Below are 109484 nucleotides of genomic sequence, written 5' to 3' on the forward strand. Positions count from 1 at the left end.
GGTTCGGCGTGGCGAAGGCGATGGCGACCAGCGCCGCGATCTATTCGGGCTCGGCGCAGCTGGCGGCAGTGAACCTGTTGCAGACCGGAGAGGCGACGTTGCTGGCATTGTTCGCCACGATCCTGGTGATCAACGCGCGTTACCTCCTGTTCGGCGCGGCGCTGCAACCCTGGCTCTGGCAGGCGGGACCCCTGCGGTCCTACGGCAGCCTCCTGCTGCTCGGCGATGCCAACTGGCTTCTGACCATGCGGCGCATCGCGCAGGGCGAGGAGGACCGCGCCTATCTGGCCGGGACCGGCGCGCCGATCGCACTGGGCTGGCTCGCAGGCACGGCGCTGGGGGCGGCGGCGGTCAGCGTCCTGCCCCGGCCCGAGGCCCTGGGCTTCGACCTGATGCTGCCCTGTTTCGCCACCGCGATGGTGGCGGCGATGGCGCGGCGGGGGGTAGACCTGGTGCCGGTCGCGGTCGGGGCGGGGGCGGCCCTGGGGATCGCGCAGCTTCTCGGCCCGGCGGCGGCGGTGATCGGCGCCGGCCTGGCCGGAGGCGCGGTCGCGGCGCTGATGTATCGTCCCCCCGCATGACCGGGAACTTTCCCCTTTTGTTGCTGGTGATGGGTGCGGCCGCGCTGCTTTGCCGGATCGCAGGCTTCACGCTGATGCGGCTGGTCCCGGTCTCGCCCCGGCTGGAGGCGGCGCTCAGGGCGACGCCGCTGGCGGTGATGGCCGCGATCTCGGCGCTGGCCGTTCAGGCGGGCGGGCTGGCCGAAGGGCTGGCGCTGACGGCGGTCGTCGCGCTGACCAAGGTCCTCGGCAGCGACGTGGCCGCGGCGATCCTGGGCGTCGGGATCGTCGCGGGCCTGCGCTGGGCGGGACTCTGAGGCGGCTCAGCCCTGCTTGCCGACGTTCTCGGCAAAGGCCTTCCGGAACGCCGCCTGCTTGGCCGCATCCGCCCCGGTCTGGTGCTGCGCGACCCAGTCGGCATAGGGCATGCCATAGACGATCTCGCGCGCGGCGTCCTTCGACAACTCGATTCCGTGCTCGGCCGCGGCTTCCTGATACCAGCGCGACAGGCAGTTGCGGCAGAAGCCGCCCAGGTTCATCAGGTCGATGTTCTGCACTTCCGGCCGCTTGACCATCAGGTGATGCACCAGCGCGCGGAAGGCGGCGGCTTCCAGTTCCGTCCGGGTCTGGTCGTCCATCTACAAGCCCTCCAGTGTTTCGGCCAGGATCGGCGCCAGCCGCGCCGCCCAATGCGCCTGTTCGGCGGGTGTCGCGATCAGGTCGTTGCGCAGTTCTATAAGTGTGTTGTGCCGCCCCAGGCGCAAGGCGTGCCGGTCGATCGCATCGCCGGGAAGGTGGCCGGAGTAGGGCTCGTTGTCGCCGATGCAGAGGTCGGGCTCCCGTTCCAGCCGGGCGATCAGCGGTTTCGAGAACCTCTCGTCCAGATGCGAATAAAGGACGCCCACCTGCCAGGGCCGGGGCGCGCGGCCGCGCAGGGCCGGGGTGAAGGAATGCAGCGCGACGATCACCCGGTCGGGGCGCAGCGCGGCCAGCCGGGCATAGGCGGCGTGATAGGGGCGATAGAGCGCATCCAGCCGGCGCTCCACCTCCTCGGGTCCGGCATGGCGGTTGGCGGGGATGATCGTGCCGTCGTACAGCTTCATCACCAGCGTCGGATCGTCCTCGCCCCGGTTGGGGTCGATCACCAGGCGCGAGAAATCCGACAGGATCACCGGGCTGTCCAGCAGGCGCCCCAACTCGCGCGCCACCCCGGCCGCGCCCACGTCCCAGGCGATGTGGCGGGCCATGTCCTCGGCCGGGATGCCAAGGTCGCCGCCGGCCACCCAGTCCGGCACCCGGTTCGAGGCGTGGTCGCAGGTGACCAGCCAGCGGCCGGGGCGGTGTTCTCCGTCAAGAATGAAGGCCAAGGCTCGGGATTCCCTGCTCTGGTCGCTGCCCTGTCTCCCTCCTTACGGCCCCTCGCGCCCGGATGCCAGAGAGCCGCGGCGAAACCGGGGCCCGGAATGGCGAAACCGGCGTTGCGGCAGGCGCGGAGTTGGGCCATAAGGCACCCGGCCCACACGAACCGTAATGACCAGCAGGAGGATGGCGATGCGCCGCCACCGCAACGTGAAGATTGTGGCCACCCTTGGCCCCGCGTCCAGCAGCCATGAGATGATCCGCGCCCTGTTCGAGGCCGGGGCCGACGTGTTCCGCCTGAACATGAGCCACGGGGCGCATGACGACATCCGCCAGCGGCACGAGATCATCCGCAAGGTGGAAAAGGACCTCGGCCGTCCGATCGGCATCCTGGCCGACCTGCAGGGGCCGAAGCTGCGCGTCGGCGTCTTCGCCAACGGCGCCGAGGACCTGGCCGAGGGCGCGGCCTTCCGCATGGACCTGTCGACCGCCCCCGGCGATGCGACCCGCGTGAACCTGCCCCACCCCGAGATCTTTGCCGCGCTCGAGGCCGGGACCTCGCTTCTGGTCAACGACGGCAAGATCCGCCTGCGCGTCAACGCCTGCGGCAAGGACTTCGCCGATTGCACCGTCGAGGTCGGCGGCACCATCTCGAACCGCAAGGGCGTGAACGTGCCCGACGTGGTGCTGCCGCTGGCGGCGCTGTCGGAAAAGGACCGGGGCGACCTGGAATTCGTCTGCGGCCTGGGCGTCGACTGGATCGCGCTCTCCTTCGTGCAGCGCCCGGAGGACGTGATCGAGGCGCGCAGCCTGGTCAAGGGCCGGGCGGCGGTGCTGTCCAAGATCGAGAAGCCGGCGGCGGTCAATGCCTATGACGCCATCCTGCAGGTCTCGGACGGGATCATGGTGGCGCGCGGCGACCTTGGCGTCGAACTGCCGGTGACTTCGGTGCCGCCGATCCAGAAGCGGCTGGTGCGCCGGGCGCGGGCGGCGGCCAAGCCGGTGATCGTGGCGACGCAGATGCTGGAATCGATGATCGAATCGCCGGTCCCGACCCGGGCCGAGGTCTCGGACGTCGCCACCGCGATCTACGAGGGCGCGGATGCGGTGATGCTCTCCGCGGAATCGGCCGCCGGAAAATATCCGGTCGAGGCGGTGCGCACCATGAGCGACGTCGCGATGAGCGTCGAGAAGGACCCGACCTACCGCTCGGTGATCGAGGCCAGCCGCGTCGTGCGGCGGGAATCGGTGGCGGACGGGATCGTGGCCGCCGCGCGCGAGATCGCGGAAGCCACCAACATCAAGGCGATCTGCTGTTTCAGCCAGACCGGCAACACCGCCTCGCTGGTCGCACGGGAACGGCCGCATGTGCCGATCATCGCGCTGACGCCGCTGATGTCCACCGCGCGGCGGCTCGCGCTGACCTGGGGCGCGCATTGCGTGATCACCCAGCCGCAGGAACGCTTCAAGGGCGCGGTGCTGGCGGCGGTGCGGGCGGCCCGGACCGAGGGCTTCGCCACCGACGAGGACCAGATCGTCGTCACCGCCGGGGTGCCCTTCAACGTGAAGGGCACGACCAACATCCTGCGCGTGGCGCCCTGTGACGAGCGATTGATTTCAAGCGTGGACCCGGAGTAACCTTCCCCTGCGTCAGTTGGTGTCGGGGGGGCCATGGATACCGATCTGGTTTTGACACTGGGCATCGTCCTGGCCGTGCTGACCATCCCCTCGCTCCTTGCCGCCTTCGTCGAGGGTCGGCCGCCCAGGGTCGGGGCGCTGATCCTGCTGGCGGCGATGTCGATGATCCTGACCGCGGTGATGTACCGCCCGACGGGCTATCGCTTCGAGGAGATCCCGACCGTGATGCTGAACGTGGTGATGCGCGCGGTCAACTGAATGCGGCCCCTTGCACCTTTCCCGGCCTGCCCCTATAGGGACGGCTTCATTACCCGCACGGCCGGCCAAGGTGGCATGCCGAGTCGTGCCTGAAACCACGGAGATGGAAATGCCCAAGATGAAGACCAAGTCGGCGGCGAAGAAGCGCTTCAGCTTCACGGCCTCCGGTCGTGTGAAGGCCGGCCCCGCCGGCAAGCGCCACGGCATGATCAAGCGCACGGCGAAATTCGTCCGCGACGCATCGGGAGCGATGATCCTGTGCGACAGCGACGCGAAGATCGTCAAGAAATACATGCCCTACGACCGCTAAGGAGAGCCAGATATGTCCCGCGTCAAATCCGGCAAGGTCACCCATGCCCGTCACCGCAAGGTGATCAAGCAGGCGGCCGGCTACTATGCCGCCCGTTCCACCAACTTCCGCACCGCCACCCAGGCGGTCGACAAGGCCAACCAGTACGCGACCCGCGACCGCAAGGCCCGCAAGCGCAGCTTCCGCGCGCTGTGGATCCAGCGGATCAACGCCGCCGTCCGTCTGTTCGACGCCGAGATGACCTATTCGCGCCTGATCAACGGCCTGGCGAAAGCCGGGATCGAGGTCGACCGCAAGGTCCTCGCCGACCTGGCCGTGCACGAGCCGGAGGCGTTCAACGCCATCGCCGGCCAGGCCAAGGCCGCGCTGGCCTGATCTGTCAGGTCATCGAAATCGGGAGGGGCCCTGCGGCGACGCGGGGCCTTTTCTTTGGCCCAGCGCCCGCGGCATATGGCGGAGCGAGGGGTTTCACACCCCTCGCGCTCCCCGTGGAGTATTTCTCCAAGAGGAAGCACGATTTTAGTCGAATTGTCGGAGGTCAGCGGTTGAAGACGCGGGAGGGGTGCAGCTCTCCGCCGCGATAGTGCCCTACCGCTACGGCTTGCCCGTCCAGGCTGGCCCAGCCTTCGGTGCCCCAGTCGGCATGGCCGATCACCTGGCCCGGATTGCCGTTGCGCAGCCGCACCGCGCCTTCGGGCGTCGCCCGGAACTCCGGCAGGTCGCGCAGGCCCAGTTCCAGCGGCAAAATGCGGGCGTCCAGCGCCTCGGTCTTCGCTTCCGCGTCGATGGTCTCCAGCGTCACGCCCTGCTCGGCCCGGAACGGCCCCGACCACTCGCGCCGCAGCCATTGCACATGCCCGAGGCACCCCAGAACCACCCCGAGGTCGCGGGCGATGGAGCGGACATAACCGCCCTTGCCGCAGACCATCTCGAGGTCGACATGATCCGGATCCGGGCGGCCCGTGATCACCAGCCGCTCCACCCACAACGGCCGCGCCGCAAGGTCCATCGCCTCGCCCTCGCGGGCAAGGTCATAGGCCCGTTCTCCGTCCACCTTGACGGCGGAATACTGTGGCGGGACCTGCTCGATCTGCCCCCGGAACTGCGTCAGCGCCGCCTCGATCTGCGCATCCGTCGGCCGCGTGTCGCCGGTCGCGATCACCCGGCCCGAGGCATCGTCGGTATCCGTCGCCGCCCCCAGCACCACCCGGAAGCGGTAGCATTTCAGCGCGTCGGTGATGAAGGGAATGGTCTTCGTCGCCTCGCCCAGGGCCACCGCCAGCACGCCGGTCGCATCCGGGTCGAGCGTTCCGGCATGGCCGGCCTTCTGCGCCGAGAGCGCCCATTTCACCTTGTTCACCACCGCGGTCGAAGTCACTCCGGCCGGCTTGTCCACCACCAGCCAGCCGCTGACGGCGCGGCCCTTCTTCGTGCGGCCCATCCTGATCAGCCTTTCGGAACCACGGTGCCGACGATCGGCCCCATCGGAAAGCCGCCGTCATGGCGGCCAAGCTCGGGCGCGTAAAGCCGCGAGACGTTGCCGTCGAAATACAGCGCGTCCTCCAGCCCCAACTCGTCGCGGAACAGGCGGGCAAAGGCGTGGAAGTTCACGGCATCGTTGGAAATCGCAAAGACCGCGCGACTGCCGTCGGCGCTGACGCCCACGCCATTGCGGACATAGGTGCTGTCGCTGGCGGGCAAGAACTTCGGATGCAATGCGCCAGCGATCACCAGCATCGGGCCGGACTGGGTGGCGAAGCGGCAGGCGGGGGCCTCGGCCTTGAAGGCGCGGCTTTCGATCACCCGGAACCGCTCGCCCCAGCAGAAGACTCCGTTCGGAAGCAGGCCGAAGTTGCCGGGACCGGCGCGGGTGACAAGGCGCGCGGCCTCGCTGCCTTCCTCGACATAGAGGCCCACCGGCGCAAGGTCGCGGTGATACATGCCTGCGTTCATCGCAAAGCCCAGCGTCCTGCCCTCGGCCTCCAGCGCCTCGTTCACCGCGCGGAAGCTGCCGTAGGGGCCTTCCGCGCCGGAATGGAACAGGCGCAGGTCGTCGGCCAGCGTCACCTCGCACAGGGTATAGGAGGTGCCCTCGAAGCTGGCATCGCGGCAGGTGGCGGCACCGGCCGCGAGGGGCATCAGCAGGAAGACGAGCGCAAGGCGCAGCATCACGCCTCCTCGTCCGGCGTCCCGATGTCGCGCTGGACGGTGGGGTCCGAGAACAGCCGCCGCGTTTCGTCCAGCCGGTCGAAGGTCTCGTCCGGGCGGAAGCGCAGGTCGGGGGCGTATTTCAGCGTCATCTCCTGCGCGACGCGGTGGCGCAGTTCCGCCTTGTTGCGCGCCAGCGCCGCGATGGCCGCCTCCACCGGGACCGATCCCATCAGCGGCATGACATAGACCGTCGCCACCTTGAGGTCGGGCGAGCAGGAGACCTCGCCCACCGTGATCGACATGGCGTTCAACTCGGGATCGTGGATCTCGGCCCGGTTCAGGACGTCGCTCAGGGTGCGCCGGATCAGTTCGCCGACGCGCAGCTGGCGTTGCGAGGGGCCGGTGCCGGTATGGGTGCGCTTGGACATTGCGCCCGTTTAGGCCCTTTCCGGGCGTCCTGCAACGCCGGGCTTCTCACGCCTGCGCGAAGCGGCTAGGGAAAGGGAAAGCAAGGGGGTGCGGCATGGGTGATCTTCCTGGCCTGGTGGTGACCGGCGCGTCTGGACGGATGGGGCAGACCCTGATCCGGCTGGCGCAGGGCAGCGACCGGCTGCGGCTCGTGGCCTGCGTCGAACGCGCGGGCCATCCCTGGATCGGCAGCGACGTCGGCGAGGCGATGGGCGGCGCCCCCCTGGGCGTCAAGGTGACGGACGACCCGCTGGAGGCTTTTTCGAAGGCCCAGGCCGTGGTCGATTTCACCGCCCCGGCGGCAACGGTGGAATTCGCGGCGCTGGCGGCGCAGGCCCGGGCCTGCCATGTGATCGGCACCACGGGGCTGGAGCCCGCGCATCTGGCGAAGATCGAGGCCGCCAGCCGCCATGCGGTGATCGTGCGGGCCGGGAACATGTCGCTGGGCGTCAACCTGCTGGTGCGCCTGACCCAGAAGGTCGCGGCGGCCCTGGATGCCGACTGGGACATCGAGATCGTCGAGGCGCATCACCGGATGAAGGTCGACGCCCCCTCGGGCACCGCGCTGATGCTGGGCGCGGCCGCGGCCGAGGGTCGCGGCGTCCGGCTGGAGGATGCCCGCGTCTCGGGCCGCGACGGCATCACCGGCGCGCGCGAACGCGGCAGCATCGGCTTTTCCGCGATCCGGGGCGGCGACGTGGTGGGCGAGCATGACGTGATCTTCGCCACCGAGGGCGAGCGCGTCGTCCTGCGCCATCTCGCGACCGACCGGGCGATCTTTGCCCGGGGCGCGCTGAGGGCCGCGGTCTGGGGGCAGGGCCGGAAGCCGGGGCAATATGACATGATGGACGTGCTGGGCATCTGATCCCCCGGCGCAATCACGCAATCGCGCAGGCAGGTCGCAGCATGCTGGCTCGACAAACCGCATGGGAGCATAAATGAATATGGGGACGGAAGGTTCGGGAGGTCTGCCGATGCGGAACGCAGGGTCGATGACGGCGGCGGTGGTGCGGCGCAGGGGGGGCGAGGCGCTGGCCGCGACCGGCGCGCTGATCCTGGCGCTGGCGGCGACGGCCCTTGCCGCACGCGCCCAGGAGCAGGAGGTGATCGTCTCGCACGGCATCTCAACCTTCGGCGACCTCAAGCTTCCGGCCGATTTCTCCCACCTGCCCTATGTGAACCCCGACGCGCCCAAGGGCGGCGAGATCAGCCAGTGGGCGCCGGGCAGTTTCGATTCCTTCAACCCCTACACGATCCAGGGCAGCGCGGCCGCGCTGTCGTCGATCTTCTACGAATCCATCCTGTCGGGCACGCTGGACGACGTCAGCGCCGTCTACTGCCTCTTGTGCGAGACGATGGAATATCCCGCGGACCGATCCTGGGTGATCTTCAACCTGCGCAAGGACGTGACCTTCTCGGACGGCAGCCCGATGACCGCCGAGGACGTGCTGTTCAGCTACGAGCTGTTCCGCGACAAGGGCATCCCGGAATACCGCAGCGTCGCCAACGCCAAGTTCCAGTCGGTCGAGGTGCTGGACCCCCACCGCATCAAGTTCACCTTCACGCCCGGAACCCCCTTCCGCGACATGCCGGCCCAGGCGGGCAGCACGCTGATCTTCTCGAAGAAGGACTATCTGGAGAAGAACCGCGATCTGGAGAAGTCGAGCCTGGAGCCTTTCCTCGGCACCGGGGCCTATGTCCTGGAAAGCTTCCAGCCCGGCCAGCGGGTCGTCTTCAAGCTGGACGAAGACTATTGGGGCGCGACGCATCCGCTGAACGTCGGGCAGAACAACTTCGACCGGATCCGCATCGAGTATTTCAGCGACGACAACGCGGCGATGGAGGCGTTCAAGGCGGGTGTCTACACCTTCCGCAACGAAAGCCTGCCGAAGCGCTGGGCCAATGACTACGATTTCCCCGCCGTGACCTCGAGCGATGTGGTCAAGGAAGTGATCCCGTCGGGCGACATCGCCGGCGGCCAGTCGGTGATCTTCAACCTGCGCCGCCCCCAGTTCCAGGACCCCCGCGTGCGTGAGGCGCTGGGCCTGATGTTCAACTTCGAATGGTCGAACAAATCGCTGTTCTACGGGCTTTTCGCGCGGATCAACTCGATCTGGGAAAACTCCGAGATGGCCGCGACCGGGGTGCCCACGCCGGAAGAACTGGCGCTGCTGCAACCGCTGGTCGACGAGGGGCTCCTGCCCGCCGCCATCCTGACCGACGAGGTGCCGGTGTCTCCCGTCTCGTCCGAGGCGAATGCGCTGGACCGCAGGAACCTGCGCAAGGCCTCGGCCCTGCTGGACGAGGCCGGCTGGACGGTCGGCGATGACGGGATTCGCCGCAATGCCGCTGGCCAGACCCTGCGGATGGAGATGGTCCATTCCCGCACCGACCTCTTGCCGGTGATGATCGCCTATGTCGAGAACCTGCGCGCCCTGGGCGTGGATGCCAGTTTCGACATCATCGACGACCCGCAGTTGCAAGAGCGCGCCAGCCCGCCGGTGTTCGATTTCGACGCGCTGCCGACGACCGTCGTGAACGGCGGGCTGGAGCCGGGCGGCGTGCTGAAACAGGCCTGGGCCTCGGTCGCCAGGGACAATTCCAGCCGCAACCGCATGGGCTATGCCAATCCGGCGGTGGACAGGCTTCTGGATGCGGTCGAGGGTGCCGCCAGCCGCGAGGAGCTGACCACGGTGATCCGCGCCCTTGACCGGGTGCTGCGGTCGGAATTCGTGATCGTCCCCCGCTACTACAAGAAGGACAACTGGGTCGCCTACTACAATATGTATGAACATCCCGTGACCCTGCCCCCCTATGCTCTGGGCGAACTGTCGATCTGGTGGTACAACGCCGAAAAAGCCGACGCGCTGAAGGCCAAGGGCGCGTTGAAGTAACCAGGAACGGGCAGGAACCTTGGGCGCCTATATCCTTCGCCGCTTGCTCTTGGTGATCCCGACGCTGTTTGGCGTGATGGTGATCAACTTCGCGCTGACCCAGTTCGTCCCCGGCGGCCCCATCGACCAGATCCGCGCCCGGTTCGAGGGCGAGGGGGATTCGATCCAGAACATCGCGGGCGGCGAAGGCGGCGGCGTCCAGGAAGACGACAGCGGCTATGTCGGCGCCCGCGGCCTGCCGCCCGAATTCCTGGCCAAGCTCGAGGTCCAGTTCGGTTTCGCCCGCATCACCTGCGACGAGGGCTTCACCGGCACGCCGTCGATCAAGGCCCCCGAGTGCCACAAGGAGCCGATCCCGGCCTACGAGCGGTTCTTCATCATGATGGGGAACTACCTGAACTTCGATTTCGGCCAAAGCTATTTCCGCTCGATCTCGGTCGTCGACCTCGTGCTGGAAAAGATGCCGGTCTCGATCACGCTGGGCCTGTGGTCCACGCTGATCGCCTATCTGGTCTCGATCCCGCTGGGCATCCGCAAGGCGGTGCGCGACGGCTCCAGCTTCGACACCTGGACCTCCGGCATCATCATCGCGGCCTATGCGATTCCCGGCTTCCTGTTCGCGATCATGCTGATGGTGGTCTTTGCCGGCGGCAGCTATTTCCAGTGGTTCCCGTTGCGCGGCCTGACCTCGGAAGGGTGGGAGAGCTTCCCCCTCTGGCAGAAGGTCACCGACTACCTCTGGCACATCATCCTGCCGGTGACGGCGCAGCTGATCTCGGCCTTCGCCACGCTGACGCTGCTGACCAAGAACAGCTTCCTGGACGAGATCAAGAAGCACTATGTGATGACCGCCCGCGCCAAGGGCCTGTCCGAGGCGCGGGTGCTGTACGGCCATGTCTTCCGCAACGCCATGCTGATCGTGATCGCGGGCTTCCCCAGCCTGTTCCTGGGGGTGTTCTTCGGCTCCAGCCTGATCATCGAGTTCATCTTCTCGCTCGATGGCCTCGGCCAGCTCGGCTATCGCTCGGCGGTCGAGCGGGACTATCCGGTGATCTTCGGCACGCTCTTCGCCTTCGGCCTGATCGGGCTGGTCGTCGGCATCCTGTCGGACCTGATGTATGTGCTGGTCGACCCGCGCATCGACTTCGAGAGGCGCGGCTGATGGCGCTTTCACCCCTGAACCAGCGCCGCTGGCGCAACTTCAAGGCCAACCGGCGGGCGTTCTGGTCGCTCTGGCTGTTCCTGGTCCTCTATGGCCTGTCGCTGGGGGCCGAACTGATCGCCAACGACCGCCCCGCCCTCGTCCGCTACGACGGCGGCTATTACCTGCCGGTGTTCAACTTCTACCCCGAGACCGCCTTCGGTGGCGACCTCCGGACCGAGGCGAAATATTCCACGGTCGAGGTGCAATGCCTGATCCTCGCCGCCGGCTCGCTGGACTGCTGGGACGATCCCGAGGGCATCATCGCCGAAGTGCAGGAGAAGGGCACCGCCGCCGGCGAGGCCGTGAACCGGGGCTGGATCCTCTGGCCGCCGATCCCCTACAGCTACAACACGATCGTCGATACCGGCGGCGTCGCCCCCGGCCCGCCCACGGCGCAGAACTGGCTGGGCACCGACGACACCAGCCGCGACGTGGCGGCGCGGGTGATCTACGGCTTCCGCCTCTCCGTCACCTTCGCGCTGATCGTCACCTTGCTGACCTCGGTGATCGGCATCGCGGCCGGCGCGGTTCAGGGCTATTTCGGCGGCCGGACGGACCTGATCTTCCAGCGGGTGATCGAGCTCTGGTCCTCGGTCCCGACGCTTTACGTCATCATCATCGTCACCGCGGTCTGGTCGAAGAGCTTCTGGCTGATGGTGCTGCTGATGGTGGTCTTCGGCTGGACCGCCCTCGTCGGCGTCGTCCGGGCCGAATTCCTGCGGGCGCGGAACTTCGAATATGTCCGCGCCGCCCGCGCGCTGGGCGTGCCCGACCTGCAGATCATGTTCCGCCATCTCCTGCCGAACGCCATGGTCGCCACCCTGACCATGCTGCCGTTCATCATCACCGGCACCATCGGCTCGCTCGCCATGCTCGACTACCTGGGCTTCGGCCTGCCCTCCAGCTCGCCCTCGCTGGGGCAGCTGTCGCGGCAGGCGCAGCAGAACCTGCAGTCGCCGCACCTGGCCTTCGTGTCCTTCTTCACCTTCGCCATCATGCTCTCGCTCTTGGTCTTCATCTTCGAGGGCGTGCGCGATGCCTTCGACCCGCGGAAGACGTTCAGATGAGGGCGGGCGGATGAGCGTTCTCGAGGTTCGCGACCTGAAGGTCAGCTTCCGCCAGGACGGAAGGGTGATCGAGGCGGTGAAGGGGGTCAGCTTCGCCGTCTCCAAGGGCGAGACGGTGGCGCTGGTCGGCGAAAGCGGCTCGGGCAAGTCGGTCACGGCGCTCTCGACCGTCGGGCTTCTGGGCGACAACGCGCAGGTCACCGGCTCGGTCACCTATCGCGGCACGCAGATGCTGGGCGCCAGCGAGCCCGCCCTGCGCAAGGTCCGGGGCAACGACATCAGCTTCATCTTCCAGGAGCCGATGACCTCCCTCAACCCGCTGCACACGATCGAGAGGCAACTTGGCGAAAGCCTGGCCCTGCACCAGGGCCTGACCGGCGACAGGGCGCGCGCGCGGATCATCGAGCTGATGGACAAGGTCGGCATCCGCGACGCCGAAAGCCGCCTCGGCGCCTATCCGCACCAGCTTTCCGGCGGCCAGCGCCAGCGGGTGATGATCGCCATGGCGCTGGCCAACGGGCCCGAGCTTCTGGTCGCCGACGAGCCCACCACCGCGCTGGACGTGACGATCCAGGCGCAGATCCTCGACCTTCTGGCCGATCTGAAACGGGCCGAGGGGCTGAGCCTTCTCTTCATCACCCACGACCTGAACATCGTCCGCCGCATCGCCGACCGGGTCTGCGTCATGCAGGGCGGCGAGATCGTCGAGCAGGGCCCGACCGCCGAGATCTTCGCCAATCCGCAGCATCCCTATACGCGGAAGCTCTTGGCCGCCGAGCAGCGGGGCGGCCCCGATCCCGTCCCCCCCGGCGCGCCCGAGATCGTGGCGACCGAACACCTCCGCGTCTGGTTCCCGATCCAGAAGGGCTTCCTGCGCCGCACCGTGGGCCATGTGAAGGCGGTGAACGACGCGACCATCGCCGTCCGCGCCGGCGAGACGCTGGGCATCGTCGGCGAAAGCGGCTCGGGCAAGACGACGATGGCGCTGGGGATCCTGCAGCTGATCGGGTCGGAGGGGAAGGTCGCCTTCCTCGGCCGCGATCTGCGCGACCGCAATGGGGCCGCCCTGCGTGCCATAAGGCGCGAGATGCAGGTCGTGTTCCAGGACCCCTACGGCAGCCTCTCGCCCCGGATGACGGTCGAGCAGATCATCGCCGAAGGCTTGGGCGTCCACGGGGTGGAACCCGGCCGCAACCGGACCGAAATGGTGGCCGAGATCATGGCCGAGGTCGGCCTCGACCCGACCACCATGGGCCGCTACCCGCATGAATTCTCCGGCGGCCAGCGCCAGCGCATCGCCATCGCCCGCGCGATGATCCTGCGCCCCAAGCTGGTGGTGCTGGACGAGCCGACCTCGGCCTTGGACATGACGGTACAGGTCCAGATCGTCGAGCTTCTGCGCGCGCTGCAGCGCAAATGGGGCCTCGCCTACCTCTTCATCAGCCACGACCTGCGGGTGATCCGCGCCATGGCGCATCAGGTCATCGTGATGCGGGCCGGCGACGTGGTGGAAAGCGGCCCCTGCGAGGCGGTATTCACCAAACCTCAATCCGATTACACCAAGGCTCTGATGGCGGCAGCCTTCGGGACCGGATCTTGAAGCTTCTCTTCGTCCACCAGAACTTTCCCGCCCAGTTCCTGCACCTCGCGCCCGAGATGCAGCGCCTTGGCCATGACGTCCGCGCCCTCACCGATGCGGCGAACCGCAACCCCTCGCCGGTGCCGCTTTTGCGCTACGACTTCAAGCCCGCCCCGGTCGAGCCGCAGCATACCCGCCTTGGCCGCAACTACACCACGATGAGCGACCGGGGCGTCACCGTCGCCCGCTTCGCCCGTCAGTTGCGCGCCCAGGGCTATGTGCCGGACGTGATCTACGGCCATTCCGGCTGGGGCGAGACCCTGTTCCTGAAAGAGGTCTGGCCCGAGGCGCGGCTGCTGGTCTTCGCCGAATTCTACTATCGCGGAGAGGGTGCCGATTCCGGCTTCGACCCGGAGTTCCAGCGCCGCGGCTTCGACCAGGCGATGATCGCCCAGGGTCGCGCCGCGCATCTCGGCCAAGCGCTGCTCCATGCCGACCGGGGTATTTCGCCGACCCTTTGGCAGGCCGACAGCCACCCCCCCGCCCTGCGCCGCCTGATCGAGGTGATCTTCGACGGCGTCGACTGCGACCGGCTGGCCCCCGACCCGGCGGCCCGCTTCACCCTGCCCGATGGCCGCCAGCTCCGGCGCGGGGACGAAGTGCTGACCTTCGTCAACCGCAACCTCGAACCCTATCGCGGCTACCACATCTTCATGCGCGCCCTGCCGGCCGTGCTGGCCGCCCGGCCGCAGGCCCGGGTCGTGATCGTCGGCGGCGACGGGGTCAGCTACGGCCAGCCGCCGAAGGAAGGAACCTGGAAGGACGTCTTCCTGGACGAGGTGAAGGATCGCCTCGACCTCTCGCGCGTGCATTTCACCGGCAAGCTGCCCTATGACCGGCTGGTCGACCTGATCCATGTCAGCCGGGCCCATGCCTATCTGACCTATCCCTTCGTGCTCTCCTGGTCGATGGTCGAGACGCTGGCCGCCGGAACGCTGGTGATCGGCTCGGACACCGCCCCGGTGGCCGAGGTGATCCAGGACGGCGTGAACGGGCGTCTGGTCGATTTCTTCGACGTGCGGGGCTGGTCGGATGCCCTTGCCGATGCCCTGGCCCGGCCCGAGGCCTACCTGCAGATGCGCGAGACCGCGCGGCAGATGGCTCGGGAGCAATATGACCTCCGCTCGGTCTGCCTGCCGCGACAGGTCGAGCTTCTCACCCGGCTGGACCGGGCCTGACCGGCGCGGCCGGGACCAAAATCCTTCGAAGGATTTTGCAAAAGTTTTCGAAAACTTTTGCGCCTCACACCGCTGACGAATGCCGCGCCTGGGCGCTGTCATAGGCATCGAAGGCACGGGCGATCATCCGGGTCAGGGGACGGGCGCGCTCGGGGATGAAGAATCCCTCCTCCGTCACCTGCACCATGTCGCCGAACGTCTTCTTCGCCGCCTGGAACAGGGTCTCCAGATGCTCGTCCGTAGTGGCGAAGCGCGACAGAAGTTCCTCCCGGCGGACGGCGAAATCGCACATCAGCGCCTCGATGATCCGGGCGCGCAGCGTATCCTCGCCCGAGAAGCGGTGCCCCTTGTGGACCGAGAAGCGCCCCTCGCGGATCGCCTTCACATGCGCGGCCGTCGCCGCCGCATTCTGCGCGAAACCCTGCGGAAAGCGCGAGATCGACGAGGCCCCGATCCCGATCAGCACCGGCGAGGTGTCGTCGGTATAGCCCTGGAAGTTCCGCCGCAGCCGACCCGCCGCATGGGCCCTGGCCATGCCGTCCTCGGGCTTGGCGAAATGGTCGATGCCGATCTCCCGGTAGCCGTCCCAGAGGAAAAGCTGCCGCGCCGTCTCGAACAGGTCAAGCCGCTCCTGCGGGGTGGGCATCGTGTCCGAGGGGATCATCTGCTGCCGCCGGCTCATCCAGGGCACATGGGCATAGCCGTAAAGCGCCACCCGGTCGGGCGAGAGCGTCAGGAGCTTCTGCACCGAATCGGCGATGCGCGGCCCGGTCTGGTGCGGCAGGCCATAGAGGATGTCGGCGTTCAGGCTGCCGATGCCCCGGGCGCGGATGCGTTCCACCACGTCGCGGGTCAGCTGGTAGCTCTGCTCGCGGCCGATCGCCTTCTGGATCATCGGGTCGAAGTCCTGCACCCCGATCGAGGCGCGGTTCATCCCGGCGGCGGCCAGCGCATCCAGCCGGGGATCGTCGATCTCGTTCGGGTCGATCTCGACCGAGAATTCGCCTTCGGCGGCCATCGGCGCGACCCTGAAGATCGCCTCGGCCAGCCGCGTCATCCGCTCGGGGTCCAGCAGCGTCGGCGTGCCCCCGCCCCAATGCAGCCGCGAAAGGCTGACGCCGCGCGGCAGGTGCCGGGCAAGCATGGCCAGCTCGAGCAGCAGCATCTCGACATAGGCGTTGACCGGATCGTTCGACGTCGTGCCCTGGGTCCGGCAGGCGCAGAACCAGCACAGCCGGCGGCAGAAGGGCACGTGGACGTAGAGCGAGATCTGGCTGCCCTCGGGCACGGCCTCGATCCAGTCGGTGAAATCTCCGGCGTTGACCGAGGCGCCGAAATGCGGCGCGGTCGGATAGGAAGTGTAGCGCGGCACGCGCGCGTCGAATAGCCCCAGGCGGGCGAGTTGCGGATCGTGGGTCATGCGGCTACATTAGCGGCTGCGTCCCAAGTCGCCTTGACGCAAATCAATTTGGGAGCACCGGATGCAAGACCACTTCGTGCATGTCCAATGCGGCGATTGCCCCATCCGGCACCGCGCGGTTTGCGCCCGGTGCGATACGGACGAACTCGCCGAGCTGGAGCAGATCAAGTACTACCGCAGCTTCCAGGCGGGGCAGACGATCATCTGGTCGGGGGACCGGATGGATTTCGTCGGCTCGGTCGTGAGCGGGATCGCCAGCCTGACCCAGACGATGGAGGACGGACGGCGGCAGATGGTCGGCCTCCTGCTGCCCTCGGATTTCGTCGGACGGCCGGGGCGGTCGACGGCGGCCTTCGACGTGACCGCCACCACCGATGTGGTGATGTGCTGCTTCCGCAAGAAACCCTTCGAGACCCTGATCGCCGAGACGCCCCACGTCGCCCAGCGTCTGCTGGAGATGACCCTGGACGAGCTGGACGCGGCGCGGGAATGGATGCTGCTTCTCGGCCGCAAGACCGCGCGGGAGAAGATCGCCTCGCTGATCTCGATCATCGCCCGGCGCGAGGCGGCGCTGCACAAGAAGAAGGCCTCGGGGAATCTTTCGGTGGACCTGCCCCTCACGCGGGAGGAAATGGCGGATTATCTCGGCCTGACCCTCGAGACGGTCAGCCGGCAGATCAGCGCGCTGAAGAAGGACGGGGTGATCACGCTGGAGGGGAACCGGCATGTCAGCATCCCGGACATCGACCGGCTTCTGGAGGAGGCCGGGGACGATACCGACGGCGGGCTGCCGGTCTGACTGTCCACGCGTGGACAGTCCTGCCAGGCAAGGATAATCAAAGGCTTGCCTGCGGGCGTTCAGGATCCGTTAACCCGACGCAAGGCTGAGAGCCGCGCCATGCTGACCTTCCAAACCTGCGATGTCTTCACCGACCGGCCCTTTGCGGGCAATCCGCTGGCCATCGTTCTTGAGGCCGACGGGCTGAGCCCGGCGCAGATGCAGACCCTCGCGCGCGAGTTCAACCTGTCCGAGACGATCTTCGTCCAGGCCCCGGCCGATCCGGCCCATGCCGCAAGGGTGCGCATCTTCTTCCCGACAGCCGAGATCCCCTTTGCCGGCCATCCGACGATCGGCTGCGCGATCCATCTGGCCTCGGCCGGCGCGGTGGGCGATTTCGACCGCGACCTGGTGCTGGAGGAGGCGGCCGGCCTGGTCCCGGTGCGGGTCTGGCGCCGCGGCGAGGAGGTCCGTGCCGAGTTCCTGGCCCCGGTGCTGCCGCATGGGGTGACGGATGCACCGGACCGCGACGCGGCGCTGGACCACAAGCGGCTGGCGGCGGCGCTGGGGCTGGAGGCGGGCGAGATCGGCTTTGCCGGGCATCGGCCGGGCCTCTGGCAGGGCGGGCCGCGCTTCCTTTACGCTCCCGTCGCCTCGCTGGCGGCGCTGGGCCGGGCGCGGCCGATCGAACCCTTCTGGTCGGAACAGATGCGGGCGGCTGGGGTGGACAGCATCTACCTTTACACGACCGGCGAGGATTGCGCCTTCCGCGCCCGGATGTTCTCGCCCACCGCGGGGATCCCGGAGGACCCCGCGACGGGCTCGGCCAGCGCGATCCTGGCGGCGCAGTTGCTGGCTTCGGATGCGCTGGGCGAGGGGGAAACACGAGTGGAACTGCGCCAGGGCGTGGAGATGGGACGGCCGAGCGAGATCGGGCTGCGCGCCCGCGTGGCGGCGGGACGGCTGGTCGAGGTCCGGATCAGCGGCGGCGCGGTGCCGGTGGCCGAAGGGCGGATCCGGGCACCGGCCTGACGGTCGGGGCGGTTTCGAACGGGGCGCCGATTTCTTTGAAGAAATCGGGACGGAACCTACAGGTTCCGAGACGGAATTTTTGAAAATTCCGCGCCCCGCTTCCGGCGGCGCGCCCTTTTGGTAGGCGCTCCGCCGCTGCGGCTTTCCCTGGCAACGCCGTCCGAGGGGCTCGATGCCCCGAGGACGGCCGCCTGTCCGGGTCAATGCGCCAGGAAGACCGGGATCGCGGCGCCTTCCAGCATGTCGCGGGTCGCGCCGCCCATGATCGCCTCGCGGAAGCGGGAATGGCCGTAGGCGCCCATCACCAGCATCTCGGCGTCGACATCGCGCAGGTGGCGCGCCAGAACGTCCGAGACGCGGGGCAAGGACTTGGCCAGCACCGTGACCTCGGCGCGGACGCCATGGCGCACGAGATACTGGCACAGAAGCCCGCCCGGGTCCGACCGTTCCGGCCCATGGGACGGCGGGTCGATCACCACGATCTGCACATTCTCGGCCCGGCGCAGGAAGGGCATCGAGCGGCGGGCGGCGACCAGGGCCTCGCGGCTTTGATTCCAGGCGACGACGATCCGGCGCGGGTCGCTGGATTTCATCCCCGCCTCGGGCACCACGAGGACCGGGGCCATGCCCTCGAAGAGCGCGGCCTCGGTCAGGGCCTCGTCCTCGACGCCGCGGGTCTTGCCATAGGGCAGGGGCAGGACCACCAGGTCGGCATAGCGCGCGCGGGCGGCGACCACATCGGTCAGCGCGCCGAGCTGGGTCACGACCGACTCGACGCCGTAGCGCAGGTCGGGCGACTGGGAGCCGAGGGCGGCGTTCAGCGCGGCCTCGGCCTCGCGCGCCTCGGCCTCGGCGCGGTCCATCGCGGCGGCGATCATCACCGCGCCCGAGCCGACATAGGAATAGCCGACCTGGGTACGGTCCACGCCGAGCGCCAAGGCGTCGAGGTGGGCATCGGTCCGCACTGCGATCTGGGCTGCGGCCGAAACCGGGGCCAGAAGTCCCTCGGGCGAGGCCGCGATGGTGAGGAGCGATTTGTAGGCCATGGGGGATCTCCTTGCTGATGAAGCAGTGTTGCGCCGCAGCCTCGTGGCCGCATTGACGCAGGTCAAGGGCAACCTTGGGGCGACTTGATTCAGATCATGTCGCATGATGATGCTGCACAGCAGAAGACACGGTGTCGAAATGCCCCGCATGGGGTCCGAATCCGATTCGGGCCCCTGGGGCAGACAGGACGAAGGGACAAAGTATGTGGGACTATCTGAAACTGGCAGGGCTTGGCCTGGTCGCGGTCTGCGCCGCGATCGCGGCCAACTATGCCCATGACCTGGCCTATCAGGTCAATGCGATCACGGTGATGCTGGCCGCAGGCATCGCCTTCCTCTGGGTCTTGCGGACGGCGGGCGACGTGAAGCCCGACCGGCGCCACGAATATTTCGACAGCGTGGTCCGGGCCGGCGCCATCGCCACGGCCTTCTGGGGCGCGGTGGGCTTTCTGGTCGGCGTGATCATCGCGCTGCAGCTGGCCTTTCCGCAGCTGAACTTCGAATTCCTGCAGGGCTATGGCAACTTCGGCCGTCTGCGGCCCTTGCACACCAGCGCGGTGATCTTCGCCTTCGGCGGCAACGCGCTGATCATGTCCTCGTTCTACATCGTGCAGCGCACCTGCGCGACGCGGCTGTTCGGCGGGTCGCTGGGCTGGTTCGTGTTCTGGGGCTGGCAGCTGGTGATCGTGCTCGCGGCCTCGGGCTATGTGCTGGGGGCGACGCAGAGCAAGGAATATGCGGAACCCGTCTGGTACGTCGACATCCTGATCACCGCGGTCTGGGTCGGCCTTCTGGTCGCCTTCATGGGCACGCTTTTCAAGCGGAAAGAGCCCCATATCTACGTGGCGAACTGGTTCCTGCTGTCGATGATCCTGACCGTCGCGATGCTGCACCTGGTGAACAACGCCGCGATCCCGGTGTCGATCTTCGGCTCGGCGCAGGTGCAGGCCTATGCCGGCGTGCAGGATGCGATGGTGCAGTGGTGGTATGGCCACAACGCGGTGGGCTTCTTCCTGACCGCGGGCTTCCTGGGGATGATGTACTACTTCGTCCCGAAGCAGGCCGAGCGTCCGGTCTACAGCTACAAGCTGTCGATCATCCACTTCTGGGCGCTGATCTTCCTTTATATCTGGGCCGGTCCGCACCACCTGCACTACACCGCGCTGCCCGACTGGGCCTCGACGCTGGGCATGGTGTTCTCGGTGATCCTGTGGATGCCGTCCTGGGGTGGCATGATCAACGGCCTGATGACGCTTTCGGGCGCCTGGGACAAGCTCCGCACCGATCCGATCATCCGGATGATGGTCGTCTCCATCGGCTTCTACGGCATGTCGACCTTCGAAGGGCCGATGATGTCGATCAAGGCGGTGAACTCGCTGAGCCACTACACCGACTGGACCATCGGCCACGTCCATTCCGGCGCCTTGGGCTGGAACGGGATGATCACCTTCGGCGTCCTCTACTACCTGGTGCCGCGGCTGTGGAACCGTGAGCGGCTGTACAGCCTCAAGCTGGTGAGTTGGCACTTCTGGCTCGCGACGATCGGGATCGTGCTCTACGCCTCGTCGATGTGGGTGACGGGGATCATGGAGGGCCTGATGTGGCGCGAAGTGGATGCGAACGGCTTCCTGGTGAACGCCTTCGCCGACACGGTGGCCGCGAAGTTCCCGATGTATGTGGTGCGGGCGACGGGGGGGCTGCTGTTCCTGACGGGCGCGCTGATCATGTGCTGGAACCTGTGGATGACGGTGCGCGCGCACCCTGCAAGGGCGACGCAGCACTCGGCGGTTCCGGCGGAATAAGGGGACAGGACAATGGCTTTCCTTGACAAGCACAAGGCAATCGAAACCCACGCCACGCTTCTGATGGTGCTCAGCCTTCTGGTCGTGACCATCGGGGGGATCGTGCAGATCGTGCCGCTGTTCTACCTCGAGAACACGATCGAGAAGGTGGAGGGCGTGCGGCCCTACACGCCGCTGGAACTGGCCGGGCGGGACATCTATGTCCGCGAGGGCTGCTATGGCTGCCACAGCCAGATGATCCGCCCGATGCGCGACGAGGTGGAACGCTACGGCCACTACAGCCTGGCGGCCGAGTCGATGTACGACCGGCCGTTCCAGTGGGGGTCCAAGCGCACCGGGCCGGACCTGGCGCGGGTCGGCGGGCGCTATTCCGACGAATGGCACCAGGACCACTTCCACGACGCCAAGTCGGTGGTGCCGGAATCGGTGATGCCGCCCTATGGCTTCCTGGCGAACCGGGAGATCGACGGGAAATACATCCAGGACGTCGTCGAGACGCACCGGATGACCGGCGTGCCCTATACCGACGAGATGGTCGCCAATGCCCGGGCCGACTTTGCCGCCCAGGCCGATCCGAACGGCGATCCCTCGGGGCTGGAGGAGCGTTACGGCGCCGGGGCCTTCGGCCATGCGGTGAACGTGCGCAACTTCGACGGCCAGCCGGAGCTGACCGAGATGGACGCGCTGATCGCCTATATCCAGGTGCTGGGGACGATGGTCGATTTCTCGACCTTCACGCCCGTGGCCAATCGCTGAGGGGGAGGGAACCGAAATGGAAACCTATTCCTTCCTGCGCCACATGGCCGACAGCTGGTTCCTCCTGGCGATGACGCTCGGGTTCCTTGCGCTCTGCGTCTGGGCCTTCCGGCCCGGCAGCCGTGCGATGCACCAGGAGGTGGCCGGCTCGATCTTCCGCAACGACGACAGTCCTGCGGACCGCAACCCTGCCCAGAAGGAGGCCTGAGCGATGTGCGCCAAGCCAATCAAGCATGAACCCCGGCAGGTGGAAACGACCGGCCACCAGTGGGACGGCATCGAGGAATACAACAACCCCCTGCCGCGCTGGTGGGTCTGGGTGTTCTACGCCACGATCGTCTGGGGGATCGGCTATACCATCGCCTATCCCGCCTGGCCGCTGATCAAGGAGGCCACTCCGGGCCTTCTGGGGGCCAGCACCCGGGCCGATGTCGCGGCCGAGATCGCGGCGGTGGACTCGGCCAACGCGGCGATCAAGGAGAAGCTGGTCGCCGCCGACCTGAACGCCATCGCGGCGGATCCGGCCCTGGCCGAATTCGCCACGCGGGCGGGGGCGGCGGTGTTCCGCACCAACTGCGCGCAATGCCACGGCTCGGGCGCGGCGGGGTTCGTGGGCTATCCCAACCTCCTGGACAACGACTGGCTCTGGGGCGGGACGATGGAGGACATCCACCTGACCGTCACCCATGGCATCCGCAACACGACCGACGCCGATGCGCGCTATTCCGAGATGCCGAAGTTCGGCACGGATGGCATCCTGGACGAGACCCAGATCGCCCAGGTGGTCGAGCATGTCCTTGCCCTTTCGGGGCAGGAGCATGACGCGGCGCTGGCGGCAGAGGGGGCGATCGTCTTTGCCGACAACTGCGTGGCCTGCCACATGGAGGACGGCTCGGGCGACCGGGCGCAGGGCGCGCCGAGGCTGTCGGATGCGATCTGGCTCTATGGCGGTTCGCGCGACGCGATCACCGAGACGGTGACCAATGCCCGTTTCGGCGTCATGCCGAACTGGAACGGACGGCTGAGCGAGGACGAGATCCGCGCCGTGGCCTATTTCGTCCACGGTCAGGGCGGCGGCGAGTAAGCCGTCGCGGAGACGACCGGACAGGGGGCCTTCGGGTCCCCTGTTCCTTTCGGCGGCGCCGCGCTTCACGCCGAGTTGTGCCGCCTTGCCGCATGGCGGAACTCGCCGCCAGTTTATAATTGATACAGGTCAATGTTCCCCGGCCGTGAATGGCCGAAGCAGGGCCTGCCAGACCCTGCGCCCGGTTCAGGAGCTTTCCCTTGTCCAACCCAGATCCCGCCCCCTCTCTCTACGCCGCCCGCGAGCCGGTCTTTCCGCGCCGGGTGAAGGGCACCTTCCGCACGCTCAAGTGGTGGATCATGGCGGTGACGCTGGGCATCTACTACATCCTGCCGTGGATCCGCTGGGACCGGGGGCCTGCCCTGCCGGACCAGGCGGTGCTGGTCGACCTGGCGAACCGGCGCTTCTTCTTCTTCATGATCGAGATCTGGCCGCACGAGTTCTATTTCGTCGCGGGCCTCCTGATCATGGCGGGGCTCGGGCTGTTCCTCTTCACCAGTGCGGCGGGGCGGGTCTGGTGCGGCTATGCCTGTCCGCAGACGGTGTGGACAGATCTGTTCATCCTGGTCGAACGCTGGATCGAGGGCGACCGCAACGCGCGGCTGCGCCTGCACCGGCAGGTCTGGAACGGCGAGAAGATCCGCAAGCGCGCGGTCAAGTGGACGGTCTGGCTCCTGATCGGCCTGGCCACCGGCGGAGCCTGGATCTTCTACTTCACCGATGCGCCGACGCTGCTCGGCGATCTGGTGAGCGGCCAGGCGCATCCGATCGCCTATACGACCATGCTGGTCCTGACGCTGACCACCTTCTTCTTCGGCGGTTTCGCGCGCGAGCAGATCTGCATCTATGCCTGCCCCTGGCCGCGCATCCAGGCCGCGATGGTGGACGAGGACACGCTGACCATCGGCTATCGCGACTGGCGCGGAGAACCCCGCGGCAAGGCGAATGTCGCGGGTAACGGCGACTGCATCGACTGCATGGCCTGCGTGAACGTCTGCCCGATGGGGATCGACATCCGCAATGGCCAGCAGATGGCCTGCATCACCTGCGGCCTCTGCATCGACGCCTGCAACGACGTGATGGACAAGATCGGCAAGCCGCGCGACCTGATCGGCTATCTGGCGCTGACCGACGAGCTGCGCGAGCGCGAGGGCCAGCCGCCGAAATCGGTCTGGGCGCATGTGTTCCGGCCGCGGACCGTGCTTTACACGGTGCTCTGGGCCGGGATCGGCATCGGGTTGGTGGTGGCGCTGTTCCTGCGCTCGCCCATCGACGTGAACGTGACGCCGGTCCGCAACCCGACCTTCGTGACCCTGTCCGACGGGTCGATCCGCAACGCCTACGAGATCCGGCTGCGCAACATGCAGGGCGAGGCGGCCGAGTTCGCGCTGACGGTGGACTCCGAGGCGCCGCTGGCGCTGTCGCTGGAAGGGCAGGAGGGGCTGGTGGTGACGGTCCCGGCGAACGAGACGCTGTCGCAGCGCCTGTACCTCACGGCACCGCCCGACAGCCCGGCGGCGCGCGCGCACCACAGCGATGTGCGGCTGTGGATCGCGGAAGAGGGCACGACGAACCGCGTCCACCATGATACGATCTTCAACGGCAAGGAGGGCGGCGATGGCTGAGCTGACCGGAAAGCATGTGTTCGCGATCACCGCCGGGGCCTTTACGGTCATCATCGGGGTGAACGTCCTTCTGGCGGTGAAGGCGGTCTCCACCTTTCCGGGGCTGGAGGTCGGGAACTCCTATGTCGCGAGCCAGGACTTCGAGGCTCGCAAGGCGGCGCAGGAGGCGCTGGGCTGGACGATGAAGCCCGCCTATGACGGCGGGCGGATGACGCTGGCCTTCACCGATGGCAAGGGCCTGCCGGTACGGGTGGGCGAGCTGCAGGTGCTGATCGGGCGCACGACCGAGGCGAATGAGGATCTCTGGCCGGACTTCGCGCCCTTGGGCGACCTCTACGCCGCCGATGTGGCGCTGGGGCATGGCAAGTGGATGGTGAAGGTCACCGCCCGCTCGGCCGACGGGACGCTGTTCGAGCAGCGATCCGAACTGTTCGTGAAGGGCTAGGCGATGGCGGTGGTCGAGGATTTCGGGCAGGAGTACGGGCGTGCCCCGGTCTCGGCCTGTCCGGCCTGCGTGGTGGTGCCCGCGGCCGAGCGGATCGCCGCGCTGCGCGCCGACCGGGCGGGGCGGATCGTGCTGTCGCTCCCGAATGCGGCGGGGGCACAGTCGATCTCGACCGTCGAGGCGGCGCTGCAGGCGGTGCCGGGGGTCCTGTCGGCCCGGGTGAACCTGACGCTGAAGCGGGCCAGCATCGAGGCCATGCCGCAGGTCACGGCGGCCCAGCTGATCGAGGTGCTAGAAGGGCAGGGGCAGGAGGCGCATGAACTGGACCCCGGCCTCCTGTCGGTGACCGAGACCGACCGCCAGGGCCGCGAGCTTCTGATGCGGCTGGGCGTCGCCTTCTTCAGCATGATGAACGTGATGCTTTTGTCGGTCGCGGTCTGGTCCGGGGCCGAGGACGCGACGCGCGACCTCTTCCACTGGATCTCGGGCGCCATCGCGCTGCCGACGGTGATCTTCGCCGGGCAACCGTTCTTCAGGTCGGCCTGGGCCAGCCTGCGCCGGGGGCGGCTGGGGATGGATGTGCCGATCAGCCTTGCGCTGATCCTGGCCTCCTGCATCTCGGTCTACGAGACCTGGATGTCGGGTCACCATGCCTATTTCGACGCCGCCGTGATGCTGGCCTTCTTCCTGCTTCTCGGCCGCTATCTGGACCACCGGACGCGGGCCGTCGCGCGCTCGGCCGCCGAGGAACTGGCGGCGCTGGAAGTGCCGCGCGCCATCGTGCTCCTGGACGGGGCCGAGGTCGAGACGCCGATCGCGGCGGTGCAGCCGGGCGATCTGGTCCTGGTCCGCCCCGGCGCGCGGATGCCGGTCGACGGGATCGTGGTCAAGGGCGCCTCCGAGCTGGACCGCAGCCTGCTGACCGGGGAAAGCCTGCCGGTGCAGGCGGGCGAGGGCACGGTGGTCAGCGCGGGCGAGGTCAACCTGACCGGGCCGCTGACGGTGCGGGTGACGGCGGCGGGCAAGGAATCGAGCCTGCACCGGATGGCCGACCTGGTCGCGGTCGCCGAAGGGGCGAAGACGCGCTACACCAGCCTGGCCGACCGGGCGGCCGGGCTTTACTCGCCCCTGGTGCATATCCTTTCGTTCAGCGCCTTCGGCTACTGGCTGTGGGCGACGGGCGGCGATCTGCGCCATGCGATCAACATCTCGGCGGCGGTGCTGATCATCACCTGCCCCTGCGCGCTGGGGCTGGCGGTGCCGGCGGTGATCACCTCGGCCTCGGGCAAGCTCTTCCGCAAGGGCCTCCTCATCAAGCATGGCACGGCGCTGGAGCGGCTGGCCGAGGTCGACACCGTGGTCTTCGACAAGACCGGAACCCTGACCCTTGGCGTGCCCGAGCCGGTGGCGCTGGCCGGGCAGCCGCGTGAGGTGGTGGCGGTCGCGGCGGCGCTGGCTTCGGGCTCGTCGCATCCGCTGGCCCGGGCGCTGGCCGAAGGCGCGCGGGCGCTGGGCATCGCCCCCGAGGCGGTGCAGGACCTGCGCGAGGTGCCGGGCCAGGGGATCGAGGGGCTGTGGCAGGGCAGGCGGGTGGGGCTGGGCCGGGCCGACTGGTGCGGGGCCGAGGCCCTGCCCGAGACGGCGACCTATCTGGCGCTGGGCGATGCGACGCATGGCTTCGCCTTCACCGACCGGCCCCGTCCGGGCGCGGCCGAGGCGGTGGCGGCGCTGCAGAAGGCGGGCCTGAAGGTCGAGCTTCTGTCGGGCGACGCCGAAGCGCCGGTCCGGGCGCTGGCCGCGCGGCTGGGCATCGCCGACTGGCGCGCGGGCGTGCTGCCGGCGGAGAAGGCCGCGCGGGTGGCCGAGCTCTCGCGGACGGGCAAGGTGCTGATGGTCGGCGACGGGCTGAACGACACCGCGGCGCTGGCGGCGGCGCATGTCTCGATCTCGCCCGCTTCGGCGCTGGACGCGGCGCGGGTGGCGTCCGACATCGTGCTTCTGGGCCAGGACATGGCGCCGATCGCCGATGCGGTCCGGATTGGGCGGCAGGCGGCGCGGCGGATGGTGGGGAACTTCCTGATCTCGGGCGGCTACAACGTGGTCGCGGTGCCGCTGGCGCTGGTCGGGCTGGCCACGCCGCTGGCCGCTGCGCTGGCGATGTCGCTGTCGTCGATCACCGTCTCCCTGAACGCGATGCGGCTGCGCTGATGGAGATCCTGTCGATCCTCATCCCCGTGTCGCTGTTCCTGGGAGGAATCGGGCTGGTGGCCTTCTTCTGGGCGATGAAGACGCGGCAGTTCGACGACCCGGAGGGCGATGCCAACCGGATCCTGACCCGGGACTGGGACGACCGGCCAAAGCCCTGAGGCACCTCCTCGTTCGACTTCGTCTCCTCGTCGGCAGGGCGCTGCGAGGAGTGACGAAGTCATCGACGAGCGTCAGCCGATGGTCACCGTCGCCGATTGCAGCCCGTCGATCTCGACCTTGCAGATGTCGCCGCGGGTCAGCGGGCCGACGCCGGCGGGGGTGCCGGTGAAGATCAGGTCGCCCGGCGACAGGCTGACGAGGCGCGACAGCGCGGCGATGATCGCGGCCGGGCTCCAGATCATGTCCGACAGCCGCGCCTCCTGCCGCAGCGCGCCGTTCACCGTGCAGCGCAGGCTGCCGTCCGGCAGGGCGCCGGGGCGGATCGGCCCGATCACGGCGGATTTGTCGAAGGCCTTGGCCATGTCCCAGGGGCGGCGGTTGGCCTTGGCCTCGGCCTGCAGGTCGCGGCGGGTGAGGTCGTTGCCGGTCGCATGGCCCCAGATCAGCGCGGGCGCGTCCTCTTCGGCCACCATCGCGCCGCCCTTGCCGATGGCAAGGACCAGTTCGGCCTCGTGGTGCAGGTTGGTGGTCGCGGGCGGGTAGGGGATGCGGCTGCCGGATTCGACCACGGCATCGGCGGGCTTGGTGAAGAAGAACGGCGGCTCCTTCTCGGGCTCGCCGCCCATCTCGCGGGCATGTTCGGCGTAGTTGCGGCCGACGCAGAAGATGCGGCGGACCGGGAAGCGTTCGGCGCGGCCGGTGACCGGCAGGGTGACGGTGGGCAGGGCGGGGAAGACGAGCGCGACCATCTCAGCCCCCCACGGTTTCGCAGGGCACGGCGCGGGCGCGCAGCCGGCGGCACGCGAGTTCCGCCTGTTCTTCGGTCAGCCCCATGAAGCTGGCGCGCCAGGCGCCGCCGGCCTGCGAGGTCTTGCGCAGCCCCTCGTTCAGCGTGGCGCTTTCGGCCAGCGCGGTCTTGAGCAGCGCGCGCTCGGCCTCGTAGCGCGAGGGGTATTCGCCGACGTTCACCCCGAAATGCCGGCCGCCGGAGGTGGACATGGAGACGACGACCTCCTCCTGCTCCGGCTCGGGGGCCTCGGCGACCTCGACCGGGTCGAAGATCGGGGCCTTGCGGGCGGGTGCGGCCGGGACGGGGGGGGCCATGTTGGCGGCGGCGGCGAGGGTCTCGACGGCGGTCAGTTCCGCCTGCGGGTCGGCGAGGGCGAGCTCGACCGGCCCGGCCCCGGCGGCGAGGCCGGGGTCGGTGACGACTTCCTGCGGCGCGGCGGCAAGGTCGACGGGGGTCTCGGCCGCAGGGGCGAGGGTTGCGGGACGGGCCAGGGGTTGCACGGCGGCGAGGGCCGGGTCGGCGACGGCAGGCAGGATTTCCTCGGCGAGGGCGGCGGCCTGGGCCTCGAGCGTGCCGGGCTCGGGCGCGGGTTCGGCGGCGGCGAGGGTGGTGGCCTCGGGGACGATCTCTGCCGGGGTTTCGGCGGGCAGCGCGCCTTCGGCCAGGGCGGCGGCCTGGGCGTCCAGCGTGCCGGGCTCGGGCGCGGGCTCGGCGGGAAGGGCTGCCAGCGCGGTGGCCTGGGCCTCCAGCGTGCCGGGTTCGGGCAGGAGTTCGGCCGGGACCTCGACCTCGGGCAGGGCCTCGGCGATGGCGGTTTCGGGGGCGGTCTCGGGCGCCGGGCCGGCCATCGTCTCGGCCTGGAAGTCCAGGGTGCCGGGCGGGGCGGGTTCGGCGGTGGCCTCGGCCAGCGCGCCGTCGATGCTGGCGGCCATGGCGATCGCCACCGCGTCGGGGACGGCCGGGGCGGGAGCACCCGGCCGGGCCTTGGGCCGCAGGCTGGACGCCACGCCACCCGAGACGCGGACGGTCTTGCCCGCGCCGCCCTCGGCGCCGATCTCGTCGATCTCGGGTTCGGCAGAAGCGATCAGCGCATCCGACGGCAGCGGCGCGGGCGTCTCGGGCGGCTGTTCCTTCACACGGTTCTTGGCGGTGCCGAAGCCGAGGTCCATCAGCTCGGCCATCTTGGCGTTGCGATTCGCGGTCGAGGTGCCGCCGAAGACGGTGGCGATGATCCGCTTGTTGCCGCGCACGGCCGAGGCGGTCAGGTTGAAGCCCGCGGCCGAGGTATAGCCGGTCTTGATGCCGTCGGCGCCCTCGTAGCCGTCCAGGAAGCGCGAGTTGGTGTTGCGCACGGTGGCCACGCCCGCATCGGCGGTGCGGCGCGAGAAGATGTTGTAATACTGGGGGAAATCATAGAACAGGTGCCGCCCCAGGATGTTCATGTCATAGGCGGTGGACAGGTGCCCCTCGGCCGTGAGGCCGTTGGCGTTGCGGAAGGTGGTGTCGTTCATTCCCAGGCTGCGGGCGGTCTTGGTCATCCGCTTGGCGAAGGCCGTGTAGTCGCCGCCGATCTGGTCGCCGAGCGCGGCCGCCGCGTCATTGGCCGATTTCACCGCCGCGGCGCGGATCAGGTAGCGCACGGCGATCTTCTGGCCCGGCTTCAGCCCCAGCCGCGACGGCGGCTGCGAGGCGGCGTATTTCGACACCGTGACCTTGGTGTCCAGCGACAGGCGGCCGGCCTCGATCTCCTGGAAGGTGATGTAGAGCGTCATCATCTTGGTCAGCGAGGCCGGGTGCAGCCGGGTGCGGGCGTTCTTTTCATAGAGGATCTCGCCGGACCGCGCGTCCATCACGATGGCCGCGAAGGGAGCCGCCTGCAGCGGGCTGGTCACCAGCACCGTGCCGACCACGAGATATACGAAGACTGCGCGGAGAATGCGCCCGACAAGCGATGCCACGTCGCCCATTCCTTTGCCTGTGCGGCCCGGGTTTCCCGGTGCCAGTTCTGCCTCGGAGGGAAGGCTAGCACAGGGAATGGATTCCGAAAACCCAAAAATACCAAGGACTTTGCGGGACAAGCTCACCCAGTTGCGCGGATGCAGCACCCGGCCACATCTTGCGGCCGGGGCACCTGTCGCCGCTATCCGTTGCGGCCGGGCTTAAGGCTTTCCACCAGGGCCGGCAAGATGGCCAGGGTCTCGATCACGTGAAAGCGCCGATGGCCCTCGGGCGGATCGGCGGCTTCCAGCGCCCAGGTCGCGCCATGCGGGACATGCACGCCCCAGGCTCCGGCGGCCAGGGCGGGAATGACGTCGGATTTCAGAGAATTGCCCACCATCATCGCCTGATCCGCGCCGGTGCCGTGGCGGGCAAAGATGGTGCGGTAGGATTCGGCGGTCTTGTCGCTGACGATCTCGACCCCGTCGAAAAGCTCGCCCAGGCCGGATTGCGCGAGTTTCCGTTCCTGGTCCAGAAGATCGCCCTTGGTGATCAGCAGGACGCGGTACTCGGTGGCCAGCGCGGCCACCGTGGCACGGACATGGGGCAGAAGCTCGATCGGGTGTTCCAGCATCTCGCGGCCCGCCGCCACGATCTCGCCGATCAGCCGGGCGGGGACGCGGGCCTCGGTGACCTCGATCGCGGTCTCGATCATCGACAGGGTGAAGCCCTTCACGCCAAAGCCATAGTGGCCGAGGTTGCGCCGCTCGGCCGCCTCCAGCCGCTGGGCGAGAAGCAGGGGGTCGGCGTAGCGCGACAGGAGCATGGCGAAACGCTCTTGCGTCAGGCGGAAGAAGGCCTCGTTCTGCCAGAGCGTGTCGTCGGCGTCGAAGCCGATCGTGGTCAACATGAAGCACCCTTGGGCGGCCCCTGCGCCGCCCCCTTTTCGCTGCGGCAAAAGAGGCTATATTTCCGCAATGAGATGCAACCCCCGAATCCAGGAAGCCGAGGCCCGTGTCCATTCGTCCGTTGAGCATGTCTGACAAGACGGATGGGCCGGGGAACGACACCTCGATCCTGACCAAGACCAAGACGAAGACCCAGCGCCCGCCGCTGTACAAGGTGCTGCTCCTGAACGACGACTACACGCCGATGGAATTCGTCGTCCATGTGCTGGAGCGGTTCTTCGGCCTGAACCATGCCCAGGCCTTCGAGATCATGTTGACGGTGCACAAGAAGGGGCTGGCGGTGGTGGGCGTGTTCAGCTTCGAGGTGGCCGAGACCAAGGTGGCGCAGGTGATGGATTTCTCGCGCCGGCACCAGCATCCGCTGCAATGCACGATGGAAAAGGAATGATTCTTCGGCCCTCCCTCCAAGGGTCCGGGGCCTGAGTCCCATGCGGTCCGCCCGTCTGTCCCTGGCGCTGGAAAGCGGCGCGCTAGTCCTTCCCGGCGAGGGCCGGATCGCCGTCTATCGGCCCCGGATCGGTGACAGCCTCCTGGCGCTGCCGCAGGAGCGGGTGGTGGTGCTGACCGGGTTCCGGCCGGACCACGACCATTTCGCCAGGGCCTATGCGGTTGCCCCCGCGCCGCCCTATGCCGCCGCCATCGTCTGCCTGCCGCGCAGCCGCGAGGCGGGGCGCGCGCTGATCGCGCAGGCGGCGGCCGAGGTGGCCCCCGGCGGCTGGGTCGCGGTGGACGGACAGAAGACCGACGGGATCGACACGGCGCTGAAGGACCTGCGCAGGCGGGTGGAGCTGTCGGAGAGCCTGTCCAAGGCGCATGGCAAGCTCGCCTCGTTCCCGGTGGGGCCCGACCTGTCGGACTGGCGCGCGCAGCCGTCGCGGGTCGGGGGATTCCAGACCCTGCCGGGGGTGTTCTCGGCCGACGGACCGGATCGCGGCTCGGCCCTCCTGGCCGGGGCGCTGCCGGCCAGGCTGGGCGGCAAGATCGCCGATCTGGGGGCCGGCTGGGGCTATCTCGCGGCCGAAATCCTGAAGCGGCCGGGGGTCAAGCGGCTGGACCTGGTCGAGGCCGAGGCCGATGCGCTGGCCTGCGCCAAGGTCAACGTGGCCGACGAGAGGGCGCGGTTCCATTGGGCGGATGCGACCCTGTGGAAGCCCGAGAGCCTGCTGGACGCGGTGGTGACGAACCCGCCCTTCCACACCGGGCGCGAGGCAGACGCCGGGCTGGGTGCCGGGTTCATCCGGGCGGCGCGGCGGATGCTGGCGCCGGATGGCGGGCTCTGGCTGGTGGCCAACCGCCACCTGCCCTATGATGCGGTGCTGGCCGAATGCTTCCTGGAGGTGCAGGAGGTGGCCGGCGATGGCGCCTTCCGCGTCATCCACGCCATCAAGCCCAGGCGGGCGAAACCCTAGAGGCAGTGCATGTCCTTTTCCGTCAGCGGCAAGACCGCCATCGTGACCGGCGCGGCGGCCGGCATCGGGCTTGCCATCGCGCGGCACCTGGTCGACAAGGGCGCGAACGTGATGTTCGCCGACATCGACGAGGCCCGGCTCGAGGCCGAACTGGGCGAGGAGGCCCGGGCCGAGGGGCCGATCCGCATCTTCGCCGGCGACCTGACCGAGAAGCTGACCATCGCCAACCTTCTGTCGGCCACCGTTGATGCCTTCGACCGGCTGGACATCCTGGTGAACGCGAACCGCAAGATGATGGTCTCGGAGGTGCTGAACCCCGAGGCCGACGGGGTCGAGGAATTGTGGCGTCAGAACGTGCTGTCGGCGCTGCGGATGTCGCAGATGACGGCGAAGCGGATGATCCAGCACGGCCAGCGCGCGGGGCTGGAAGAGGGCACGATGCTCGGCTCGATCATCAACATCTCGTCGATCGCGGCGCAGGCGACCCGGCCCGAGCTTCTGGGCTATTCGATGGCGGCGGCCGGGATGGACCAGATGACGCGCTCGCTGGCCGTCGCGCTGGCGCCGAAGGGGATCCGGGTCAACGCGGTGGCTTTCGGCAGCGTGATGAGCGCAAGCCTGCAGGTGGCGCTGCGCGACAACCCGGATTACCGCGAGATGATCACGGCCGCCACGCCGCTCGGCCGGATCGCCGCCCCGGCCGAGCTGGCCGAGGCGGTGCAGTTCCTGGCATCCGACGCGGCGGGCTTCGTCACGGGGCAGGTGCTGACCGTGGACGGCGGGCGCGGCATCCTGGACGTGGCCTGCGCGCCCTCGCACTGATCATTCCGGGTAGACCGCCTTGCACTGGGCGATCAGCGGCTGCGCCTCGCGCGCAAGTTCGCGCCGCTTGGCCTGCAGGCTTTCCAGCTTCCGCGCCTCTTCCCGCAGGTCGATGGCCTTGGGCCGGGTCTTCGTGACCGGCTCGCGGTCGAGGCACATATGCGGCGGGCGCGGCGGTTCGCCCGGTTTCGAATGGGAATGGCACCAGTCCCATTCCATTTCGTAGACCGTGATCGTCTCGAGCGCATAGCCCCGGTCGAGGTTGGTCTCGGTCTCGGCGATCAGGCGGTCGACGGTGCGCAGATCGCGGGTGGAGCGGTTGATGCATTGCTCCTGCGGGGTGCCGCAGGCGGCCAGCAGGGCGCAGAGCGTAAGGGCAAGACGTTTCATCGGGATCCCTCCTTGCGGCGGTGGAAAGCGGATCGCGGGGATGCTAGGCAGGGCCGGAAGCAGCCGGAGGCAGAGGATGACCGATCTCTTTGACAGCCGCAAGGCCGAGGCCGCCGCCTGGTTCCGGGGCCTGCGCGACCGCATCGTCGTGGCCTTCGAGGCGCTGGAGGACCGGCATGCCAAGGGCACTCCGGGCCGGTTCGAGGTGACGCCGACGCAGCGCGCCGATGGCGGCGGCGGGCTGATGAGCGTGATGCGCGGCGGCGGCGTCTTCGAGAAGGTCGGCGTCAACTGGTCCGAGGTGCATGGCACCCTTGGCGAGAAGGCGCAGCGCGCGATGGCGGCGCGGGGCGTGCCGGGGATGGAGAGCGACCCGCGCTTCTGGGCCAGCGGGATCAGCCTGGTCGCGCATATGGTGAACCCGCATACCCCGGCGGTGCACATGAACACCCGGATGTTCTGGACCCCCGGCGCCTGGTGGTTCGGCGGCGGGGCGGACCTCAATCCCTGCATCGAATATGCCGAGGATACCGCGCATTTCCACGGGCAGATGCAGCGCGCCTGCGATGCCCATGCGCCGGACTACTACCCGCGCTTCAAGGCCTGGGCCGACGAGTATTTCTTCGTCCCGCATCGCGGAAGGGCGCGGGGCGTGGGCGGCATCTTCTACGACGACCTGAACACGGGCGACTGGGAGGCGGATTTCGCCTTTACCCGCGACGTCGGCAGCGCCTTCCTGCCGGCCTTCCTGCCGGTGACGGAACGGCGCATCGCGACCCCCTGGACCGAGGCCGACCGCGAGGTGCAACTGGTCCATCGCGGGCTTTATGCCGAATACAACCTGGTCTACGACCGGGGCACCAAGTTCGGGCTCGAGACCGGGCACGACGCCAACGCCGTGCTGATGAGCCTGCCTCCGGTCGCGAAATGGCCCTGAGGTGGGTGCGGACAGCCTGACCTCGTTCCTGCTGGCGGCGCTGGTACTGGAGCTGACGCCGGGCCCCAACATGACCTGGCTTGCGCTTCTGACCGCCACGGCCGGGCGGAGGGTCGGGCTGGCGGCGCTGACGGGAATCGCACTGGGGCTGGCCCTGCAGGCGGTGTTGGCCGTGGTGGGGGTCGCGGCGCTGATGGCGGCCTGGCCGGGGCTGTACCGTGTGCTGCATCTGGCGGGGGTGGGGTTCCTCCTGTTCCTCGCCTGGGAAAGCTGGCGCGATTCGGGCGATCCGGCGCATCACCGGCCGGGCGGGGGCGAGGACGGGGCCGCCGGTTTCCGGCGCGGTCTGGTGGCGAACCTGTTGAATCCGAAGGCGGCGCTGTTCTTCGTGACCGTGCTGCCGGGATTCCTGCCGCAGGCGGCGAGCGCGGGGGCGGCGCTGGCGCTGTCGGCGGTCTATGTGGCGCTGGCGACGGCGGTGCATCTGGTGATCGTGCTGGCGGCCGGGTCTCTGGGCGGATGGCTTGCCGATCCCGCGGTTTCGGTCAGGATGCACCGGATCCAGGCGCTGGCGCTGGTTCTGGTGGCGGTGTGGCTTTTCTGGCGGGGGTAAGGATGGCGGATATCGTGGTGAAGGCGGCCTATGGCTCGGTCGTCGAGGACGAGGGGATGCTTTTCGTCGGCTTCGCCGAGGGCGAGGACGAGGAGGAGAACTATGCGCTGTTCCGCCAGCCGCTGGGGGGCGGGCCGGTCTGGTTCGAGGTCGGGGACGAGACCTTCGGGACCGAGGACGGGATCGATTCGGTGACGCTTGGTCCCGAGGGGCTGGAGATCGCGATCGCCCCCGCCAAGCGCGCCGCTTTCGGTTTTGCCGGGAGCGTCGCGGTCAGGATCGGCGCGGGCTGCGAGGATGCGGCCCCGGCGCTGGAAGCCCTGCGCAGGATGCTGGGCGCGCGGTTTCAGGGCTGAGCGGGCTTCGGCGCTTCGGGGTTCATGAGCTCGGTCTCGATGAAGACCTGCACCGCGTCCGAGACGCCCATGGTCGTGCCGGGCTCGGGGATGCCGTTCGTGATCCCGAAATCGGACCGTTTCAGCGTGGTCTCGATCGAGAATCCCACCCTTGCCCCGCCGGGGTCCTGCGCCATGTGGCCCCAGCCGCCATTGTAGGTGGCGTGCAGCGTGACGGGCCTGGTGATCCCGTTCAGCGTCAGCTCGCCGCTCACATCCGCCGTGCGCTCTCCGGTCAGCGTGACGCGGGTCGAGGTGAAGCTGGCCCTGGGATGCGCGGGCGCGTTCAGGAAATCCGGGCCCGAGACGAGGGCGTTGAAGTCGTAGGTGGGGTCGTCGTTGTGGGTTTCCAGCGAGGCCAGGTCCACGCTGGCACTGACCTGCATGGTCTCGGCTGCGTCGGGGTCGAACTCCAGCGTCGCCTCGACCTTGGTGAACAGCGCCATGAAGCGCGAGAAGCCCAGGTGATCGACGAGGAACCAGAGCCGGGTATGGGCGGGATCGGTGCGGTATGTCCCTTTGGGCGGGGTGCCGAGGTCGGACATGTCCTGCGCAGCGGCGGGCAGGGTGAGGAGGGCGGAGAGGAGGAGGGCGCGGAGCATGGCGGTGCCTTTCGCTGTGCATGGTTAGCCTATTGGCTAACAAATCCCCCGGTCAAGCGCGCTGTTCCGTTCGGCCGCGCCATGGGCTAGCCTTCGCCCGGTCACGGGGGAAATGATGGCGCTGATCGAGGATCTTCGCGCGGCGGTTGGCGCGGCGCAGGTGCTGACCGGGACGGACATGGCCCGCCATGCGCGAGACTGGCTGGGCAAGTACCAGGGCGCGCCGGTCGCTGTGGTCCGGCCGGGCTCGACCGCCGAGGTGGCGGCCTGCGTCCGGGTGGCGGCGGCGCATGGGGTGCCGGTGGTGCCGGTCGGCGGCAATACCGGGCTCGTGGGCGGGACGATGACCACGGGCGGCGTGATGGTCAGCCTGGAGCGGATGAACCGCATCCGGGCGGTGAAATGCGACGCGCGGCTGGTGGTGGCCGAAGCCGGGGTTATCCTGTCGCGCCTCCACGACGCGGCCGAGGCGGAGGGGCTGTATTTCCCGCTGTGGTTCGGCGCGCGCGGCTCGGCCATGCTGGGGGGCGTGCTGTCCACCAATGCGGGCGGATCGAACGTGCTGCGCTATGGCAGCACGCGGGGTCTCTGCCTGGGGCTGGAGGTGGTGCTGGCCGACGGGCGGGTGCTGGACCTGATGGGCGAGCTCCACAAGGACAATTCGGGCTATGACCTGAAGCAGATGTTCATCGGGGCCGAGGGGACGCTGGGGATCATCACGGCGGCGGTGATGAAGCTGGTGCCCCTGCCGCGCGCCCATGCGACGGCGACGCTGGCCGCGCGCTCCGTGCCGGATGCGCTGGTGCTCCTGAACCGGATGCAGGAGGCGACCGGGGGAAGGGTCGAGGCGTTCGAGTTCATGCCGCGCTCCTATTCCGAACGGCTGCGCGAGGCGCGGCCCGACCTGGGCCTGGCCTTCGACCATATGCCCGAGGTCACGATCCTGATCGAGGCGGCGACGACGGTGCCTGCGGAAGCCGAGCCGGACGCCACGGGCGAGGTGCCGCTGGTCGCGCTTCTGGAACGGGTCCTGGCCGGGATGCTGGAGGAGGGGCTGGTCACCGATGCGGTGATCGCGCGGAGCGAGCAGCAGCGCCGGGCGATGTGGGCGCGGCGCGAGGCGGCGGCCGAGCTTTGCCTGGGGCTGGGGCCGATCGTGGACACGGATGTCTGCCTGCCGCTGGACCGGGTGGAGGCCTTCCTGGTGCAGGTCCTGGCGCGACTGGAGGCGCTGGACCCGGGGGCCCGCAGCCTGACGGTGGCGCATCTGGGCGACGGCAACCTGCATTTCACCGTCTTTCCGACCGGCGATGATGCCGTGCTGAAGGACCGGGTGCTGGAACTGGTCGAGGATGCGGTCGAGGAACTGGGCGGCAGTTTCTCGGCCGAGCATGGGGTGGGGCTGTCGAAGCTGCCCTCGATGGCGCGGCGCAAGGACCCGGTTGCGCTGGAGGTGATGCGGGCGGTGAAACGCGCGCTGGACCCGGAGGGACGGATGAATCCCGGCAAGGTGATCCCGGCGTAGCAGTCGTCTTTCAGGCGGTCCTCGCCGTTGCCGGGTAGGGTGGGTGATTCACCCACCTTGCGCTTGCGCCTATTCGGCAGCCACCGTCCTGAGATCGAGCTGCAGGATCGCGGGACCCGGTCCTTCCGCCGCCTCCTCGCCCAGGGCCACCGCGCCGCGTGTGGTCTCGCCGAACCCGGCCTCGGCCAGCGCCGCATCGATGCCGCTGCCGCCGAGGCTGCGGCTGGTGTCCAGTGCGTCCTGGGCCAGATAGCTCAGGTCCTCGACCGGACTTTGCGGTTTGGCGGGCGTGACCACGACCAGCATCCGCTCCTGTCCCAGCACCGAATCGGAAATCTTGAACAGGCCCTTCTTCAGTTCGTCCCCCGGCTGCAGCCGGCCCGAGAACCAGTGGCTGATCGACCAGTCCGCGCCGATGTAGAGGACGTTCACGTCCACCGGCCCGTCGCTGCCGTTGCGGGCGAGGACATGCACCTCGTCCTCGGGCAGCAGCGTCGGGACCGGGGCGAAGGGCAGGGGGCGCAGGGTGCGGTCCTCGGGCGTGCGGGTGAGGAGTTCGACCTCGACCTCCAGATCGCCCGCGCCCACCGCCGCGCCGAGCTTCATCAGGTTCTGCGCCCTGGCCATGGTGGTCAGCGTGTCGGCCAGCGTCGCCGCGAGCTCCGCCCCGGACTTGTCGGCGGTCGAGACCGAGGGGGTCGCGGGCGGATCCCCGGCAAGGCCGGTGGCGGGCAGGACCCAGATCGCCTCCGGGCGGGGGCTGTCGGGCAGGACGGCGAGGCGGAGGTCGGCCTCCTGGTCCGGGGGAACGAAACTCAGCCGGGGGCCGGCGCTGGCGGTCAGCTCCTCCAGCGCGGAAAGGAGCGCGTCGGCGGGGGGCGAGCCCGCGGGGGGCAGGGCGACGGTCAGGGTGAAATCCAGCGCCTCGTCCAGCTTGCGCAGGGTGACGCCCCTGGGCAGGTCGGCGGGCAGGGTCTTGCCGTCCCGTTCCACGGGCGCGCCGGTGGCGGTGAAGGTGTCGACCGTCGTCAGCTGCACAAAGCCCAATGCGGCATCGTCGGCATCGGCCGCGCTGGCCAGCACCGCCAGCACTTCGCCTTCTGTAAGGCCGTGCAGGCTGCCTGCGGGGATCACCAGCCCGGCCCCGGTCGCCTCGGCCTGCCATTGCGCGACGCGGGCGCCGCCGGTGCCGGAGAAGGCCACCTGATCCAGATCGCCCTCGAACAGCGGCGTCGAGCGGGCGAGGTTCTTCACCGCATAGCGGCGCAGGACCTCCTGCCCGATCTGGGCATAGGTCGCCTGCGGATATTCGGCCAGCACCTCCATCAGCGTCCAGGTGAAGACGCCCTGCGGCTTCCGTCCCGGCTTGCCCTTGGGCAGGTTCTTCTCGGGCGTGACCTCGTTGGTCTGGGCGGCGAAGAAGGCGACGAAGCTGCCCTCTCCTTCCCCCGCATCGAAAGGGGCCTCGGGCGCGCGCGGGTCGCCGATCGAACGGGTGGTCTCCACCGCCTCGGGGTCGATCCCCAAGGCCTCGGGCGGAAGCTGGCGGGTGCGGACCTCGTCATCGGGGCCATCGAGGCTGCGGGTGACGGTGCCGGAATGGCAGCTGTCGAACACCGCCCAGACATTCGCGCCCTTGCCGCGCAGCCCGTCGATCAGCGCGCCGATCTCGTCATCGACCAGCGCGTTTTCCACCGCGCCGACCTGGTTCGACCAGGGGCCGATGTCGACGGGCAGGAAGAGCTCGTCCAGCCCGTCGAGCTCGCTCGTCGGGTCCAGCGCCGGGGCCTGGGTGCCATGGCCGGAGAAGTGCAGGTAGACGAAATCGCCGGGCTGCACCTTTGCCGTGAGGTCGGCGAAGGCCGCGCGGATGGCGCCAAGGGTGGGCGGCGTGGCGTCGGGAACGCCGTCCGAGAGGAGGGCGACATGATCGGCGGCGAAGGGAACCGGGGCCTCGGTCGTCAGGTAGGTGGCGACGAGCTGCACGTCGTTCGCGGGGCCTTTCAACCACCAGCGTTCTTCCAGGTTCGGATACTGGTTCGCTCCGATCAGGAGCGCGTAGTTCTCGCGCGCCAAGGCAGGCAGGGCGGCAAGGCAGAGGGCGGAGGTGAGAAGCGCGCGCAGCATCAGTTCGTCATCAGCGCATAGGAGGCCGCGGCGGGGCCCTTGTTTTCCACTTTCAGCGTGAAGCGTCCGCCCGTGGCCGGGGTCCAGCCGCAATAGGCGATGTGGCTGATGTCGGTATCCGAGCACACGAGCCGCCCCCTGTCGTCGTGCACGGTCAGGTTCAGGTTGGTGGCGGCCTTCGCCTCGACATAGACCTCGGCATATTCGCCGCCGCGGAACTCGATCGGCGGGTAGGTGTCGTCGCGGCCATCCGCAAGCTGGCCGATGTTGTAGACCGGGCCGGAGGCGACGCCCTTCACCGTCTCGGCGCGGATGTCGTCGATCAGGCCGGTCAGGGCCGCGTCGCCGCTGGCAAGCGGTTCGGCGCTGGCCAACATCTCCTCCCAGGTCAGCGGGGTGCCTGCGGCCGGGCTGCCGCCTTCGGGCGCGCGGTCGCTGGCGGTGGGGGCGAGCGTCTTGCGCAGGCGGGCGGCGCAGAGGATCAGGAGCGGGTCGCCCTGCGCCAGTCCCAACGCATGGAGGCGGGCGGAAAGCTCGGCGGTCTTGACCGGGGAGGGGGTCTCGGCCAGCGCGGGCGGGGCGAGGGTCAGGGTCAGGGCAATGAGGATGCGGCGCATGGAGTTTCCCGGTTCTGTCTGACGGCAGGATGCGGCGCGGCCTTCCGCCTGTAAATGCGGGAATTCCGCATGACGGCCTTTGTCATGTGCCCTGCCGGACCGGCGCTGCTAGCAAGGCGGCAACGAGGCAGGACAAGGTGTTTCACGATGCAGGCAAGGCAGGGAAAAGGCCGCCCGATGCGGTTTGTCGAAGGGGTGGCGGTGCTGGTCGTGCTGGTGCTGGTCGCGCTGATCGGCCCGGCCGAGGCGCAGGCGCTGGACCGGGCGATGGACCGGGTGTTCACCGTGCACAGCGCGGATGCCGAGGACCGTTTCCTCGGCTCGGCCTTCCTCTGGGGCGACGGGACGGTCGCGGTGACCAATGCGCATGTGGTGGGCGAGGCGGGGGAGGTGCGGCTGGTCGACCGGCACGGGGCCGAGGAACTGGCGCTGGTCATCGCGCGCGATGCGGTGCGGGATGTGGCGGTGCTCTCGGTCGCGCCGGGTCGCGAGGGGCTGGCGCTGGCGGATGCGGTGCCGGGGCTGGGGGATGAGGTCTTCGCGCTGGGCGCCCCCCTGGGGGTGGAGTTCACGCTGACCGAGGGGCGGATTTCGGCGACCGCGCGGCAGGTGGACATCACGGTGCCGCTGCGGCTGCTCCAGCATGACGCGGCGGTCAATCCGGGGTCCTCGGGCGGGCCGCTGGTGGATGCCGGGGGGCGGCTTCTGGGCATGAACAGCCAGATCGCCGACGGCAGCCGGATGTTCGTGGGCATCGCCTATGCGATCCCGGCCGCCGATCTCGCGGTGATCGTGCCGGGACTGGTCGCCGAGACGCTGGCGCCCCTGCCGAAGCTGGGGCTGATGGCGCGGCCGGTGGACCGGCAGGTGGCGGCGGCGCTGGGCGTGCCGGTCGGGGGCCTTCTGGTGGACGGGGTCGAGACGGGCTCGCTGGCCGGGGCCTCGGGTCTGGCGGCGGGGGATATCCTCTTGGCGGTGGACGGCGTGGCGCTGGATCAGCCGGGGGAACTGGCCTTCGCGCTGGAGCGGGCGGGGGACGGTGCGGTGCTGACGCTGCTGCGGGATGGAAAGCTGCTGGAGCTGGCGCTGTCACTGGTGGCGGAGGACGCGGGCGGGCTGCGGCTGCGCGAGCTGGGACAGGCCGCGCCGGTGGCGGTCAGGTCCTACCGGCTGGCGGCGCTGGGTGTGGCGCTGGACGCGGGAGGCGTGGTGACGGGGGTGACCGAGAACTCGCCCGCGCTCTTCGCCGGGCTGGCGCAGGGCGACCGCATCCTGACGGTGAACGGCGCGGCGGTCGATCTGGCGGGCTATGAGATCACCAGCCCGGTGCTGATCCTGGTCGCGGCGCCGGGCGGTGCCACGCGGCACATCTACCTCGACCCCTGGGGCGAGACCGGGGGCCTGCGGCCGGTGGGCGGGGCGAATGTGCTTGACCCGGACGTGGTCGTGTTCTGAATGATCGTTGAGTGAAGGCGGGGCCATGCAAGACCGTATCCTGATCGTCGAGGACGACCCCGAGACCGCCGCCGCCGTGCGGGCCGAGGTCGAAGGCCTGGGCTGCGCCGCCGACCATCGCGACACGCTTGAAGGCGGGATCGCGGCGGCAGTCTCGCAGCCCTACCGGGTGATCGTGCTGGACCGGATGCTGCCCGGCGGCGACGGGGTCGAGGCGATGGCCAGGATCAGGGCCGGGGGCTCCTCGGCGCTGATCCTGATCCTCTCGGCGCTGGGCCGGGCGGCGAACCGGGTGGAGGGGCTGGAGAAGGGGGCGGACGACTACCTGCCGAAGCCCTTCGAGCCCGAGGAGTTGCGCGCGCGGCTCAGGGCGCTGTTGCGCCGGGGCACGATGCAGGTGCTGGACAACGACCTCCTGGCCTTCGGCGAGCTGGAGATCCGGCTGAAGGCGCGGACGGTGCATGTTAGGCGCGCGCATGTCGCCGTCAGCCCGAAGGAATTCGAGCTTCTGACCTATTTCGCCCGCAATGCCGGGCAGGTGGTCACGCGGATGCAGCTGCTGGAGAACGTCTGGAACCTGCATTTCGACCCCGGCACCAATGTCGTCGACGTCCATGTCGGCCGCCTGCGCCGCAAGCTGGAGGAGGCGGGCTCGCAAGCGATCCAGACCGCGCGGGGCGAGGGCTATGTCTTCGCGCCGAAGGTGGGCGGGTGACGCTGGCCCGGCCGATGGCGGCGCGGGTGACGCTTCGCCTGGCGGCGCTGATGGCGCTGGCGGTGACGCTTCTGTCGCTGGGGGCGATGGCGCTGCAATACCGGCTGGTCGAGGCGCGGCTGATGGCAGCACAGCGCGCGGCGCTGGCGGCGGATCTGGCGGGCTTCGGCGCGCTATACGACCAGCGCCGGATCATCGCCTTGCGGCAGGCGATCGAATACCGGGCGACGGCGGCGACGGGCGAGGAGATGCTGGTCCTTCTGGACCGGCAGGGCGCGGCGCTGGCGGGCACCCGGGTCGCTTGGCCGGCGGGCGTGGTGACCGAAGGTGAGGGCTTCGCGGTCGAGCCGGCCGGGATCATCCTTGACGGCGGTTCGCGCTGGCTGGCCGTCGCGCGCGATCTGCCGGGGGGCTTCCCGCTGCTGGTGGCGCGAAGTCTTCGGCCGGTGGACGAGACGCTGGCGGCGATGCGGCGCGGGATGCTGGGGCTCTTCGCGGCGCTTCTCTTGGCTGGGGGCGGGGTCGGCTGGCTGGCCGCGCGCTCGGTCATGCGCCGGATCGGGCGGCTGAACGATCTGGCCGACCGGGTGGCCGAGGGTGCCCTGGACGCCCGCCTGCCGGGCGCGCGCAGTGGGGATGAGTTCGGCCTTCTGGAAACCCATGTCCATGCGATGCTGGACCGGATCCAGAACCTGAACCGGGCGACGCATCGCCTGTCCGACACCATCGCGCATGAATTGCGCACGCCCCTGAACCGGATGCTGCAGAAGCTCTCCCGGATCGAGGGGCAGGAGGAGGTGACGGCCGGGCTGAAGGCCGAGATGCGGCAGGCGATCCGCATGTTCGACTCGCTTCTCGACATCAGCCGGGCCGAGGCCGACGCCGGGACGGGCGGCGGGCTGGTGCCGGTGGACCTGTCGGCGGTCGTGGCCGAGGTCTGGGACCTCTACGAGCCGCTGGCCGAGGACAAGGGGCTGGCGACCGGGGCACGGGTCGCGCCGGGGCTGCGGGTGCTGGGCGACCGCAACCTGATCGCGCAGCTTCTGTCGAACCTTCTGGACAACGCGGTCAAGTATTGCGCGGCGGGCGACCGGCTGGAGCTGGACCTCTCCACGGCCGGGGACCGCCATGTCCTGCGCGTCGCCGACAGCGGGCCGGGCCTGCCCGAGGAGATGCGGGCCGAAGCCTTCGACCGCTTCACCAGGGCCGAGCGCGACCGGGGGACCCCCGGCCACGGCCTTGGCCTTGCACTGGTGCGCGCCATCGCCGCACGGCACGGCGCGCGGCTGGTCCTGCCCGAGGGCCCCGGATTTACCCTTGAAATCCATTGGCCAAGGCTTCAGCAATCCGACTGAGCATTTCATCCACGGTTTCCCGATGCGGCGCGCCCTTGTTCCCCTGCTTGTGCTTCTTGGCTGCGCCCCCTGGAACCAGCCGACGAACCAGCCCCTGCAGGGCGAGAACGCGCCGCTGTCGGATCCGGGGACGGGGGAGGGCGAGCATTACATCGGCCTCGCCTTCTCGGGCGGCGGATTCCGGGCCACGGCCTTCGCCTATGGCATGCTGGAGGAGTTGCGCGCGGCGGGGGCGGGGCCGGAGGGACTTCTGGACGAGGTGCGGCTGGTCTCGGGCGTGTCGGGCGGCTCGATCATGGCGGCGCAGTTCGGGCTGCATGGGCCGCGGGGACTGGACGGGTTCCGCGCCTTCCTGGCCAGCGACGGCGAGGCGCGGATGGTCACCTCGGGCTTCAACCCGCTGACCATCGTCAAGGGCGTGGCCGGGGGCGTGAACGGGCGCGACACCTTCGGCCGCACGCTGGACGAGACCCTGTTCCACGGCGCGACCTTCGCCGACCTGCGCCGCTCCCGGATCAAGACCTGGATCAACGCCACCGACATGGCGAACAACACGCCCTTCCTGTTCAGCCCCGAGACCTTCGACGCGCTCTGTTCCGACCTGTCGCAGGTCCGCCTGTCCGAGGCGGTTGCGGCCAGCGCGGCCTATCCCCTGGTCTTCACCCCCATCGTGCTGAGGGCGCATCAGGGCGACTGCGCCTATCGCGAACCCGACTGGCTGACGGCGGCGCGCTACAATCCCGAGGCGACGGCGGCGATGCGCGCCCATGCAAGGGCGCTGGAAAGCTATACCGATCCGAATGAGGTGAAGTTCGTCAAGCTCCTGGACGGGGGGATCACCGACAATTTCGGCACCACCGGCCTGGCGGTGGAGCGGGCGCGGGCCGAGGTTCCCTATGCGCCCCTGACGGCGGAAGAGGCGGTGAAGCTGAAGCGGATGCTGTTCCTGGTCGCCAATGCGGGCGTGGAATCGGACTACGGCTGGACGCAGAAGGTCGCGGGGCCGGGGGGCGTGAACCTGGCGATGTCGATCGCGTCCAGCGCGATGTCGGCGGCCTCGCGCTCGGGCTACGATTCGATGCGGGGCGAGCTCAGGCTGTGGGAGATGGAACTGATCGAATGGCGCTGCGCCCTGCCGCTGGCGGAGGTCCGGCGGCTGCGCGGCGATACCGGGGGCTGGGATTGCCGGGATGTGAAGCTCTTCGTCGGCGAGGCGAGTTTCGCCAGCCTTCCCTCCGATCTGCGCGACGAGATGAACCGGGTGCCGACCCGGCTGAAGCTGGAGGGCGATCAGATCGACAAGGTGATCGCGGCGGGGCGGATGGCGGTCAGGGCGACGCCGGAGTTCAACGGGTTCCTCGCCTCGCTGGACGGCAACGCGGTCGAGACGCGGATCGAGGCGGGGATCGCCTCGGGCGGGCGGCGGGTGCTGCCGGTGGGGAACTGAGGCGGGCCTGAAATTTTTCGCCGAAAAATTTCAGGCTGATGGGCCGGTGACAAATTCCGTCATGCGCGGCGGGGCACTTGTTCCATCCCGGCGCGCGGATAGAGTTTGGCATCATGCGTGGCCTTCTCCATCCGCTCCTCTGCGCCCTTGCCCTGTCCGGGTCTCCTGCCCTGGCCGAGGTGCGGGCGGTTCTGGTCGGGGTGGGCGACTATCTGGTGCTGGACGCCGACCTGAAGGGACCGGCGAACGACGTCCGCCTGATGGCCGGGACGCTGGCCGCGCGGGGTGTTCCCGCCGGGGCGATGATGGTGCTGACCTCCGATCCCTCGGGCCTGCCGGCGGGGGTGGCGACGGGTCCGCCGCTGCGGGCCGGGATCATGGCGGCGCTTGACGCCGCGGCGGCGGAATCGCAGCCGGGCGACACGCTGGTCTTCTATTTCTCGGGCCACGGCGCGCAGGCGCCGGACATGTCGGGGGATGAGGGCGGGGGCCATGACGAGATCCTCCTGCCCGCCGACGCCTTGGGCTGGAAGGGCGCGATCGGGGCGGTCGAGAATGCGATCCTGGACGATGAGTTGCAGGAATGGGCGCAGGGCGCGCTGGCGCGGGGCGTGCGGGTCGTGGGGCTGATCGACGCCTGCCATTCGGCCACCGGGTTCCGGGCGCTGGGCGCGGGGGGCGTGGCGCGGGTGGTGGAGGAAGGCCTGCTGGGCATCCCCGAGGATGTGGCGCCGGTCGTGGGCGATCCCCTGCCGCCCTTGAGCGGGGAGTTCGTGTTCCTCTATTCCTCGCAATCCGACCAGCGGTCGTTCGAATATCCGATGGCCGACGGCACATGGCATGGCGAGTTCACCCTGCGGCTGGCCCAGGTCCTGCGCGAGGCGCCGGGGGCAAGCTGGGCACAGGTCCTGGCGGCCACGACCGAGGCGATGGTGCAGGGCCCGGCCCGGCAGATGCCCGAGGGCGAGGGGCCGCTCCTGGAGGCGCAGGTCTTCGGCGAGGGGACGGGCGCGACGCGGTGGCCCGTCGTCGCCGGGAAGCTGGAGGGGGGCCTCCTGCAGGGGTTGGCGCAGGGGGCCGAGGTGGCGGTCTACGCGGAAGCCTCGGGCGGGGAGCCGCTGGCGGTGCTTGCGCTGGTCCGGGTGACGGCGCGCGAGGCGCGGATCGCCGGGGTGGTGCCCGAGGGCGCGGCCTGGGCCGAACTGGTCAGCGCCCCGCCGCCCGAGCCCCTGGCGCTGGCCGCCCCGGTGCGCGCCGATCCGGACGACGGCCGGGACTATGCCGCCTGGACCGCCGCCCTGCCGCCGCCGGGACCGGGGCCCGATCTGGTGCCGATCCTGGTGGACGGGGGGGTGGCGCTGGCCGGGGCGGACGGGGTGCTGGACCCGGCGGGGCCCGGCTCCTCACCCCGGATCGTGGCGGGTGACGGCGAGACGCCCGGCGAGGCGGTGGCGCGGATGCTGGACCAGGCGGCGCAGGGGCTGCGGCTGCGCGAGGTGCTGGCAGGTGCCACCGGGCGCGGGCTGACCGCGACCCCGCCGCTGACGATGACGGTGGAGCGGCGGGCGGCACTGGGTGGCTGCGGCACGGTGGGCGAGGCGGAGGCGTTCGATCCGGCAACGGGGGTGGCGCCCTGCGACCAGCTCTGGCTGGTGCTGAAGAACACCGGCGGCAAGGCGCAGGACGTCTCGGTCCTGTATTTCGCGGCGGATTTCGCGGTGACGCCGATCTGGCCCATGCAGAATCTGGCGAACCGGCTGGCCCCCGGCGAAACCACCCGCGTCGGCCTGATGATCGAGGAAGGCAGCGCGGCGGGGCTGGAGGAGATCTGGGTGCTGGCGGTGCCGGCCGATCCCGCAGCGCCCCGCGTGGACCTGACGCGCCTCGCCGCGCCCGAGCGGGCGCGCGCGGCCGGGACGGATGCGATGTCGCTCTGGCTGGAGGGTCGGCTGGACCCTGAGGCGCGGAGCCGAGGCTTTACCCTGAAACCCGCCCCGCTGGTGATGCTGCGCCAGCTGGTGCGCCTGACCCCCAAGATTGCCATGGAGAATTGAGATGCGGAACGCCCTTCCCCTGCTTGCCCTCGCCGTCGCCCTCACCGTCCCGGCCCAGGCCGAGGAGACGGGATTTGCCGTGCCCAGGGCGGTGACGGCCTCGCCCTACGAATATGCCAGGTCCGGCGCCAAGGCCGAGCGCGCGAAGACGGCGGATGCGGCGGGCGCCAAGGTCATCGGCGGCGAGGTCGCGGCCGAGGGCGCCTGGCCCTGGCAGGTGGCGCTCCTGATCGCCGGGGCCGAGGTCGGCACGGATGCCCAGTTCTGCGGCGGCTCGCTGGTCATGGACCGCTGGGTGCTGACGGCGGCGCATTGCATCCACATGCCGCAGGAGGATGGCAGTTTCGCCGACCTCATGCCGCAGGAGGTCGCGATCCTGGTCGGCACCAACGCGCTGCAGCCGGGCAAGGGCGACCTGATCCCGGTCGAGGCGATCTTCCGCCACCCGTCCTATTCGGGCGCCCAGTTCGATTTCGACATCGCGCTGGTCAAGCTTGCCCGTGCGCCGAAGGTGCCGTTCCAGACCATCGAGGTGCCGGACGCCGAATACGGCGACATCCTGAACCGGCAGGGCGTGACCACGATCGTCACCGGCTGGGGCCTGCAGGAGGGCGCGATGGCCTCGCCGCAGTTGCGGCAGGCGCAGATCCAGGTGCTGGACCGCGAACTGTGCAATTCTGCGATGCTGGAGGCGATGGCCGAGGATGCCGCGGGCGGCTTCGGCTATGCGGTGCAGACGCTGGGGGTGGGCGAAGCGGACGCCTATGCGATCTGGGACGAGCTTCTGGCCCGCGCGCCGAAGCCGGTGAGCGAGAACATGATCTGCTCGGGCACCTTCGAGGGTGGCAAGACCAGTTGCAACGGCGACAGCGGCGGGCCGCTGGTCGTGCCGCTGGAGGATGGCGGCTATATCCAGGCCGGGATCGTGAGCTGGGGCCTGAGCGCCCGGTCGGGCCAGGGCTGCGAGGAGACGGCGCTGTTCTCGGCCTATACCAACATCTCGCATTTCGTGCCCTGGCTGAACGAGGTGATCGCGGCCAATCCCTGAGTTCGGCCCGTTCAATCGAGCGCGTTCCGCGCAAGCCTTTTCTCTCGCTCCCGCGCGTGAAGAACGCGCAGGGGCGAGGCTGGTGGGGTTTCACCCCCGATCCCCCGGAGTATCTGCAAAAAGAACAAGATGGGTCGCCTTGCGGTGTGACGCAAAAGGCCCGGGACGCGCGCGCCCCGGGCCGTGCTCTCCGCCGCTGGCGGGGTCAGTTCGTCATCAGGTAATAGCTGTTCCGCACCCCGCCCATGTTCTGCACGGTGACGTAGAAATAGCCGTCCCAGGCCGGGGTGAAATCGCAGTAGAGCTTGTCGGACCAGCTGACGTCATAGCAGATGACATTGCCGTTCTCGTCGGTGACGGCCACGTCCAGGTCGGCGTCCCCGTCGCCGACGATGGCGACCTCGGCGTAGGAATTGCCGTAGAACGGCACCTCCCAGACATCGGTTTGGCCGGCCGGCAGGCGCGAGAGCCACTGCACCGCCCCGCCGATCCGCCCGCGCGAGCCTTCGGCCATGGCGTCGTCGATCAGCCCGAGGAGCGCCTCGTCCCCGGCGGCGAGTTCCTTGGCCTTGGCGAACATCGCATCGGCGGTGACCGGGGCATCGGCCGCGCCTTCATCCTCGGAGGTGGCGTTGAAGAAGGTGGCCTTCCCGGCCGCGCGGGGGCTGCCGTCGTTCATCATCGGGGCGGGCGCCGCGGGGGCGGCGGGGGCGGCCTTCTTGCGGAAGCTTTCCTGCCCGCCCTCGGCGAAGACGACCTTGGCAGGGTCGAGGGCGGCGGGCTCGGCCGTGGCGACCTCGACCGAGGCGGCCAGCTTGGCGGCGGCGAGCACGGTGATCGCATCGCCCTGGGCGACGCCGGTGGCGTAGAGCTCCTGCGCAAGGCCCATGGTGGTCGCGCCGCCGGGGGTGGCGCCCTCGGCCGAGGGGCCGACGTTCGCGCCGGACTTGTCCTGCGCCATCAGCGGAAGCGAGAGCGCGGCCAGCATGGCGGTGGTGGCAAGCGCGAGGGAAAGGCGTTTCTGCGTCATCTCGTTACCTTCTTGAAAAAACCGGCCCGGAACCGGCCGGACTGACCGCATCCTTGCAGGGAGTCACGCGTTTGAGAAGGTGGCACCGCGTGACAAATGCCGTCACTCAGTTTCCGATCAGCCGGTAGCTGTTCACGCTTGCGCCCGGATTGCGGATGGTGACGGTGAAAAAGCCGTTGCGGGCCGGCGTCAGGCTGCAGAGCGCCGGTTGCGCGCTGGCCGGGCGGGTGCACAGGGTGGCGCCGGTCTCGTCGGTCAGGGCAAGGGCCAGCGGACCGTCGCCATCGCCGATCAGGCCGATCTCGGCCGCGACCTCGCCGAAGAGGGGCAGGGTCCAGCGGTCGGTCTGGCCGGGGGCAAGCTCGGCCGTGGCGACAAGGGCGGTGGGCAGGGCGCCGTGCGGCAGCTGGGCGTCCAGGGCATAGACCAGGTCCTGCAGGTCCGGGTCCTCGCCCGCGAGGTTGCGCGCCATGGCCATCGCCGCCTCGCCGCCCGGATCGGGCGCGGCGGGAGCGCCGGGGGGCGCGTCCTGCGGGGCCTTGCCCCCGGTCTCGCGGGTCCAGCCAACGGCGGGGCGCTGGCTGATCCCGCGCGCCAGCCGGATCGCTGCCAGAAGCGCCATGACCTCGCCCCGCTCCAGCGCCGCCTGCTGCGCGCGCTGGGCCAGCACCAGCCGGGCGGCGCTGCCGGGCGCGCCGCCGGCGGGGCGCGAGAGGTTCGGCGCCTCGGCCAGGGCGGGCAGGGCGGCAAGGGCAAGGATCGGCAGCAGGCGCAGGGTCATGGGCGGTCCGGTTCGGGCATGGGGTCCGTTGTGGCAAAGAGGGGCGGCAGCGGCAAGCCCGCGCGACCTTTCCGAGGCGCGCGTTTCGCGCTAGCAGGTGGCAAAGGGGAGAAAGACGATGCGCGGGATACTCGACCGGCTGGTGGGTTTCGACACGGTAAGCTCGAAGCCGAACATCGCGCTGATGGACTATGTGAAGGACCTCCTGGAAGGCGCGGGGATCGCGGTGACGCTGGTGCCGGACGCGGAGGGCGGCAAGGCGAATCTCTATGCCACCACGGGACCGGAGGGGATGGGGGGCGTGATGCTCTCGGGCCATACCGACGTGGTGCCGGTCGAGGGCCAGGCCTGGACGAAACCGCCCTTCGCGCTGACCGAGGAGGCGGGGCGGTATTACGGGCGCGGCACGACCGACATGAAGGGCTTCGTCGCCTGCGCGGTCGAGGCGATGCTGCTGGCCGCGCGCCGGCCGCTGCGGGTGCCGCTGCACCTGGCGCTCTCCTACGACGAGGAGGTGGGCTGCATGGGGGTGCGCAGCCTGATCGACCTGCTGGCCGCGGCCCCGGTCCGGCCCCGGTTCTGCATCGTCGGAGAGCCGACCGGGATGCAGGTCGCCACCGGCCACAAGGGCAAGGTCGCGCTGCGGGCCAGCTGCACCGGGCGCGAGGGACATTCGGCGCTGGCGCCCCTGGCGCTGAACGCGCTGCATCTGGCGGCGGATTTCCTGGGCGCGGTGCGGCGGCTGCAGGCCGAGGTCGCGGCGACGGGGCTGAAGGACGGCGATTACGACGTGCCCTACAGCACGCTGCATGTCGGCAAGATGGCGGGGGGCGTGCAGGTCAACATCGTACCGAACCATGCCGTGCTGGATTTCGAGATCCGCGCCCTGGCCGGCGAGGATGTGGCCGCGCTGATCGCCCGGCTGGAAGCCGAGGCCGAGGCGATCGTCGCCCCCTTGCGCGCCGAGTTCCCCGAGGCCGCGATCCGGGTGGAACGGCTTTGGGACTATCCGGGGCTCGGCACGCCCTCGGATGCGGAGGTGGTGAATTTCGTCAAGGGGCTGACCGGGGCGAACGGCACGATCAAGGTGGCCTTCGGCACCGAGGGCGGGCTCTTCGACCAGCGGCTGGGGGTGCCCACGGTGATCTGCGGTCCGGGCTCGATGGCGCAGGGCCACAAGCCGGACGAATTCGTCTCGGTCGAACAGCTGGAGCTGTGCCGGGGGATGCTGGATCGGCTGGTGGATCGGCTGGAAGGCGGGTTCTGAGGGCGGGGCACCGATTTCTTTAAAGAAATCGTGACGGAAATCGAAGATTTCCGGTGCGGATTTTGGAAAAATCCGCGCGCCGCATCAATCGTCGGGCAGGCGGTCCAGTTCAGCGACCGCCGTTTCCCTCAGGGCGCGCAGGTCGGCGAGGGTGCTGTCCAGTTCCTCGCGCTGGCGTTCCAGCGCCTGCAGCTGGCGGTCGGCGAGGGCGAGCCAGGCCTGGAGCTGCGGCCGCTCGCCCTTCTTGCCGTAGATCAGCAGCCACTGGCGGATCTCCTCCAGCGAAAAGCCGAAGCGGCGGCCGCGCAGGATCAGCTTCATCCGCGCCACCTCGCGCGGGCCGTAGAACCGGGCGCGGCCTTCCTTCTCGGGGGCCAGAAGCTCGATATATTCGTAATAGCGCAGGGTGCGGGGCGTCACGTCGAACCGGCTGCACATTTCCTTGAAGCTGAGGCGGGTCTCGGTCATCTGCGCCTCCTTTCGTCCTGCAGCCTAGGCGCAAGCGGTCGCACGGCGCAACGGTGACGCTGGGGCTTGCGTTCCCCGCGGGCTGGCGGTTTGATCGCGCCATGCAAGATCGCGACATCCTGACCATCGCCCGGCAGTTCATCGAGGCGCTGCCGCACAGCCGGGCGCTGGGGATGCGGCTGGAGGAGATGGGCGAGGGCTGGGCCCTTCTGGCGATGCCCTACGACCGCAAGCTGGTGGGCGATCCGCAGACCGGGGTGATCCATGGCGGCGCGGTTTCGGCGCTGATGGACACGGCCTCGGGCGCGGCGGTGCTGTGCCATCCGCAGGCGGGGTTCTCGACCGCGACGCTGGACCTGCGCATCGACTACATGCGCCCCGCGACGCCGGGCCAGACGATCCGGGCCCGGGCGGAGTGCCACCATGTCACCCGCAGCGTGGCCTTTGTCCGCGCCGTGGCGACGGATGACGACGCGGACCGGCCGGTGGCCATGGCGACCGGGGCCTTCACCATCGAGCGGGGCGCGCAATGAAGCGGCCCGAGCCGGTCCATGTGGTCAAGCAGCGGCGCGAGGGGCTCTTGCGCACGCTGGTCGATGCGGTGCCCTATATCGCCTTCCTCGGCATCCGGTTCGACCGGCGCGGCGACGAGCTGACGGCGGTGCTGCCCTACAAGGAAGAGCTGATCGGCAACCCGGTGCTGCCCGCCCTGCATGGCGGGGCGACCGCCGGCTTCCTGGAGATCGCGGCGATGATCGAGCTGTCGTGGTCCACCCTCTGGGACGGGGTCGAGGCGCAGGGCGCGCTGCCGGAGGGGCCGCTGCGCCTGCCCAAGACCATCGACTTCACCGTGGATTACCTGCGCCCCGGCCTGCCGCGCGACGCCTATGCGCGGGCGCGGGTCAACCGCTCGGGCCGCCGCTATGCCTCGGTCCATGTCGAGGCCAGGCAGGACAACCGCGCGCGGCTCTTCGCCCAGGCGACCGGGCATTTCCTGATGCCGCCGGCCGAGTCGCCGAAGTGAACGACATCACCCACGGCCGGGTGCTGCGGATCGCGGGGCCCATCGTCCTGTCGAATGCCACGGTGCCGCTTCTGGGCGCGGTGGATACGGCGGTCATCGGCCAGCTGGGCGATCCGGCCATGCTGGGGGCGGTCGGGATCGGGGCGGTGATCCTGGCCACGCTCTACTGGGCCTTCGGCTTTCTCAGGATGTCGACCTCGGGCCTGGCGGCGCAGGCGCATGGGGCAGGGGATCATGCCGAGCGGTCGGCGGTCCTGCTGCGGGCGCTGGTCGTAGGCGCCTTGGCGGGGCTCGCGCTGGTGGCGGTGCAGGCGCTCCTGTTCGCCGCGGCCTTCGCTGTGGCCCCGGCCAGCGCGGCGGTCGAGCGCCTGGCGGGGCAATATCTGGCGATCCGCATCTGGGGCGCGCCCGCGACCATCGCGCTTTACGCGATCACCGGCTGGCTGATCGGGCTGGGCCGCACCCGCGGGGTGCTGGCGTTGCAGGTCTGGCAGAACGGGGCGAACATCGGGCTGGACCTGTGGTTCGTACTCGGCCTCGGCTGGGGCGTGCCGGGGGTGGCCTCCGCGACGCTGATCGCGGAATGGACCGGGCTGGCGCTGGCGCTGTGGCTCGCGCGTGAGGCTTTCGGGCCGGGGTTCCGCGCGGGCATGGCGCTTCTGGGCGACCGGCCGGCCCTGCGCCGGATGTTCACCGCCAGCCGCGACATCATGGGCCGCACGATCTTCCTGCAGCTGTCCTTCACCAGCTTCGTCTTCCTGGGCGCGCGCTTCGGCGACGTGACGCTGGCCGCGAACCAGGTGCTGATGCAGTTCCTCGAGGTCACGGCCTATGCGCTGGACGGCTTCGCCTTCGCGGCCGAGGCGCTGATCGGCCAGGCGGTCGGCGCGCGCTCGGCAAGCCAGACGCGGGCGGCGGCGCGGATCTGCATGCAATGGGGGATCGGCGGGGCCATCGGGCTGGCGCTGGCCTTCGCCCTGACCGGGCCTGCGGTCATCGACCTTCTGACCACCTCGGGCGTGGTGCGGCAGGAGGCGCGAGCCTATCTGCCCTGGCTGGTCGCCGCGCCGCTGATCGGCATCGCGGCCTGGATCTATGACGGCATCTTCATCGGCGCGATGCTGACCGGCGACATGCTGCGGGCGATGCTGGCCTCGGTCGCGGTCTATGCGCTGGCGCTGGCCGTGCTGGTGCCGCTGGCGGGCAACCACGGGCTCTGGGCGGCGCTGATGGTGCTGAACGGGACGCGGACGCTGACCCTGTGGCGGCTCTATCCCAAGGTCCCGGCGCTGGCGGCCGGCGGCTGAGGCTTGCCTTTTCCCGTCGGGAAAGGGCATGATCTGCGCGCCAAGGGGGAAATGATGCGGAAATTCCTGGTCGTTCTGGACGACAGCCGCGAATGCCTGAACGCCATGCGCTATGCCGCGCTCCGGGCCTCGCATACCGGGGGCGGGGTGACGATCCTGTCGATCGTCCCGCCCGACGAATTCCAGACCTGGGTGGGCGTGGCCGACCTGATGCGGGCCGAGGCGCGCGACCGGATCGAGGCGCATTTCGAGGTCTTCGCCAAGTGGATGCGCGACAAGCAGGGGGTCAACCCGGAACTGGTGATCCGCGAGGGCGACCCGGTGGTCGAGATACTGGCCCAGGTGAAGGACGATCCCCAGATCAGCGTGCTGGTGCTGGGGGCGGGAACCGAAAAGGCCGGGCCCGGACCGCTGGTCACGGCGCTCAGCCGCAACTCGGGCAACCTGCCGATCCCGATCACCATCGTGCCCGGCGACATGTCGAAGGAACGGCTGGAAAGCATAACGTGATCGCGCGCCGGGGCTGAAGGCAAGGCAAATAAGCGCATGCTTACAGCAACCCGCCAAGGCATCCGCTAGATGGGCGCCAGGGCCGCAGACTGGCCCGGCCTTCCCCAGGACAACCCGATGCCCCTTCTGCCGCCGACCGGGCGCCGCCCGACGCTCTCCGCCCTTGGTCTCAACCTGCTGGTCACCACCTATCTTCTCGCGCTGTGCAACGCGACCTTCTGGGGTCACCTGTTCCGCATCTTCGAGGGGCGCACCCTGACGGCCCTGGTCTTTGCCGGGGCGGTCTGGGCGCTTCTCCTGCTGGTGGTGCAGCTTCTGGCCGCGCGCCGGCTGCAAAAGCCGGTGCTGGTGGCGCTCTTGCTGATCGGCGCGGTCAGCTCCTGGTATGCCGATGTCATGGGCGTCGTGATCGACCGCGAGATGATCCAGAACGCGATGACGACGACCTTCGCCGAATCGCGGCATCTGGTCACCCTGGCCTTCCTGACCCATGTCGGCCTGTTCGGCGTCCTGCCCTCGCTCCTGGTCCTTTGGGTCGGGGTCCGGCGGCAGACGCGCTGGCGGGCGCTGGGCAGCTGGTCCATGGTCACCGTCGGGGCGGCGGCGATGGTGGTCGGGCTTCTGTTCACCAACCTCAAGGCCTATTCCACCGTGCTGCGCGCCGACAAGGAGCTGATGGGCGCGGTCCAGCCGCTGGCGCCGATGACGGGCGCGCTGCGCTATGCCAGGATGATGCTGAAATCGACGCAGATCGTGGTGCAGCCCACCGGGCTCGACGCCGCTCCGGGGCTTTACCTGGACGAGGCGCCGAAACCCGTGCTGATGGTCATCGTCGCCGGCGAGACGGCGCGGGCGCAGAACTGGTCGCTTGGCGGCTACGGGCGCGAGACGAACCCCGAACTGGCGGCGCGCGACATCCTTTACTACCCCGACGTCACCAGCTGCGGCACCGCGACCGCGACCTCGCTGCCCTGCATGTTCTCGCCCCTGACCAAGGCCGAATATTCCTACGAGGGCGGCCTCTCGCACGAGAACCTCCTGGATGTGCTGGCCCATGCCGGCTTCGATGTCGAATGGTGGGACAACAACACCGGCCACAAGAACATCGCCGACCGCGTCGCCTCGCGCACCATGACGGCGGCGGACGGGGCCGAGTTCTGCCAGCCCGAGTGCATCGACGCGGTGTTCCTGAACGACCTGCAGAAGAAGGCCGGGACGATCACCCGCAACACGGTCATCGTGCTGCATCAGATCGGCAGCCACGGCCCCAGCTACTGGCTGCGCTATCCGGCCGACCGCGAGGTCTTTGCGCCCGCCTGCCAGACGCCCGAGCTGACCGAATGCTCGGCCGAGGAGATCGTGAACGCCTATGACAACACCATCGCCTATACCGATCATTTCCTGGCGCAGGTGATCGACCTTCTGGACGGACAAGAGCGGGTGATCCCGGCGATGTACTATGTCTCGGACCATGGCGAGAGCCTGGGCGAGGGCGGGCTTTACCTGCATGGCGCGCCGGAGTTCATGGCGCCGGACTTCCAGACGCGGGTGCCGATGGTGCTCTGGATGTCGCAACGCTTCCGTGCCAGTCTGGCGCTGGATGCCGGATGCATGGCGGCGGCGACGGGGGAAGCGGTGAGCCACGACAACATGTTCTCGACCGTGCTGGGCCTTCTGGACGTTGCGACCACGGCGCGGGACGAGGGGCTGGACCTCGCGGGCCATTGCCGCAAGGGCGCGGGCTGAGATGTCGGTGCAGGAGAAACCTCCGCGCAAGAGCGGCGTGGCGCATTTCTTCGCGGCGGCCAGCTATTCGCTGGCTGGGCTGGCGCGGCTGGCCCGGGAAAGCGCCTTCCGGCAGGAACTGGGGCTGATCGCGGGGCTGCTGCTGCTCTTCGTCGTCCTCGGCGCCAGCCTGCCCGAAACGCTGGGGCTTCTCGGCCTGGGGCTGCTTCTGATCGCGATCGAGGCGCTGAACACCGCGCTCGAGGTGCTGGTGGACCATCTCTCTCCGGGCTGGTCGGCCTGGGCCAAGGAGGCCAAGGACCTCGGCTCGCTGGCGGTGGCCTGCACGATCGGGCTGGTGCTGATCTATGCCGGGGTCATCCTGATCTGGTAGGTGGCCCCGGCCGGTAGGTGCCGCACGCAGACCTGCCATGCGCGAACGGGGGTTGGGGCGGCGCGCGCACAGGGCTAGATGGTGTGACGGGAGGAGCGCAAGCGTAAAGGTCCCGAAAGATGTCCATCCATTCCCAGCCCCGCCAAGCCAGCGCCGTTCCGGTCGATGCGCTGTATTTCCAGACGGATCGCCAGCCCGAGACCCCGGTCCGGCTGCGCCCGCTGACCGCGCTGGAGCAGATGTATGCCTATTGGGGCTCCGACCGGCAGTAGGCGCGCGCAGGCGCAGGGCGGGTGCTCCACCCACCCTGCCCGGTCGACCCGTAATTTAGAATTGTTCCAAACTTGACAGTGGCGGGTCGAGGGCGCATATCCGACTGATCCTGTCGGAGACCCATCATGTTCATCCAGACCGAATCCACCCCGAACCCCGCGACGCTGAAGTTCCTGCCCGGCCAGACGGTTCTCGACACCGGCACCGCCGACTTTCCCAGCGCCGAGGCCGCGGCGAAATCCCCGCTTGCCCGGCGCATCTTCGCGGCCGGCGGCGTGACCGGCGTCTTCTTCGGCAACGACTTCGTCACCGTGACCAAGGCCGAGGGCGTGGAGTGGCAGCATGTCAAGCCGCAGATCCTCGGCGCGATCATGGAGCATTTCCAGTCCGGCCAGCCGGTGATCGAGGGCGACGGCGCCCCCACCGGCGGCCATGCCGAGCATAGCGGCGAGGATGGCGAGATCGTGCGCCAGATCAAGGAACTGCTGGACACCCGCGTCCGTCCGGCGGTGGCGCAGGATGGCGGCGACATCACCTTCCACGGCTTCGACCGCGGCGTGGTCTACCTGCACATGCAGGGCGCCTGCGCGGGCTGCCCCTCCTCGACCCTGACGCTGAAGATGGGGATCGAGAACCTCCTGCGGCACTACATCCCGGAAGTGCTGGAAGTGCGTCCGGTCGCGGCCTGACGTGATCCTGCCGATCCTCGCCTTCGACACCTCGGCCGCGCATTGCGCGGCCGCTTTGCTCTGGTCCGGCGGCCTGATCCTGCATGACGAGGCGATGGAGAAGGGCCAGGCCGAACGGCTGCTGCCGATGCTCGAGGAGGTCCTGGCCGAGGCGGAGCTGGGCTGGTCCGACCTGAAGGCGCTGGCCGTGGGCACCGGGCCGGGCAACTTCACCGGCGTGCGCATCGCCGTCGCGGCGGCGCGGGGGCTGGCGCTGGGCCTCGGCATCCCGGCGGTGGGCGTCACGCGGCTGGAGGCGCTGGCCGAGGGCCTGCCGCGCCCGCTGACGGTGGTCGAGGATGCCCGCCGGGGCGAGGTCTATGTGCAGCGGTTCGACGTGGACGGCGAGAGGCCGGCGCGTCTGGCCCCCGCGCTCGAACCCGTCGCCGGGCCTGTGACCGGATCGGCAGCGGGACCCATGGCCTTGCCTCCGGCGATGCCGCTGGCCGAAGCCATCGCCCGGATCGCCGCTGCCCGCGCCCTGGGCGCGCAGCCGCCGCCCGCCCCCTTCTACCTGCGCGGTGCCGATGCCGCCCCGCCCGCCGACCCGCCGCCGGTGATCCTGCCGTGAGCCCGCGCCTCTCCCTGACGCCCCCCACCCCCACCCCACGAGGGGGAGGGGAGGCGCGTTTGCCGGATCGGCGCCTCCCTCCCCCCTCGTGGGGGAGGGATGGGGAGGGGGGGCCTGCCAGATGACACCGGAAGACCTCGCCGCCCTCCACGCCCGCTGCTTCACCATTCCCCGCCCGTGGAGCGCGGCGGAATTCGCCGGGTTCCTCGCCGACCCCCTGGCCTTCCTGCTGGTCGAGGGCGACGCGGGCTTTCTTCTTGGCCGCGCCGTGGCGGGGGAGGCGGAGCTGCTGACGCTGGCGGTGGCCCCGGAGGCCCGGCGGCGCGGGCTGGGCCAGCGGCTGGTCGGGCGGTTCCTCTATCAGGCGCGGCTGCGCGGGGCGGCAAGCGCGTTTCTCGAAGTGGCGGCGGACAACGCCCCGGCGCAGGCGCTGTATGAACGGACGGGCTTCGCCCCGGCGGGACGGCGGCGCGGCTATTACGTCGGGCCGGACGGGAGAGGGCTGGATGCGCTGGTCCTGTGCCGCGAACTGGCCCCGGCCGCAACCTGACCGGATGGTCAGAATTCGCGGGTCCCGGATGGAATAACCCTTGACCGTTCCAAGGGAAACGGCCCAACTTCAACGGTGAGTGCCGAGTGTCGACTCTGCCCCCGTCGGGGTGCCGGGCCGCTGGCCGGCATGACGGACAACGACAACCGACCGGGAGCATCCGATGACCTTCATGAAATCCCTGCTGGGCGCCACCGCCATGGCGCTGACCGCCGGCGCCGCCCTGGCCGAGCCTGCGATCATCTTCGATCTGGGCGGCAAGTTCGACAAGTCGTTCAACGAGGCCGCCTTCAACGGCGCGACCCGCTGGGCCCAGGAAACCGGCGGCACCTTCAAGGAGCTGGAGATGCAGTCGGAGGCCCAGCGCGAACAGGCGCTGCGCCGCCTGGCGGAATCGGGCGCGAATCCGATCGTGATGACCGGCTTCGCCTTCGGCGACGTGCTGAACACCGTGGCCCCCGACTTCCCCGAGACCAAGTTCGCCATCGTCGACATGGTGGTGGACCAGCCGAACGTGAAATCGGTCGTCTTCAACGAGCATGAGGGCAGCTATCTGGTCGGCATGCTGGCCGCGCTGGCCTCGAAGACCGGGACCGTGGGCTTCATCGGCGGCATGGACATTCCGCTGATCCGCAAGTTCGGCTGCGGCTATGCCCAGGGCGTCAAGGCGGTGAACCCGGACGCGACCATCGTGCTGAACATGACCGGCACCACTCCGGCGGCCTGGAACGACCCGGTGAAGGGCGCGGAACTGGCCAAGGGCCAGAAGGCCCAGGGCGCCGACGTGATCTATGCCGCCGCCGGCGGCACGGGCGTAGGCGTGCTGCAGGCCGCCGCGGACGAGGGGGTCCTGTCGATCGGCGTCGATTCGAACCAGAACTACCTGCATCCCGGCAAGGTCCTGACCTCGATGGTCAAGAAGGTCGACAACGCCGTCTACGAGGCCTTCAAGGAGGGTACCGACCTCAAGCCGGGCCTCAACGTCATGGGGCTGGCGAACGACGGCGTCAGCTATGCCATGGACGAGAACAACGCCAGCCTGGTGACGCCCGAGATGCAGGCGCAGGTCGATGCCGCAGCCGAAAAGATCAAGTCGGGCGAGATCACGGTGCACGACTACATGGCCGACAACACCTGCCCGGCCGCCACGTTCTAAGGCGGCGGGGAAGATGATCCGTGCCGCGCCGGGCCATGGCGCGGCACGTTTCGCAAGGATGGGCCGTACCCGCGCGGCAGACGCGGGCGCATCCGGCGGGTGACAGGGGGAAGGCATGGCTGACGGCACGCTCGCCATCGAGTTGAAGGGCATCTCCAAGGCCTTCGGTCCGGTCCAGGCGAACAGGGACATCAATTTCGCCGTGCCGCGCGGCACGATCCACGGCATCATCGGCGAGAACGGGGCGGGGAAATCCACGCTCATGTCCATCCTCTACGGCTTCTATAAAGCCGATGCCGGGCAGATCTTCATCGGCGGCAAGCCCACCGCCATCCCCGACAGCCAAAGCGCGATCCGCGCCGGGATCGGCATGGTGTTCCAGCATTTCAAGCTGGTGCAGAACTTCACCGTGCTGGAAAACGTGATCCTCGGCGCCGAGGAAGGCCAGCTCCTGAACCGCTCGCTTGCCAAGGCCCGCAAGGTGCTGGAGGGGCTGAGCCGCGACTATGACCTGGACGTCGACCCCGACGCGCTGATCGAGGACCTTTCCGTCGGCCACCAGCAACGGGTCGAGATCCTGAAGGCGCTCTATCGCCAGGCCGACATCCTGATCCTGGACGAACCCACCGGCGTCCTGACCCCGGCCGAGGCCGACCACCTGTTCCGCATCCTGGAAGGGCTGAAGGACCAGGGCAAGACCATCATCCTGATCACCCACAAGCTGCGCGAGATCATGGAGGCGACCGACAATGTCAGCGTCATGCGGCGCGGGACGATGGTGGCCACGGTCAAGACGGCCGGGACCTCGCCCGAGGAACTGGCCGAGCTGATGGTCGGCCGCAAGGTCCTCCTCGAGGTCGAGAAGAAGCCCGCCACCCCCGGCGCCGTGGTCCTGAAGGTCGAGGACCTGCGCGTCAGCGACGAGCACAAGGTCGAGCGGCTGAAAGGCGTCAGCTTCGAGATCCGCGCCGGCGAGATCCTGGGCATCGCGGGCGTCGCCGGCAACGGCCAGTCTGAGCTTCTGGCCGCGCTCGGCGGCATGATGCGGGCGACCGGCAAGGTGACGCTGAACGGGGCGGAACTGCCGCTCGCGGGGAAAGGATCGGATGGCCAAAGCCGCCGCCGCGCCGGGATCGCCCATGTCCCCGAGGACCGGCACCACTACGGCCTGATCCTGGACTTCACCGCCTGGGAGAACGTGGCCTTCGGCTATTTCAACGAACCCGAATACCAGAAGAACGCGCTCTTCATGGACAATGCCGCGCTGCGCGAGGACACCCGCCGGAAGATGGAGAAATACGACGTCCGCCCGCCGATCCCCGGCCTTGCGGCAAAAAGCTTCTCGGGCGGGAACCAGCAGAAGATCGTCGTCGCCCGCGAGATGGAGCAGAACCCCGACCTCCTCCTCGTCGGCCAGCCGACCCGCGGCGTCGACATCGGCGCGATCGAGTTCATCCACAACCAGATCGTCGCCCTGCGCGACGCCGGCAAGGCGGTGCTGCTGGTCAGCGTCGAGCTGGACGAGATCCTGTCGCTCTCCGACCGGATCGCGGTGATGTTCGACGGCCGCCTGATGGGCTTCCGCGACCCCGAGAAGACCGACGAGCGCGAGCTCGGGATGATGATGGCCGGGATGGCCGGGCAGGGGGAGGCGGCGTGATGGAGACCTTTGTTCCCTGCCGGCCCGCCACTCCCATCCCCTCTCCGAACGGGAGGAGAGGCGCGCCAAACCTGCCGTTGCCCGAGGTGAGGAACAGCAGCCCGAGGCACCTCCCTCCCCCCACCGTGGGGGAGGGATGGGGTGGGGGGGCAGCCCACCCACAGGATCGGAGGGCCGCCTGATGGACCGTCTCCCCCGCTGGGCCGATGTCGCCCTCGTGCCGCTGATCTCGCTTCTCCTCGCCGCGATCATCTCGGCGCTGGTGCTGCTGTCGATCGGGCAAAGCCCGGTCGAGGCGTTCGACGTCATGGTGGACGGGGCGCTCGGCTCGGCCTATGGCTGGGGCTATACGCTGTATTACACCACCAGCTTCATCTTCACCGGCCTTTCGGTGACCTTCGCCTTCCACGCCAGCATGTTCAACATCGGCGGCGAGGGGCAGGCGCAGCTGGGGGGGCTGGGCGTCGCGCTGGTGGCGCTGGCGCTGCCCTGGCCGCACTGGACGCTGGCGCTGGCGGCGGCGACCCTGGGCGCGGCGCTTTTCGGCGCGGCCTGGGCGGCGATCCCGGCATATCTCCAGGCCAGGCGCGGCAGCCATATCGTGATCACCACGATCATGTTCAACTACATCGCCGCCGCCTTCCTGGTCTACCTCCTCGTCGACGTGCTGCGCCCGGCCGGGCAGATGGACCCGGCCTCGGCCCGCTTCCCCGAGGGCGCGCATCTGCCTGCCCTGAACGACATCCCCGGCCTGAACCTGATCTTCACCAAGCCGGTCCCGGCCAACGTCACCCTCTTCATCGCGCTCGCCATGGCGGTCGTCGTCTGGGCGATCCTCTGGCAGACCCGCCTCGGCTACCAGATCCGCGCCTTCGGCAAGTCCGAACCCGCCGCCCGCTACGCCGGGATCAACCCGACCTTCATCATCATGGTCGCCATGCTGATGTCCGGCGCGCTGGCCGGAATGATGAGCGTCAACAACGTCATGGGCGAGGCCGAGCGTCTGTTGCAGAACTCGTCCGAAGGGGCGGGCTTCATCGGCATCGCGGTGGCGCTGATGGGACGGAACCATCCCTTCGGCGTGGTGCTGGCCGCCCTTCTGTTCGGCTTTCTCTACCAGGGCGGGGCCGAGCTTGGCCTCTGGACCTCGATCCCGATCGAGATGCGGATCGTGGTGCAGGGGCTGGTGATCCTGTTCACCGGCGCGCTGGACATGATGGTGCGGATGCTGCTGGCCCGGATCTTCGCACTGTTCCGCAGCCGGCAACCGGGGGTGGCGTGATGGATTACGCAACGCTGCTGCAGATCCTCGACACCACGCTGCGGCTGGCCACGCCACTTCTCTTCGCCTGCCTGGCCGGGCTCTTTTCCGAGCGCTCCGGCATCTTCGACATCGGGCTCGAGGGCAAGATGCTCGCCGCCGCCATGGCCTCGGGCGCGGTGGCCTTCCTGACCGGCTCGGCCTGGCTGGGGATGCTGGCGGGGATCGGGGCCTCGCTGGTCTTCGCGGCGATTCACGGCCTCGCCTCGATCACCTTCCGCGGCAACCAGCTGATCTCGGGCGTGGCGCTGAACTTCCTCGCCTCGGGGATCACGGTGCTGGTGGCGCAGGCGCTCTTCGGCCAGGGCGGCCGCACCCCGCCCCTGTCGGGCGCCGCCCGCTTCAACCCGATCACGCTGCCCTTCGCCGACACGTTGCAGGGCGTCCCTGTCCTCGGCCCGCTCTATCGCGAGGTCATCTCGGGCCACGCGCTGCCGGTCTACCTCGCGCTGGCCATGGTGCCCCTGTCCTGGTGGGTGCTGAACCGCACCCGCTTCGGCCTGCGCCTGCGCGCGGTGGGCGAGAATCCGGCGGCGGTGGACACGGCCGGCGTCTCGGTCGTGGGCCTGCGCTATGCCGCGCTGGCGATCACCGGCATTCTTTGCGGCCTGGCCGGGGCCTATATGGCGACCGCGCTGCAGGCGGGCTTCGGGCGCGAGATGACGGCGGGCCGCGGCTATATCGCGCTCGCCGCGCTGATCTTCGCGAAATGGCGCCCGGTGGCCGCGCTCTGGGCCTGCCTGCTGTTCGGCTTCTTCCAGGCGCTCGCGCTGCGCCCCGACGTGGTGCAGGCGGTGGTGCAGGTCAAGGTGCCCGTCCCCTTCCTGGACGCGCTGCCCTATATCCTGACCGTCGTGGTCCTCGCCGGCTTCATCGGCAAGGCGATCCCGCCCCGCGCCGGGGGCGAGCCCTATGTGAAGGAAAGATGATGGTCCTGAAGCATGCGCAGGCCGCGATCCTGGCCACAATCCTCCCCATTGCCGCCCATGCCGAAACCCTGCCCGGGCTTCGCGCCGGCCTGGCCGGGCGCGAGGTGGCGGTCACCGGCCATATCGGCGCCGGGCTCGACATCGGCGACGACGAGGCGCTGTCCTTCCGCGATGCCGAAGGGAACGTCTATCCCGTGATCTTCGACGCAGGGCGAACCGCGCGGAAATCGCTGGAAGGCTGCAAGTTCGCGATGTTCGGCGGCGGCTCGCCCTGCGCGATGCAGGGCAAGGCCGAGATCGAGCTGGATGGGTCGCGCCTGCGGCTGATCATCTACGAAGTCGCGAAGATCGACCCTCCCGCACCGCTGGGCTGAGCCATGACCGATGCCGCCACCCTTGCCGCCACGATCCGCGCCCGCGCCGGCGATGATCCGGTCCGCCTCGGCCTGATCCTCGGCTCTGGCCTCGGCCACCTCGCGCATGAGGTGGACGGGGTCGCGATCCCCTATGCCGAGTTGCCTGGCTTTCCCCATGTCGGCGTCTCGGGCCACAATCCGCAGCTGCACATCGGCCGGCTGGAGGGGATCCGCGTCGCCGTCTTCGGCGCGCGCGAGCACTACTACGAGAACGGCAATCCCAGGGCGATGCTCCTGCCGCTGCAGGTGCTGCGGGCGCTGGGGGCCGGCGCGGTGCTCCTGACCAATGCCGCGGGCTCGCTGCGCGCGGACATCCGGCCGGGCGATCTGATGCTCCTCTCCGACCACATCAACTACAACGGCCTGAACCCGCTGATCGGCGAGAAGACCGACGCCCGCTTCGTGCCGATGACGGATGCCCACGACCCGGACCTCCGCGCCGCCCTCAAGGCCGCCGCCGCACGGCAGGGCCTGCCCCTGCCCGAGGGCGTCTACTGCTGGTATTCCGGCCCCTCCTTCGAGACCCCGGCCGAGATCAGGATGCTGAAGCTCCTTGGCGGCGATGCGGTGGGCATGTCCACCGTGCCCGAGGTGATCCTGGCGCGCTTCCTGGGGCTGAGGGTCGCGGCGATCTCGACCGTCACCAACATGGCGGCGGGCCTTTCGGACGAGCGGATCGGGCATGAGCACACCAAGGCGATGGCCCCGCTCGGTGCGGCAAAACTGGAACGGATCCTGCGCGAATACCTGCGCAACCTGGGCTAGGGCGCATCGGGGTTTGACTTCGCCGGCAAGACCGCGCAAGCCTTTGAACACTCCGCCGCTTTCCGCCCGAGCCAGCCGTCGCCATGCAGGTCTACCTCCCCATCGCCGAGGTATCGGTCAATGCCTTCCTGATTCTCGGGCTGGGCGGGATCGTGGGCTTCCTGTCGGGGATGTTCGGGGTGGGCGGCGGCTTCCTGATCACGCCGCTGCTGTTCTTCATCGGCGTTCCCCCGGCCGTTGCGGTGGCCACCGGCGCGAACCAGGTCGTGGCCTCCTCGGTCTCGGGCGTGCTGGCGCAGCTCAAGCGCAAGGGCGTTGACTTCACCATGGGCTGGGTGCTCCTGGCGGGGGGCTTCGCGGGCTCGGCGCTGGGCGTCTGGGTCTTCCGCCTGATGACCGAGGCCGGCCAGGTCGACCTGTTCGTGCAACTGTCCTATGTCGTCTTCCTCGGCCTGATCGGCGCGATGATGTTCCAGGAAAGCCTGCGCAGCATGCTGCGCGCGCGCAAGCCCGACGGGCCGGTCCGGCGCGCGCATGTCCATTCCTGGGTGCATGGCCTGCCCTTCAAGATGAAGTTCCGCGCCAGCGGCCTCTACATCAGCGTGATCCCGCCCCTGGCCGTGGGCGCGCTGGTCGGCTTTCTCGCCGCGATCATGGGGGTGGGCGGCGGCTTCATCATGGTGCCCGCGATGATCTACCTTCTGGGCATGCCGACCAAGGTGGTGATCGGCACCTCGCTCTTCCAGATCATCTTCGTCACCGCCTTCACCACGGTCATGCATGCCGTCACCAGCCAGTCGGTCGACATGATGCTGGCGCTCCTTTTGATCCTGGGCGGCGTCGTGGGGGCGCAGATCGGCACGCGGGTGGGCATGCGGCTGAAGGCCGAGCAACTGCGCATCCTGCTGTCGCTCCTGGTCATCGCCGTCTCGGTCCGCATCGCGGTGGACCTCCTGGTCGAGCCGGCCGAGCATTACTCGGTCGCCGCGGTGCTGCCATGATCCGGCTCGCGCTCCTCCTTCTGGCGCTGGCCCTGCCGGCCGCCGCGCAAGAGCAGATCGTGGCCGGGATGAGCCAGAACCGCGTCTCGATCACCGCCGATTTCGACGGCTCGGAAATCCTGATCTACGGCGCGGTCAAGCGCGACGCCCCCCCGCCCGAGGGCCGGGGTCCGCTGGAGGTGATCGTGACGGTCGAGGGGCCCTCGACGCCGGTCGCGGTGCGGCGCAAGGACCGCGTGGCGGGCATCTGGCTGAACAACGCCGAGGTGCGGGTGGACAGCGCGCCCAGCTTCTTCGCCCTGGCGACCACCGGGCCCCTGGACCACATCCTGTCGGACACCGACAACCTGCGCTACGGCATCACCATCGAACGGGTGATCCGCGCCGTCGGCATCACCGCCGAGGCCGACAAGGCGGGCGAGTTCCTGCTGGGCCTGCTCAGGGTGCGCACGAACGAGGACCGCTACCGCGTGCTGCAGGGCAAGGTGGAACTGACCGAGGACACGCTGTTCCGCACCGACATCGTGCTGCCCTCGAACCTGACCGAAGGCGAATACAAGGTCCGCCTGTTCCTCTTGCGCGACCGCAAGGTGATCGCGCACCAGGAGCGGGTGATCGGCGTGCGTAAGGAGGGGCTGGAACGCTGGATCTTCAACCTCGCCAGGGAGCAGCCGCTGCTCTACGGCCTTCTGTCGCTGGTGATGGCCGGGATTGCCGGCTGGGGCGCCTCGGCCGCGTTCCGTCTGGTCCGGGCCTGACCGCCGCTCCTCGTTCGACTTCGTCTCCTCGTCGCCGGCGATGCGCGGCGAGGAGTGACGAAGTCATCGACGAGCGCCCGGTCAGCCCTTCTTCGCCAGCGCCGCCTCCAGCGCCGCGATCCGGGCTTCCAGCGCCGCGTTCTCTTCCCGGGCCTTCTGGGCCATGGCGCGGGCGGCGTCGAATTCCTCGCGCGTCACGAAATCGCGGTCGGCCATCCAGCGGTCGATGAAGCTGCGGAACGCGGTCTCCGCCTCGGTCTTCGCCCCCTGCGCCACGCCCATGGCATTGGTCATCAGCTGGCTCATGTCGTCGAGGAACTTGTTGCGGCTTTGCATGGGCCTCTCCTTCTGCGGGCTGCGTCCTATATGGCCCCGCCCGCCCGCAGGGGCAAGCGCGGTTGACTTCGCCCGCCCCGCCCGCGACAAGCGCCGGACGGAGGCCAGCATGATCCCCTTTCCCGACATCTCGCCCACCCTGTTCGAGATCGAGCTTTTCGGCTTCACCCTGGCGCTGCGCTGGTATGCGCTGGCCTATATCGCCGGGCTCCTCTTCGGCTGGTGGATCATCCTGCGCGCGGTCCGCACCCCGCGCCTGTGGTCCGGCGCGGCGCCGCTGACCCCCGGGCAGGTCGAACGCTTCCTGACCTGGGCCGTCTTCGGCGTGATCCTGGGCGGGCGGCTCGGCTATGTGATCTTCTACGATCCGCAGACCTACCTGGCCGATCCCCTGCAGATCGTACGGGTCTGGGAGGGCGGCATGGCCTTTCACGGCGGCTTTGCCGGGGTGGTCGTCGCGGGCCTGATCTTCTGCCGCCGCGAGAGGATCCCGATGCTGTCGCTGGGCGACCTGCTGGCCATGGCGGCCCCCGTCGGCCTCATGCTGGGACGGCTCGCGAACTTCATCAACGCCGAGCTCTGGGGCCGCCCGACGACGCTGCCCTGGGGCGTGATCTTCCCCGGCGAGGCGGCGCAGAACTGCGCGGGCGTGATCGGCCTCTGCGCCCGCCACCCCAGCCAGCTTTACCAGGCCGCGCTCGAGGGGCTGGTGCTGGCCGTGGTCCTGATCTGGCTGGCCTTCCGGCGCGGCTGGCTGAAGCGGCCGGGCGCGCTGATGGGGCTGTTCCTGGCGGGCTACGGCCTTGCGCGCTTCCTGGTGGAATTCGTCCGCCAGCCCGACGCGCAATTCGTCTCGCCCGGCAACCCGGTCGGCTGGGCGCTGCAATTCGGCGACTTCGGCCTGACCATGGGCCAGATCCTCTCGCTGCCGATGATCGCGGCGGGCCTGTGGTTCGTGCTGCGCGCCCGATGACGCCGCTGGCGCGCCTGCTGGTCGAACGCATCCGCGAAGGCGGACCGATCCCGGTGGCCGACTACATGGCCGAGTGCCTCTTGCATCCCCTGCACGGCTATTACACCACGCGCGAACCCTTCGGCGCCGCCGGCGACTTCGTCACCGCGCCCGAGATCAGCCAGATGTTCGGCGAACTGGTGGGCCTCGCCCTGGCGCAGGCCTGGCTGGACCAGGGCGCGCCCGATCCCTTCACCCTGGCCGAGCTGGGGCCGGGGCGCGGCACGCTGATGGCCGACATCCTGCGCGCGACGCGGGGCGTGCCGGGCTTCCACGCCGCGGCCCGGCCGGTGCTGGTCGAGGCCTCGCCCCGGCTGCGCGAGGTGCAGGCGCGGACGCTGGCCCCGCATGTCCCGCTCTGGCTCGACCGGGTCGAGGATCTGCCCGACCGGCCCCTGTTCGTGGTGGCGAACGAATTCCTGGACGCCCTGCCGATCCGCCAGTTCCAGCTGACCCCCGAAGGCTGGCGCGAGCGGCTGGTCGGGCTTGCGGACGGGACGCTGGCCTTCGGCCTCTCGCCCCCCCTGCCGCAGGTGCCCGACAGTCCCGCCTTCCGCGCCGCAAGGCCCGGCGATCTGGTCGAACATTGCGCCCCCGCACAGGTGGCGGTCGCGGCCACGCTGGCCCCCATCCTGCGCCATGGCGGGTTTGCGCTCTTCATCGACTACGGCGGCTGGCGCTCGAAGGGCGATACGCTGCAAGCCCTGCGGTCCCATGCCTTCGATCCGCCGCTGGCCCGTCCCGGTCAGGCCGACCTGACCGCCCATGTCGATTTCGAGCCGCTGGCCGCCCTTGCCCCGCACCACCACTACACCACCCAGGGCGAGTTCCTGCTGCGCCTCGGCATCGCGGCCCGGGCCGAGAGGCTGGCGCGGAACCTGACCGGCGCCGCGCTGGAAAACCACCGGGCCGCGCATCGCCGCTTGACCGATCCCGCAGAAATGGGTTCGTTGTTCAAGGTGCTGGCCCTGACCCGCGCCGACGCCCCCTTGCCACCCGGATTCGCCGCCTGATGCATTCGACGCTGGAGATCATCACCTCGGACGTGCTGGACACCCGCCACGGGTTCTTCACCCGCAAGGGCGGGGCCTCCTCGGGCATCTTCGCGGGGCTGAACTGCGGCACCGGCTCGTCGGACCAGGCCGAGATCGTGGCGATCAACCGCGCCCGCGTGGCCGAGGCGATGGGCCTCGCGCCCGAGGCGCTGGTCACCCTGCACCAGGTCCATTCCGCCAAGGCGATTCCCGTCACCGGCCCGCTCAAGGACCGCCCCGAGGCGGATGCGCTGGTCACGGCCACGCCGGGGGTGCTGCTCGGCGTGCTGACCGCCGATTGCCAGCCGGTCCTGTTCCACGACCCGAAGGCGCGCGTGGTGGGGGCCGCCCATGCCGGCTGGCGCGGCGCGGCGGATGGGGTGCTGGAGGCGACCGTCGAGGCGATGGAGGCGCTTGGCGCGCGGCGGGCCGACATCCGCGCCGTGATCGGCCCGACGATCAGCCAGGCCGCCTATGAGGTCGGGCCGGAATTCTTCGACCGTTTCCGCGACGAGGACCCGGAGGCCGCCCGCTTCTTCGCCAATGGCGCGGGCGACCGGCTGCTGTTCGACCTGCCGGGCTATGGGCTCTGGCGGCTGCGCGCGGCGGGCCTGGGCCATGCGGAATGGACCCGGCATTGCACCTACCGCGACGCCGCGCGGTTCTATTCCTTCCGCCGCACCACCCATGCCGGAGAAGCGGATTACGGGCGGCTGATCGCGACGATCCGTCTCTGATTCAACTCGAACGGGCATGAAAATGCACCGTTTCGCCCCAATCTTTTCCGCATCCTCGCCGCAATCGGCCCCCAGCCTGCCCGGAAATCCACATGCTGAACGGGGACGGGCATGATCATCGAGTTGAAGACCAGGCGGCGCTGGATCGTGTCCGTGCTTGCGGCCGTGGCCGAGGCGGAGGCGGCCCGCCCCCCCGCCCGCGTCGCGGCAAAGCCCTCCGCGCGGCGGCTCAGGCCCGGCGAAAAGGGCTTTGCCTCGCGGCTGAAAGCGGCCACCCGCCCGATGGCCCCGGCAGATTAGGCGTTCCGCGCCAGCCGCGCCTCGAGCACGTCGAAGGGCAGGCCGGGCTCGTCCTTGGCGCAGCGGATCACCAGGCTGGTCTTGACGTTCGCCACATGGTCGGCCTTCAGCAGCTCTTCGGTCAGGAAACTCTGGAAGGTCGAAAGATCGGGCGAGACGCATTTCAGGATGAAGTCGATCTCGCCGTTCAGCATGTGGCATTCGCGGACCAGCGGCCAGGCCCGGCACCGGGCCTCGAAGGCGGAAAGATCGGCCTCGGCCTGGCTCGACAGCCGCACCATGGCGAAGACCTGGACCTCGAACCCCAGCTCGCGCGCGTCGATGTCGGCGTGATAGCCCTTGATGTAGCCCTGCTCCTCCAGCCCGCGCACGCGGCGCAGGCAGGGCGGGGCCGAGATTCCGACCCGGCCGGCCAGCTCGACATTCGTCATCCGGCCATCGGCCTGCAATTCGGCCAGAATCTGACGGTCGATCGGGTCTAGCTTGTGTCCGGCCATTTCGGGGTGCCCTCTTTGAAGTCACCTTACTTAAGCGCCGAGCCGGGTTTGCGCAATAATGTTTCAACCGGGCGCAAGAAAACGCATTGTCGCGGCTCCTGCGCCCTCTGCAAGGCCGCCATGCGGGGGCTTTCCGCCCCTGCCGCCGCAGACTATATCGGGGGCCGGATTTCTGCAGGGGGCAAGCATGGCCGAGACGCGTCACACCAGGGTTCTGATCATCGGCTCGGGGCCTGCGGGCTATACCGCCGCGGTCTATTCCGCCCGCGCCATGCTGGAACCCCTGCTGATCCAGGGCCTGCAGCCCGGCGGCCAGCTGACCATCACCACCGAGGTCGAGAACTGGCCCGGCGACACGGAAGTGCAGGGCCCCGACCTGATGGTCCGGATGGAAGAACACGCCAGGGCGATGGGGGCCGAGGTGATCTCGGACTACATCACCGCGCTGGACCTCAAGCAGCGCCCCTTCACCGCCACCGCCGACAGCGGCACCACCTATACCGCCGATGCGGTGATCCTGGCCACCGGCGCGCAGGCGAAATGGCTGGGCCTGCCCTCCGAGGAGAAGTTCAAGGGCTTCGGCGTCAGCGCCTGTGCCACCTGCGACGGGTTCTTCTATCGCGGCAAAGAGGTCGTGGTGATCGGCGGCGGCAATACGGCGGTGGAAGAGGCGCTGTTCCTGACCAACTTCGCCGCGAAAGTCACCGTCATCCACCGCCGCGACAGCTTCCGCGCCGAGAAGATCCTGCAGGACCGGCTGTTCAAGAATCCCAAGGTCCAGGTCGTCTGGGACAGCGAGGTGACCGAGATCCTGGGTGCCGAGGCCCCGCTCGGCGTCACCGCCGTCAAGGTCCGCAACCTCAAGTCCGGGGCCGAGTCCGAGATCCCCTGTGCGGGGTTCTTCGTCGCCATCGGCCACGCCCCGGCCTCGGAACTGGTCAAGGACCAGCTGCCGCTGCACTCCGGCGGCTATGTCGTGGTCGAGCCGGGCAGCACCCGCACCGCGATCCCCGGCGTCTTCGCGGCGGGCGACCTGACCGATCACATCTACCGCCAGGCCGTCACCAGCGCCGGAATGGGCTGCATGGCGGCGCTGGACGCCGAGAAATTCCTGGCCGGGCACTGATCCGCTGCCCCGCCCCGGGCCGCAACCCGGCCCGGGGCAAGCGGCAACATTGACAATCCGCCCGCCCCGCCGCAAACCGGGCCCATGTCCCAGACCCTTCCCCTGATTGCGCTTGGCGGCGCCGCGGGCTCCGTCCTGCGCTACCTGATGGTCACCGCCATCGGCGCGCCCCTGGGCACGGCGGCGGTGAACGTGCTGGGCAGTTTCGCCATCGGTGTCCTCTTCGTCCTGCTCGGCGCGCGCGAGGGCTGGCATTTCCTGCTGGTCACCGGCCTTCTGGGCGGCTTCACCACCTTTTCCGCCTTCTCGCTCGACACCCTGAAGCTGATCGAAGGGGGCCAGCCGGCGCAGGCCCTGGCCTATGTCGCAGGCTCGGTCGCGCTTTCCCTTCTCGCGGTCGCCCTTGGCGCCGCCATCGCCCGGAGCCTGACATGACCGTCCAGATCCTGACCGTGACCGAGGACGAGGGCGAGCAGCGCCTGGACAAATGGCTGCGCCGCCGCTTCCCGCACCTGACCCAGGGCGCGGTCGAGAAGCTGTGCCGCACCGGCCAGATCCGGGTGGACAAGGGCCGGGTCAAGGCCGCGGACCGGGTCGCCCCCGGCCAGATGGTGCGGGTGCCGCCGCTGCCGCCCGCCGACGCCCCGGTCGAGGTGCGCCCCAGGGGGATCAGCGCGGCGGATGCGAAGATGATCCAGGCGGCGGTCCTCTACAAGGACGAGCATCTGATCGTGCTGAACAAGCCCGCCGGCCTGCCGTCGCAGGGGGGTTCAGGCCAGGGCGACCGGCATGTCGACGGCCTCGCCGAGGCGCTGAAGTTCGGCTACAAGGACAAGCCCAAGCTGGTGCATCGCCTCGACAAGGACACCTCCGGCGTGTTGATGCTGGCGCGCACCGACCGCGTGGCGCGGGCCTTGTCCGAGGCGCTGCGCCACCGCGCCGCGCGCAAGATCTACTGGGCCGTCGTCGCCGGCGTGCCGCATCCCCGGCAGGGCTCGATCAAGTTCGCGCTGGAAAAGGCGCCGGGCCGGGGCAGGGGGGGCGAGGGCGAGAAGATGCTCTGCGTCCACCCGGCGAAGATGGCCGACCACCCCGAGGCGAAGCGCGCCCATACCGATTATTTCACCCTCTGGTTCCTCGGCACCCGCCTCTCCTGGATGGCGCTGGAGCCGGTGACCGGCCGCACCCACCAACTGCGCGCCCATATGGCCGAGATCGGCCATCCGATCCTGGGCGACGGCAAGTATGGCGGCTCCGAGACCGAGAACCTTGGCGACGGCTGGGGCGCGGGCACCGGCGGCGACCTGTCCAGGAAGCTGCACCTGCACGCGCGCAGCCTGACCATCGAGCACCCGATCACCAAGAAGCCGATGACCTTCACCGCGCCGCTGCCGGAGCATATGGCCCGGACCTGGAAACTGCTGGACTGGAAGGAAAGCGACGTCCCCGCCGACCCGTTCGAGGCGATCCGATGAGCGTCTGGGCCCCCCGCCGCTTCTGGACCACGGCCAGCGTGGTTCCCGCCGGGGGCGGCTTCGCCGTCCAGCTGGACGGCAAGCCGGTCCGCACGCCGCTGAAGGCGCCGCTGGTCCTGCCGACCGAGGGCCTCGCGCGGGCCGTCGCCGCCGAATGGCAGGCGGTCGAGGGCAAGGTCGACCCTTCCGTCATGCCCTTCACCCGCATGGCGAATTCCGCCATCGACAAGGTCGCGCCGCAGTTCGCGGCGGTGGCCGGGATGCTGGCCGAATACGGCGGCAGCGACCTGACCTGCTACCGCGCCGAGCGTCCCGAGGGTCTGGTCGAGCGCCAGGCCAAAGGCTGGGATCCGCTGCTCGACTGGACCGCCGCCACCTTCGCCGCGCCGCTGCATCCCACCCCCGGCGTGATGCCGCGCCCCCAGCCCGAGGCCAGCCTCGCCGCCCTCTCCGCGGCCGTCCATGCGCTGACGCCCTTCCAGCTTGCGGCCTTCCACGATCTCGTCGCGCTCTCCGGCTCGCTGGTGCTGGCGCTGGCCGTGACCCGGGGCCGGCTGGGCGCCGAGGAGGCCTGGAGCCTCAGCCGGATCGACGAGAACTGGCAGATCGAGGAATGGGGCGAGGACGAGGAGGCGGCCGAGGCAACCGCCCGCAAGCACGGCGATTTCCTGCAGGCCGACCGATTCTTCGCATTGTGCCGGTAACAATTGGGCGCGAAGACTGCGCAATTGATCGCCGATGCCGTGCCGACCTGCCACAACGCCGCGGAAACAGGCGTTTTTTCTGAATGTGACCGCTACCGCTTGACGTCCCAAACCGCTTTCGCCGAAACTGGCCGCACTGGGAGATCACCTCCACAGTCCGCCGGTCGCGGGGTCGATCGGCAGCAAGAAAAAGCGCGGCCCCTGGAAGGCCGCTCACTCAGGAAGAGGTAAGAATGAAAAAGACCGTATTCTTCGGCGCGCTGGCGGCCAGCACGCTTGTCGCCGGTCTGGCGGGGGCTGGAACGCTTGATGACGTCAAGGCGCGGGGGGAGCTGATCTGCGGATCGAACACCGGCCTGACCGGCTTCGGTGCCCCGGATGCCAGCGGCAACTGGACCGGCTTCGACGTCGACCTGTGCCGCGCCATCGCCGCGGCGGTCCTCGGCGATCCCACCAAGGTCAAGTTCCTGCCCACCACCGGCGAGACCCGCTTCACCGCGCTGCAATCGGGCGAGGTCGACGTCCTGGTCCGCAACTCGACCTGGTCCTTCTCGCGCGATTCCGAGCTGGCGCTCGATTTCGTGGCGGTGAACTACTACGACGGCCAGGGCTTCATGGTGAAGAAGGACCTCGGCGTCTCCTCGGCCAAGGAGCTGGACGGCGCCACCGTCTGCATCCAGACCGGCACCACGACCGAGCTTAACCTGGCCGACTTCTTCAAGCAGAACAACATCTCCTACCAGCCGGTCACCGTGGCCGACGACTCCGAGGCGCAGCGCCAGTATCTGGCCGGCGCCTGCGACGCCTATACCACCGACGCCTCGGGCCTGGCCGCCAGCCGCGCGACCATGCCGGATGCCGATACCCACATCATCCTGCCCGAGATCATCTCGAAAGAGCCGCTCGGGCCGGCCGTGCGCCATGGCGACAACCAGTGGGGCGACGTGGTCCGCTGGACCTTCTTCGCGCTGCTGGTCGCCGAGGAAAAGGGCGTGACCTCGGCCAATGTCGAGGAAGTCGCGACCTCGACCACGGATGAGGAAGTCAAGCGCCTGCTCGGCGTCTCGGGCGAGATGGGCGCGAAGATGGGGCTCGACAACGACGCCTTCAAGCGCGCCATCGCCGCTGTCGGCAACTATGGCGAGGTCTACGCCCGCAACATCGGCGAAGGCACCACGATCAACCTGGCCCGCGGCCTGAACGCGCTGTGGACCCAGGGCGGCCTGCAATACGCCCCGCCGTTCCGTTGATCCCGGCCCGGGGGCGCCCATCGTGGCGCCCCCTTTCTTCACGACAATGACAACCCGGCAGACCAGGGGCCACGACCCCGTCGCCACCGGAAAAACGGGGCCGTCTGCGGGCAACAGGGGGAAGCCATGGCAATGGCCACGGACGTGCCGAAAGACAGCTTTCGGCTCTCGATGCTGGTATACGATACGCGGTACAGGTCCTACACGATCCAGATCGTGGTCCTGCTTCTGTTCGCCATGGCGGTGGCCTGGCTTCTGAACAACACGGCACAGAACCTTGCCGCGCGCGGGAAGGAGTTCAACTTCGCCTTCCTCTGGCAGCGCGCCGGCTATGACATCGGCCAGCAGCTGATCCCCTATACCAACGACAGCACGCATTTCCGCGCGCTCCTGGTCGGGCTGATCAACACGCTGGTCGTGGCCTTCTGGGGCTGCATCTTCGCCACCATCCTCGGCGTGATCGTCGGCGTCCTGCGCCTGTCGCACAACTGGCTGATCAGCCGGATGATGACCGTCTATGTCGAGACCTTCCGCAACATTCCCCTGCTGCTCTGGATCCTGCTGTCCTACGTCATCCTCTCCGAGACGACGCCCCAGCCCCGCGATTTCCGGGTGACGGACGAGATGGCCGCCGCCGGAGAGGCGCCCGCCGCCTCGATGATCTTCTTCGACACCGTGGCCGTCACCAACCGCGGCACCAACGTCCCCGCCCCCCTGTTCGAGCGCGGGCTCGGCTCGGTCGACCTGGGCTTCGTCACGCTGAACCTCACGCTTCTCGCCGCCCTCGCGGTCGTGGCGGGCTCGTTCTGGGTCAACCATCGCCTCGTCGCCGCCGCCCGCGCGCAGCAGGAGGCGACGGGTGTGCGGCCGGCGACCTGGTGGAAGTCGATCCTGATCCTGTTCGGGCCCTTCATCGCGCTCATGGCCGCGCTCGGCTTCCATCTGGAAGTCCCGGAGCTCAAGGGCTTCAACTTCACCGGCGGCATCCTGGTCGCGCACAGCTTCACCGCGCTCCTGATCGCGCTGACGCTCTACACCGCCGCCTTCATCGCCGAGATCGTCCGCGCCGGGATCCAGGCGATCAGCCGCGGGCAAAGCGAGGCCGCCTTCGCGCTCGGCCTGCGCCCGAACCGGACCACGCGCCTGATCATCCTGCCCCAGGCGCTGCGGGTGATCATCCCGCCCCTGATCAGCCAGTACCTGAACCTGACCAAGAACACCTCGCTGGGGATCGCGGTCAGCTACCTCGACCTGCGCGGCACGCTGGGGGGCATCTCGCTGAACCAGACCGGGAGGGAACTGGAATGCATGCTCCTGATGATGCTGATCTACCTGACGATCAGCCTGATCATTTCGGCGGCGATGAACCTCTACAACCGTTCCGTCCAGTTGAAGGCGCGCTAAGATGGACCAGCACTTTTCCCGCAGCGAGATGCTGCCCCCGCTGGCCCCGCCGATCACCGAGCGCGGCGCGGTCAAGTGGATGCGCGAGAACCTGTTCTCCTCGCCGTTGAACGCGATCCTCACGCTGCTCGGCCTGGCCGCGATCTATGCGCTGGTCGCCGCCTCGCTGCCCTGGTGGCTGAACTCGGTCTGGAACGCGGAAAGCCTGGGCCAGTGCCGCGCCATCGTCGCCGAGACGGCCGGAGAGGGCGCGACGGGCGCCTGCTGGGCGATGATCCGCGAGCGCTGGCACCAGTTCCTGTTCGGCTTCTACCCGCCGGACCAGTGGTGGCGGCCGATCCTGGCGCTGGGACTGCTTTTCGTCGCCCTCGCGCCGGTCCTGTTCGCGGGCCAGAAGCGCAACATGGCCTTCCTCCTCGGCGGCATCGCGGTCTACCTGGTGGTGACGCTGACCCTCGCCGAGACGCCCGCCGCCGCCTTCGCGCTCGCCGTGGCGCTGGTGCTCGGCCTCACGGCCCTGTCCCAGGTGCAGCCCGGACGGCTTCTGTGGTTCACCGCGATCTATCCCGCGCTGTGCTTCTGGCTCCTGTGGGGCGGCACGGTCTGGGCGCCCATCGTCGCCATGGCGGGCTTCGTCCTGCTCTACCTCGTGTTCCGCTTCGCCGCGCCGGTGATCGGCCTCACCCCGGCGGCCGGGGCGGGGATCGTGGCGGCGGTGCTCTGGTGGCTCTACCTGCAAGGCCCGGTATCCGGCCTTTTGCAGGGCGCCTTGCCCTTCGGCCTGCGCGCGATCAACTCCGATCTGTTCGGCGGCTTCCTCCTTGCCATCGTGATCGGCGTCACCGGCATCGCCTTCTCCCTGCCGATCGGCATCCTCCTGGCGCTGGGCCGCCAGTCGGACATGCTGATCGTCAAGACGCTCTCGGTCGGCTTCATCGAATTCGTGCGGGGCGTGCCGCTGATCACGCTGCTCTTCACCGCCTCGCTCCTCCTGCAATACTTCCTGCCGCCGGGGACGAATTTCGACATCATCCTGCGCGTGATCATCCTGGTCACCTTCTTCGCCGCCGCCTACCTGGCCGAGGTGATCCGGGGCGGCCTCGCCGCCCTGCCGCGCGGCCAGTACGAGGCGGCGGATGCGCTCGGCCTCGACTACTGGCGGGCGCAGCGCCTCATCATCCTGCCGCAGGCGCTCAAGGTCTCGATCCCTGCCATCGTCTCCACCTTCATCGGCCTCTTCAAGGACACCACCCTGGTCGCCTTCGTCGGCCTGATGGACCCCTTGAAGGGCGTCACGCAAATCGTGCGCGCCGACATCGACTGGAAGGGCATCTACTGGGAGCCCTACATCTTCGTCGGCGCCATCTTCTTCATCATCTGCTTCGGCATGTCCCGGTACTCGATGTATCTGGAAAAGAAGCTGAAGACCGATCATCGCTAAGGGCACATCATGGCAGAAGCAGCTAAAATGCAGGTCTCGGACGAGGTCGCGATCCAGATCACCGGCATGAACAAGTGGTACGGCCAGTTCCACGTGTTGCGCGACATCAACATGACCGTCATGCGCGGCGAACGCATCGTGATCTGCGGCCCCTCGGGCTCGGGCAAGTCGACGCTGATCCGCTGCATCAACCGGCTCGAGGAACATCAGCAGGGCCAGATCATCGTCGACGGCACCGAACTGACCAACGACCTGAAGAACATCGACAAGGTCCGGTCCGAGGTCGGGATGGTGTTCCAGCACTTCAACCTCTTCCCGCACCTCACGATCCTCGAGAACCTGACCCTGGCCCCGATCTGGGTCCGCAAGGTGCCGAAGAAGGAAGCGGAAGAAACCGCGATGTACTTCCTCTCCAAGGTCAAGATCCCGGAACAGGCGCACAAATACCCCGGCCAGCTCTCCGGCGGCCAGCAGCAGCGCGTCGCCATCGCGCGGTCCCTGTGCATGAAGCCCCGGATCATGCTCTTCGACGAGCCGACCTCCGCCCTCGACCCCGAGATGATCAAGGAGGTGCTGGATACGATGATCCAGCTGGCGCAGGAGGGGATGACGATGCTCTGCGTCACGCATGAGATGGGCTTCGCCCAGGCGGTGGCGAACCGGGTCATCTTCATGGACCAGGGCCAGATCGTCGAACAGAACGCCCCGAAAGAGTTCTTCTCGAACCCGCAAAGCGAACGGACCAAGCTGTTCCTCAGCCAGATCCTCGGGCACTGACCACCCCCGGGGCCCGCCGGCTTGATCTTCCGGCGGGCCTCGGCGATAGTCGGGGCTACAGTAACCAGTGCAACCCCGGACAGTCTCTTGCGCATAACGGCCGTGACTTGCGTCAAGAACGAAGGGCCGTTCCTGATCGAATGGATCGCCTTCAACCGGGTCATCGGCGTGACCGATTTCCTTGTCTATTCCAACGATTGCAGCGACGCGACCGACCGGATCCTCGACCGGATGCAGGACCTGGGCCTCGTCCGCCACCTGCCCAACCCCGCCGAGGGCCGCAATTACCAGATGGAGGCGCTGAAGGACGCGCGCCGGCAGCCCGTCGTGCTTGACGCCGACTGGATCTGGATCGCCGATGTCGACGAATTCCTGAACATCCAGACCGGCAACGGCACCATCCCCGAACTGGTCGCGGCCTGCGGCAATCCCCATGCCATCAGCGTGACCTTCCAGTTCTTCGCCAATGCCGGGATCGAGACCTTCGAGGACCGCCCGGTGATCGAGCAATTCACCCGCTCGCACAATCCCGACATCTGGTGCGCCGAGACCCGGCAAGAGGTGAAGACCCTGATCCGCCGCGATTTCCCGGTGAAATACTACGGCGCGCACCGGCCCTTCATGGCCGAGGGCGTGAAGAAGACCGACCGCCCGGCCTGGACCGATGGTTCGGGGCGTGATGTGCCCTGGAAATTCCGCACCGCCGGCAGCAAGCAATGGATCCGCAAGTTTCCGGCCAGGGGCGCGCGCGCCCTTGCGACGCTCAACCATTACGCACTGCGCTCGCTGGACAGCTATCTGGTGAAGAACGACCGCGGCGACGTCAACCGCGAGAACCGCACTTTCGACGACAGCTATTGGCGCGAGCGCAATGATCCCGCCCACGAGGATCGCTCGATCCTGCGCATGCTGCCGCGGCTTTGCGCGGAAATGGCCCGGCTCCGGGCCGATGCGCGATTGCGCGACCTGCACGACACCGCCGTCGCCGCCCATCGCGCGACCCGCGACCGTCTCCTGGCCGATCCCGACTACCGCGCCCTGCGCGACCGGCTGCGGCAGCTTCCGACCGAAAGCCCGGCGGAACTGGCGCTGCTGGAGTTGATCAGGTGAGCCGGCGCTGATGCGGATCGTCGTGCATATCGGTGTGCCGGAATGTGGGGCAGAGGCGATGCAATCGGCCCTCGGGCAGCTGCGGCCCGAGCTTTTGCGCAAGGGCGTACTCTATTCCGGCGCGGCGGGCCGCAGCAACCACAGCCGGCTCTACATGGCCGTGTCGGACCCCGGCCGCGCCGACCCGCTGCGCCACGCCCGCGGCTTCGCCCCGCCCCCGGTGCAGGAAAAGCTGCGCCGCGACCTCGCGCAAGAGCTTCAGGCCGAGGCCGCGCGCCATCCCGACGCCCGCCTCCTCCTGTTCTCCGCGCCGCAACTCGCGACCCTGCCCGATACGGCCGAGCTCGAGCGGCTGCGCTCCCTCCTCGCGCCCCTGTCCGGGGATATCACGATCCTCGCCCATCTGGACGAACAGGCGCGCACCCTGGCCCGGTTCTACGCCGAGGCCCTGCGCCACGGGCGTCTCGCCTCCCTGCAGCAAGAGCTTTCGCTGGCGGAAAGCGGCGCGCCCTGGGCCGCAACGGCGATTGCCGGCTGGGGCCCGGTGCAAAGCGCGCACGATTGCCCCGAGATCCAGGGGATCCCGCACTGGCTCGACTACCCGGCGCTGGTGGCGCGCTGGCAGCAGGTCTTCGGCGCGGACAAGGTGATCCTGCGCCCCCACGACCCGACCGGCGCGACAATCCCGGACCAGCTTTGCACGCTTCTCGGCCTGAAGGCCCTGCGCAGGAAGATCGCGGCCCCGCCCGCGGATCCCCCGGCCTCCGCCGTCACGCTTGCCCGCTGGCGCCAGCTGAACGCCGTTCTGGCCAGGGTGCTGGCGACGGGCCGCAATGTCCCGCGCCCGCTCTGGCGCGGCCTCCTGGCCGAGGCGTCGCTTCCCGGCCCGCCGGTCGAGGCGGGGGGGCTGGCCGCCCTCTCCCGCCGGTTCCAGCTCGAAAACCGCTCGCTCGTCGCCCGCTTTCCGGACCTCGCCAACTGCCTCGGCCCGGACGGGCCCCGGCCCGCCTGGGCCGAGCCAGATCCCGGCTTCGGCTTTCGCGCGACGCAATATGTCGCCGCGATCCTGCCCGCCATCCTTGAGGCCACGACCGCAAAGCCGGCAGAGCGCGCCGGAATGACTCCCGCAGCCGAACGCCTGCTGTCCGACAAGGCGAAAGAGATCCTCGTTTCGTTGAAAGGCAACCGCTTCGCGCCGCATGACCGGATCGGCCCCCCGAGCGACGTTGAATCCGCGCCCTTCGCCGAAACCGCGCCCGTGCCATTGCCTGCCGGCAAGACCGGCAAGGTCATCCTGGCCTGCATGAAGAACGAGGCCCCCTATGTCCTGGAATGGCTCGCCTACCATCGCCAGATCGGCGTCGACAATTTCCTGATCTACACCAATGATTGCAGCGACGGCACCGACGCATTGCTGGACCGCCTGACGGAGCTCGGCATCGTCCAGCACCGGCCGAACGACGACTGGAAGGGAAACTCGCCGCAGCAGCACGCCCTGAACAAGGCCCTGCGCGAGGATCTGGTCCGCAAGGCCGACTGGCTGATCCATATCGACGTGGACGAGTTCATCAATGTCCGGGTCGGGAACGGCACGCTGGACGATTTCCTCGAACGCGTCCCCGACGCCACCAATGTCGCCATGACCTGGCGCATGTTCGGCAACAACCGGGTCGAGACGTTCGAGGACCGCCCGGTGATCGCGCAATTCGATCATGCGGCGCCAAGATACTGCCCCAAGCCGCATACCTCCTGGGGCTTCAAGACGATGACCCGCAATTCCGGCGCCTATGGCAAACTCTCCTGCCACCGGCCGAACAAGCGCGATCCCGGCGCCCCCGTGCAATGGGTCAACGGATCCGGAAAGCCGATGCCCGCGCGCTATCACGAAAAGGGCTGGCGCTCGGATCCGTCGAGCATCGGCTATGACCTGCTGCAGCTCAATCACTATGCGCTCCGCTCGGCCGAAAGTTTCCTGATCAAGCGCCAGCGCGGCCGGGCCCTGCATGTCGACCGCTCGATCGGGCTTAACTACTGGGTGCGGATGGACTGGTCGCAGAACCGGGATGTCGCGATCATGCGCAACCTTCCGCGTCTCGCGGCGGAAACCGCGCGCCTCATGGCCGATCCAGAGGTGAAGCGGCTGCATCTGGCCGGGGTGGAATGGCACCGGGCCAAGGCCGCCGAACTGCGCGACACCCCCGAATTCGCCGAACTGTTCCGGCAGACCCAGGCCATGCAGCTTGACGATCTGGAACGGGCCGCCATGGCGCTGGCGCTTGAAATCGACGGATAGCCCCATGAGCCCAGCCGAAAAGCGGAAGAATGTCGTCCTCGTCAGCTTCGACGACGCCGTCGCCTTCTGGAAATACAAGACCCTGTTCGGCGCGGAATTGCAGACGCCGAACCTCGACCGGATCCGCGCGGTCTCGACCACCTTCTCGGCCGCCTATTGCCAGTCGCCATTGTGCGGCCCCTCGCGCGCCAGCTTCATGTCCGGCCGCTCGCCGATCGAGACCGGCATCCTCTCCAACCGCATCGAGGCCTTCAGCATCCTGAAGCCCGGGGACATCTGGTCCCACGGCCTGAAGCGCAACGGCTATTTCTGCTCGTCCGGCGGCAAGGTGCATCACGGCTATGTCCCGCTTCCCGGCGCGATCCACGACCAGCTCTATTCGGACGCGCCGAAGCAGTTTCCCCGGGATCTCCGGCTTCGCCCCGGCGTCAGCGCCAATATCTCGGGCGGCGCGGGCGGTGGGATCGCGACCCTGGATCCCGAGGATGACGGCGGCTATTACGACGCCCATTCCGCCCGGTCCTTTGCCGATTTCATCGCGAATTACGACGGCGACGCCCCGTTCTACCGCGAGGTCGGTTTCTTCAGCCCGCACAATCCCTTCATCACCCCGGCCCGTTTCAAGCAGCTCTACAGGGTCGGCGATTTCGAATATCCGCCGGAATGGGACGAGGAGTTGCAGCCCGAAGGAGAGCGGTCGGAATCCGTCCGGGCCAATTTCAAGACCGACCGCAAGCGGCACTGGCAAAAGAGCGTCCGCAACTACTTCTCGGCCATATCGCATGGCGATCACCATCTGGGAACGGTCTGGAACGCGCTGCAATCCTCGCGCCATGCCGGGAACACCATCCTGGTCATCCTGACCGATCACGGCATGCATCTGGGGGAAAAGCGGCGTTTCGGGAAATCGACGCTCCTGGAACAGGTCGCCAATGTGCCGCTCATCCTCCACGACCCTGCCCGGCCCCGGCCGCAGGAGGTGGCCGATCCGGTCGGCCTGATCGACGTCGGGCCGACGGTCCTGGCAATGCTGGGCCTGCCCGCCCCGCCGCATGGCCTGGGGCAATCGCTGGTTCCGCTCCTGCAGGGGGCGGGATCGCGCGCAGATCGCGCCATTCCCACGTTCCGGGCAGACGGCGCCTCGATCCGCCTGGGCCGCTACAGGTTCACGCGGACCAGGGACGGCGGCACATCCCTGCATGATCTGGCGGAGGATTGGTGGCAGCAAAGGGACCTCGGCCCCGGCCATCCGGCCCATGCCGAGCTTGCGCAGGCATTTGCCGAGGTCTGCAAGCATTACGGCGCCGCCGGAATGTTCCCCGGCGGGCGATGACAGCCCAGGCCGCTTCCCCCGCGTCCCGCTGCACCGGCGCAAGCGACGCGCCGGGTCCGGGAGCCTAGCGCCGGACCTGCGGCTTCACCCGCGGCTCGGTCGATCGGATCTGGCTGCCCGCGCCGTGGTCGGTGAACAGCTCCAGCAGGCAGGCGTTCGGCACCTTGCCGTCCAGGATCGTGACCGCCCGCGTCCCCTCTTCGATCGCCATCAGCGCCGTCTCGGTCTTCGGGATCATCCCGCCCGAGATCACCCCGTCCCGCGTCATCTGCCGGATCTCCTCCGGCGTGATCTGGGTCATCACCTCGCCCGAGGCATCCTTGACCCCCGGCACGTCGGTCAGCAGCAGCAGGCGATCCGCCTTCAGCGCCCCCGCGATCGCCCCGGCGGCGGTGTCGCCGTTCACGTTGAAGGTCTCGTTGTCCTGCATCCCCGTCGCCACCGGCGCCACCACCGGGATGATCCCGGCGTTGTAGAGGTCGCGCAGCACCTGCACGTTCATCTCGACCGGGCGGCCGACATAGCCCAGCTCGGGATCGTCCGGCTCGCAGACCATCAGGTCGTCGTCCTTGCCCGAGATCCCCACCGCGCGCCCGCCCGCATCCATGATCGCCTGCACGATCCGCTTGTTGACGAGGCCCGAGAGGATCATCTCGACCACCTGCACGGTGGCCTTGTCGGTGACCCGCTTGCCGCGCACGAATTCCGACTTGATCCCGAGCTTTTGCAGCATCTCGTTGATCATCGGCCCGCCGCCGTGCACCACGACCGGATGCACGCCGACCTGTTTCATCAGCACGATGTCGCGGGCGAATTCGGCCATCGCCGCGTCGTCGCCCATCGCATTGCCGCCGAACTTGACGACCACCACCGCGCCCTCGAAGCGTTGCAGGTAGGGCAGCGCCTCGGACAGCATCTTCGCGGTGGTCTTGGCGTCTTCTGCGGTCAGGGTCTGCTGCTTCATCGGGACCTCCATGCTTTCGCGCCGCATAAGCCTTTTCCGCCCCCCTGCCAAGCCTTGCCTTCCCCGTCGGCAAGGGTAGCTTGTCACGCCAAAGGAGACCCCGATGTCCGAACGGAAAACCCTCGTCCTGACCGGCGCAAGCCGGGGGATCGGCCATGCCACCGTCAAGCGGTTCTCGGCCGAGGGCTGGCGGGTCCTGACCTGCTCGCGCCAGCCTTTCGACCCGCGCTGCCCCTGGCCCGGCGGCGAGGCGAGCCATATCGAGCTGGACCTCGCCGACCCGAACAAGACCATCGCCGCGATCGAGACGATCAAGGAGAAGGCCGGCGGCAGGATCCATGCCCTGGTGAACAACGCCGGAATCAGCCCGAAAGGCCCCGGCGGGTCGCGGCTGAACACGCTCGAGACCGACCTGCGCACCTGGGGCCATGTCTTCCACGTCAATTTCTTCGCCAGCGTGATCCTGGCACGCGGCCTCAAGGACGAGCTTACCGCCGCGCGGGGCAGCATCGTCAACGTCACCTCCATCGCGGGCTCGCGCGTCCATCCCTTCGCCGGGGCGGCCTATGCCACCTCGAAGGCGGCGCTGGCGGCGCTCACGCGCGAGATGGCGCATGACTTCGGCCCTCTCGGCGTGCGCGTCAACGCCATCGCTCCCGGCGAGGTGGAGACCGCGATCCTCTCGCCGGGGACCGAGAAGATCGTCGAGAAACTGCCGATGCAGCGCCTCGGCCAGCCGCGCGAGGTGGCGGATGTGATCTGGTTCCTCTGCTCGGACCAGTCCAGCTACATCTCCGGCGCCGAGATCGAGGTCAACGGCGCCCAGCACGTCTGACCGCCGCACCAGCGTAGGCTGCGCTACAGCGCACCATCCGACTCGCAGGGCAGGGCCAACCCCGCTCCCGCCCGCCGCGCGAGGTGGCGGATGTGCTCCGGTTCCTCTGCCCGGACCCGTCCAGCCACCACTCCGGCGCCGGGATCGAGGTCACCGGCGCCCGCCACCTCCGACCGCCGCACCAGCGTAGGGTGCGCTACAGCGCACCATCCGACTCGCGGGGCAGGATCAACCCCGCTCCTGCCCGCCGCGCAAGGTGGCGGATGTGCTCCGGTTCCCTGCCCGGACCTCTCTGGCGCCGGGATCGAGGTCACCGGCGCCCGCCACCTCCGACCGCCGCGCCAGCGTAGGCTGCGCTACAGCGCACCACCCGATTCGCGGGGGCAAGGTGAACAGCCTCTCCTCCCGCCCGGCGTCTGTACCGATGCCAGACAGATGCCAGACGCAAGGCAGACGGTCCCGCCGGTCGGGAAAAGCCCGGTTAACGCAGCGTTTCCAGACCCTTGCCCGCCTCCGCCGCCGCCCCGCCGGACGCACGCGTTCATCTTCCCGCAACCAATCCCCGCCCACCCCCGCTTTGCCCTCGGCCCCGGCCTCTGGCATAAGGGCGCATCCCGCGCGAGGCTCCCATGCTTGACGACACCGACGACGACATCCACCCGCTCTTCCACGGCGCGCCCAAGGGGCTGGAGTTCCGCAAGCTCCGCAAGCGCCTGGTGCAACAGGTGCGCGAGGCGATCGACACCTACGGCATGGCAAGGGCCGGCGAGCGCTGGCTGGTCTGCCTCTCGGGCGGCAAGGACAGCTATACGCTGCTCGCCATCCTGCACGAGCTGAAATGGCGCGGCCTTCTGCCGGTGGATATCCTGGCCTGCAACCTCGACCAGGGCCAGCCCAATTTCCCCGCGACGGTCCTGCCCGGCTTCCTGTCGAAGATGGGTGTCCCGCACCGGATCGAATACCAGGACACCTATTCGGTGGTGATCGACAAGATCAAGCCGGGCGGGACGATGTGCAGCCTCTGCTCCCGGCTAAGGCGCGGAAATCTCTACCGTATCGCGCGCGAGGAGGGCTGCTCGACGGTCGTCCTGGGGCATCATCGCGACGACATCCTCGAGACCTTCTTCATGAATCTCTTCCACGGCGGCCGCCTGGCCAGCATGCCGCCGCGTCTGCTGAACGAGGAGGGCGATCTCTACCTCGCCCGTCCGCTGGCCTTCGTCTCCGAGGAGGATTGCGGGAAATTCGCCGCCGGGATGAACTATCCGATCATCCCCTGCGACCTCTGCGGCAGCCAGGACGGGCTGCAGCGCGCCCAGGTCAAGAAGCTCCTCGACGAATGGGAGGCGCGCATGCCGGGCCGCCGCCAGGTGATGTTCCGCGCGCTGATGAACGTCCGGCCCTCGCACCTGGCCGATCCCGCGCTGTTCGACTTTGCCGGGCTGACTGCCGCTCTGGCAGATGGCGACAATTCTACGCAACTTCCGGACGAGCGTTAAGGAACTGATCACGAACATCCCGCTAACCTGCCCGGAACATGAGGTGAACCGGGCAGGGATGGTGGAATGACGCTCGCACGGATTGCGGATCGAATTGACCGGCCCGGACTGCTTCTGTTCCTGCCGGCGGCGATGCTGCTGGCCCTGATGCTCGGGGGCGAGGTTGCGATAATTCCCCTTTCCCTGGGCACACTTGCAGCGGTGGCCGCGATGCGGCGGGGCAGGGGGACGGCGGTCCCGGTCTCGGACCAGGTGGCGCGGGCGCTGGACCTGGCGCTTGCCGAAGGGACGGCCACCGGCGCCTCCACCGGCTGTTTCGTGATCCAGTTCGACGATGCCTCGGACCTGTGCGACCGGCACGGCCGGGTCCGCCAGTCCGGGCTTCTGGCCGCCTGCATCGCCCGCCTGCGCGGCGCGCTGCGTCCCGGCGACCGGCTCTACGCGCTTGAGGATGGCAGCATGGCCGTCGTCCTTGGCCCGACCCTGCGCCTGGATTTCGAGGCGATGGTTGCCATCGCCGGGCGGATGCAGCTGGTGGTGCAGCAACCGATGGCCCTCAGCCTGGACGTGGCGCAGGTGACCTGCTCGATCGGTTTCTGCCATGCGCGGCTTCTGCCCGGCGCCGACGGGCGCGCGCTGCTGGATGCCGCCCAGGTCGCCGCGGATGAGGCCGGGCGTCACCGCCCCGCCGCGATCCGGGCCCATACCGCCGATCTCGCCGGGATGCGGGCCGCCCGCGACGCGCTGCGCGCCGGCTTTGCCGCCGCCATCGACGGCGGCCAGATCCGCGCCCATTTCCAGCCCCAGGTCAGCACCGACAGCGGCGAGGTGACCGGGGTCGAGGCGCTGGCGCGCTGGCACCACCCCGAACGCGGAATCCTTGCCCCCGGCCAGTTCCTGCCCGCGATCGAGGGGACCGAACTCATGCAACAGCTTGGCCAGGCGATGATCGCACAGGGCCTTGCCGCGCTGGCCGCATGGGAGAAAGCGGGGCTGCGCGTGCCGACCGTGGCCGTCAACCTCTCGGCGCAGGAGTTGCGCGATCCCGGCCTGCCCGAGCGTCTGCGCTGGACGCTGGACCGCCACGACCTCGCCCCCGGGCGCCTGACGATCGAGGTGCTGGAAACCGTCATCGCCGCCCCGTCGGACGATGCCATCGCGCGCAACATCGCCCGGATCTCCGAGATGGGCTGCGGCGTGGATCTCGACGATTTCGGCACCGGCAATGCCTCGATCACCTCGATCCGCCGCTTCGCCCTGCGCCGGCTGAAGATCGACCGCTCCTTCGTGCGCGAGGTGGACGTGGACCGCGGCCAGCAGCGCATCGTCACGGCGATCCTGGCCATGGCCGAACAGCTCGGCCTCGACACCCTGGCGGAGGGGGTGGAGACGCCGGGGGAACATGCGATGCTGGCCCAGCTCGGCTGCGGCCATGTCCAGGGCTATGTCCTCGCCCGCCCGCTGCCGGCCGAGGAGGTCGCCGCGTGGCTGCGCCAGTATCGCGACCGCCTGGCCCGGGCCCTGCGCATCGGCATCCGGGCCGAGCCGCCGAACTGACGCGGTGATTTGATCATGCCCGCGACCCTCGCCGGGGCGAAACTGCTTGACCTTTCGCCGCCCCTGTCGTTGAAGCACCGCTGATCCGATGATGCTTGGGTGCGGGCCGATGGAAGAGCAGAACAACAAGAACCTGATCCTGGCGATGGCGCTCTCCGCCGCCGTGATGGTCATCTGGTTCGTCTTCTTCCCGCCGCCCGAGCCGGCCGTGACCCCGCCCGCGACCGAGGTCGCCGAGGGCACCGCCACCGTCCCGGCCGCCGATGCCACGACGGCCACGACCCCCGGCGCCACCCCGGCCATCGAGCCCGTCCCCCAGGCACCGCGCCTCGCCATCGACACGCCGAAGCTCGGCGGCTCGATCTCGCTCTTGGGCGGCCGGATCGACGATCTGTCGCTGAAGGCCTATCACGAGACGCTGGACCCCGGTTCGGACACCGTCCGGCTCCTCTCGCCGGTGGGCGAGAACCTGCCCTATTACTCGGTCTTCGGCTGGCTGCCCGGCAGCGGGCTGGAGGGCGCCGACGTTCCCGGCGCGATGACCGAATGGACCACGACCGGCGGCACCGCGCTGGCCCCGGGCCAGCCGGTCACGCTGAGCTGGACCAGCCCGAACGGCCTGGCCTTCACCCGCGAGATCGCGGTGGACGAGGACTACATGTTCACCGTCACCGATCATGTGAAGAACGGTTCGGCCGATCCGGTCAGCCTGCAGCCCTACGGCATCATCGCCCGGCACGGCCTGCCGCAGCTGCAGAAGATCTTCGTCGTCCACGAGGGCGCCGTGCAGCGCGCCGATGGCGAGCTGACCGAGACCGACTATGCCGACCTGACCGAGTTCGCGGTCGATCCGAACGAGGGCCAGCCCGCCCAGGTGACCGAGGCCGCGACCGATGGCTGGATCGGCTTCACCGACCACTACTGGATGACCACCCTGGTCCCCGAGCAGGGCAAGCCCTACAAGCAGGTGCTGAAATACGTCCCCTCGGGCGGCATCTACCAGGCCGAGGTCCGTCCGCCCGCCGTCAACCTTGCCGCCGGGGCCGAGGCCAGCTCGACCATCCGCCTGTTCGCCGGGGCCAAGGAATGGGCCACCATCCGCGCCTACGAGACCGAAGGCGGCATCCCGGGCTTCATCGACTCGATCGACTGGGGCTGGTTCTACTTCCTCACGAAGCCGATCTTCGCCGTCCTGCACTGGCTGCACGGCCTGATCGGCAACATGGGCCTGGCCATCATCGGGCTGACCTTCTTCCTCAAGTTCCTGGTCCTGCCGCTGGCCTACAAATCCTATGTCTCGATGGCGCGGATGAAGGAGCTGCAGCCCGAGATGGAGGCGCTGAAGGAACGCGCGGGCGAGGACCGGCAGAAGCTCCAGCGCGAGATGATGCAGCTCTACAAGGAAAAGAAGGTGAACCCCGCCGCGGGCTGCCTGCCGATCCTGATCCAGATCCCGATCTTCTTCAGCCTCTACAAGGTGATCTTCGTCACCATCGAGTTGCGCCATGCGCCGTTCTTCGGCTGGCTCAGGGACCTGTCCGCGCCCGATCCCTCCTCGCTTTACAACCTCTTCGGCCTCTTGCCCTGGGATGCGCCCGCCTCCGGCACGATCCTGCACCTGATCTTCATCGGCGCGCTGCCGATCCTGCTCGGCATCACCATGTGGCTGCAGCAGAAGCTGAACCCGGCCCCCGCCGATCCGGTGCAGCAGCAGATCTTCGCCTGGATGCCCTGGGTGTTCATGTTCATGCTCGGGGGCTTCGCCTCGGGCCTGGTGATCTACTGGATCACCAACAACACGATCACCTTCGTGCAGCAGTACCTGATCATGTGGAGCCACGGCAAACGCCCCGACATCTTCGGCAACATCCGCTCGGCCCGCGCCGCCAGGGCCGAGGCCAAGGCCGCGCCGCCGCAGCCGAAGAAGGGCAAGAAGTGAGGGCGCGGGTCGCGCATCTGGTTCGCCATCCGATCAAGTCCGCCGGGCACGAGCCCGTGGAGACGGCCGCGCTGAGCCCCGGCGCGGCCTTTCCCTTCGACCGGGTCTGGGCCGTGGCCCATGCCGCCGCCCGCCTGGCCGAGCCTCCGGAATGGGCGCCCAAGCTGCAGTTCCTGCGCGGCTGGGGCTCGGCCGGGCTGATGGCCGTCGCCTGCACCTCGGACGCGGCGGCGGGCCGGGTCACGCTCAGCCATCCGCAGCTGCAAGGCGCAAGCTTTCGCCCGGACGATCCCGGGGATGCCGCGCGGCTGATCGACTGGCTGCGCCCGCTCTGGCCCGATACCCGGCCCGAGCCGGCGCGGGTGGTCCGCGTCCCCGGCCAGGCCATGACCGACCAGGAGCAGCCGCTGGTCTCGATCAACAGCCTGTCCTCTCTGGCCGAGCTTTCCGACGAGATGGGGCAGGAGCTGTCGATCCACCGCTTCCGCGGCAATATCTGGATCGAAGGCCTGCCGCCCCGCGCCGAGCTGGAACTGATCGGGCAGGAGATCGGCATCGGCAATGCCCGGCTGCGGATCGAAAAGCCGATCGGGCGCTGCCGCGCGACGGGGGCGAACCCGGGCACCGGGCGGCAGGACGCCGATGTGATGGCCGCGCTGTCGGGCCGGTTCGGCCATACCGACTTTGGCGTCTTCGCCCGGGTGATCCAGGCGGGGGCCGTGGCCCTGGGAGACGAGGTGCATCTGTGACCAGCCTGACCTTCACCCTTGCGCCCGAGGCCGAGGAAGAACCGCGCGAGGCGGGGCGCCTTCTGTTCGCCGGGCCGGTGACCTTCGTCAAGGGCGTCGTCGCCATGGCGGGCCTGCCTCCGGCCGACCGGGTGGAGGTTTGCTTCGCGGGACGCTCGAACGTCGGCAAGTCCAGCCTGATCAACGCCCTCACCGGCCGCAAGACCCTGGCCCGGGCCTCGAACACGCCGGGCCGGACGCAGGAGATCAACTATTTCGCCCTGGGCGAATCGCGCTATCTGGTCGACCTGCCCGGCTATGGCTATGCCGAGGCGCCGGTGGCCGTCGTCGCCAAGTGGCAGGCGCTGCTGAAACAGTATCTCGCCGGTCGCCAGACCCTGCGCCGGGCCTTCGTGCTGGTCGATTCCCGGCACGGGATCAAGGCGGTCGACGCGGAGATCCTGAAGCTGCTCGACCGTTCGGCGGTGACCTTCCAGGCGGTGCTGACCAAGGTGGACAAGATCAACCGCGCCGAGCGCGAGGCGGTGATCGAACAGGTCAAGGGCGCGCTGGCGAAGCATCCGGCGGCCTATCCCGAGATCGTGGTGACCAGTTCGGAAAAGGGCGAGGGGATCGAGACCCTCCGCGCCATCATCGCCACCCTGGAGTGACGCCGGATCGACGCGGCACCGAATTCCGAACGGAATTCGTGCCGATTTCCGTTCGGAAATCGTGGCCCCGGCCCTAGCGCCCCGCGTCGTGTCCGGGGTCTGCGCCCGGCACCGGATCATAGCCATGCCCGCCCCAGGGATGGCAGCGGCAGAGGCGATGCGCGGTCAGGTAGCCGCCCTTCAGCGCGCCGTGCCGCTCCAGCGCCTCGAGCGCATAGGCCGAGCAGGTCGGCTGGAAGCGGCAGCCATGCCCGACCCAGGGCGACAGGAGCAGGCGGTAGGCCCGCACCGGCAGGGCAAGGACATGGGCCAGGGGCGTCATCTGCGGTGGACCGAGCGCAGGGCCCGCTCCATGTCGGCGCACAGGTCGGCATAGGGGCGGGTCACGGTCGCCTCGGGCCGGGCGACCAGCACATAGTCCCAGCCGGGCCGGGCCGCCGGGCCAAGCAACTCGCGCGCCAGGGCCCGAAGCCGCCGTTTCGCGCGGTTGCGGGCCACCGCATTGCCGATCTTCTTCGAGGCGGTGAAACCCACGCGCACCGCCGCGTCGCCATCGGCGCGGTCGCGGGCCTGCAAGAGGAAGCCATCCGTCCCCTGCCGCCGGGCGCTGGCGGCCTTCAGGAAGTCGGCGCGCTTGCGCAACACGCAAAGCGAAACCGCCGGCGAGCCTTCGGGTGCGGCGCGGTCGCGCGTCCCCTGGCTCTCCGGCGGTGTCATCATGCCACCGATCGCCCCCGCAGGGGCAGGCATCAGGCGGTCAGCTTGTGGCGGCCCTTGGCGCGGCGGGCAGCCAGCACAAGACGGCCGTTCTTCGTCGCCATGCGCGCACGGAAGCCGTGGCGGCGCTTGCGGACCAGGTTCGACGGTTGAAAGGTGCGCTTCATCGCGGCTCTCCGTAATTGACCCGAACCCTGACGGGATTCGAGGGCCCTTGAACTTGAAGCCCGTCCTTTACGGGCGACCGGCCCGCAAGTCAACGCATCCGGCGCGGATTTCCTGCAACATTCCGCACCGGCCGGCACCGAAATGTTTCAACCGCGTCCCGCCTTCCGCCGGCCGGATCAATGCGGCGTGAGGGCAGGCCATGCCCCTGTCCAAGGCTCCCCGTTTCGGCCATCTTCGCCCCCCATGCAAGGCCCGCCGCAGATCACCTCCCGGATTCCTGGCCAGCGCCGCATCTGGCTGCGGCGCGTGCCGATCCTTGCGCTCCTGGCTGCGGCGCTGCTGGGGGCGCTGTTCTTCCGCGACGCGCTGGGGGTCGAGGCGCTTGCCCGGCACCGCGAGGCGCTGCTCGCCTTCCGCGATGCGCATTACCTGGCCAGCGTCGCCGCCTTCCTGGCCGCCTATGTCGCGATCGTGGCGCTGAGCCTGCCCGGCGGGACCGTGGCCACGCTGGCGGGCGGATTCCTCTTCGGCCTCTTTCCCGGCGTCCTTCTCAACGTCACCGCCGCCACTTCGGGCGCGGTCCTGCTTTTCCTTGCCGCCCGTTCGGGCCTTGGCGGCAGCTTCGCAAGCCGCCTGAACCGCGGCGGCGGCCGGGCCGCCGGGCTGATCGCGGCGATCCGGGAGAACGAATGGTCGGTGCTCCTGATGATGCGGCTGGTGCCGGCCGTGCCCTTCTTCCTGGCCAACCTGATCCCCGCCTTCACCGGCACCCGCCTGCCGACCTATGCCGCCACCACCTTCCTTGGCATCATCCCGGCGGCCTTCGTCTTCACCTCGGTCGGCGCGGGCCTGGGCGAGGTCTTCGCGCAAGGGGGGCGCCCGGACCTGGCGCTGATCTTCTCGCCCCCCGTTCTCCTGCCGCTTGTGGGGCTTGCCGCGCTGGCGGCGCTGCCGATGCTGCTTCGGGCGCTGAGGAAAGGGCCCTGACATGCTGACGACCGACATCTGCGTGATCGGCGCCGGAGCGGGCGGGCTGTCGGTGGCGGCCGGGGCGGCGCAGATGGGGGCCCGTGTCGTCCTGGTCGAGGGCGGCGAGATGGGCGGCGACTGCCTGAACGCGGGTTGCGTGCCGTCGAAGGCGCTGATCGCCGCCGCCCGCGCGGCCGAGGCGCAGCGGCGCGGCTTTCCCGGCATCGCGCCGCAGGATCCCCGGATCGATTTTGCCGCCGTCAGGGACCATGTCGCTGCCGTGATCGCCGGGATCGCTCCCATGGACAGCCAGGCGCGGTTCGAGGGGCTTGGCTGCACCGTGATCCGCGCCATGGCCCGCTTCACCTCGCCGCGCGAGGTCGCGGCCGGCGGGTATCGGATCCGCGCCCGCCGCTTCGTCCTCGCCACCGGCTCGCGCCCGGTGGTGCCGGAAATCGCGGGCATCGAGGCCACGCCATACCTGACCAACGAGACCATCTTCGCCCTGCGCGACCGGCCCCGGCATCTGGTGATCCTTGGCGGCGGGCCGGTCGGGATCGAGCTGGCCCAGGCCCACCGCCGCCTTGGCAGCGAGGTCACGGTGATCGAGGCCGCGACGGCCCTTGGCCGCGAGGATCCCGAGGCCGCCGCGCTGGTGCTGGACCAGCTGCGGGCCGAGGGCGTGCGGCTGATCGAGGGGCAGGCGGTCGTCCGCCTGGCGGGCGGGGCAGAGGGGATCGAGGCCACCCTTGCCGACGGGACCGGGGTGGGGGGCAGCCACCTCCTTCTCGCCACCGGCCGCAGGGCCGCGCTGGAGGGGCTTGGACTGACGGAGGCCGGGATCGCCCATACGGCGCAAGGCGTCACCGTCACCCCCGGCCTGCGGACCACCAACCGCCGGGTCTATGCGGTGGGCGACGTGACGGGCGGGCCGCAGTTCACCCATCTCGCGGGATGGCAGGCCGGGATCGTGATCCGCCGGATCGTCCTGGGCCTGCCCTCCCGCGCCGGCCCCCGCGCCATTCCGCGCGTGACCTATACCGCGCCCGAACTGGCCCAGGTCGGCCTGACCGAGGCCGAGGCCCGCGCTGTGCATGGCGAGCGGCTGACCGTCACCCGCGCCGGGCTTGCGCACAACGACCGCGCAAGGACCGAAGGCCTGGGCACGGGCTTTGCCAAGGTGATGGTGGTCCGGGGCCGCCCGGTCGGGGCCACGATCGTCGGCCCGCAGGCCGGAGAGCTGATCTCCCTCTGGTCGCTTGCCATCGCCGCCCGGCTGAAACTTTCCGCCGTGGCCAGCACGGTCCTGCCCTATCCGACGCTGGGAGAGGTTTCCAAACGGGCCGCAGGTGCCTATTTTAGCCCGAGATTGTTCGGGAACCCCCTGCTGCGGCGCATCGTGCGCCTGATCCAGGACCGGGTGCCCTGACACCGGGCAAGGACGAACCAGGTGGCGGAACGGCGCAGAGGCTTCTTCAAGACCCTGTCGGGGCGCTTCCTGATCCTTACGGTCATCTTCGTGATGCTGGCCGAGGTGCTGATCTTCGTCCCCTCGATCGCCCGCTACCGCGCCGATTTCCTGCTGACCCGGCTGAAACAGGCCCAGATCGCGGCGCTGACCCAGCTTGCGACCGAGGACATGATCATGCCCGAGCTCGAGGCCGAGCTCCTTGCCAATGCCGAGGTCTACAACGTCGTCCTGCGCCGCAACGAGGTGCGCCAGCTTGTCCTGTCGTCCCCGGTCCCCGGCGAGATCCACGCGACCTACGACCTGCGGGTGGCCGGCCCGTGGGAGCTGATCCGCGATGCCTTCGCCCTGATGATGGATCCGCAGAACCGGATCGTCCGGGTGATCGGCTATCCGGTGCAGGACGCGGGCACGCTGATCGAGGTCACGATGGAGACCCGGCCGCTGCGCCTGGCGATGCTGGACTACGGGCTGCGCATCCTGTTCCTCTCGGCGCTGATCTCGGTGGTCACCGCCTTCCTTCTGTTCATCGCGGTCCAGCGCCTGCTGGTCCTGCCGATCCGCCGCGTCGTCCATCACATGCAGACCTATGCCGAGGCGCCCGAGGATGCCCGCCGGGTGATCGAGCCCAATGCCGATGTCGAGGAACTGCGCCGGGCCGAGGAGGCGCTGAAATCCATGCAGACCCAGCTGACCGCCGCGCTGCGCCAGAAGGAGCGGCTGGCCCAGCTGGGCGGCGCGGTGGCCAAGATCAGCCACGACCTGCGCAACATCCTGACCACGGCGCAGCTGTTCGCCGACCGGCTGGAAGGCAGCGCCGACCCCGCCGTGGCCCGGTCCGCGCCGAAGCTCATCAACTCGATCAGCCGTGCGGTCAGCCTGTGCGAGGCGACGCTGGCCTTCGGCAAGGCCGAGGAACCGCCGCCGCAGCTGCGCCGCCTGAACCTGGCCCAGCTGGCGGGCGAGGTGGCCGAAGGCGAGGGGCTGGGGACCGAGACGCAGATCACCTGCCTGATCGACATCCCGCCGGGCCTGACGATCCGCGCCGACGGCGAGCAGCTCCACCGCGTGCTCTCGAACCTGATGCGCAACGCCCGCCAGGCGATCGAGGCCACCGGCCAGCCCGGCACGATCGAGCTTTCCGCCGGCGAGGACGAGGGCGAATGGTGGATCCGCGTCGGCGACACCGGGCCCGGCCTGCCGCCCAAGGCGCGCGAGCACCTGTTCTCGGCCTTCCAGGGCGGCGCGCGCAAGGGCGGCACCGGCCTTGGCCTTGCCATCGCCGCCGAACTGGTGCGCGGCCATGGCGGCCGGCTGGAGCTTGCGCGCTCCGATGCCGAGGGCACGGAGTTCACCATCCACCTGCCGAAGGAAACAACCGAATCTTTTGCATGATTTGCCCTTGCATTGCCCGCCGCGGGGGGCTACATCGCCCGGCATTGCGGACCCGTAGCTCAGCTGGATAGAGCATCAGACTACGAATCTGAGGGTCGGGCGTTCGAATCGCTCCGGGTCCGCCAAAATCCCCCAAAAGACCGGCGATCGCACGATGCGCCGCATCGGCGCAGTGCTTTGTTTCGCGCTGGACGCCCGTTCGATGGGATGGCCGGTGGCGACGAAAGTATGGCGCCCTGTCCTCTGGGCGGTCCTTCGCAACTTTTGCCCGTCTCCCCCTTCTCTCCTGCGGGGGGATACTGGGGCAAAGCTGGGGGGCCGGGCGTGACAGCAAGGATTCGGATCGAAGCGCCGGGCAACGGCTTTCTGGCGGGCCTCGCGCATCTGGCCTCGGCGGCCGCGCTGTGGCCGGTCCCGCAGCCCGCGCCGGATGCGGAAACTGCCGGGCGGGTGGCCCTCTTCGGCCGCCCCGAGGGCACGATGGCCGATGTCGCGAACTGGCTGCGGCGGGACGGGGTGGCAATCGCCTGGGCGAAACCGGCGCCGGAGCTGCTGGCCTCGCTGGCGGCGGATCGGCGGATCGGCCTTGCGCTGATCGACCTTGACGCCATGGGAGGCATCCTGGCCGCGCTCGAGAGCCTCCTGGTGCTGCGCCGCAGCCGCCCCGACCTGCCGGTGATCCTGGTGTCGCGCGGCTTTCTCACCGACGACTTCGACCTCGAGCGGCTGCCGCTTTGCGATGCCTCGCTGCGTGCCCCGGTGCGGCGGGCGATGCTGGAATTCGCGCTGGGCGAGGCGGCCGAGGTGAACAACCCGATCTGGGTCTCGCGCCAGGCCGAAGCGTGCGGCAGCCGCGCGCAGCCGTGAGCTTCGGGGCGCCGTCGCAGCTTCAGGCCGCACTTGCCGGATAGCGATAGCCGAGCCGCGCCTCGAGTTCCTGGTCGCATTCCGCGCGCAGGAAGGCGAGGTCGTCGGCCGACAGGATCTCGGGCAAAGGCGGCCGCGCCGCCACCGCCGGCTGGAACCGCGCACCCAGCCGTTTCAGCACCGGCCGCAGCGCCGTATCCGGGGCGGGCAGGCCGAACGCCGCCCGGAACGCCATCAGCAGGCCCTGCGGATCGGCGATGGCGGCCTCCATCCGCAGCAGGCAGACGTTGCAGTCCCGGTTCAGGAACCCCAGATGCGAGGCCAGCTTGCCCCGGCGCAGCGCAAAGAGGTTGGGATAGCGCCGTCCCGTGACCGGGTCGCGATCCTGTTGCAGCGGCTGGCCCGGCTCTGGCCCGGCCAGATGCATGTCGAAATAGCGCGGCCGGTCGATGATCGTGTCCCAGGGGGCACGGATGAATTCGGGGAAGGCCAGGCGCTGCATGCCGGGGCGGCTGTGCCAGGGCTTGGCGAACATCGACCGCGCCCAGTCGTCGGCCCGGCGCACCGCGATCACCACCACCAGGTCCGAAGGGACCTGCAGCATCTGCGCATGGCCATGCTTCCAGCCAAGCGCCTCGGTCGCGGCAAGCGGCAGGTTGCGCCCCAGGATCCGCTTGACGAAATTGGTGCCCGAACTGCGCTCGCCGATCACCTGGAACCGGGCGACCTTCGTGCCCAGGGCGGCGCAGAACAGTCCGGTGGTCGCAAAGTCGGCGGGGATGGGATAGGGCACTCTTTACCTCGGAACGGGCGACATTTTGCGATTCTCGCTGCTGTGGAATGAGGTTAGGCTGCGTTCCGGGCAAGAACAACAACGACGGGGCCGGGGATGCAGACGACGGTGGCGGCGGTCACGATGGTCCGGGACGATCCGTTCTTCCTGCGGATCTGGCTGGACTATTACGGCACGCGGCTGGGGCGCGAGAATTGCTATGTCGTCAATCACGGCCGCGGGGCCGGGGTCAGCGCGATGGCGGCGGGCTGCAACATCATCGGCATCCCCGGCGAGCATCACAAGAACTTCGACATGCGGCGCTGGCGGCTTCTGAACAACCTCGTCATGGGCCTGCGGGTCTATTACGACCATGTCATCGTCGGCGATGTGGACGAGCTGGTGGTGGTCGATCCGGCGGCCGGCAAGGACCTGGTGCCCTGGCTGGCGGCGATCCCGGCCGACCGGGTGCTGACCCCGCTGGGGCTGGAGGTGATCCACCGCATCGACCTGGAGCCCGAGCCGATCGCCGGCAAGGTGCTGGGTCCGCGCCGCCATGTCCGGGTCGCGCCGCATTACTCCAAGCCCTGCGTGATCTCGGCCGGGACCAAGATCGCGCGCGGCGGGCATTTCGCCTCGCATGACAAGTTGCACGCCCCGGACGAGTTGTATCTCTTCCACCTCAAGTTCTGCGACTTTCCGGCCTATGTCGAGGTGATGAACGCCCGCAATGCGGTGGCGGCGGCGACCGGGGTCGGGGTCAAGGAGGCCTCGATCGGGCGGCACTGGTTCGCCGAGGCCAGGGGCGAGGACCGCGCGCTGTTCGAGGGGTTCGCCGTCCTGCCGAAGCTCGAGGGGTTCCAGATGGGTCCCTACCGCCGGAGGATGCACCGCAGCTTCAAGCCGCGCGGCGATACCGGCTTTTGGGAATTCGCCCGGCCGGACTACAACGAGCAGCATGAGCTGCCGGAGCGGTTCCTCGGCCTGTTCTGAACTCACGCCGGCAGCAGGATCGCATCCACGGCGGCAAAGCTGATCTCGGCCGCGCTGCCGACCGGCGGCGGTGGCTGGTCGGGGCGGTTGAACGTGTCCAGCGCCACGACGGACCCCTCGACCCGCGCCCGGATGCGGATGACCGAGCCCAGGAAATGCACCTCGTCGATGGTTGCGGGCAGCACGACCTCGCGTCCCTCGGCGCGGCCCAGGCTGATCGCCTCGGGGCGCAGGGCGAGCGTGACCGAAGCGCCCTCTGCCGCCGGGATCGCCTGCGCAAGGTCGAGCGCCTGTCCGGCGACGGTCACGCGTCCCGCCTCGGGGGCGACGACCCTGGCCTCCAGCATGTTCAGCGTGCCGACGAACCCCGCCACGAAGCGGGTGCTGGGCTTGTTGTAGATCTCGAACGGGGCGCCGGCCTGTTCGGCGATGCCGCCGTTCATCACCACGATCCGGTCCGAGATCGACATCGCCTCTTCCTGGTCATGCGTCACGAAGATCGTGGTGATCCCCAGCTCGCGCTGGATCTCGCGGATCTCGTTGCGCAAGGAGACGCGGACCTTGGCATCCAGCGCCGACAGCGGCTCGTCCAAGAGAAGGACGCGCGGCCGGGGGGCCAGCGCGCGCGCCAGCGCGACCCGCTGCTGCTGGCCGCCCGACAGCTGGAAGGGAAAGCGCGCGCCCAGGTCGGGCAGGCCGATCAACTGCAGCATCTCGGCCACCCTGGCGTCCCGTTCGGACCGGGAGACGCCCTTGACGCGCAGGCCGAAAGCCACGTTGTCGGCGACGGTCATGTTCGGGAACAGCGCATAGGCCTGGAACATCATCCCGATGTTGCGCTGGTTGGCGCGCTGGTCGCCGACGTCATGCCCGTCGATCCGGATCGTGCCCGAGGTCGGGGCCTCGAACCCCGCCACCATCCGCAGCACCGTGGTCTTGCCGCAGCCCGACGGCCCCAGCAGCGAGACGAACTCGCCCTTTTCGATCGCCAGGCTGAAAGCCTTGACCACGCGGTTGGCGCCGAAGGTCTTTTCCAGGTCGGTCAGCTCAAGGAAGGCCATCAGGCTTTCGCCCTTTCATGTTTCGAGAAGCGGGTGACAAGCTGGATCAGCCCCATGCAGCCCCAGGTGATGGCGAAGGCGATCACGGCCAGGGCCGGCGGCTCGTAGGCGCGGTTGGCGCCCAGAAGCTGCATGTAGGGGCCGAAGGCCGGGCGGTTCAGCAGCGCGGCCATGGTGAATTCGCCGATCACGATGGCGAGCGTCAGGAAGGCCCCCGACAGGACCGCGACCAGCACGTTCGGCAGGATGATCCGCGCCAGGATGGTGAACCAGCCCGCCCCCAGCGACTGCGCCGCCTCGGTCAGGGTGGCGACGTCGATGGTGCGCAGCCCGGTGTCCACCGCGCGGTACATGTAGGGCAGGGCCAGGGTGGCATAGCCCATGGTCAAGAGGATGTCGGTCCCGAAGGCCGAGCCGGTCAGCGGCAGGAAGGACGAGGTGTTGTAGAGCCGGATATAGCCGAAGACGATGACGATGGCCGGGATCACCAGCGGCAGGAGGGTGATGAACTCGATGATCGGCCGGGCCTGCGGCAGCTTCAGGCGCACCCAATAGGCGGTCGGCACCACGAGGAGCACGCCGAAGACGATCGTGGCGGCGGCCAGGGTCAGGGAATAGCCGAAGGTCTCCCAGAAGCGGGGGTCCTCGAAGACGCGGACATAGGCGTCGAAGGAATACTCTCCCCGCCGCATCTTCAGGCTGAACTCGGTCATCCCGATCAGCGGCAGAAGGAAGTAGAGGCAGCCCAGAAGGAAGGCCGCCCAGGCGACAAGGCGCTTCATTTCAGCCACCTCTCGGACCGGGTGCGCAAGACGATGTAGATGACATTGGCCAGCCCGGTGATCACGATCATCCCGAAGGCCAGCGCATAGCCGAGGTTCGGATTGCCCAGCACATCGCCGCGGATCTGCGCGAAAAGCTTGATCGGCACGATGTTCAGCTGCGGCCCGGTCAGGGCGAAGGCGGTGGCGACGGCGCCGAAGGAATTGGCGAACAGCAGCGCGAAGGTGCCCAGCAGCGAGGGGAACAGGATCGGCAGCGCCACCATGCGCCAGTATTGCGCCCAGGTCGCGCCCAGCACCTCGGCCGCCTCGCGCCATTCGCGCTTGAGCCCGTCCAGCGCGGGGATGATGATCAGGATCATCAGCGGGATCTGGAAGAAGAGATAGGTGACGACGAGACCCCAGAAGGACAGCAGGTTGAAGCCATAGGCGCGCAGGTTGATGCCGAACTCGGTCTTCAGCCACAGCGTGACCAGCCCGGCCGGCCCCAGCGTGGCGATGAAGGCAAAGGCCAGGGGCACGCCCGCGAAGTTCGAGGCGACGCCGGAAAAGGTGAGGAGCGGGCTGCGCAGCCGCTTCGGCAGGCCGCCGAACACCACCGCCGCCGCCATGGCGAAGCCCACCGCGCAGCCCAGGAGCGCGGTGATCAGCGACAGCTTGATCGAGGTCCAGTAGGCGTTGCGGATCGAGTCGGTGTTCAGGTCGATCAGGTTCTGCAGCGTGAAGCCGCCGTCGGGCGACTGGAAGGCCCCGATCACGATCTTCATCGTCGGCAGGATCAGGAACAGCAGCGCGAAAGCCACGAAGGGCAGGATGCCCAGCCATTCGACGGGCAGGCGCCACTTCGGACGGGCGCGCGGGCGGGCTTGTGGCATCGACGGTCGGTCCCCCTTGTCGGTCATGCCCCCGTGGCGTCTGGCGGCCAGGGTGAGCGTTCCCCGCCCCGGTGCGACCGGGACGGGGAGAAGCGTCGGATCAGATCATTCGACGTTGGCGCCGACGACCGAATCCCAGCCGCCGGTGACGGCGGCGCTGTTGGCGTTCACCTCGTCCAGCGTCGGGAAATAGGCCGCCTCATAGGCGGCGGCCGGCGGCAGGGCGTCCAGCAGGTCCTGCGGGATCTTGCCGGCGGCGGCCATCGCGTTGAAGCGCGCCGGGTGGCAGTAGCCCTTCAGCCAGCCCAGCTGACCCTCGTCGCTGTAGAGATATTCCATCCACAGCTTCGCCGCGTTCGGCTGCGGCGCATAGGCGCTGATCGCCTGGACGTAGACGCCGGCCAGGACGCCCGACTTCGGCACCACCACCTCGACCGGCGGGTTGCCGGCCAGGTCGTTCTTCCACGACAGGGCGTTGTAGTCCCAGGCGATGACGATCGGCGTCGTGCCCTGCGCCAGCGTGCCGGCCTTGCCGATGACCGGGACGAAGTTGCCCGCCGCGTTCAGCTGCTTGAAGAACTCCAGCCCGGCCTTCCCGGCCGCTTCGCCCGGGGCGGCGCCGGTGGCCATGCCCGCCGCCAGAACCGCGAGGATCGCCTGGTTCGAGGCGCGCGGATCGCCCGCCAGCGCGACCTGCCCGGCATATTCCGGCTTCAGGAGATCGGCCCAGTCCTGCGGCGCGTTCTCGACCAGGTCCTTGTTCACCATGAAGGACATGACGCCGTAATAGTCGCCGTACCAGTGGCCCTCGGCATCCTTGACCGCATCCGGGATCTCGTCCCAGGTGGCGACCTTGTGCGGCTGGGTCAGCCCCTCGGCCTTGGCCGAAGGCCCGAAGGACAGGCCCACGTCGATCACGTCGGGCGCCTGCGGACCCTTGTTGTCCTTGTTGGCCTTGATCGCCTCGACCTCGTCGGCCGAGCCCGCGTCGGGGTTCAGTTCGTTGACGGAAATCTCGGGATACTTGGCCTTGAAGCCCTCGATGACCGCGCCATAGCCGCACCAGGAATGCGGCAGGGCGATGGTGGTCAGAGTGCCTTCGGCCTTGGCAGCGGCCTCGATTTCCTCGAGCGACTGCGCGGAAACAACGCTTGCCGAAAGCATTGCGACGATACTTGCCGTTCCAAGGGCGGTCTTGAGCATCATTTGGGTCGTCCTCCTATGTTGACCGACTTCCCGTAGCCCGCGTCTCCGACAGGATTGTGACAGTTCCTGTGGGGCGGCCGGTAGCTGGCCCTCCTTTGTTACGCGGCAACCGTTTGCGTTTCCAGTCCGACGTTGGGGTCCGCCCTTCTTCGGTCCGGGGGATTGTGACGGACACAAGAGCCCGGTTGAAGCGCCGCGCGCCGCGTGGTGAGACTGCGCAGAGCACAGCGGGGGAAAACAGGCGATGCGGGTCTTCATCAACGGGTTCGGCCGGATCGGCCGGTCGGTGCTGCGGGCCTGGATGCAGGCCCCGTCGCGCTGGCCGGGGCTGGAGATCGTCGGGATCAACGACATCGCCGCGCCCGAGATGTGCGCCTATCTCTTCGAATACGACAGCGTCTTCGGCCCCTGGCGCGGGACCGTGGCGCTGGACGGCGGGGCTCTGGCGGTCGACGGCCGCCGGGTGCCGCTCTACCGGACGGGCGACCTGTCGGGCCTGGACCTTGCCGGCATGGACCTGGTGATGGAATGCACCGGCCGGGCCGAGACGCGCGAGGTGGCCGAGCGCGGCCTGAAGGCCGGGGCGGCGCGGGTGCTGGTCTCGGGCCCCTCCTCGGCGGCCGAGGCGACCGTGGTGCTCGGGGCCAACGATGCGGTGCTGGCCGGGCAGCGGATCGTCTCGAACGCCTCCTGCACGACCAATGCGCTGGCCCCGCTGGCGCGGCTGATCCACGAGAACTGGGGGATCGTCACCGGCTCGATGACGACGGTGCACTGCTACACCGGCAGCCAGCCCACGGTCGATGCCCCGGCGGCCGACTATCCGCGCAGCCGGGCGGCGGCCCTGTCGATGGTGCCGACCACGACCAGTGCCGCGCGGCTGCTGGACGGGGTGCTGCCGGCGCTTGCCGGGCGGATCGTGGCGCAGGCGGTGCGGGTGCCGGTGGCCTCGGTCTCCTGCCTGGACTTCCACCTGGTGACGGAAGCCCGGCCCACGGCCGACGAGGTCAACGCCGCCTTCCGCGCCGCCGGGGGGGTGATCGGCGCGACCGACCGGCCGCTGGTCTCGACCGACCTGCGGGCGCGGCCGGAAAGCGTGGTGATGGCCTGCCCCGAGACCAAGGTGACCGGGGCGGGGATGCTGCGGGTCTTCGGCTGGTATGACAACGAATGGGGCTTTTCCAACCGGATGCTGGACATGGCGCTGCGGATGGGGTGAGCGGATCGCCCGCGGCGGGAGAGGTCCGGACCCGAGGGGGATGCGGCTCAATCCAGCCCTTCGTCCGGGATCGCCAGCACCGTGCCGCAGGCCTTGCAATGCACGGCGTCGGCGTCATGCCGGCCGAGGCCGCAGGTCGGGCAGCGGAACTGGGCCTTGCGCGGGCGGAAGATCACCTGCACCAGCCGCAGGAAAAGGCTGATCCCGATGATCATGGTCACGACGGACAGAAGCTTGCCGGAAGTGCCCACCAGCGTGACGTCGCCATAGCCCGTGGTCGACAGCGTGGACACGGTGAAATAGAGCGCATCGACATAGTTCCCGATCCGCTCGTTGATCCCCGATTGCGTCTGGTAGACCAGCGCCGTCATCGCGAAGAGGAAGATCAGCAGGTTCAGCCCGGCCCGCAGCGCGGTCTCGTTCCGGCGGAAGCCGGGGAGGTCGTCGCGCAGCTGGGTCAGCGTTTGCGGCGAATGGAACACGCGGTAAAGCCGCAGCACCCGCAGGAAGGCCAGTCCCTCGCCCCAGATCGGGACCAGAAGGGAGAAGATCACCAGCAGGTCGGCGAGGCCCCAGAGACTGAAGATCTCGCGCGAGGGGCGGCGGGCGATCCAGAGCCGGACCATCAGGTCGGCAAGGAAGATCGCGCCGATCGAGATGTCGATCGTCGTGGTGTGCAGCCCGCGCGGCAGGAAGGAGGAGGCGACCAGCCAGGCCACGATCGCCAGGTCGAAGGCCAGGAGCGCATAGCGGAAGCGATCCCCGACCGGGCCGTGGCTCTCGTAGAGGGTGCGCAGGCGGCTGCGGAGGCTGGTTTCTGGCATCTCGCGGGTTCCACGGCGTCTGGCCCACTGTCGGGCCGAGGGGCCGGGCAGGTCAAGCGGCGTGCATTGCGGGGCGGGCCGCAAAATCCTTGAAGGAAGGATTTTGGCAAATTTCTTGAGGAAGAAATTTGGCCCTGCTGGCGACGGCGGTTGGCCTGACCCTCAATCCTTTTGGCGACTGGGCCGGCGGCATCCTTGGAGTGAAAGAGTTGGGAAGGCAGGATCTTTCCCGGGAAACGGCTGTCTGCTGGAGCGGCTGCGACGGTTGCCCCCGGCAGGGGCTTCGGGCGCGCTTGCGGCAAGGGGCCGAAATCCTTGAGGAAGGATTTTGACAAATTCCTTCCTCAAGAAATATGGCGCGACCTCAGCCGCCGCGCACCGTGTCGATCATCAGTTGCACATGCTCGGGGCTCGCCTCCGGGGTGATGCCATGGCCGAGGTTGAAGATATGCGGCCCCTTCGAGAAGGCCCGCACCACATGCCGCGTGGCGGCGACCAGGGCCTGGCCGCCGGTCACCAGATGCTCGGGCGCAAGGTTGCCCTGCACGCAGCCGTCGACCTGGACATTGGCCGCCGCCCATTCCGGGCTGACCGAATTGTCGATGGCGACGCAGTCGGCCCCGGTGCGGTGGGCAAAGCCGATATAGCCCTGCCCGGCCTCGCGCGGGAAGGCGATGACCGGGATGCCGGGGTGGCGGGCCTTCAGCGCGGCGATGATCCGCGCGGCCGGCGCCTCGGCGAAGTCGCGGAAATCCTGGCCCTTCAGGCTGCCGGCCCAGCTGTCGAAAAGCTTGACCACCTCGGCCCCGGCCTGGATCTGGGCCGAGAGATATTCGATCGTGGCCTCGGTGATCCGCTCGATCAGGGCCTCGAAGGTGGGGCGGTCCTGGGCCTTGAGGTCATGGGCGGCGGCCTGGTCCTTCGAGCCCCTGCCGCCGACCATGTAGGTGGCCACGGTCCAGGGCGCGCCGGCAAAGCCGATCAGCGTGGTTTCCCTCGGCAGTTCGCGGGCCAGGATGCGAACCGTCTCGTAGACCGGGGAGAGCGTGTCGTGGATCGCCTCGGTCGGGCGCAGGTTCGCCACCTGGGCGGGGGTGTCCGTCGTCTCCATCCGGGGGCCTTCGCCGGTCTCGAACCAGAGCTTCGGGCCAAGGGCCTGCGGCAGGAGCAGGATGTCGGCGAAGAGGATCGCCGCGTCGAAGCCGTAGCGGCGGATCGGTTGCAGCGTGACTTCGGCCGCAAGCTCGGGCGTGTAGCAGAGCGTCAGGAAATCGCCGGCCTTGGCGCGCGTCTCGCGGTATTCCGGCAGGTAGCGGCCGGCCTGGCGCATCATCCAGATCGGCGGGGTGGGCAGCACCTCGCCCTTCAGGGCGCGCAGGATCGTCTTGGTCATCGGGGCATCCTTCCAGTCGGCCCATGGGTCGGCCGTGGCGCGGGGGTTGTCAAGAGTTGTCACCCGCGCCCGACAGGGGTAAGGCTGCACCCATGCGCGATGATCTGCCCACCCCCGCCCGCCCGCTGAAGATCGGAACCCGTGGCTCTGTGCTGGCCCTGTGGCAGGCGCATGAGGTGCGGCGCTGCCTGATGGCGGCCTTCGGCCTGCCCGAGGCGGCCTTCGAGACCGTGGTGATCAAGGTCACCGGCGACCAGATCCAGGACAAGGCGCTGCGCGAGATCGGCGGCAAGGGCCTGTTCACCCGCGAGATCGAGGAGGCGCTGCTGGACGGCGGCATCGACATCGCGGTCCATTCGATGAAGGACATGCCGACGCTGCAGCCCGAGGGGCTGGTGCTGGACTGCTACCTGAAGCGGGCGGATGTGCGCGATTCCTTCGTCTCGCTGCGCCATGGCTCGATCGCCGAGCTGCCGGCGGGGGCGGTGGTGGGGTCCTCGTCCTTGCGCCGGCGGGCGCAACTGGCGCTGCGGCGGCCGGACCTCAAGCTGGTGGAGTTCCGGGGCAATGTGCAGACCCGGATGCGCAAGCTGGAGGAGCGGGTGGCGGATGCGACCTTCCTCGCCATGGCCGGGCTGACCCGGCTGGGGATGCTGGACGTGGTGCGCTCGGCCATCGAGCCCGAGGAGATGCTGCCCGCCGTCGCCCAGGGCGCGATCGGGGTCGAACGGCGGTCGGACGATGCGCGGGTGGCCGCGATGCTGGCCGCGATCCACGACCGCGACACCGGGCTGCGGCTCGCCGCGGAGCGGAGCTTCCTTTTGCGGCTGGACGGGTCCTGCGAGACGCCGATCGCCGGGCTGGCGGTGCTGGAGGGCGACCGGCTCTGGCTGCGGGGCGAGCTCCTGCGGCCGGACGGCTCGGCCTCGGTGGCGGGCGAGCGGCGGGGGCCGGCGGACGAGGGCGCGGCGATCGGTCGCGCCCTGGCCGAGGAGCTTCTAGACCGCGCCGGGCCGGGCTTCTTCGCCTAGGGTTACAAAGCTGACGGCAAGGCGTTACATGGCCCCGGTATCGCCGGAGTGGCCCCTTGCCCGACCCTGATCTGCAAGCCCATGTGCAGGCCGCCCTGGCCGAGCCCTTTCGCCGGGTGCGGAAAGTGGTGCTGCCGGACGGGCGCCGGTTCTGGCTGAAGCGGGTGGAGCGGCTCTCGGGCCGGATGCGGCTGCAGAAGGGCGATCCGGCGCGGGCCTTCGCGGCCGAGCGCGAAGGGCTGCGGGCGCTGGAAGGGGCGGGGCTGCCGGTGGCGGCGGTGGTCCTGGAGGGGCCGGACTGGATGCTGATGCCCGATGCGGGGCCGGTGCTGCCGGAGGTGGTGGCCGATCCTTCGCGGGACGAGGCCGGGAAACTGGCCGCCTTCGCGCGGGCGGGCCGCGCGCTGGGCCTTTTGCACTGGGCGGGAATGGTGCATGGCCGGCCGGCGGTGCGGGACATCTGCTGGGACGGGCAGGAGGCGCGGTTCATCGACCTTGAACGTTTCCGCCCGGCGCGGCGGGGCGGGCTGTGGCAGGCGGCGGATGTGGTGATGCTCGCGCAGACGGCCTTCACCCGCTGGCCCGGGGACGCGCGCTGGCTGGAGGCGGCGCTGGCGGGCTACGCCGGAAATGCGCCGCCGGGGGCGATGGCGCGGGTCGCGCGGCTGGCAAGGTGGTTGACGCCGCTTGGCGCGCTGGCCGGGCTGCTGGTTCGGGTGAAGCCGGAAAGCCGTGAGCTGCGGGCGGTCGGGTTGACGCTGCGGCGCCTGCGGCACGGCGAGGCGGCGATTTCCGTTCGGAAATCGTGACGGAAATCGTTCGATTTCCGCTCCCGCCTCATTCCTGGGCGCGCAGCGTGCGGGCGGGGCGGAGGGACAGCGGCCGCAGCGCGAAGACAAGGCCCGCAAGCAGGGTGGCGAGGATGCCGCCCGCAATGATGCCGAGGGCCGAGAACGGCTCGAAGCGGTAGTCCGTCTCCATCACGAAGGTCATCACCGCCCAGCCCGAGATGCCGCCCGCGATCACCGCCACCATGCCCGCGGCCGCGCCGGTCAGGGCGGAGCGCAGGGCGAAGCTGGCGAGGATCTTCCCCCGCCTGGCCCCCAGCACCTTCAGGATCGCGGCTTCGTAGATCCTTGCGCGCTCGCCGGCCGCCGCGGCGCCGACCAGGACGACGAACCCGGTCACGAGTGTCCCGGCCGCGGCCCAGGCGGTGGCGGTGGCGATGGCGGACAGCGCCTCGGTCACGCGGCCGACGGTCTCACGGATGCCGATGGCGGTGATGTTGGGCCAGGTCTTCGTCACGTCCCTCAGGATCTGCGCCTCGGCTTCCGGGGGGGCGTAGACGGTGGCGATATGGGTGTGGGGGGCACCGGCCAGGGCCGAGGGGTTCAGCGTCATCACGAAGCCCATTCCGGCATTGGAGAAGTCGACCTCGCGGAAGGAGGTGATGGTCGCGGTCAGGTCGCGGCCGAGGATGTTGACGGTCATCCTGTCGCCGAGCTTCAGGCCGATCTCCTCGGCTTCCGCGGCGGCGAAGCTGATCTGGGGCTCGCCGGCATAGTCTCTTGGCCAGAAGGTTCCGGCGGTGATCCGGGTCTTTTCGCCGGGGCTGGCGGCATAGGTGATGCCGCGGTCGCCGCGTACGACCCAGTGGTCGCCGGCGACCTCGCGCGCGGGGCGGTCGTTGATCCGGGTGATCACGCCGCGCAGCATCGGGGCGGTTTCCATCTCGGTCACGGCGGGGTTGGCCTGCATCAGCGCGCGGAAGGGGTCGATCTGGTCGGGCTGGATGTCGAT

Annotated in this window: 114 protein-coding genes and 1 tRNA gene (2 of these 115 running past the window's edge); 84 read left to right on the forward strand and 31 right to left on the reverse strand. The window is 69.1% G+C overall.

Features of this window, described 5'->3' with window-relative positions; all coding sequences use genetic code 11:
• On the forward strand, window positions 1-581 hold the 3' portion of the coding sequence (locus I7S92_RS05605) for an AzlC family ABC transporter permease (protein WP_197642506.1). Its footprint begins 118 nt before the window's first position; 581 of the gene's 699 nt are visible here — the last part of the coding sequence; its start codon lies off the left edge, out of view; its stop codon occupies window positions 579-581.
• Window positions 578-877, forward strand: coding sequence for an AzlD family protein (locus tag I7S92_RS05610; protein ID WP_197642507.1), 300 nt, complete (start codon window positions 578-580; stop codon window positions 875-877). Before I7S92_RS05605 ends, I7S92_RS05610 begins: the two co-directional genes overlap by 4 nt.
• Window positions 878-883: 6 nt before the next feature.
• Here the strand turns inward: I7S92_RS05610 and I7S92_RS05615 are convergent, their stop codons facing one another.
• Both I7S92_RS05615 and I7S92_RS05620 read right to left on the reverse strand, forming a co-directional pair.
• Window positions 884-1198 (reverse strand): DUF1244 domain-containing protein, encoded by a 315-nt coding sequence (locus tag I7S92_RS05615; RefSeq protein WP_197642508.1) that lies wholly within the window; start codon window positions 1196-1198, stop codon window positions 884-886.
• Window positions 1199-1927: an N-formylglutamate amidohydrolase gene (locus tag I7S92_RS05620; protein ID WP_197642509.1), complete on the reverse strand. Its 729-nt coding sequence runs from the start codon at window positions 1925-1927 to the stop codon at window positions 1199-1201. It abuts the gene before it with no gap.
• A gap of 184 nt (window positions 1928-2111) precedes the next feature.
• Here I7S92_RS05620 and pyk point away from each other — a divergent pair, with 184 nt between their 5' ends.
• From pyk to rplT, 4 genes are all read left to right on the forward strand, one after another.
• Window positions 2112-3557 carry a pyruvate kinase gene (gene pyk, locus I7S92_RS05625; protein ID WP_197642510.1) on the forward strand — a complete coding sequence of 482 codons (1446 nt, stop codon included), beginning with the start codon at window positions 2112-2114 and terminating at the stop codon, window positions 3555-3557.
• Window positions 3558-3590: 33 nt separating this feature from the next.
• On the forward strand, window positions 3591-3815 hold the full coding sequence (locus tag I7S92_RS05630) for a hypothetical protein (protein WP_197642511.1): 225 nt from the start codon (window positions 3591-3593) through the stop codon (window positions 3813-3815).
• Window positions 3816-3924: 109 nt separating this feature from the next.
• On the forward strand, window positions 3925-4125 hold the full coding sequence (gene rpmI, locus I7S92_RS05635; RefSeq protein WP_197642512.1) for a 50S ribosomal protein L35: 201 nt from the start codon (window positions 3925-3927) through the stop codon (window positions 4123-4125).
• Window positions 4126-4137: 12 nt separating this feature from the next.
• Window positions 4138-4500: a 50S ribosomal protein L20 gene (gene rplT, locus I7S92_RS05640; protein ID WP_197642513.1), complete on the forward strand. Its 363-nt coding sequence runs from the start codon at window positions 4138-4140 to the stop codon at window positions 4498-4500.
• A 163-nt stretch (window positions 4501-4663) separates the two neighbouring features.
• Here the strand turns inward: rplT and truB are convergent, their stop codons facing one another.
• The 3 genes from truB to rbfA are packed head-to-tail and all read right to left on the reverse strand — an operon-like array spanning window position 4664 to window position 6704.
• Complete coding sequence (truB, locus tag I7S92_RS05645; RefSeq protein ID WP_197642514.1) at window positions 4664-5566, reverse strand: tRNA pseudouridine(55) synthase TruB; 903 nt, start codon at window positions 5564-5566, stop codon at window positions 4664-4666.
• Window positions 5567-5571: 5 nt separating this feature from the next.
• Entirely contained in the window at window positions 5572-6294 is a 723-nt protein-coding gene (locus I7S92_RS05650) for a phosphodiester glycosidase family protein (RefSeq protein WP_197642515.1), read from the reverse strand.
• Window positions 6294-6704, reverse strand: a complete 411-nt coding sequence (gene rbfA / locus I7S92_RS05655; protein WP_197642516.1) for a 30S ribosome-binding factor RbfA — start codon at window positions 6702-6704, stop codon at window positions 6294-6296. Before rbfA ends, I7S92_RS05650 begins: the two co-directional genes overlap by 1 nt.
• 95 nt (window positions 6705-6799) lie before the next feature.
• On the opposite strand from rbfA, the gene dapB reads away from it, so the two are divergent.
• The 6 genes from dapB (at window position 6800) to I7S92_RS05685 (ending at window position 14726) form a co-directional block, all read left to right on the forward strand.
• Window positions 6800-7609 carry a 4-hydroxy-tetrahydrodipicolinate reductase gene (gene dapB, locus I7S92_RS05660; RefSeq protein WP_197642517.1) on the forward strand — a complete coding sequence of 270 codons (810 nt, stop codon included), beginning with the start codon at window positions 6800-6802 and terminating at the stop codon, window positions 7607-7609.
• Window positions 7610-7718: 109 nt separating this feature from the next.
• A complete protein-coding gene (locus I7S92_RS05665) occupies window positions 7719-9638 on the forward strand; it encodes an extracellular solute-binding protein (protein ID WP_197642518.1) in 1920 nt (639 codons plus the stop codon).
• A 19-nt stretch (window positions 9639-9657) separates the two neighbouring features.
• Window positions 9658-10800 (forward strand): microcin C ABC transporter permease YejB, encoded by a 1143-nt coding sequence (locus I7S92_RS05670; RefSeq protein WP_197642519.1) that lies wholly within the window; start codon window positions 9658-9660, stop codon window positions 10798-10800.
• Window positions 10800-11909 carry an ABC transporter permease gene (locus I7S92_RS05675; RefSeq protein ID WP_197642520.1) on the forward strand — a complete coding sequence of 370 codons (1110 nt, stop codon included), beginning with the start codon at window positions 10800-10802 and terminating at the stop codon, window positions 11907-11909. Before I7S92_RS05670 ends, I7S92_RS05675 begins: the two co-directional genes overlap by 1 nt.
• A gap of 10 nt (window positions 11910-11919) precedes the next feature.
• On the forward strand, window positions 11920-13509 hold the full coding sequence (locus I7S92_RS05680; protein ID WP_197642521.1) for an ABC transporter ATP-binding protein: 1590 nt from the start codon (window positions 11920-11922) through the stop codon (window positions 13507-13509).
• Entirely contained in the window at window positions 13506-14726 is a 1221-nt protein-coding gene (locus I7S92_RS05685) for a glycosyltransferase (RefSeq protein WP_197642522.1), read from the forward strand. The genes I7S92_RS05680 and I7S92_RS05685 overlap by 4 nt, the downstream gene beginning before the upstream one ends.
• Window positions 14727-14790: 64 nt before the next feature.
• Here the strand turns inward: I7S92_RS05685 and hemN are convergent, their stop codons facing one another.
• Window positions 14791-16146, reverse strand: coding sequence for an oxygen-independent coproporphyrinogen III oxidase (hemN, locus tag I7S92_RS05690; RefSeq protein WP_197642523.1), 1356 nt, complete (start codon window positions 16144-16146; stop codon window positions 14791-14793).
• Window positions 16147-16207: 61 nt separating this feature from the next.
• On the opposite strand from hemN, the gene fnrL reads away from it, so the two are divergent.
• Window positions 16208-16945, forward strand: a complete 738-nt coding sequence (gene fnrL / locus I7S92_RS05695; protein ID WP_197642524.1) for a transcriptional regulator FnrL — start codon at window positions 16208-16210, stop codon at window positions 16943-16945.
• A gap of 99 nt (window positions 16946-17044) precedes the next feature.
• Window positions 17045-17956: a PhzF family phenazine biosynthesis protein gene (locus I7S92_RS05700; protein ID WP_197642525.1), complete on the forward strand. Its 912-nt coding sequence runs from the start codon at window positions 17045-17047 to the stop codon at window positions 17954-17956.
• 200 nt (window positions 17957-18156) lie between these two features.
• Here I7S92_RS05700 and I7S92_RS05705 read toward each other — a convergent pair whose 3' ends face one another.
• Complete coding sequence (locus I7S92_RS05705; protein WP_197642526.1) at window positions 18157-19002, reverse strand: universal stress protein; 846 nt, start codon at window positions 19000-19002, stop codon at window positions 18157-18159.
• A 203-nt stretch (window positions 19003-19205) separates the two neighbouring features.
• On the opposite strand from I7S92_RS05705, the gene ccoN reads away from it, so the two are divergent.
• The 8 genes from ccoN to ccoS all read left to right on the forward strand — a co-directional run bounded on the left by ccoN (window position 19206) and on the right by ccoS (window position 27080).
• The gene (gene ccoN, locus I7S92_RS05710; RefSeq protein WP_197642527.1) at window positions 19206-20804 is read left to right on the forward strand and encodes a cytochrome-c oxidase, cbb3-type subunit I; all 1599 of its coding nucleotides are present in this window, start codon (window positions 19206-19208) and stop codon (window positions 20802-20804) included.
• A 12-nt stretch (window positions 20805-20816) separates the two neighbouring features.
• Complete coding sequence (ccoO, locus tag I7S92_RS05715; protein WP_197642528.1) at window positions 20817-21560, forward strand: cytochrome-c oxidase, cbb3-type subunit II; 744 nt, start codon at window positions 20817-20819, stop codon at window positions 21558-21560.
• Between the two features lie 16 nt (window positions 21561-21576).
• Window positions 21577-21768, forward strand: coding sequence for a cbb3-type cytochrome c oxidase subunit 3 (locus I7S92_RS05720; protein WP_197642529.1), 192 nt, complete (start codon window positions 21577-21579; stop codon window positions 21766-21768).
• Window positions 21769-21771: 3 nt separating this feature from the next.
• On the forward strand, window positions 21772-22644 hold the full coding sequence (ccoP, locus tag I7S92_RS05725) for a cytochrome-c oxidase, cbb3-type subunit III (protein WP_197642530.1): 873 nt from the start codon (window positions 21772-21774) through the stop codon (window positions 22642-22644).
• A 200-nt stretch (window positions 22645-22844) separates the two neighbouring features.
• Window positions 22845-24269, forward strand: a complete 1425-nt coding sequence (gene ccoG / locus I7S92_RS05730) for a cytochrome c oxidase accessory protein CcoG (protein ID WP_197642531.1) — start codon at window positions 22845-22847, stop codon at window positions 24267-24269.
• The gene (locus I7S92_RS05735) at window positions 24262-24714 is read left to right on the forward strand and encodes a FixH family protein (RefSeq protein ID WP_197642532.1); all 453 of its coding nucleotides are present in this window, start codon (window positions 24262-24264) and stop codon (window positions 24712-24714) included. Before ccoG ends, I7S92_RS05735 begins: the two co-directional genes overlap by 8 nt.
• Window positions 24715-24717: 3 nt before the next feature.
• A complete protein-coding gene (locus I7S92_RS05740) occupies window positions 24718-26922 on the forward strand; it encodes a heavy metal translocating P-type ATPase (protein WP_197642533.1) in 2205 nt (734 codons plus the stop codon).
• Window positions 26922-27080 carry a cbb3-type cytochrome oxidase assembly protein CcoS gene (gene ccoS / locus I7S92_RS05745; protein ID WP_197642534.1) on the forward strand — a complete coding sequence of 53 codons (159 nt, stop codon included), beginning with the start codon at window positions 26922-26924 and terminating at the stop codon, window positions 27078-27080. The genes I7S92_RS05740 and ccoS overlap by 1 nt, the downstream gene beginning before the upstream one ends.
• Before the next feature lie 72 nt (window positions 27081-27152).
• Here the strand turns inward: ccoS and I7S92_RS05750 are convergent, their stop codons facing one another.
• From I7S92_RS05750 to I7S92_RS05760, 3 genes are all read right to left on the reverse strand, one after another.
• Window positions 27153-27830: a fumarylacetoacetate hydrolase family protein gene (locus tag I7S92_RS05750; protein ID WP_197642535.1), complete on the reverse strand. Its 678-nt coding sequence runs from the start codon at window positions 27828-27830 to the stop codon at window positions 27153-27155.
• Window position 27831: 1 nt separating this feature from the next.
• The gene (locus I7S92_RS23130; protein ID WP_354001306.1) at window positions 27832-29829 is read right to left on the reverse strand and encodes a serine hydrolase; all 1998 of its coding nucleotides are present in this window, start codon (window positions 29827-29829) and stop codon (window positions 27832-27834) included.
• A gap of 182 nt (window positions 29830-30011) precedes the next feature.
• Window positions 30012-30719 (reverse strand): HAD family hydrolase, encoded by a 708-nt coding sequence (locus I7S92_RS05760; protein WP_197642536.1) that lies wholly within the window; start codon window positions 30717-30719, stop codon window positions 30012-30014.
• Window positions 30720-30844: 125 nt separating this feature from the next.
• Here I7S92_RS05760 and clpS point away from each other — a divergent pair, with 125 nt between their 5' ends.
• The 3 genes from clpS to I7S92_RS05775 are packed head-to-tail and all read left to right on the forward strand — an operon-like array spanning window position 30845 to window position 33008.
• Window positions 30845-31165, forward strand: a complete 321-nt coding sequence (gene clpS, locus I7S92_RS05765) for an ATP-dependent Clp protease adapter ClpS (RefSeq protein WP_197642537.1) — start codon at window positions 30845-30847, stop codon at window positions 31163-31165.
• A gap of 40 nt (window positions 31166-31205) precedes the next feature.
• Window positions 31206-32186: a class I SAM-dependent methyltransferase gene (locus tag I7S92_RS05770; RefSeq protein ID WP_197642538.1), complete on the forward strand. Its 981-nt coding sequence runs from the start codon at window positions 31206-31208 to the stop codon at window positions 32184-32186.
• Between the two features lie 9 nt (window positions 32187-32195).
• Window positions 32196-33008: an SDR family NAD(P)-dependent oxidoreductase gene (locus I7S92_RS05775; protein ID WP_197642539.1), complete on the forward strand. Its 813-nt coding sequence runs from the start codon at window positions 32196-32198 to the stop codon at window positions 33006-33008.
• Here I7S92_RS05775 and I7S92_RS05780 read toward each other — a convergent pair whose 3' ends face one another.
• Window positions 33009-33398 carry a hypothetical protein gene (locus I7S92_RS05780; RefSeq protein ID WP_197642540.1) on the reverse strand — a complete coding sequence of 130 codons (390 nt, stop codon included), beginning with the start codon at window positions 33396-33398 and terminating at the stop codon, window positions 33009-33011. It lies immediately after the preceding gene.
• A 76-nt stretch (window positions 33399-33474) separates the two neighbouring features.
• Here I7S92_RS05780 and hemF point away from each other — a divergent pair, with 76 nt between their 5' ends.
• The 3 genes from hemF to I7S92_RS05795 are packed head-to-tail and all read left to right on the forward strand — an operon-like array spanning window position 33475 to window position 35304.
• Window positions 33475-34335 (forward strand): oxygen-dependent coproporphyrinogen oxidase, encoded by an 861-nt coding sequence (hemF, locus tag I7S92_RS05785; RefSeq protein ID WP_197642541.1) that lies wholly within the window; start codon window positions 33475-33477, stop codon window positions 34333-34335.
• A gap of 1 nt (window position 34336) precedes the next feature.
• Window positions 34337-34948 carry a LysE family translocator gene (locus tag I7S92_RS05790; RefSeq protein ID WP_197642542.1) on the forward strand — a complete coding sequence of 204 codons (612 nt, stop codon included), beginning with the start codon at window positions 34337-34339 and terminating at the stop codon, window positions 34946-34948.
• Window positions 34949-34950: 2 nt separating this feature from the next.
• On the forward strand, window positions 34951-35304 hold the full coding sequence (locus I7S92_RS05795) for a hypothetical protein (protein ID WP_197642543.1): 354 nt from the start codon (window positions 34951-34953) through the stop codon (window positions 35302-35304).
• On the opposite strand, the gene I7S92_RS05800 is transcribed toward I7S92_RS05795, so the two are convergent.
• Window positions 35295-35945: a YceI family protein gene (locus tag I7S92_RS05800; RefSeq protein WP_197642544.1), complete on the reverse strand. Its 651-nt coding sequence runs from the start codon at window positions 35943-35945 to the stop codon at window positions 35295-35297. The two genes, I7S92_RS05795 and I7S92_RS05800, sit on opposite strands and share 10 nt — an antisense overlap.
• 115 nt (window positions 35946-36060) lie before the next feature.
• On the opposite strand from I7S92_RS05800, the gene I7S92_RS05805 reads away from it, so the two are divergent.
• Window positions 36061-37470, forward strand: coding sequence for an FAD-binding oxidoreductase (locus I7S92_RS05805; protein ID WP_197642545.1), 1410 nt, complete (start codon window positions 36061-36063; stop codon window positions 37468-37470).
• Window positions 37471-37539: 69 nt separating this feature from the next.
• Here I7S92_RS05805 and I7S92_RS05810 read toward each other — a convergent pair whose 3' ends face one another.
• Together I7S92_RS05810 and I7S92_RS05815 are read right to left on the reverse strand one after the other, a co-directional pair.
• A complete protein-coding gene (locus I7S92_RS05810; protein ID WP_197642546.1) occupies window positions 37540-39597 on the reverse strand; it encodes a caspase family protein in 2058 nt (685 codons plus the stop codon).
• Window positions 39597-40214, reverse strand: a complete 618-nt coding sequence (locus I7S92_RS05815; protein WP_197642547.1) for a hypothetical protein — start codon at window positions 40212-40214, stop codon at window positions 39597-39599. The genes I7S92_RS05810 and I7S92_RS05815 overlap by 1 nt, the downstream gene beginning before the upstream one ends.
• 177 nt (window positions 40215-40391) lie before the next feature.
• Here I7S92_RS05815 and I7S92_RS05820 point away from each other — a divergent pair, with 177 nt between their 5' ends.
• The 6 genes from I7S92_RS05820 to I7S92_RS05845 all read left to right on the forward strand — a co-directional run bounded on the left by I7S92_RS05820 (window position 40392) and on the right by I7S92_RS05845 (window position 48288).
• Window positions 40392-41669 (forward strand): S1C family serine protease, encoded by a 1278-nt coding sequence (locus tag I7S92_RS05820; protein ID WP_197642548.1) that lies wholly within the window; start codon window positions 40392-40394, stop codon window positions 41667-41669.
• A gap of 25 nt (window positions 41670-41694) precedes the next feature.
• Window positions 41695-42384, forward strand: coding sequence for a response regulator transcription factor (locus I7S92_RS05825; protein WP_197642549.1), 690 nt, complete (start codon window positions 41695-41697; stop codon window positions 42382-42384).
• Entirely contained in the window at window positions 42381-43739 is a 1359-nt protein-coding gene (locus I7S92_RS05830; RefSeq protein WP_197642550.1) for a sensor histidine kinase, read from the forward strand. Before I7S92_RS05825 ends, I7S92_RS05830 begins: the two co-directional genes overlap by 4 nt.
• A 22-nt stretch (window positions 43740-43761) precedes the next feature.
• Entirely contained in the window at window positions 43762-45186 is a 1425-nt protein-coding gene (locus I7S92_RS05835; protein ID WP_197642551.1) for a patatin-like phospholipase family protein, read from the forward strand.
• A 113-nt stretch (window positions 45187-45299) separates the two neighbouring features.
• Window positions 45300-47240, forward strand: coding sequence for a caspase family protein (locus tag I7S92_RS05840; RefSeq protein WP_197642552.1), 1941 nt, complete (start codon window positions 45300-45302; stop codon window positions 47238-47240).
• Between the two features lies 1 nt (window position 47241).
• Entirely contained in the window at window positions 47242-48288 is a 1047-nt protein-coding gene (locus I7S92_RS05845) for a S1 family serine peptidase (RefSeq protein WP_197642553.1), read from the forward strand.
• A 205-nt stretch (window positions 48289-48493) separates the two neighbouring features.
• Here the strand turns inward: I7S92_RS05845 and I7S92_RS05850 are convergent, their stop codons facing one another.
• A complete protein-coding gene (locus I7S92_RS05850; protein WP_197642554.1) occupies window positions 48494-49318 on the reverse strand; it encodes a hypothetical protein in 825 nt (274 codons plus the stop codon).
• A gap of 106 nt (window positions 49319-49424) precedes the next feature.
• Complete coding sequence (locus I7S92_RS05855) at window positions 49425-50099, reverse strand: hypothetical protein (RefSeq protein WP_197642555.1); 675 nt, start codon at window positions 50097-50099, stop codon at window positions 49425-49427.
• A 118-nt stretch (window positions 50100-50217) separates the two neighbouring features.
• On the opposite strand from I7S92_RS05855, the gene argE reads away from it, so the two are divergent.
• Window positions 50218-51366 (forward strand): acetylornithine deacetylase, encoded by a 1149-nt coding sequence (gene argE / locus I7S92_RS05860; RefSeq protein WP_197642556.1) that lies wholly within the window; start codon window positions 50218-50220, stop codon window positions 51364-51366.
• Between the two features lie 84 nt (window positions 51367-51450).
• Here the strand turns inward: argE and I7S92_RS05865 are convergent, their stop codons facing one another.
• Window positions 51451-51834 (reverse strand): MerR family transcriptional regulator, encoded by a 384-nt coding sequence (locus tag I7S92_RS05865; protein WP_197642557.1) that lies wholly within the window; start codon window positions 51832-51834, stop codon window positions 51451-51453.
• Between the two features lie 101 nt (window positions 51835-51935).
• On the opposite strand from I7S92_RS05865, the gene I7S92_RS05870 reads away from it, so the two are divergent.
• From I7S92_RS05870 to I7S92_RS05950, 18 genes are all read left to right on the forward strand, one after another.
• Complete coding sequence (locus tag I7S92_RS05870) at window positions 51936-52367, forward strand: PaaI family thioesterase (protein WP_197642558.1); 432 nt, start codon at window positions 51936-51938, stop codon at window positions 52365-52367.
• Window positions 52364-52858, forward strand: coding sequence for a PaaI family thioesterase (locus I7S92_RS23135; protein WP_242070089.1), 495 nt, complete (start codon window positions 52364-52366; stop codon window positions 52856-52858). The genes I7S92_RS05870 and I7S92_RS23135 overlap by 4 nt, the downstream gene beginning before the upstream one ends.
• The gene (locus tag I7S92_RS05875) at window positions 52855-54165 is read left to right on the forward strand and encodes an MATE family efflux transporter (RefSeq protein ID WP_354001307.1); all 1311 of its coding nucleotides are present in this window, start codon (window positions 52855-52857) and stop codon (window positions 54163-54165) included. Before I7S92_RS23135 ends, I7S92_RS05875 begins: the two co-directional genes overlap by 4 nt.
• Window positions 54166-54219: 54 nt before the next feature.
• Entirely contained in the window at window positions 54220-54675 is a 456-nt protein-coding gene (locus tag I7S92_RS05880; RefSeq protein ID WP_197642560.1) for a universal stress protein, read from the forward strand.
• Between the two features lie 117 nt (window positions 54676-54792).
• Window positions 54793-56421, forward strand: a complete 1629-nt coding sequence (locus tag I7S92_RS05885) for a phosphoethanolamine transferase (protein ID WP_197642561.1) — start codon at window positions 54793-54795, stop codon at window positions 56419-56421.
• A 1-nt stretch (window position 56422) separates the two neighbouring features.
• Window positions 56423-56794: a diacylglycerol kinase gene (locus I7S92_RS05890; protein ID WP_197642562.1), complete on the forward strand. Its 372-nt coding sequence runs from the start codon at window positions 56423-56425 to the stop codon at window positions 56792-56794.
• Window positions 56795-56913: 119 nt separating this feature from the next.
• On the forward strand, window positions 56914-57066 hold the full coding sequence (locus I7S92_RS05895; protein ID WP_197642563.1) for a hypothetical protein: 153 nt from the start codon (window positions 56914-56916) through the stop codon (window positions 57064-57066).
• Between the two features lie 126 nt (window positions 57067-57192).
• Window positions 57193-57756, forward strand: coding sequence for a NifU family protein (locus I7S92_RS05900; protein WP_197642564.1), 564 nt, complete (start codon window positions 57193-57195; stop codon window positions 57754-57756).
• A gap of 4 nt (window positions 57757-57760) precedes the next feature.
• On the forward strand, window positions 57761-58366 hold the full coding sequence (gene tsaB, locus I7S92_RS05905) for a tRNA (adenosine(37)-N6)-threonylcarbamoyltransferase complex dimerization subunit type 1 TsaB (RefSeq protein ID WP_197642671.1): 606 nt from the start codon (window positions 57761-57763) through the stop codon (window positions 58364-58366).
• A 121-nt stretch (window positions 58367-58487) separates the two neighbouring features.
• Entirely contained in the window at window positions 58488-58916 is a 429-nt protein-coding gene (locus I7S92_RS05910) for a GNAT family N-acetyltransferase (protein WP_197642565.1), read from the forward strand.
• A gap of 163 nt (window positions 58917-59079) precedes the next feature.
• Window positions 59080-60072, forward strand: coding sequence for a BMP family lipoprotein (locus I7S92_RS05915; RefSeq protein ID WP_197642566.1), 993 nt, complete (start codon window positions 59080-59082; stop codon window positions 60070-60072).
• 115 nt (window positions 60073-60187) lie between these two features.
• Entirely contained in the window at window positions 60188-61732 is a 1545-nt protein-coding gene (locus tag I7S92_RS05920; protein ID WP_197642567.1) for an ABC transporter ATP-binding protein, read from the forward strand.
• A 181-nt stretch (window positions 61733-61913) separates the two neighbouring features.
• Window positions 61914-63014 carry an ABC transporter permease gene (locus I7S92_RS05925; protein ID WP_197642568.1) on the forward strand — a complete coding sequence of 367 codons (1101 nt, stop codon included), beginning with the start codon at window positions 61914-61916 and terminating at the stop codon, window positions 63012-63014.
• Entirely contained in the window at window positions 63014-63982 is a 969-nt protein-coding gene (locus I7S92_RS05930) for an ABC transporter permease (protein WP_197642569.1), read from the forward strand. Before I7S92_RS05925 ends, I7S92_RS05930 begins: the two co-directional genes overlap by 1 nt.
• Window positions 63982-64356, forward strand: coding sequence for a hypothetical protein (locus I7S92_RS05935; protein WP_197642570.1), 375 nt, complete (start codon window positions 63982-63984; stop codon window positions 64354-64356). Before I7S92_RS05930 ends, I7S92_RS05935 begins: the two co-directional genes overlap by 1 nt.
• Window positions 64357-64359: 3 nt before the next feature.
• On the forward strand, window positions 64360-65163 hold the full coding sequence (locus I7S92_RS05940; RefSeq protein ID WP_197642571.1) for a purine-nucleoside phosphorylase: 804 nt from the start codon (window positions 64360-64362) through the stop codon (window positions 65161-65163).
• A gap of 83 nt (window positions 65164-65246) precedes the next feature.
• The gene (locus tag I7S92_RS05945; RefSeq protein WP_197642572.1) at window positions 65247-66164 is read left to right on the forward strand and encodes a sulfite exporter TauE/SafE family protein; all 918 of its coding nucleotides are present in this window, start codon (window positions 65247-65249) and stop codon (window positions 66162-66164) included.
• On the forward strand, window positions 66161-66922 hold the full coding sequence (locus I7S92_RS05950; protein WP_197642573.1) for a TIGR02186 family protein: 762 nt from the start codon (window positions 66161-66163) through the stop codon (window positions 66920-66922). The genes I7S92_RS05945 and I7S92_RS05950 overlap by 4 nt, the downstream gene beginning before the upstream one ends.
• A gap of 81 nt (window positions 66923-67003) precedes the next feature.
• Here I7S92_RS05950 and I7S92_RS05955 read toward each other — a convergent pair whose 3' ends face one another.
• Window positions 67004-67258: an accessory factor UbiK family protein gene (locus tag I7S92_RS05955; protein WP_197642574.1), complete on the reverse strand. Its 255-nt coding sequence runs from the start codon at window positions 67256-67258 to the stop codon at window positions 67004-67006.
• 109 nt (window positions 67259-67367) lie between these two features.
• Here I7S92_RS05955 and lgt point away from each other — a divergent pair, with 109 nt between their 5' ends.
• The 4 genes from lgt to I7S92_RS05975 all read left to right on the forward strand — a co-directional run bounded on the left by lgt (window position 67368) and on the right by I7S92_RS05975 (window position 70341).
• Entirely contained in the window at window positions 67368-68231 is an 864-nt protein-coding gene (gene lgt / locus I7S92_RS05960; protein WP_197642575.1) for a prolipoprotein diacylglyceryl transferase, read from the forward strand.
• The gene (locus I7S92_RS05965) at window positions 68228-69283 is read left to right on the forward strand and encodes a class I SAM-dependent methyltransferase (RefSeq protein WP_197642576.1); all 1056 of its coding nucleotides are present in this window, start codon (window positions 68228-68230) and stop codon (window positions 69281-69283) included. The genes lgt and I7S92_RS05965 overlap by 4 nt, the downstream gene beginning before the upstream one ends.
• On the forward strand, window positions 69283-70041 hold the full coding sequence (gene pgeF / locus I7S92_RS05970; protein ID WP_197642577.1) for a peptidoglycan editing factor PgeF: 759 nt from the start codon (window positions 69283-69285) through the stop codon (window positions 70039-70041). Before I7S92_RS05965 ends, pgeF begins: the two co-directional genes overlap by 1 nt.
• 111 nt (window positions 70042-70152) lie before the next feature.
• Complete coding sequence (locus tag I7S92_RS05975; RefSeq protein ID WP_197642578.1) at window positions 70153-70341, forward strand: hypothetical protein; 189 nt, start codon at window positions 70153-70155, stop codon at window positions 70339-70341.
• On the opposite strand, the gene I7S92_RS05980 is transcribed toward I7S92_RS05975, so the two are convergent.
• Window positions 70338-70838 carry an Lrp/AsnC family transcriptional regulator gene (locus I7S92_RS05980; RefSeq protein WP_197642579.1) on the reverse strand — a complete coding sequence of 167 codons (501 nt, stop codon included), beginning with the start codon at window positions 70836-70838 and terminating at the stop codon, window positions 70338-70340. The genes I7S92_RS05975 and I7S92_RS05980 overlap by 4 nt on opposite strands.
• 187 nt (window positions 70839-71025) lie before the next feature.
• Here I7S92_RS05980 and trxB point away from each other — a divergent pair, with 187 nt between their 5' ends.
• The 11 genes from trxB (at window position 71026) to I7S92_RS06035 (ending at window position 83751) form a co-directional block, all read left to right on the forward strand.
• Window positions 71026-71964, forward strand: a complete 939-nt coding sequence (trxB, locus tag I7S92_RS05985; RefSeq protein ID WP_197642580.1) for a thioredoxin-disulfide reductase — start codon at window positions 71026-71028, stop codon at window positions 71962-71964.
• 84 nt (window positions 71965-72048) lie between these two features.
• Complete coding sequence (gene crcB, locus I7S92_RS05990) at window positions 72049-72399, forward strand: fluoride efflux transporter CrcB (protein WP_197642581.1); 351 nt, start codon at window positions 72049-72051, stop codon at window positions 72397-72399.
• The gene (locus I7S92_RS05995) at window positions 72396-73439 is read left to right on the forward strand and encodes an RluA family pseudouridine synthase (protein WP_197642582.1); all 1044 of its coding nucleotides are present in this window, start codon (window positions 72396-72398) and stop codon (window positions 73437-73439) included. Before crcB ends, I7S92_RS05995 begins: the two co-directional genes overlap by 4 nt.
• On the forward strand, window positions 73436-74143 hold the full coding sequence (locus I7S92_RS06000) for an ATP12 family chaperone protein (RefSeq protein ID WP_197642583.1): 708 nt from the start codon (window positions 73436-73438) through the stop codon (window positions 74141-74143). Before I7S92_RS05995 ends, I7S92_RS06000 begins: the two co-directional genes overlap by 4 nt.
• Window positions 74144-74376: 233 nt before the next feature.
• Entirely contained in the window at window positions 74377-75393 is a 1017-nt protein-coding gene (locus I7S92_RS06005) for an amino acid ABC transporter substrate-binding protein (protein WP_197642584.1), read from the forward strand.
• A gap of 126 nt (window positions 75394-75519) precedes the next feature.
• A complete protein-coding gene (locus tag I7S92_RS06010) occupies window positions 75520-76797 on the forward strand; it encodes an amino acid ABC transporter permease (protein WP_197642585.1) in 1278 nt (425 codons plus the stop codon).
• Window position 76798: 1 nt separating this feature from the next.
• Entirely contained in the window at window positions 76799-78238 is a 1440-nt protein-coding gene (locus I7S92_RS06015; protein WP_242070090.1) for an amino acid ABC transporter permease, read from the forward strand.
• A gap of 9 nt (window positions 78239-78247) precedes the next feature.
• On the forward strand, window positions 78248-79015 hold the full coding sequence (locus I7S92_RS06020; RefSeq protein ID WP_197642586.1) for an amino acid ABC transporter ATP-binding protein: 768 nt from the start codon (window positions 78248-78250) through the stop codon (window positions 79013-79015).
• 87 nt (window positions 79016-79102) lie between these two features.
• Window positions 79103-80125: a glycosyltransferase family 2 protein gene (locus tag I7S92_RS06025; RefSeq protein WP_197642587.1), complete on the forward strand. Its 1023-nt coding sequence runs from the start codon at window positions 79103-79105 to the stop codon at window positions 80123-80125.
• A 10-nt stretch (window positions 80126-80135) separates the two neighbouring features.
• Complete coding sequence (locus I7S92_RS06030; protein ID WP_197642588.1) at window positions 80136-82418, forward strand: glycosyltransferase family 2 protein; 2283 nt, start codon at window positions 80136-80138, stop codon at window positions 82416-82418.
• Window positions 82419-82422: 4 nt separating this feature from the next.
• Window positions 82423-83751, forward strand: coding sequence for a sulfatase-like hydrolase/transferase (locus tag I7S92_RS06035; protein WP_197642589.1), 1329 nt, complete (start codon window positions 82423-82425; stop codon window positions 83749-83751).
• 64 nt (window positions 83752-83815) lie between these two features.
• Here the strand turns inward: I7S92_RS06035 and argB are convergent, their stop codons facing one another.
• The gene (gene argB, locus I7S92_RS06040) at window positions 83816-84715 is read right to left on the reverse strand and encodes an acetylglutamate kinase (RefSeq protein ID WP_197642590.1); all 900 of its coding nucleotides are present in this window, start codon (window positions 84713-84715) and stop codon (window positions 83816-83818) included.
• A 103-nt stretch (window positions 84716-84818) separates the two neighbouring features.
• On the opposite strand from argB, the gene I7S92_RS06045 reads away from it, so the two are divergent.
• The 6 genes from I7S92_RS06045 to yihA all read left to right on the forward strand — a co-directional run bounded on the left by I7S92_RS06045 (window position 84819) and on the right by yihA (window position 91944).
• Window positions 84819-85550 (forward strand): SDR family NAD(P)-dependent oxidoreductase, encoded by a 732-nt coding sequence (locus tag I7S92_RS06045; protein WP_197642591.1) that lies wholly within the window; start codon window positions 84819-84821, stop codon window positions 85548-85550.
• A 629-nt stretch (window positions 85551-86179) separates the two neighbouring features.
• Window positions 86180-87049 carry a tRNA 2-thiocytidine(32) synthetase TtcA gene (ttcA, locus tag I7S92_RS06050; protein ID WP_197642592.1) on the forward strand — a complete coding sequence of 290 codons (870 nt, stop codon included), beginning with the start codon at window positions 86180-86182 and terminating at the stop codon, window positions 87047-87049.
• A 66-nt stretch (window positions 87050-87115) separates the two neighbouring features.
• Window positions 87116-88606, forward strand: coding sequence for a putative bifunctional diguanylate cyclase/phosphodiesterase (locus I7S92_RS06055; protein WP_197642593.1), 1491 nt, complete (start codon window positions 87116-87118; stop codon window positions 88604-88606).
• A gap of 109 nt (window positions 88607-88715) precedes the next feature.
• Complete coding sequence (gene yidC, locus I7S92_RS06060) at window positions 88716-90545, forward strand: membrane protein insertase YidC (RefSeq protein WP_197642594.1); 1830 nt, start codon at window positions 88716-88718, stop codon at window positions 90543-90545.
• Window positions 90542-91294 carry an MOSC domain-containing protein gene (locus I7S92_RS06065; protein ID WP_197642595.1) on the forward strand — a complete coding sequence of 251 codons (753 nt, stop codon included), beginning with the start codon at window positions 90542-90544 and terminating at the stop codon, window positions 91292-91294. Before yidC ends, I7S92_RS06065 begins: the two co-directional genes overlap by 4 nt.
• Window positions 91291-91944, forward strand: coding sequence for a ribosome biogenesis GTP-binding protein YihA/YsxC (gene yihA / locus I7S92_RS06070; RefSeq protein ID WP_197642596.1), 654 nt, complete (start codon window positions 91291-91293; stop codon window positions 91942-91944). The genes I7S92_RS06065 and yihA overlap by 4 nt, the downstream gene beginning before the upstream one ends.
• A 73-nt stretch (window positions 91945-92017) precedes the next feature.
• Here yihA and yidD read toward each other — a convergent pair whose 3' ends face one another.
• From yidD to rpmH, 3 genes are read right to left on the reverse strand one after another with little or no spacing between them, the layout of a single operon-like run.
• A complete protein-coding gene (yidD, locus tag I7S92_RS06075) occupies window positions 92018-92266 on the reverse strand; it encodes a membrane protein insertion efficiency factor YidD (protein ID WP_197642597.1) in 249 nt (82 codons plus the stop codon).
• Complete coding sequence (gene rnpA, locus I7S92_RS06080) at window positions 92263-92661, reverse strand: ribonuclease P protein component (protein WP_197642673.1); 399 nt, start codon at window positions 92659-92661, stop codon at window positions 92263-92265. Before rnpA ends, yidD begins: the two co-directional genes overlap by 4 nt.
• A gap of 32 nt (window positions 92662-92693) precedes the next feature.
• Window positions 92694-92828 carry a 50S ribosomal protein L34 gene (rpmH, locus tag I7S92_RS06085; protein ID WP_103259146.1) on the reverse strand — a complete coding sequence of 45 codons (135 nt, stop codon included), beginning with the start codon at window positions 92826-92828 and terminating at the stop codon, window positions 92694-92696.
• Window positions 92829-93072: 244 nt separating this feature from the next.
• Between rpmH and I7S92_RS06090 the strand changes: the two genes are divergently transcribed.
• From I7S92_RS06090 to I7S92_RS06110, 5 genes are all read left to right on the forward strand, one after another.
• Entirely contained in the window at window positions 93073-93816 is a 744-nt protein-coding gene (locus tag I7S92_RS06090; RefSeq protein WP_197642598.1) for a TVP38/TMEM64 family protein, read from the forward strand.
• Window position 93817: 1 nt separating this feature from the next.
• The gene (locus tag I7S92_RS06095) at window positions 93818-95227 is read left to right on the forward strand and encodes a dihydrolipoyl dehydrogenase family protein (protein ID WP_197642599.1); all 1410 of its coding nucleotides are present in this window, start codon (window positions 93818-93820) and stop codon (window positions 95225-95227) included.
• A gap of 93 nt (window positions 95228-95320) precedes the next feature.
• Window positions 95321-96661, forward strand: coding sequence for a sensor histidine kinase (locus tag I7S92_RS06100; RefSeq protein ID WP_197642674.1), 1341 nt, complete (start codon window positions 95321-95323; stop codon window positions 96659-96661).
• Between the two features lie 48 nt (window positions 96662-96709).
• Window positions 96710-96786 (forward strand) — tRNA-Arg (locus I7S92_RS06105).
• A 199-nt stretch (window positions 96787-96985) separates the two neighbouring features.
• Window positions 96986-97528 carry a response regulator gene (locus tag I7S92_RS06110; RefSeq protein ID WP_197642600.1) on the forward strand — a complete coding sequence of 181 codons (543 nt, stop codon included), beginning with the start codon at window positions 96986-96988 and terminating at the stop codon, window positions 97526-97528.
• Window positions 97529-97550: 22 nt separating this feature from the next.
• Here I7S92_RS06110 and I7S92_RS06115 read toward each other — a convergent pair whose 3' ends face one another.
• Entirely contained in the window at window positions 97551-98321 is a 771-nt protein-coding gene (locus I7S92_RS06115; RefSeq protein WP_354001308.1) for a hypothetical protein, read from the reverse strand.
• A 96-nt stretch (window positions 98322-98417) separates the two neighbouring features.
• Between I7S92_RS06115 and I7S92_RS06120 the strand changes: the two genes are divergently transcribed.
• The gene (locus I7S92_RS06120) at window positions 98418-99293 is read left to right on the forward strand and encodes a glycosyltransferase family protein (RefSeq protein ID WP_197642601.1); all 876 of its coding nucleotides are present in this window, start codon (window positions 98418-98420) and stop codon (window positions 99291-99293) included.
• 2 nt (window positions 99294-99295) lie between these two features.
• Here I7S92_RS06120 and I7S92_RS06125 read toward each other — a convergent pair whose 3' ends face one another.
• From I7S92_RS06125 to I7S92_RS06140, 4 genes are all read right to left on the reverse strand, one after another.
• Window positions 99296-100354: an ABC transporter ATP-binding protein gene (locus I7S92_RS06125; RefSeq protein WP_197642602.1), complete on the reverse strand. Its 1059-nt coding sequence runs from the start codon at window positions 100352-100354 to the stop codon at window positions 99296-99298.
• Window positions 100354-101136 (reverse strand): ABC transporter permease, encoded by a 783-nt coding sequence (locus I7S92_RS06130; protein WP_197642603.1) that lies wholly within the window; start codon window positions 101134-101136, stop codon window positions 100354-100356. Before I7S92_RS06130 ends, I7S92_RS06125 begins: the two co-directional genes overlap by 1 nt.
• On the reverse strand, window positions 101133-102011 hold the full coding sequence (locus I7S92_RS06135) for an ABC transporter permease (RefSeq protein ID WP_197642676.1): 879 nt from the start codon (window positions 102009-102011) through the stop codon (window positions 101133-101135). The genes I7S92_RS06130 and I7S92_RS06135 overlap by 4 nt, the downstream gene beginning before the upstream one ends.
• A 105-nt stretch (window positions 102012-102116) precedes the next feature.
• On the reverse strand, window positions 102117-103217 hold the full coding sequence (locus I7S92_RS06140; RefSeq protein ID WP_197642604.1) for an ABC transporter substrate-binding protein: 1101 nt from the start codon (window positions 103215-103217) through the stop codon (window positions 102117-102119).
• Between the two features lie 244 nt (window positions 103218-103461).
• On the opposite strand from I7S92_RS06140, the gene I7S92_RS06145 reads away from it, so the two are divergent.
• The gene (locus tag I7S92_RS06145; RefSeq protein WP_197642605.1) at window positions 103462-104436 is read left to right on the forward strand and encodes a type I glyceraldehyde-3-phosphate dehydrogenase; all 975 of its coding nucleotides are present in this window, start codon (window positions 103462-103464) and stop codon (window positions 104434-104436) included.
• Window positions 104437-104483: 47 nt separating this feature from the next.
• Here I7S92_RS06145 and I7S92_RS06150 read toward each other — a convergent pair whose 3' ends face one another.
• Together I7S92_RS06150 and hemE are read right to left on the reverse strand one after the other, a co-directional pair.
• Complete coding sequence (locus I7S92_RS06150) at window positions 104484-105260, reverse strand: potassium channel family protein (RefSeq protein ID WP_197642606.1); 777 nt, start codon at window positions 105258-105260, stop codon at window positions 104484-104486.
• Window positions 105261-105624: 364 nt separating this feature from the next.
• Window positions 105625-106653, reverse strand: coding sequence for a uroporphyrinogen decarboxylase (gene hemE / locus I7S92_RS06155; protein ID WP_197642607.1), 1029 nt, complete (start codon window positions 106651-106653; stop codon window positions 105625-105627).
• Between the two features lie 92 nt (window positions 106654-106745).
• Between hemE and hemC the strand changes: the two genes are divergently transcribed.
• Window positions 106746-107684, forward strand: a complete 939-nt coding sequence (hemC, locus tag I7S92_RS06160) for a hydroxymethylbilane synthase (protein WP_197642608.1) — start codon at window positions 106746-106748, stop codon at window positions 107682-107684.
• A 56-nt stretch (window positions 107685-107740) separates the two neighbouring features.
• Complete coding sequence (locus I7S92_RS06165) at window positions 107741-108493, forward strand: BUD32 family EKC/KEOPS complex subunit (protein ID WP_197642609.1); 753 nt, start codon at window positions 107741-107743, stop codon at window positions 108491-108493.
• Between the two features lie 28 nt (window positions 108494-108521).
• Here the strand turns inward: I7S92_RS06165 and I7S92_RS06170 are convergent, their stop codons facing one another.
• On the reverse strand, window positions 108522-109484 hold the 3' portion of the coding sequence (locus I7S92_RS06170) for an ABC transporter permease (protein WP_197642610.1). 1551 nt of this gene lie beyond the right edge of the window; the window shows 963 of its 2514 coding nt (coding positions 1552-2514); its start codon lies off the right edge, out of view; the stop codon is at window positions 108522-108524.

Source organism: Tabrizicola soli, from assembly GCF_015999335.1.
Classification (GTDB): domain Bacteria; phylum Pseudomonadota; class Alphaproteobacteria; order Rhodobacterales; family Rhodobacteraceae; genus Tabrizicola; species Tabrizicola soli.

What these genes read in the sequence shown, in the direction of transcription:
- I7S92_RS05610 (WP_197642507.1), top strand. Translation starts at nt 578, where the DNA reads ATGACCGGGAACTTTCCCCTTTTGTTGCTGGTGATGGGTGCGGCCGCG.
- I7S92_RS05615 (WP_197642508.1), bottom strand. Translation starts at nt 1,198, where the DNA reads ATGGACGACCAGACCCGGACGGAACTGGAAGCCGCCGCCTTCCGCGCG.
- pyk (WP_197642510.1), top strand. Translation starts at nt 2,112, where the DNA reads ATGCGCCGCCACCGCAACGTGAAGATTGTGGCCACCCTTGGCCCCGCG.
- I7S92_RS05630 (WP_197642511.1), top strand. Translation starts at nt 3,591, where the DNA reads ATGGATACCGATCTGGTTTTGACACTGGGCATCGTCCTGGCCGTGCTG.
- rpmI (WP_197642512.1), top strand. Translation starts at nt 3,925, where the DNA reads ATGCCCAAGATGAAGACCAAGTCGGCGGCGAAGAAGCGCTTCAGCTTC.
- rplT (WP_197642513.1), top strand. Translation starts at nt 4,138, where the DNA reads ATGTCCCGCGTCAAATCCGGCAAGGTCACCCATGCCCGTCACCGCAAG.
- truB (WP_197642514.1), bottom strand. Translation starts at nt 5,566, where the DNA reads ATGGGCCGCACGAAGAAGGGCCGCGCCGTCAGCGGCTGGCTGGTGGTG.
- I7S92_RS05650 (WP_197642515.1), bottom strand. Translation starts at nt 6,294, where the DNA reads ATGCTGCGCCTTGCGCTCGTCTTCCTGCTGATGCCCCTCGCGGCCGGT.
- rbfA (WP_197642516.1), bottom strand. Translation starts at nt 6,704, where the DNA reads ATGTCCAAGCGCACCCATACCGGCACCGGCCCCTCGCAACGCCAGCTG.
- dapB (WP_197642517.1), top strand. Translation starts at nt 6,800, where the DNA reads ATGGGTGATCTTCCTGGCCTGGTGGTGACCGGCGCGTCTGGACGGATG.
- I7S92_RS05665 (WP_197642518.1), top strand. Translation starts at nt 7,719, where the DNA reads ATGCGGAACGCAGGGTCGATGACGGCGGCGGTGGTGCGGCGCAGGGGG.
- I7S92_RS05675 (WP_197642520.1), top strand. Translation starts at nt 10,800, where the DNA reads ATGGCGCTTTCACCCCTGAACCAGCGCCGCTGGCGCAACTTCAAGGCC.
- I7S92_RS05680 (WP_197642521.1), top strand. Translation starts at nt 11,920, where the DNA reads ATGAGCGTTCTCGAGGTTCGCGACCTGAAGGTCAGCTTCCGCCAGGAC.
- hemN (WP_197642523.1), bottom strand. Translation starts at nt 16,146, where the DNA reads ATGACCCACGATCCGCAACTCGCCCGCCTGGGGCTATTCGACGCGCGC.
- fnrL (WP_197642524.1), top strand. Translation starts at nt 16,208, where the DNA reads ATGCAAGACCACTTCGTGCATGTCCAATGCGGCGATTGCCCCATCCGG.
- I7S92_RS05700 (WP_197642525.1), top strand. Translation starts at nt 17,045, where the DNA reads ATGCTGACCTTCCAAACCTGCGATGTCTTCACCGACCGGCCCTTTGCG.
- I7S92_RS05705 (WP_197642526.1), bottom strand. Translation starts at nt 19,002, where the DNA reads ATGGCCTACAAATCGCTCCTCACCATCGCGGCCTCGCCCGAGGGACTT.
- ccoN (WP_197642527.1), top strand. Translation starts at nt 19,206, where the DNA reads ATGTGGGACTATCTGAAACTGGCAGGGCTTGGCCTGGTCGCGGTCTGC.
- ccoO (WP_197642528.1), top strand. Translation starts at nt 20,817, where the DNA reads ATGGCTTTCCTTGACAAGCACAAGGCAATCGAAACCCACGCCACGCTT.
- I7S92_RS05720 (WP_197642529.1), top strand. Translation starts at nt 21,577, where the DNA reads ATGGAAACCTATTCCTTCCTGCGCCACATGGCCGACAGCTGGTTCCTC.
- ccoP (WP_197642530.1), top strand. Translation starts at nt 21,772, where the DNA reads ATGTGCGCCAAGCCAATCAAGCATGAACCCCGGCAGGTGGAAACGACC.
- I7S92_RS05735 (WP_197642532.1), top strand. Translation starts at nt 24,262, where the DNA reads ATGGCTGAGCTGACCGGAAAGCATGTGTTCGCGATCACCGCCGGGGCC.
- I7S92_RS05740 (WP_197642533.1), top strand. Translation starts at nt 24,718, where the DNA reads ATGGCGGTGGTCGAGGATTTCGGGCAGGAGTACGGGCGTGCCCCGGTC.
- ccoS (WP_197642534.1), top strand. Translation starts at nt 26,922, where the DNA reads ATGGAGATCCTGTCGATCCTCATCCCCGTGTCGCTGTTCCTGGGAGGA.
- I7S92_RS05750 (WP_197642535.1), bottom strand. Translation starts at nt 27,830, where the DNA reads ATGGTCGCGCTCGTCTTCCCCGCCCTGCCCACCGTCACCCTGCCGGTC.
- I7S92_RS05760 (WP_197642536.1), bottom strand. Translation starts at nt 30,719, where the DNA reads ATGTTGACCACGATCGGCTTCGACGCCGACGACACGCTCTGGCAGAAC.
- clpS (WP_197642537.1), top strand. Translation starts at nt 30,845, where the DNA reads ATGTCTGACAAGACGGATGGGCCGGGGAACGACACCTCGATCCTGACC.
- I7S92_RS05770 (WP_197642538.1), top strand. Translation starts at nt 31,206, where the DNA reads ATGCGGTCCGCCCGTCTGTCCCTGGCGCTGGAAAGCGGCGCGCTAGTC.
- I7S92_RS05775 (WP_197642539.1), top strand. Translation starts at nt 32,196, where the DNA reads ATGTCCTTTTCCGTCAGCGGCAAGACCGCCATCGTGACCGGCGCGGCG.
- I7S92_RS05780 (WP_197642540.1), bottom strand. Translation starts at nt 33,398, where the DNA reads ATGAAACGTCTTGCCCTTACGCTCTGCGCCCTGCTGGCCGCCTGCGGC.
- hemF (WP_197642541.1), top strand. Translation starts at nt 33,475, where the DNA reads ATGACCGATCTCTTTGACAGCCGCAAGGCCGAGGCCGCCGCCTGGTTC.
- I7S92_RS05795 (WP_197642543.1), top strand. Translation starts at nt 34,951, where the DNA reads ATGGCGGATATCGTGGTGAAGGCGGCCTATGGCTCGGTCGTCGAGGAC.
- I7S92_RS05800 (WP_197642544.1), bottom strand. Translation starts at nt 35,945, where the DNA reads ATGCTCCGCGCCCTCCTCCTCTCCGCCCTCCTCACCCTGCCCGCCGCT.
- I7S92_RS05805 (WP_197642545.1), top strand. Translation starts at nt 36,061, where the DNA reads ATGGCGCTGATCGAGGATCTTCGCGCGGCGGTTGGCGCGGCGCAGGTG.
- I7S92_RS05810 (WP_197642546.1), bottom strand. Translation starts at nt 39,597, where the DNA reads ATGCTGCGCGCGCTTCTCACCTCCGCCCTCTGCCTTGCCGCCCTGCCT.
- I7S92_RS05815 (WP_197642547.1), bottom strand. Translation starts at nt 40,214, where the DNA reads ATGCGCCGCATCCTCATTGCCCTGACCCTGACCCTCGCCCCGCCCGCG.
- I7S92_RS05820 (WP_197642548.1), top strand. Translation starts at nt 40,392, where the DNA reads ATGCGGTTTGTCGAAGGGGTGGCGGTGCTGGTCGTGCTGGTGCTGGTC.
- I7S92_RS05825 (WP_197642549.1), top strand. Translation starts at nt 41,695, where the DNA reads ATGCAAGACCGTATCCTGATCGTCGAGGACGACCCCGAGACCGCCGCC.
- I7S92_RS05835 (WP_197642551.1), top strand. Translation starts at nt 43,762, where the DNA reads ATGCGGCGCGCCCTTGTTCCCCTGCTTGTGCTTCTTGGCTGCGCCCCC.
- I7S92_RS05840 (WP_197642552.1), top strand. Translation starts at nt 45,300, where the DNA reads ATGCGTGGCCTTCTCCATCCGCTCCTCTGCGCCCTTGCCCTGTCCGGG.
- I7S92_RS05845 (WP_197642553.1), top strand. Translation starts at nt 47,242, where the DNA reads ATGCGGAACGCCCTTCCCCTGCTTGCCCTCGCCGTCGCCCTCACCGTC.
- I7S92_RS05850 (WP_197642554.1), bottom strand. Translation starts at nt 49,318, where the DNA reads ATGACGCAGAAACGCCTTTCCCTCGCGCTTGCCACCACCGCCATGCTG.
- I7S92_RS05855 (WP_197642555.1), bottom strand. Translation starts at nt 50,099, where the DNA reads ATGACCCTGCGCCTGCTGCCGATCCTTGCCCTTGCCGCCCTGCCCGCC.
- argE (WP_197642556.1), top strand. Translation starts at nt 50,218, where the DNA reads ATGCGCGGGATACTCGACCGGCTGGTGGGTTTCGACACGGTAAGCTCG.
- I7S92_RS05865 (WP_197642557.1), bottom strand. Translation starts at nt 51,834, where the DNA reads ATGACCGAGACCCGCCTCAGCTTCAAGGAAATGTGCAGCCGGTTCGAC.
- I7S92_RS05870 (WP_197642558.1), top strand. Translation starts at nt 51,936, where the DNA reads ATGCAAGATCGCGACATCCTGACCATCGCCCGGCAGTTCATCGAGGCG.
- I7S92_RS23135 (WP_242070089.1), top strand. Translation starts at nt 52,364, where the DNA reads ATGAAGCGGCCCGAGCCGGTCCATGTGGTCAAGCAGCGGCGCGAGGGG.
- I7S92_RS05880 (WP_197642560.1), top strand. Translation starts at nt 54,220, where the DNA reads ATGCGGAAATTCCTGGTCGTTCTGGACGACAGCCGCGAATGCCTGAAC.
- I7S92_RS05885 (WP_197642561.1), top strand. Translation starts at nt 54,793, where the DNA reads ATGCCCCTTCTGCCGCCGACCGGGCGCCGCCCGACGCTCTCCGCCCTT.
- I7S92_RS05890 (WP_197642562.1), top strand. Translation starts at nt 56,423, where the DNA reads ATGTCGGTGCAGGAGAAACCTCCGCGCAAGAGCGGCGTGGCGCATTTC.
- I7S92_RS05895 (WP_197642563.1), top strand. Translation starts at nt 56,914, where the DNA reads ATGTCCATCCATTCCCAGCCCCGCCAAGCCAGCGCCGTTCCGGTCGAT.
- I7S92_RS05900 (WP_197642564.1), top strand. Translation starts at nt 57,193, where the DNA reads ATGTTCATCCAGACCGAATCCACCCCGAACCCCGCGACGCTGAAGTTC.
- I7S92_RS05910 (WP_197642565.1), top strand. Translation starts at nt 58,488, where the DNA reads ATGACACCGGAAGACCTCGCCGCCCTCCACGCCCGCTGCTTCACCATT.
- I7S92_RS05915 (WP_197642566.1), top strand. Translation starts at nt 59,080, where the DNA reads ATGACCTTCATGAAATCCCTGCTGGGCGCCACCGCCATGGCGCTGACC.
- I7S92_RS05920 (WP_197642567.1), top strand. Translation starts at nt 60,188, where the DNA reads ATGGCTGACGGCACGCTCGCCATCGAGTTGAAGGGCATCTCCAAGGCC.
- I7S92_RS05925 (WP_197642568.1), top strand. Translation starts at nt 61,914, where the DNA reads ATGGACCGTCTCCCCCGCTGGGCCGATGTCGCCCTCGTGCCGCTGATC.
- I7S92_RS05930 (WP_197642569.1), top strand. Translation starts at nt 63,014, where the DNA reads ATGGATTACGCAACGCTGCTGCAGATCCTCGACACCACGCTGCGGCTG.
- I7S92_RS05935 (WP_197642570.1), top strand. Translation starts at nt 63,982, where the DNA reads ATGGTCCTGAAGCATGCGCAGGCCGCGATCCTGGCCACAATCCTCCCC.
- I7S92_RS05940 (WP_197642571.1), top strand. Translation starts at nt 64,360, where the DNA reads ATGACCGATGCCGCCACCCTTGCCGCCACGATCCGCGCCCGCGCCGGC.
- I7S92_RS05945 (WP_197642572.1), top strand. Translation starts at nt 65,247, where the DNA reads ATGCAGGTCTACCTCCCCATCGCCGAGGTATCGGTCAATGCCTTCCTG.
- I7S92_RS05950 (WP_197642573.1), top strand. Translation starts at nt 66,161, where the DNA reads ATGATCCGGCTCGCGCTCCTCCTTCTGGCGCTGGCCCTGCCGGCCGCC.
- I7S92_RS05955 (WP_197642574.1), bottom strand. Translation starts at nt 67,258, where the DNA reads ATGCAAAGCCGCAACAAGTTCCTCGACGACATGAGCCAGCTGATGACC.
- lgt (WP_197642575.1), top strand. Translation starts at nt 67,368, where the DNA reads ATGATCCCCTTTCCCGACATCTCGCCCACCCTGTTCGAGATCGAGCTT.
- I7S92_RS05965 (WP_197642576.1), top strand. Translation starts at nt 68,228, where the DNA reads ATGACGCCGCTGGCGCGCCTGCTGGTCGAACGCATCCGCGAAGGCGGA.
- pgeF (WP_197642577.1), top strand. Translation starts at nt 69,283, where the DNA reads ATGCATTCGACGCTGGAGATCATCACCTCGGACGTGCTGGACACCCGC.
- I7S92_RS05975 (WP_197642578.1), top strand. Translation starts at nt 70,153, where the DNA reads ATGATCATCGAGTTGAAGACCAGGCGGCGCTGGATCGTGTCCGTGCTT.
- I7S92_RS05980 (WP_197642579.1), bottom strand. Translation starts at nt 70,838, where the DNA reads ATGGCCGGACACAAGCTAGACCCGATCGACCGTCAGATTCTGGCCGAA.
- trxB (WP_197642580.1), top strand. Translation starts at nt 71,026, where the DNA reads ATGGCCGAGACGCGTCACACCAGGGTTCTGATCATCGGCTCGGGGCCT.
- crcB (WP_197642581.1), top strand. Translation starts at nt 72,049, where the DNA reads ATGTCCCAGACCCTTCCCCTGATTGCGCTTGGCGGCGCCGCGGGCTCC.
- I7S92_RS05995 (WP_197642582.1), top strand. Translation starts at nt 72,396, where the DNA reads ATGACCGTCCAGATCCTGACCGTGACCGAGGACGAGGGCGAGCAGCGC.
- I7S92_RS06000 (WP_197642583.1), top strand. Translation starts at nt 73,436, where the DNA reads ATGAGCGTCTGGGCCCCCCGCCGCTTCTGGACCACGGCCAGCGTGGTT.
- I7S92_RS06005 (WP_197642584.1), top strand. Translation starts at nt 74,377, where the DNA reads ATGAAAAAGACCGTATTCTTCGGCGCGCTGGCGGCCAGCACGCTTGTC.
- I7S92_RS06010 (WP_197642585.1), top strand. Translation starts at nt 75,520, where the DNA reads ATGGCAATGGCCACGGACGTGCCGAAAGACAGCTTTCGGCTCTCGATG.
- I7S92_RS06015 (WP_242070090.1), top strand. Translation starts at nt 76,799, where the DNA reads ATGGACCAGCACTTTTCCCGCAGCGAGATGCTGCCCCCGCTGGCCCCG.
- I7S92_RS06020 (WP_197642586.1), top strand. Translation starts at nt 78,248, where the DNA reads ATGGCAGAAGCAGCTAAAATGCAGGTCTCGGACGAGGTCGCGATCCAG.
- I7S92_RS06030 (WP_197642588.1), top strand. Translation starts at nt 80,136, where the DNA reads ATGCGGATCGTCGTGCATATCGGTGTGCCGGAATGTGGGGCAGAGGCG.
- I7S92_RS06035 (WP_197642589.1), top strand. Translation starts at nt 82,423, where the DNA reads ATGAGCCCAGCCGAAAAGCGGAAGAATGTCGTCCTCGTCAGCTTCGAC.
- argB (WP_197642590.1), bottom strand. Translation starts at nt 84,715, where the DNA reads ATGAAGCAGCAGACCCTGACCGCAGAAGACGCCAAGACCACCGCGAAG.
- I7S92_RS06045 (WP_197642591.1), top strand. Translation starts at nt 84,819, where the DNA reads ATGTCCGAACGGAAAACCCTCGTCCTGACCGGCGCAAGCCGGGGGATC.
- ttcA (WP_197642592.1), top strand. Translation starts at nt 86,180, where the DNA reads ATGCTTGACGACACCGACGACGACATCCACCCGCTCTTCCACGGCGCG.
- I7S92_RS06055 (WP_197642593.1), top strand. Translation starts at nt 87,116, where the DNA reads ATGACGCTCGCACGGATTGCGGATCGAATTGACCGGCCCGGACTGCTT.
- yidC (WP_197642594.1), top strand. Translation starts at nt 88,716, where the DNA reads ATGGAAGAGCAGAACAACAAGAACCTGATCCTGGCGATGGCGCTCTCC.
- yidD (WP_197642597.1), bottom strand. Translation starts at nt 92,266, where the DNA reads ATGACGCCCCTGGCCCATGTCCTTGCCCTGCCGGTGCGGGCCTACCGC.
- rnpA (WP_197642673.1), bottom strand. Translation starts at nt 92,661, where the DNA reads ATGACACCGCCGGAGAGCCAGGGGACGCGCGACCGCGCCGCACCCGAA.
- rpmH (WP_103259146.1), bottom strand. Translation starts at nt 92,828, where the DNA reads ATGAAGCGCACCTTTCAACCGTCGAACCTGGTCCGCAAGCGCCGCCAC.
- I7S92_RS06090 (WP_197642598.1), top strand. Translation starts at nt 93,073, where the DNA reads ATGCAAGGCCCGCCGCAGATCACCTCCCGGATTCCTGGCCAGCGCCGC.
- I7S92_RS06095 (WP_197642599.1), top strand. Translation starts at nt 93,818, where the DNA reads ATGCTGACGACCGACATCTGCGTGATCGGCGCCGGAGCGGGCGGGCTG.
- I7S92_RS06100 (WP_197642674.1), top strand. Translation starts at nt 95,321, where the DNA reads ATGCTGGCCGAGGTGCTGATCTTCGTCCCCTCGATCGCCCGCTACCGC.
- I7S92_RS06120 (WP_197642601.1), top strand. Translation starts at nt 98,418, where the DNA reads ATGCAGACGACGGTGGCGGCGGTCACGATGGTCCGGGACGATCCGTTC.
- I7S92_RS06125 (WP_197642602.1), bottom strand. Translation starts at nt 100,354, where the DNA reads ATGGCCTTCCTTGAGCTGACCGACCTGGAAAAGACCTTCGGCGCCAAC.
- I7S92_RS06130 (WP_197642603.1), bottom strand. Translation starts at nt 101,136, where the DNA reads ATGAAGCGCCTTGTCGCCTGGGCGGCCTTCCTTCTGGGCTGCCTCTAC.
- I7S92_RS06135 (WP_197642676.1), bottom strand. Translation starts at nt 102,011, where the DNA reads ATGCCACAAGCCCGCCCGCGCGCCCGTCCGAAGTGGCGCCTGCCCGTC.
- I7S92_RS06140 (WP_197642604.1), bottom strand. Translation starts at nt 103,217, where the DNA reads ATGATGCTCAAGACCGCCCTTGGAACGGCAAGTATCGTCGCAATGCTT.
- I7S92_RS06145 (WP_197642605.1), top strand. Translation starts at nt 103,462, where the DNA reads ATGCGGGTCTTCATCAACGGGTTCGGCCGGATCGGCCGGTCGGTGCTG.
- I7S92_RS06150 (WP_197642606.1), bottom strand. Translation starts at nt 105,260, where the DNA reads ATGCCAGAAACCAGCCTCCGCAGCCGCCTGCGCACCCTCTACGAGAGC.
- hemE (WP_197642607.1), bottom strand. Translation starts at nt 106,653, where the DNA reads ATGACCAAGACGATCCTGCGCGCCCTGAAGGGCGAGGTGCTGCCCACC.
- hemC (WP_197642608.1), top strand. Translation starts at nt 106,746, where the DNA reads ATGCGCGATGATCTGCCCACCCCCGCCCGCCCGCTGAAGATCGGAACC.